This is a genomic window from Nannocystis pusilla (assembly GCF_026626665.1).
Taxonomy (GTDB): Bacteria; Myxococcota_A; Polyangia; order Nannocystales; family Nannocystaceae; genus Nannocystis; species Nannocystis pusilla.
Genome location: NZ_JAPNKE010000002.1, coordinates 6346191 through 6460989, shown reverse-complemented (window position 1 = coordinate 6460989; position 114799 = coordinate 6346191). Strand labels below are relative to the sequence as shown.

The window sequence follows — 114799 nt, the reverse complement described above, 5'->3', positions numbered from 1 at the left end:
GCGAGGCGGGCTACATCGGCGAGAGCTCGAGCTACACCCTGTACGAGCTGACGCTGGCGCCGGCGATCTGGCGCCTGCAGCAGCGTCACGATTGCCGGATCTTCCAGAAGCAGTCGACGCCGCAGATCTTGACGAAGGTGCTCGAGAGCGCCGGCATCCCGCGCTCCGACTTCCGCCTCGACCTGCAGGCCGCATACGCGCCGCGCGATTATTGTGTGCAGTACCGCGAGAGCGACCTCGAATTCATCGGCCGGCTGATGGAGGACGCGGGGATTTTTTATTATCACGAGCACAGCGAGACGCGGCACGTGCTGGTGATGACGGACCGCGGCGACGCCAGCGACCCGATCGAGGGCGACCCGACTTTGAGCTTCAACTCGGAGGCCGAGCAGGAGCACCTCAAGACGTTTCGCCTGAGCGAGGGCCTGCGGCCGCAGCGGGTCTCGCTGCGCGACCGCAACCTGCACCAGCCCGATCGGGCGATGGAGGCGAGCGAGGGCGACGGCGAGCGCGAGGTGTACGATTACCCGGGCGGGTATCAGGAGACGGGCAAGGGCGCGCCGCACCACGGCGGGCAGCAGGCGCGCCTGCGGCTCGAGGCGCTGCAGGCCGGCCGCCGGCGCGGGGTGGGCACGAGTGACAGCCCGCGCCTGGTGCCCGGCTTCGCGTTCACGCTGTCCGACCCGATCCGCGGCCACCTCGAGGGCGACTACCGCGTCGTGCGGGTGACGCATCGCGGCGAGCAGCCGCAGGCGCTCGACGAGGGCGCGTACGACACGTTCCACTATTCGAACGAGTTCGAGTGCGCCGACAAGAAATTGCCGTACCGCGCGCCGCGACGGACGCCGCGCCCGCAGGTCCGCGGCGCCCAGACCGCGACGGTGGTCGGCCCGCCCGGCGAGGAGGTGCACGTCGACGAGCACGGGCGGGTGAAGGTGCAGTTCCACTGGGACCGCCAGGGCACGCGCGACGAGAACAGCTCGTGCTGGGTCCGCGTCGGCCAGGCGTGGGCCGGCAACGGCTTCGGGGCGCTGTTCATCCCGCGGGTCGGGCACGAGGTGATCGTCGAATTCCTCGAGGGCGACCCCGACCGGCCGCTCGTCACCGGCAGCGTGTACACGGGGCTCAACGCGCCGCCGTATCCGCTGCCGGCCGACAAGACCCGCAGCACGCTCAAGACGGAGTCGACGCCGGGCGGCGGCGGGTCGAACGAGCTGCGCTTCGAAGACGCGAAGGGTCGCGAGGAGATCTACATCCACGGGCAGCGCGACTGGAACGTGATCGTCGAGAACGACCACGGGGAGCAGATCGGGCACGACGCGTCATTGACGATCGGCAACGATCACAGCGAGTCGGTCGGCCGCGATCACACCGATGCGGTCGGCCACGATCGGACGATCCAGGTCGGCAACGACCACACCGAGACGATCGCCGGCAACATGTCGCTGGCGGTCGGCGCCCACCAGTCGACGGTGATCGGCGCGGCCAAGTCCGAGGCGGTGACGCTGGCCAGCGCGCTGACGATCGGCGCGGCGTATCAGGTCAGCGTCGGCGGGGTGATGAACGAGACGGTGGGAATGGCGAAGGCGGAGCAGGTCGGGCTCGGCAAGAGCGTGGCCGTCGGCGGCGACAGCTCGGAGCAGATCGGCGGCGGAAAGTCGGTGCAGGCGGCCGAGAACATCACCGCGAGCGCGGGCCACAACCTCGCGCTCGGGGCCGGTCGCCACGTCAACGTCACGGCCGGGCAGAGCCTCAACGTCTCGGTCGGCAAGCAGGCGAGCGTGGTGGTCGCCGACAAGCTGACCTTCCAGTGCGGCGGCGCGACGATCGTCGTCAAGAAGACCGGCGAACTGTCCATCCAGGCCGGCAAGCTCGATGTGCAGGCGAGCGGCCGGATCACGGTGCGGGGCGCCATGATCAAGCTCAACTGAGCAGGAGCCTCACGATGGCGCGCAGATCGAGTTCCTCCGCAGTCGTCCAGCTGGTCCCACCGGCGCCGGTGTTGCCGGCCGCGATCGTCGGGACCGTCGTCGCATTCGAAGAGAGCGCGGCTGCATCGTCGATTACCCCGGCAACCCGGCCGGGCCGGTGCCGGCGCGCCTGCTCGTCGCGCTCGATCGCGCCGCGCTGCGCCGGGCCGCGGCCGCGCGCACGCCGGCGGCCTTGTTGTTCGAGGGCGGCGATCCGGAGCGGCCGCTGATCGTCGGCCTCGTGCAGGACGCGGCGCCGAAGCGAAGAGCGCGGGTCGCCGGCGAGCGCGTGGCCGTGACCGGCGAGGAGGAGCTCGAGCTGCGCTGCGGGGAGGCGTCGATCTCGCTCAAGAAGGACGGCAAGCTCGTCATCCGCGGCGCGTACGTCGAGACGCACGCGCGCGGGACAAACCGGATCAAGGGCGGCTCGGTCCAGATCAACTGAGGCCATGCGTCGCGTCGAGGTCGAACCGCTGTGGGATGTCGTCGAGGAGCACCTCGACGAGGCGGAGTTCTTGTGGGGCGTGTGGCGGCACAGCCTGGTCGCGCCGGATTACACGCTCGACGAGGTGGCCGAGGGGCCCGAGGAGCGGCTGTTCGCGCACCTCGAGGGGCTCGCGGTCGGCGGGCCCGTGGTGGCCGAGCGGTTGCTGTTGCCGGCGCTGGCGAGCGACGAACCGGCCCGGGTCAGCGCGGCCGCGCTGGCGCTGCTGCAGGGTCCGCGGCGCGAAGAGGCGCTCGCGGCGATCGTCGAGGTGCTGCGCGCGCGGCCGCAGCAGCGCGCGCCGCTGGTGCGGGCGCTGGCGTGCGTCGATCCGGCGATGACAGGACCGCGATTGCGCGAGCTGCTGGCCGATTACGACGAGGCGGTGATGGCGGCCGCGGCCGAGGTGCTGGCGCTGCACCACGCGCCGCTCGGCGACGCACTGGGGCTGCTGCTGGCCAGCGACGACGCGGCGACGCGGGCGATGGCGCTGCGGGCGGTGGCCGACGAGCCCGACCTGGGGCGCTTCGTGCGGGCGGTGACCGCAGGCCTGCAGGAGCTGGGGCCGTCGGTGCTGGACGCGGCCATCGACGCGGGGGTGCGCATGGGCCTCGCGCCCGCGTGGGCCCGCGCGCGCGAGCGCATGCGCGAGGTCGACGGCGGGGCGGCGATGCTGCTGCTGGCGCTCGGCGGGGAGACCGATGACATCGCGGCGATCGTGGCGGCGCTGGGCGATCGCAAGCGACGCGTGGCCGCGTTGTGGGCGCTCGGCTTCCACGGCACGCCCGAGGTCGTCGACGCGGCGCTCGAATGGCTCGAGGATCCCGTCGCGGGTCCGCTGGCGGGCGAGGTCTTCTCGGCGGTGACCGGCGTCGACCTCGCGGCGGCGCACATGGACCTGCCGCGCGAGGACGACGAGGCGCTCGAGCACCGCCCCGAGGACGACCTGCCGCGCGCCGATCCGATGGCGGTGCTGCAGTGGTGGACGCGACATCGCGAGCGCTTCGTCGACGGTCGGCGATACGTGGCCGGGGCGGCGCATTCACCTGCGGCGTTGGCCCGGGGGCTGCGGTTCGGCGCGATGCGGCGGCGACCCGGGTACCTGCTCGAGCTCACGCTCGCCCTGCCGCCCGCGAGCCGGCCGCGGGTCCTGCTCGCGGCGCCGACGGCCCTGCAGCTGCGTGCGCTGGCGGCGATGGCGCCGGTCGAGTGACGACATGTCCCCGGGGACATATGCCGCGTGCTCGGCTAGGGCGTGCGTCGGCGCTCACGACATGGCCCCGGGGACATATGATTCGCGCTCGGCTCGCGCGTCCGTGGGCGCTCACGACCTGGCCCCGGGGACATGCACGGCCGCAGCCGGCGCGTTCAATCTTCCGCGCGCCGGCCGGGGTGAGCGGGAGCCTGCGGATCAGCGGCGACGCGTGCCGAGCAGCACGTCCCACAGCGGGGAGGTGATGCCGAAGTTGCTGCGGATGTCGACGTGGTGGTCGAGGTGCGCGCGCTGGAAGGAAGCCAGCGGGTGCTCCGCGGGCGCGAGGACGTGGGCGGCGACGTGCATCACCTCGTATCCGAGGTAGCCCGCGACGAGGCCGGCCCACAGCGGCGCGACGAGCTCGGCGCCGGTCAACCAGCGGGCCGCGAGCCAGCCGATCAGCAGCGCCGGGATGGTGAGCGCCAGCGGCTTGGTGATCGGAGTGCGATCGGGCGCGGCGTGGTGGTCGAAGTGCTGGCGCGCCCCGAACAGCGCGAGCGGGTGCGCCGGCGGCAAGTGGAAGGCGAAGCGGTGCAGCAGGTACTCCAGGAGGGTCCACGTCGCGAGGCCCAAGAGCCACGTGCCCGCGAACACGACGAAGGGGGTCGCGCTCGCGCGGACGCACAGCCACGCCTCGCCGACCGCCAGCGCCGCGAAGGTCAGGCCGTGCTGCTTGCAGGCGAGCAGCCGCCGCCAGCGCGCGGGCCGGCGCTCAGGCATGTGCCTCCGCGCGGGGCGGCTCGAGGTGTTCGATGAACACCTCCATGCTGCCGCCGCAGCACATGCCGAGGTCACGCACGAGGTGCGCGGCGATCCGCCGCGGCAGGCGATCGTCGAGCACCGCGCGACAGGCCGCCAGCACCTGGGCCTCGATCGCGCCGCCGCCCACGGTCCCGCGCAGCTGCCCGTCGTCGTGGAGCAGCAGCCGCGCCCCGATCACCTGCGGCGCCGAACCGGTGCGAGCGATCACCGTCGCCAGCGCCGCGGAGCGCCGGTCGACGCCGTCGAGCACTGCGGTGACGGCGGTGAAGATCGCAAGGTTGGCGGTCGAGAGGGACAGGCGGCGCGACACTAGCCCGCATCCCTCGCGCCCGGACATGCGGCGTTCGCGGCGAACGTGGGCTCTCTCTCGCGAGCGACGACGGCGTGACGCGACGACAGCCGGGAGCGCCCTCAGGGTGACCGCCGGGGCGACGCGCCCGCAATGCGACATGTCCTTAAAAACATGTGCGATGATTCAGCGAGGCGGCGGGTCCGCGGCGGCCAGGTGCTGCGCCACCGGCCGCGGAGGCCGTCAGTGCTCGGTGAGGCGGCGGCCGGCCTCGCTGGCGGCGTAGATCTCGGGACGAGCCGATTGCACCAAGCCGTCGGGGACGAGGCCCATCGCCGAGGTGCCGGGGTGGAGCTCGAACGCGTCCTCGTCGACCTCGAGGCGCTCGCGCAGGTCGATCGTGGCGAGCGAGTGCCAGTCGTCGCCGAGCGCCGCGGCCTGCAGCTCGAGGCGCAGGGTCGCCTTCTCCTTGGCGACCGCGAGCGCGAGGCGCTGGTTGCGATCGGCGCCGGCGGGGGCGGGCTGGAGCGGGACGAGGCGCAGATAGACGCGGCCGAGGTCGTCGAGGAGGTAGGGGAAGATCGAATGATAGGAGTTGTCGAGGTAGTCGCCCGTGTCGGTGGCGAACGTGGACACCGCCATGCGCAGGACCGTGGTCGCGGTGACGAACGAGAGGTCCTGGTCGCCGGGCAGGAGGCGCACCGTGGTCGCGTCGTTGCCGCGGACGCGCAGCGCCACGCCGAGCAGGTCGGGGCGGCGGCGGCCCTGCGGCCAGCGCCACAGCGCGCCCGACAGGCGCACCAGCGCGGCCCCGCCGAGGCGCTTGGCCAGGGGCTTGAGCGCGCCGTGCTGCGCGTCGGGCTTGACCTCGGCCCGGTAGAGCACGCCGTCGGGATGGAAGATCCGGTCGCGGCGGACCGCGCTGGCCACGAACGCGAGGGGGGCCATCGCCACGCCGAGGACTCGTCCGATGTAATTTTGAATGCTCATGGCTTGTCTCCGGCGAACCATGATGCGAGTGCGATTGTTGCGCCCGCCCGCGCAGGATCGCCCTGAGGCCCGGCCGGCCGCAGAACCGCCGCCGCCGTGCGAATCCTGCTCGTCGTCTTGATGCGGTCGTCTGCGGACCGCCCCGCGGTGCGGAGGCGCCGCGAATCGACGCGCCGTGACCGCCCGCGAGGGCCCGAGCCCCGACGAATTCGCGCTTCGCGGCGGTGAGGCGCGGCGGCGGATGGCTCGTGAGACATGTATTAAAGGGCAGGCGGTGGATTGGCGCCGGGGCGCGGAGGGGGCAGGTCGCTCCGTGATCGCGGGCGCTGGAGCGGGGAGGTCTCGGGGGCGGCGTAGCGCGGGCTGCGCGACGATCGAGGTGACAGTGCGCAGCGCGTCGCCTATGCTGGGCCCGCGCTTACCTTGCCGACCGCCATGCACAAATACGTCGCCTCCGGGTTGTTGGGTTCTCTCGTCGCGTGCAGGCTGGTGTCCGATCTGGGGCACGAGCGCGAGCCGGCGATCGTCACCTCGTCGCTGGTGCTGGCCGCCGGCGGGGAGGAGCGCGAGCTGGGCGGCGAGCGAGCGGCGTGGGCCGACGACCCTTCCGGGTCGTGCGAGATGGACGGGACCGACAATGAGCACACCGGGGCGTTCAACCGCAGCTTCGCGTTCGCCATGGCGGCGGACGAGAGCGACCCGGTGGCCTTCGGCGTCAGCATCGAGCTGAACGAGAGCGGGGTGTGGCAAAACGACATCGGCCTGTACGCCGCAGGGCAGGACGGATGGGTGCCGGCCGAGGATTGTTCGCTGGAGCTGGGCGAGTGGGACTACGAGGCGCGGTTCTTCGCGTTCACCGTCGACTGCACGTTCACCCGCGAAGGTGCGGATGACATCGTGGTGGTCGGCGAGCTGCGGGCCGAGCGGTGCTTCGATCGCGGGGCGGTGTCGATCGAGCTCGCCAAGTCGATCGTCGCCGAGGGGACGCAGGCGGCGCTCGAGCTCGGGCGGGCGCTGGTCGAGGATCCGGTCGGGTTCGCCAAGACGATCGCCCTGCTGCCGCTGTACGCGGCGGGCGGGCATTGACGCGGCGGGCCGCGTAGGCGACTCATGAGAACACTGGCGCCACGCCCACCCGAGAGGGAACTTGGCCTACCTCGATCGCCCCCAGCGGCTATGTTTCTTCCCCACGACAGCCTTCTGGAACCGACCCGATGTCTGGAAGATCGCAGGACGCCCGACAGGTGTCTTCGTCTTCCTGTGGCTGATGATGCTCAGCCTGTTCGTCGTTGAATGGACACCCATGTGGGCAAGCGGCTTGATCGCTGCGGCTGTCGGAGGTCGAGGCACGGGCGTGGCTGCTCGGGCAGGAAGATGCGCTCGCGGTGGTCGAGGACAGTCGGCGCGACGGTGTGCTTTGCGTCGAGCTGACGTGATGGGGCCGCACTACGTGACCCACGCGGTCCTGGCAAGGAGATTTTTCATCCCATCGAAATCCGGACACGGCTACGACGAGCGACATGGGCGAGGGAGCAATGTCGTCAGCTCCACTTCTGGGAGACATACCGGGGCTCCGACCCCGAGTCCCGATAATACTGGTTCCAGTGAGCTGAAGGTTCATCGCAGGCATGCCGCTGGAGCCCGTCACCGGCTCCTCCTCGGGCGGGCCCGGTTCGCGGAATGTGTTTCTGAAGCCGTTCAGTCGGGCACGCACACGCCGATGTGGGCCAAATCGGCGGGCAACACGTAGCCGAGGGGCGGTGCATATGCGAGACAGGCCTCCCCGTCGGCGCATTCGGCCGCAACGTCCAGCATGCACAGCCGCGCGCAGCAGCCATCCTGGCCGGCGGGGTCGCAGGTCGAGAGCTGATCGGGGGAGGTGCAGGCGAACCCAGGCTCGCACAGCCCCAGGCTCGTCATCTCGCAGGCTTCGCCGGGGGGATCACCGTGAACTGGGCGCACTGAGCGACGATGCCAGGGTCGCTACCGCCGACGGGATAGAGAGCACACGCGTCGGACTCGCAGCCGTACCCCGAGAGCGGGTTGCACGCCGAAGGCCCTGACAATCGGCGTCACAGTCGGGCCGCGCCGAATCACAGATCTCCTCGGCCTCGACCACGCCGTTGCCGCAGGTCGTCACGGTGCATTCGCCCTGGTAACATAATTCGCCGGCGGCCTGGTCGCAGTCGTCGTGGCCCTGGCACAGGTCGCATTTCGCCTGGTCGGGGAACAGCTCGTGGTACATCTCCAGGCCGGCGTCGCAGGCGTCAATGCACAGTTGGGCGTCTTTGTCGCTGCCCTGCCAGCACGAGCCGTCGTCGCCGAAGCCCATCTGCGCGGCCGGCAGCCCCGACGGCGCGACGGCAGCGATGCAGACGAGGTAGCGGTCGCAGATCTCGCGCGGCTCCTCGCTCTCGGCGCCGGTCGCCGTGTCCGTCTCGTTCGACGAAGACCCGCAAGCGACCACGGACGCGACTGCCAGTAGGAGCGAACCGAACGAGCGAACCCGGCGCATGGAGCGGGAATACCGTGCGTGCGGCGTTCGCCGCAAGCAGGCCGCCGCACGCGTCGTGCCGGTGGTGGGTCGCCGGTCAGCGGGCGAGGAGCCGCGGTCCGGCGAGCGTTGTGCCAGCAAGCCAGCCCGAGCACGGCGTGGGCGATCTCTTGTGGGCCGGGCGAACATGCGTTCTCGTCGACGGGGATCACCTCCGTGGCGCACACGTCGAGCAGCTCGGGCAGCACGACGACGGCGACCTCGATGTCGAGCTCGACCGGCGGCGGCTCCGAGGACAGCGCCGCCGGGAGCAGCTCGGGCGGCGCGTCGACCTTCGACATGGCTCCGCCGCCCGAGCTCGGCGACCCGCCGCCCGCGACGACGACGTCGAACGCGGGGTCGTCGAACGCGTGTTTCTTGGACACGTCGTCCGGCGGGTAGTCGTCCCAGGTCTTCGCGCTGGCCGTGGCCACGTCCTCGCCGGCCAAAACAGTGGAGCGACCCCGCGACGAACGCCCGGTGTCTCGTCATCCGCTCGAGAACGTCACCGAGGGCCCCGGCCCAAATCACTCTTCGACGGCGTCCGTGACGACCGGTCGACGCGGGGCGCCGGCCGGCGCTCCCGTCGTCGCCGCGGGCGTGCACTCTCGCGGCAGCGTGACGCAGAAGCTCGTGCCCTCGGCTTGTGAAGAACGCGCCTCGATGGCGCCGCCGTGCGCCAGGACGATCTGTTGCGCGATGTAGAGCCCGAGGCCGAGCCCCTGCGGACGACTCGTTGGCTCGGCGCTGCCGCGCTGAAACCGCTCGAACACGAACGGCAGCACGGTCTCGGGGATCACGCCGGCGTTCCAGACCGTCAATCTCAGGGAGTCCGCCTCGGTGCCGCTCACGTGCACGCACACGGGCGTGTCCTTGCATCCGTGTTGCACGGCATTGGCGATCAGGTTGGCGAGCACCTGGCCCAGGCGGTCGGGATCCCACTGTCCGCGGGTATCACCCTCGATCTCGAGCGAGATGGACCGCTGGGTGCCGCTCCGCACCTCGGCGACGATATCGGCCGCCAGGGTCGCCAGGTCGACCGGGGCGGGCCGAACCGGGATGCCGCCTCCCAGGCGCGCGCGCGTGAAGTCGAGGATCTGCGCGATCATCCTGGCCATGCGGTCGGCGCTGCTCCGAATCCGCTGGACCGATTTGGTCGCCCAGGGATCGCCCAGCTTGCGGAGCAGGATCTCGCACGTCATGGCGATGGCGTTCAGCGGCGAGCGCAGGTCGTGGCCCAACATCCCCACGAACTCCTCGCTGAACCGCAGCGAGCGCCGCAGGCTCTCGACCAGCACCTTGTGCTCGGACACGTCGACGATGACCGCGACGAACCCGGCCGGACGACCGGATTCGTCGAACTGCGGCAGGTAGTTGGCGGCGACCTCGCGCGTCCCGCCGCGCGCGTACGTCAGCGTGAGCTCGAACTGCTTGCGCTCGCCGCGTAACGCGGCCTCCACCATGGGACGCAGATGTTCGTAGGCCTCGACGCCGACGTTCTCGCTGACGTGCTCGCCCACGAATTCCGCCCGCGACCGCCCGAACCACAGCTCATAGCCCCGGCTCACGTACGCGTAGCGCCCGGACGCGTCGACGTACGAGATCAAGAACGGCACCGCGTCGATGATCGACTCGATCTGCTGGCGCGCCTGCTCGGCGCGCTGAAAGCTCCGGGACTCCGCCGTCGCCAGGGCGCAGCGGTCCGCGAGGTCTTGCAGCATGATCAGGTCCGCCCGGCCGTAGGCCCGACCGCCGCCGCGGAAGCAGGCGATGACCCCGAGCGCGCGGTCCGCCACCACCAGGGGCGCCAACATCAGGCTCGTGAGCGCGTCGCCCGCGAGCGCCGGCTTGAATGCCTCGACGCTGGCCAGGTCGGCCCTGGTCTGCGCGTCGAGCAGGGGGACGAGCAAGGAGCGCCGCTCGCCCAGAGCCCGCCCGAGCCAATCGTCCCGGATCGGCACGCTTGCGGCCCCCAAATGCCCCAGCCGGGCCCCGAGCTCCGCGCTCCGCGTGGTGAACGCGGTGGTCAGCAGCGAGCGCTCGTCCTCGGACAGCAGCGCCACCCAACAGGAGGCGCCGAGGCGCTCGCTCACGGCCCGGGTGACCGCACCGAGCGCGCTCTGTACCGAGGCCCGCACGCTCCCCGGCACCAGCAGGCGCGAGGCCTCTGCGAGCAGCGCCGCGCGCTGGGCCGACAGGCGCTTCTCGGTCACGTCCACGTCGGCGCCGATGAAGCGCCGCGGCAGGTTGTGCTCGTCGAAGAAGCAGCGCCCCTGGGCGGAGATCCAGCGCTCGACGCCGTCCTCGATACCGACGATTCTGAAACTCGTCGCGGTACCACCCACCCCTCGATGGGTCCTCCGCACGCTCGATGTTCTCCACCGCTCGCTCGCGGTCGTCCAGGTGTAGCCCGCGCAAGAATGTGTCGTGGTCGACGTGCGCGTGGCGAGACAGCCCGAAGAGGGCCTTCTCGCGCTCGGACCACACGAGCTCGCCGCTGCGCGGGTCGTAGTCCCACGTCCCGATCTCCGCGGCCTCGGTCGCCAGGCGCAGTCGCGCCTCGCTCTCCTGCAGGGCGGCCTCGACGCGCTTGCGCTCGCTCTCCTGGCGCGTCCGCTCGGTGATGTCTCGAAGCGACACCGTGAGGTGTCGGGCGCTGCCGACCGCGAGCCTCGAGATGGACGCCTCGGCGGGGAACTCCTCGCCGCTCTTCCGCAGCCCGACGATCGCCGAGCTCCGTCCGCCCATGCGACGAGCGGCCTCCGCACCCGCCGCGAATCGCTCGACCAACTGACGATGCGCGCCGCGGAACCGCTCGGGGATGAGGATATCGAGCGGAGCGCCGATCACCTCCGATTGCGAGTAGCCGAAGATCTTCTCGGCCCCCTCGTTGAAGAGGGTGATGCGCTGGTTCTCGTCGATCGAGATGATCGCGTCCGCCGCCAGGGAGACGATCCCGGAGAACTTCAATTCCGACAGGCGGAGCGCCTCCTCGGCCCGCTTGCGGGCCGTGATGTCCAGTTCCGTACCGGCCATGCGGGTCGGTCGCCCGTCGGCGTCACGCGCGAAGACCCGACCGCGATCGAGGACCCAGATCCACTCGCCGGCGTGGGTCCGTACCCGGTGCTCGGCCTCGTACTCGGGCTCGAGCCCGCGAAAGTGATCGCTGAGCGATTTCTGGACCCGGGCCATGTCGTCGGGGTGAACGTCGGAGATCCAGGAGTCCACGTGCGGCCGGACCTCGTCGAGGCGAAGGCCTCGCATCTCCGCCCAGCGCTGGTTGAACACGACCTCGCCGGTGGTGATGTCCCAATCCCACGCGCCGAGATCCGCGCCGCGCAGCGCGAGCTCGAAGCGCTCCATGGCCCGGCGCGTCTCTTCCTGGACCCGCTTCCGCTCGCGGATGTCGCGCACGATGCCCTGCCAGCGGCCGCCGGGCAGCATCTTGGCGCTCATTTCCACGGGCAGGTAGGTCCCGTCCGCCCGCCGGAGCGACCACTCGCCGACCTCCGTGTGACCCGCGACGAGCCGCGCCTTGTGGCCGGGGAGCCGCTCGACCTGTTCGGCGGGGAGGAGGTCGGCGATGGACTTGCCGACGAGGTCCCCGCGGTCGAACCCGAGCATGCGGCAGCCGGCGACGTTGACGTCGGTGTAGCGGCCGTCGAGATCCGCGACGAAGATGCCGTCGACGGCCTGATCGACCAGCTCCTGGGCCCGCGAACGCGTGGACTCGAGCGCCGCATGCATGCGGTCGAGGGGCGCCGCGTTGACGAGGAGCAGGAGGAGTCCCACGACGCTCGAGGCGACGAGCAGGCTCGCGTACAGCAGCCGGAACTCCTCGACGCCCAGCACGTCGAGGAATGTCATCAGCACGACACCGAGCAGGATGGGGCCGACGACGGCCGCCACCACCAGGCGGCGGAACATCACGCCTCCCGGCCCAGGCGATGTGGCGATTCGCATGCACCCCAGTCGGGCCGCTCCAGGAGCAGGCCCAACGAGATGAGGAACAGGCCGATCGCCGTCGGCACCGCGACGCCGATCACGCGGGCGTGTACGAGCCGATAGGTCGCGCCGGCGCCGAAGAGCTGCCCCAGGGCGGCCGCACAGGCGATGAGCCCGGTCGCCAGCGCCAGCCATTCGGACGGACGCACGCGGGCGGTGCGGCGACAGTCGAAGAGAAGCACGGCGGCGCCGAGGCAGGCCAGCGCGAGCGCCGTCGGCGGCGAGGGGCGCCCGGGTACGGTCCGGTCTCGCTGACGACGAGGAGCTGATCGATGTGCAGATCGACCGCGAGCACGTACTCCGCCAGCGTCCCGAGCCCGACGGCGAGCACGACGCCGGCCGCCGCGAGGGACAGCGCCCGTCGCCCCGCGCCCACGGACTCGCGCCAGCGGATGGCCCCCGCGCCGCCGATGAGCGCCAGTGACAGCGAAGTGTTGGCCACCATCGGCGCCCGGCCCGGCACCATCGTCGTCAACCACGTCGCCCCCGAGATCCAGCCGAACAGGCCGACAACCCCGAGCGTCGCCCCGGCGATGCAGAGCCGCCGTCCCACCATCGCCACGCGCCGAGCGCCGCCGCCCTCTGCCACAGCAAGCTCTGGCGCCAGTGCTGTCGGTTCGGCGTGCATACGGGTGAGCGTGTCGATCTGCGCTCGAGCGAAGGCGTAGATCCCTCGCAGACCGTCGCAAAGCGAACAGTCAAGATTCGCAGATGCCGCCAGCCGGAGCAAGGCGTCGCGCACGCGCGCGAGCGGGGCGCCGCGCGCGGCCCGCTCCGCTGGCTCCTGGCGTCGGCGAGCGCGCCGGGTCTCCACGAGCCGGCCAGCGCGCCCGCGATCGACTGCATCGCCTCGAACTCGTCGTGCACGTGCAAGTGCGGACGCTGCCCCGACGTCATGCGCGACGTCCAGACGCGACCGCCATGCGCGAGCACGATCGGGTGCGCGACAGGTGGTGTCACGGCGCGACAGGTGTCGCCCTCGAGGTGCTCGAGCGCCAATGTACGGCCGTGCGTCAGGCGTGTGGCGGAACGCGATCGGCCGCACGATGGGCGGGTGCTGGATGTTGCGAGGCCTTTGCGACCCGAACATACCATCATGTACGTTCGGCCATGTCGGCGGGCACCTCTCGCGCAAGAGAATAGGGCCCGTCGACCGGACGCCGCGGCGGCGCGCTGAATGCGAGGACTGCTACGAAGCGCCCGGCGCGGCCGCCAGCGCGGCGGCGACGTGGCGCAGCTTGTCGGGGTTGCGGACGATGTAGATGCCGGCGATTCGCCCGTCGCGCAGCTCCAACGCGGTGGTCTGAAGGATGCGGCCGCGGTCGATGCTGGCGTAGCCGGGCAGGCCGTCGATCACCAGCGGGCGCAGCAAGATGGGCGGCTCGGTGAACTTGCGGCGCAGGCCGGCGTACAGCCGCAGCACCCGCGCGAGGCCGCGGATCGGGTTGCGGAATGCGAGCACCCGGCCGCCGCCGTCGGAGTGGATCACCACGTCCTCGGCCAGCATCGTCTGCAGCGCCTGCAGGTCGCCGTCGCGCGAGGCGACGAAGAAGGCCTGGGCGATGCGGTCGGCCTCGGCTGGCTCGACGCGGAAGCGCGGGCGGGCGGCTTGCACGTGCTTGCGCGCGCGGGCGGCCAGCTGGCGGACGGCGGCGGCGTCGCGGTCGAGGGTGCTGGCGACCTCGCCGAGGGCGACGCCGAAGACGTCGTGAAGGAGGAACGCGGCGCGCTCGAGCGGCGACAGGCGCTCGAGCGCCAGCATCAGGGTGAGGGTGAGATCGTCGCTCGGGTCGGACTCCGGGGCGAGCAAGGGCTCGGGCAACCAGTCGCCGACGTAGGTCTCGCGCGCGCGCGCGGACTTCATGCGGTCGAGGCAGAGGCGGGCGACGACCCGGCGCAGATAGGCGGCGGGGGCATCGACGGGCGCCTCGACCTTGCGCCACCGCAGCCACGCGTCTTGCACGACGTCCTCGGCCTCGGCGACCGAGCCGAGCATGCGATACGCGAGGCGCTGCAGCCGCGGCCGCTGCGCCTCGAATGCTGCCATCGCGTCGTCAGCCTGCTGCACTCGGCGGGTCCACCGGATGGGCCGCGCGGAAGCCGATCTGCAGGCGGTTCCACACGTTGATCGAGCCGATCAGGAGGGTCAGCTGGACCTGCTCGGCCTCGCTGAACTGGGCCTTGACCTGCTCGTAGTCGCTGTCGGGCGCGCCGATGTCGGCGACGCGGGTGAGGGCCTCGGTCCAGGCGAGGGCGGCCCGCTCGCGTGGGGTGTAGAGGGACGACTCGCGCCACGCGTTGAGCATGTAGAGCCGCATCTCGGTCTCGCCGGCCTTGCGGGCGTCGGTGGCGTGCATGTGGATGCAGAAGGCGCAGCCGTTGATCTGCGAGGCGCGCATCCTCACCAGTTCCATCAGGCTGTGCTCGAGGCCGCTCGCCTTGAAGCTCGCCTCGAGGGCCATCATCGCCTTGGTGCCCTCGGGGGCGAGTTTGAACGGGTTATGCTGCAGTCGTGGGGTCATGTTCGTCTCCCGCGTGCTCGCTGCACGCTCACGGGACAAGACGAGGTAGCCGGTGCCGGTTGTGACATGGGCGGAGATTTTTTTCGACGGTGGCCGGCAGGGGCCCCGCCGCCCGGTCTTGCGGAGCGAGCGGGCGAGGCGCTCACGCCGAACACGCCCAGGGCCATGACGAAGCGCACGGTGTCGTCGGCGCCGAGCCGCGGTCACCGCGGCAGCCTCGGGAAGACATGCCCGATCGGTCATGTCGCGCGAACCCGGCCCGCGACTCGACTTGCGCGGCGGGCTCGCATCGCGTCTCCTGGCGGGGGTGGCGGGCATTGGCGAGAGGGACGCTGCGGAGCGAGTCCGGCGGGCGATCGCCGATGGCGGCCGTCCGCTCGAGCTGTGGGCGGATGCCCGGAGCCGCGGAGAGGTCGAGGTCGGCCTCGTCGTCGCCGCCAGCTTGATCGACGGCCTCGAGGTCGCCGACGCAGGGCGCGTCCTCGACGAGCTGGGGCCGCTCGCCGGCGACGGGCACCGCGACGTCCTCGTGCTCCTGCGCCAGCGTCTGCGCCTCGCTTACGAGCAGCCGCTCGACCTGCCTGGTCTCGCCGCGGCCCTCGACGGCCTGCTGGCCCATGCTCGCTGGGAGGACGCGCTGAACGCCGCCAGCCTGCTCGCCGGCGAGTCCGAGGGGGACCTCGCCGCGAGCCGCCGCTACCGCACGATCGCGGTGGGCGCGGCCGAGGCAGGCGGCGCGGGCTACCTCGGTGCAGTCCAGCTGCGTCTGCTCGCGGCCGCCGAGCTCGCGGCCGGGGATGACGGACGCTGCCTCGCCCACGTCGAGCAGGCGCTGCGCCGGCTCGAGGGCGTGCCTTTGCTCGGCGCCCGGCTCGAGGTGGGCCGCTGCCACGAGCTCGCGGGTGACGCCCACTTGGTAGGTCATTCTCTCGACCTCGCGCAGCAGGCCTACGATCGCGCGAGCGATCGCTTCGCGCACGCCGACTTCGGCGCGAGTCACCGCGAGCGGGTCCGCAAGAAGCGCGACGCCCTCGGCCGACCTCACAACGACGCCGGCGGTCGTGGTGCGACGATTCGCAAGGCCGACCGAGCGGGGGCGGTGAGATACCTGGGTGACGAATTTGTCACCTCGACCACGCGCGATGAATCGCGGTGCCGACCGAGAGTGGGGCGGTGAATTGAAGACGACGATTCGCAGCATCGATCACGCGCGACGATTGGCGGTGCCGACCGAGAGTGGGCGGTGATGTGCCTGGGTGACGATTCGCAGCATCGATCGCGCGCGATGAATCGCGGCGCCGACCGAAGGTGGGCGGTGAGTTACCTGGGCGACGATTTGTAGCATCGACCACGCGCGACGATTCGCCGCGCCGAAGGATTCAGGGCGGCGATTCAGGGCACCGAGCAAGTGCGACGATTCGCGATGACGGCTGAGCGCGTGGCGAGAGATTTTCGCAGGGCTCGAATCACCGGACGGTGCGATTTTGCGCGGCCTGGGCCTCCGAGAATGCAGAGGTGGCGATAAATCACGGAGCCTCGAAGGGGCGCCAGGGCGGGCTCAGGGCGCGTCCTCTTGTTTTCGCGACGGATCGTCGTAAACCAAGAGACCGCCTTTTTGCGGGCCCGGAGAGACGTATGAGCATGCAGCGTTCAGCCCTCGTCGTCGGACTCGGCATTGCCGGCATGGCCTCGGCGATCGGGTTGCGGCAGGCGGGGTGGCGGGTGACGGTGATCGAGCGGGCGGCGCAGCGTCGGCTCGGTGGCTATTTCATCGGGTTGTTCGGCACCGGGCTCAGCGCGGCGCGGCGGCTCGGGGTGATGGACGCGGTCCACACGCGCACGCCGAGGCGGGCGAAGACCTGGGCGGTCACTCGCGGGGGCGACCGCACGCAGACGGGTGGCTTCCTCGATCAGCCGGGCGAGCCGCAGGGCGTGCTGCGCGGCGACGTCGAGGCCGCGTTATTTAAAACCTGGGCGACGTGGATGTGCGCTACGCGACGGTGCCGACGGCCATCGAGGACGTCGTCGGCGGCGCGCTCGTCAGCACGCGGGATGCGGCGGGGCAGGAGCGGTGCGAGCGGTTCGATCTGGTCGTCGGCGCCGATGGGCTGCGCTCGACCGTCCGGCGCCTCGTCTTCGGTCCGCACGAGCGGTTCATGAAGCCGCTGCACGCGATGATCTGCGCGTTTCAGCTGCGCGCGCAGGTGCCTTACTTCCCGGTCGACCACGGCCTCATCCTCGCCGAGCCGCGGCGGTCGCTGTGGGTGTTCCCGTTCGAGGATTGTGCGCCGACGGCTCTGTTCTCGTATCGCACCCGCGACATCGACGCCCAGTTCCGCGAGCCGCCGGGGGCGGTGTTGCGGCGGACCTACGGGCCCGAGCCGTTCGGCGAGATCTTGCAGCACGTGCTCGACGAGTTCGACCGCGCCGAGCATTTCCTGTTCGACTCGGTGCATCAGGTCAGCATGCGCACCTGGTGCTCCGGGCGCACCGTGCTGGTCGGCGACGCGGCGTGCTGCATGACGCTCTACTCGGGGATGGGCGCGTCGGTGGGGCTGGCGGCGGGGTCGTTGCTCGGGCGGTTGCTGGCGCGCCACGAGGGCGACGTCGAGGCGGGGCTGCGCCGGTGGGAGGCGCGGCTGATGCCGTTCACGCGTCAGCATCAGCGCGCGGCGCTGTTCAAGTCGCAGGTGTTCACGCCGAGCGGGCCGGTCGCGCACGTGCTGATGAAGGGTCTGCGCCTGCTCGGCGGGACGCGGCGGCAGAGCGACGTGCCGAGCCCGGTCGAGCAGTACTTCGTGCGCCCGATGAACGTCGATTTCGCCGAGTAGGCGGTTGCGGGGGCGGTCTTTTGACCGATGAATGAGATCGATGCCGAGGATCGCCGCGCCCACCATCGCCGCGCACCGGGAGGCCACCTGGCAGCGCCTGCGCGAGGGGTTCATCCGCGCCGTCCACGAGGAGGGCTACGGGGCGCTGACCCTCGCCGCGATCGCGCGCCACGCCGGCATCGCCCGCAACACGATCTACAACTACGCGCCGACCAAGGACGCGCTGCTCGTCGCGGTGGTGAAGGCCGAGGCGGCGCCGATCGTGAGCGCGCTGGTGGCAGAGTGCGCGGCGGTCGACGATCCGGAGGACCGGCTGGCGCTGCTGGTCCGCCGGCAGCTCGCGGCGCTGGCCCCGGGGGTGTCGGGGATCTCGATCGTCAACGCGCTCGAGGGCCTGCTGCCCGAGGACGTGAGCCTGTCGCTCGCGGCCTGCTTCGCGCCGGTGCTCGAGATCGTGGCGGGCATCGTCCAGCAGGGCACGGCGGCGGGGCTGTTCCGCCCGGTGGCCGACGTGCAGCGCCTGGTCGAGCGGATGGTCGGGGTCGTACACGCGGGCCGGCGCGCGGTGGCCTCGGGCGCGCCGGTCGAGGTGGTCGCGGCCGAGACGGCGGAGTTCTTGCTCGGGGGGCTGCGCGGGCGGGTCGGGCGCAAGTAGCGAGGCCGCGAATCCACCGCAGATAGCGAGGGGGCGGCGCGCACTCCCAGGCGCGCGGAAGCGCTCGATCCGTTCAACGTTCTCACCCTCGAACGACTCCACTCCTACCTCAAGTGAAGGGGCATTCGGACAGTAAGGACCAGACCGATGGGCTTGCACAGACCCCGTCAAGCGGTAGCGTGCTTCTAAACGTTGTCTTTGGCGCTGACGAGCTCAAATGAGCAATGGTGTTGCTGATTTGCTGCATCACATTCGCAGGTCATCTCCTGCCTAGACAACCGTCATGGTTGCCGAGTCGGCGTACGAGAACCACGATGTCGATCAGGGTTTCCCTGGCTCCCACTGGGGGAGCAGTGTTGTTTTTTACCTTCGTCTCGGTTAGCTTCAGTGCATGACCGAGACCACGACAACCGCCTCGTTTCACCTCGAGTTGTTCTCGATCGAGTCTATGTTTAATCGCACTGACGTAGAAATTATCCCAAAGGATAATCGGCTAATTCTCGTCGGGGAAAACGGCAGCGGAAAGAGCACAATTCTGAACATCCTCTACTTGTTCCTCACTGCTCAATGGAAACGCCTTGCGAAGCTGCCGTTCAGATCAGTAAAGGCTCGAATTAACGGTCAGGATTTGGTAATTAGGCGTGATGATATCATCGCATCCCATAGGGCACCCCAGATAAAATATATGAACGATTACCTAATGCATCGACGTCGGCTTACCCCGGATACGCTAGATGCAATTATAACGGACATCCAAGAGCTTTCGCCAGCGAAGTTGATGCATGATTATGTTACTCTTCGCTACTTAGCCCAAAAACATGAGGTTGATCCTGATGATCTGCAAGAAATTTTCTACTTAAATCTGCGTATGAGCGGAGAGGTTGATTCGAGCGCGATTACGCGTCTCCAAAATCTTGAGAAGACGATCGCTAGGCTTCTGCCTTCACAGGTCCTATTTCTGCCGACATACAGGCGCATCGAACGTGATCTCAAATCTATCTTTCCGAATTTACGCCTTGAGCAAGAACTGAAACAATTTCACCGTCCGGGAACTTCCGGTCCAAGTTGTATCGAACTGGTCGAATTTGGAATGAAGGATGTTGAGGAGACCTTTGCCAAGAAGACGCAATCACTCAGCGAAAGTCTTCGAGCTGATCTGGATAACATGACCGGATCGTATCTCAGTGATGTCATCCGAAAGGAGTATAAAAAACCAGACTTGGCTGCTCTGATCGCTCCAGGTGTAGCCGATGCAGTGAACGATGTTATCGATAAGATCGATGCTCGGTTTCTCAGCGATACAGATCGAGGACACCTCAAGCAAATCATGCAGACTCTTCAAGAGAGCCGTGATGCAGAAGATGAACAGGTTACGGTTCACTACTTGACGAAATTGGCGAAGGTTCGTGCAAACCAGCAAAAGCGAGAAGAGAACGTTCGCGCATTCGTCTCTCTCTGTAATAAGTATCTCCAGGATAAATTTTACGTTTGATTCATCGAAAGTTGAAATTGGCCTTCATTATGTTCCTGAAGCCAAAAGGAATATGATTGACGAGACAAAGAAGCCGAACGAGGACGACTTTCCCAAACTTCCTCCAGATTTGCTTTCCTCGGGTGAGAAACAGATTGTAAGTCTATTCTCTCATATATATTTGAGTGGAGCGCAATCTTATTTTGTAATTATTGACGAACCCGAACTGTCGATTTCGGTGCCGTGGCAGCAGCGATTTTTGCAAGACTTGATCGAGACTCAGCTTTGCACCGGTTTGATTGCGGTGACTCACTCTCCCTTTATTTTTGAGAACGAACTCTCGGCATTTACGCTCCCTGTTTCGTTGGTAAGCCGACCTGCAAAAGCCGCGACGCCGGAAAGGCTGCCAGAAAAAGAACGTCCGAAGGGAAAGAGGAAGGGGCGGAGGTAAAGTAATGACTGCTACGGAATTGCAGCTTCGGGCGGTAGTTTTCTTGATCTCTTGCGGACGGCATTAAACTCAGCAAAGGCACAATGGAATACATTTCTGATGACTTATAAGCCTGATGGGCGGACCGTGTTTGCCTTTGTGGAAGGTAAGGAGGATCTTGCATTCTATGGGCCCCTGCTTAGTTCACAATTCCCAGTTCATTTGTGCTATCCTTTGTAAAATGCAATAGTAAAGAGGGAGTTTTGGCGACTCTGAAGGAGTTCAAGTCGTTGTATCAGCCTAACCCCAGAGCGATGTTCTTCGTTGATAGGGACCATGATGATCTTGTCGGGGAACAGCCAGATGCCTATCTGTATTTGTTTGTTACTGACGGTTACTCAATTGAGAACGAGTTGTGTTCTGATTCTGTGGTTCGACGACATTGTGTCGAAACGCTCGGTCTGGACTCTCAGCATGTAGCAGTCGAGAGGGCGGTGGGGCAGTTTGGTGCGGCATTCGGTTCTTTCGAGGAGGCGGTTCGGATGCCGATGGCTTGGATTGTTGCGGCGCGGCGTAAGGGTAAGGTGAATATTCGTAATGTGGTGAGCAAGACACTTTTGTATTTCGATTCAGAAAAAATGCGGGTTACACTTGCGTCTTCGTGGGATGATTCGGTTGCGTATCTTTGTCGAGTGACAGGAGATAATGGCCCTCATCCTGGAGTGAGTGGTGATGAACTGGATAGCGCTCAGAGGGATATGGCAATGGTGGCGCCCAAAGTTTGGATGCGTGGCAAACAATGTGTTTGGTTTTGCGTTCAATTCTTGAATGCGATTGCGGTATCGTTCAGAGCTGTGGGTCTTTTCGAGAAGGTGCATCGGCTCGATGAAGCAAACGCCATACAGGACCTTGCGCCGCGAGTGAGCCCTTCAGCTACATTGAGAAGTTTCCTGGAACGCGTCGTCCAGGCTCTTGTTAATCCATGACCTGAAGGTAAGTCGCAGGCGACAGGAACGAGGTCCAGTGGAGGGCGTAAGTTCTGGGGGCGGGGAAGTTCCACTGAGTCGAGACCAGTGGCGCCAGTGAATTTGGCGATCGGGGAAGCTCCCGCCGAATTCTGAGCTCATATCACGAGACTGCGACGTTGCTGATCCTGAGGCCATGTAACGAGAGGGCGACGGGCGCGTCGCTCACAGCGCGACGAAGCTCCAGTCACATGTCTTTAAAACCAGGTCGACGAAGGCGCGGACCTTGGCCGGGACCAGGCGGGCGCTCGGGTAGACCAGGTGGATCGGCTGCGGCGGTGGTTCGAACTCGGTCAGGACGACCTCGAGCCGGCCGGCGCGCACGGCCTCGGCGACCTGGTAGGCGAGCGCCACGGTCAGGCCGCCGCCGCGCTCGGCGTGGGCGATCGTCGCGTCGGTGCTGTTGGTGGCCAGGACCGGGTGCAGGGCGACGGGGTGCGGGCGGCCGGCGACGACGAAGCGCCACACGGGCGCGGGGTCGAGGCCGGTGAAGTGGACGATGGCGTGGTCGGTGAGCTCGTCCGGGTGGCGCGGCGCGGGCCGGCGGGCCAGGTAGGCGGGGGCGCCGACGACGACGCGGCGGGTGGCGCCGACGCGGCGCGCGTGCAGGCTCGAGTCGGTGAGCGGGCCGATCCGGACCGCCACGTCGATGCCGTCCTCGACGAGGTTGACGTTGCGGTCGGAGAGGGTGAGCTCGGCGACGACGCCGGGGTGGCGCGCGAGGTAGTCCGACAGCACCGGGGCGACCGCGAGGCGGCCGAACAGGACCGAGGCTGCGACCACCAGGCGGCCGGTCGGCGCGTCGTGCTCGGCCTGGACGGCGGCCTCGGCCTCGTCGAGGTCGCTCAAGATCTGCCGCGCCCGCTCGAGGTAGCGCGCGCCGGCGTCGGTGAGGCTGACGGAGCGGGTGGTGCGCTGCAGCAGGCGGGTCGACAGGTGCTCCTCGAGCGCGGCGACCAGGCGGGTGACGGCCGAGGGCGAGAGGCCGAGCTTGCGCGCCGCGGGGGCGAAGCCGCGCAGGTCGGCGACGGCGACGAAGGCGGCCATGGCGTCGAGCCGGTCCACGGCGATTATTGCAGCACGTGCAATGGTGAAGTGTCAACGCGCAGGATTGTTGCGGCCGGCGGGGCGCCGCATCCTCGCGGCATGTCGCAAGGACGCACCATCAAGCTCTACCGTCACCCGCTGTCCGGGCACGCGCACCGGGTCCAGCTGTTCCTGTCGCTGCTCGGCTTGCCGGCCGAGCTCATCGACGTCGACCTGCTGGCCGGGGCGCAGCGGCGGCCGGAGTTCCTGGCGCTCAACCAGTTCGGCCAGGTGCCGGTGCTCGACGACGACGGGACGATCGTGGCCGACTCGACCGCGATCCTGGTCTACCTGGCGCGCAAGGACGGCGGCGAGGCGTGGCTGCCGACCGACCCGATCGGGGCGGCGGCGGTGCAGCGCTGGCTGTCGGTCGCGTCCGGGCCGCTGGCGTTCGGGCCGGGAGCGGCGCGGCTCGTCACGCTGCTGGGCGCGAAGTTCGACGCCGACGAGGTGATCGGCCGCGCCCACGCGCTGCTGCGGGTGATGGACGCGGAGCTGCGCGGGCGCGAATTCCTGGCCGGCGAGCGGGTGACGATCGCCGACGTGGCCTGCTGCACGTACGTGGCCCACGCGCCCGAGGGCAACGTGTCGCTGGCGGAGTACGGGGCGGTGCGCGCGTGGCTGGCCCGCGTGGCGGCGCTGCCGGGGTTCGTGCCGATGCAGGCGAGCGCGATCGGGCTGGCGCGCGGGTGAAGACAATCGGGTGAGGGCAAACGGGAGGACGATCATGTCGACGATTCATCGCAGTCCGTGGCACGCGGGCGAGGTGCGGCTGCAGGCCCGGCACGGGGTCGCGGAGCGCATGGCCGAGGTCGGCGCGCGCGTGATCCGTGACCACATGCCGGACCAGCACCGGACGTTTTATGCGCAACTGCCGTTCCTGGTGCTCGGCGCCGTCGACGACGCGGGGATCCGTGGGCGACTTTGGTCGAGGGCGCGCCGGGGTTCGTGCATTCGCCGGATCCGCGGACGCTGCGGATCGACGCGCTGCCGGGCGCGGACGATCCGGCGAGCGCGGGGATCACGGTCGGGGCGGCGCTCGGGTGCCTGGGGATCGAGCTGCCCACGCGCCGGCGCAACCGGGTCAACGGCCGGGTGCGGGCGCGCGACGCCGAGGGCTTGACAATGGCGGTCGAGGCTTCGTTCGGCAATTGCCCGCAGTACATCCAGACGCGCACGCCGGTGGAAGTCGTCCGCGAGGCGGCGCCGGCCGAGCGTTTGACGGGGCTCGACGAGGCGGCGCGCGTGGCGATCACGACCGCGGACACGTTCTTCGTCGCCAGCTACGTCGACGAGGACGGCGACCCGGCCCGCCGCGGGGTCGACGTGTCGCACCGCGGCGGCCGCCCGGGCTTCGTCCGCGTCGACGGCGAGGTGCTGACGATCCCCGACTTCGCCGGCAACTTGTTTTTCAATACTCTGGGCAATCTGCTGGTCAACCCGCGCGCGGGGCTGGTGTTCGTCGACTTCGAGCGCGGCGACTTGCTGCAGGTCTCGGGGCCGACCGAGCTGGTGCTGGCAGGCGAGGAGCTGGCGCAGCTGGAGGGGCGGAGCGATTGTGGCGAGTGCGGGCGCAGCAGGTGGTGCGCCGGCGCGGGGCGCTGGCGTCGCGCTGGCGCTTCGAGCAATTCTCGCCGCGGTCGCTGGCGACCGGGGCGTGGTGGCGGGGTCCTATCCATACACCGTGAATGTCGGTACTGCGCATTCGAGGAGCGCCTCGCCCCCGCGCGCGGCCACGCGGGGAGGCGGCCCTGGCGACAGGTGTGAATCGTCGGAGCACCCCACCATGGGCGGGGCGGCGACGCCGGCGGTGACGGTCACGCGCGGCGCATGCTTGTCCTTGCGACATGTCCATGGGGACATGTTCTTTAGATAACATCGCGCCAGCCCCGTCGTCGCGGGGCCGGCGAGGGGCTCGGCTGGGGCCCCGTCCGCAGCAGGTTCGCGCGGAGCGGCGGCGCGGTCAGGCGGGGAAAGCGTCGGCGACGCTGGCGGCGATCCGCGCGTGGGCCTCGTCGCGCAGGGGCTCGCCGTGGGCGCTGATCAGGTGGCGGAACGGCAGCGCGAGCAGGCGCGCGAAGTCGTCGGGGCTGGGCTGGCAGGCGTGACGCCAGGTCGCCGGGATGTTGGCGGGGCGGATGAAGCCCTGGGCGGCGAACATCTCGCCGCACTCGGGCGAGAAGAAGCGGTCGACCTCGGTCCAGTTCTGGATCGCGTCGCAGGTGACGAGGATCCCGCCCTCGCGGGCGAGCAGGACGGCGGCCTCGGGGAAGCGGGCGGAGGTGAACTCGAACGCCCGGCCGTCGGCCAGGGGGAAGGGACCGCCGGGGGTGAGGGGCTGCGCGGTGGCGCGGCCGTCGGCGTGGGTGGCTGCCGGCAGGGCCCACAGGGTGGCGCCGTAGCGGTCGCAGTAGAACGGGTCGTCGCGGCCGTGGAAGGCCCCGAGGCGGACGACGTGCCGGACCTTTCCGAGGGCATCGAGCGCAGCCAGGCCCTCGTCGTCGAGGCGCACGGTGTTGAGCAGCGTCAGCGCGTCGCCCTCGCGGACGACGGTCATGGTCCGGCTGGTCTGGATGTCGACGCCGGCGTGGTGGGTCCGGTTGGTGCCGACGACGTAGAAGACCTCGGGAAAAGCCGGCTGCAGCGCGCCGTGGGGCCATACAGGGCTGTACTCGAACATTTTTGAAGAATACCTCGGAGGCGCAGAGCCTGCCCTCCGGGTCGCCGATCGTCAATCGGCGCGCTGCTGGGGAATGGAGCGGGTCGTCGTGTTCGCAGGCTCGTCGTGCGGGGCGGATCGAGGAGCGCTGCGCTTCACTTCGTGTGGCCCACGGCCGGGAAGGCGAGCGCCAGCCGGGCCCACGCGCTCGCCAGCAGGCACGCCAGGGCCAGTTTGGCGGCGTTTCCGGCGTCTGTCCGGGCGAGCACGACGGGGATGTCCTGAAGGACAGGCTCGGCGTCGATCGCCGCGCAGAGCTGCGAAAATGTCTCTCGGGATATGTTATTGGAGACAGGTCCGTCGCCGTCGAGCGAGACCCACAGCAGCTCGGCTGCGCCGGCCTCGATCGCGCGAGCGGCCGCGGAGACGTCGGGCACGGCGATCGAGCCCTCGGGCAGGCCGGGCGGCGCCAGGCCGACGACGGCGACCCGCGGCTGGGCCGGGAGCGCGGCGGGGGACAAGGCCGCGGCGATCCGCTCGGCGAGCGCGAGGAGCAGCTCGCCCAGCGGGGCGGGCGCGAGGTCGCCGGCGGCGAGGCGTTGCTCGAGGCGACCGGCGAGCTCGCCGATCGCAGGATGGCCGTAGCTGCCTGCGGTGCCGCGGAGGCGGTGGGCCAGCATGCGCGCGTCGGCCTGCGCGGTCGCGCCGCTGGGTGCGTGGACGACGGCCCGCGCGAGCGCGGCGAGCGAGCTAGGGAGCTGGCGCGTGTAGTCGCGGCGCATGGAGGCCAGCAGCTCCGCGGTGCTCGCGTCGGCCGCGGGCTCGGGCTCAGGCGCGGGCAGGACAAAGGGCAGCGTGCGCACGAGCGCGGCCGCGGCGGTCGGTGCGAGCAGGCCGAATGTCCACACCACGCGCGGCGGATCGTCGGCTCGCGGGACGTCGGCGTCGTCGCACAGCAGCACGTCCGCGCTCCTGCTGGCGTGCGCCGGCCTGCTCGCCGCGAGGTCGCTGTCGACCGCGCCCGCGTCACGGCTTGCGGAAGGCGAGATTGGTGCGCCTACGACGTCCGAGGTCGCGAGGTCGCTGTCGACCTTGCCTGCGTCACGTGTTGCGGAAGGCGAGACCGGTGCGCCTTCGACGTCCGAGGTCGCTACGTCGCTGTCGAGCGCGTCCGCGTCATATGCTGCGAATGACGAGACTGGTGCGCCTTCGACGTCCGAGGTCGCTACGTCGCTGTCGAGCGCGTTCGCGTCGCGTGCGGTGGAGGACGAGCTCGGTGCGCCTTCGATGCCGCGGGCCCACAGCAGCGGCAGCGCGGCCTCCGGCGCGAGGCCGCGGACGGCGACCTTCACGGCCGCTCGCCTCCGCCGCGGCAGCACGGCAGCTCGAACCAGAACTTGCTGCCGTGCCCCGGGGCGCTGTCGAGGCCGACCACGCCGCCGTGCTCCTCGACCAGGCTCTTGACGATCGCCAGCCCGAGCCCGGTGCCGCCGCGCTTGCGGCTGTCGGACGCGTCGAGCTGGTGGAAGCGCTCGAACACGCGGGCGTGGTGCTCGCGGGCGATGCCCGGGCCGTGGTCGGTCACGCAGAAGCGCAGGCGGCCGCACGAACCTGCCTCGACGGACAGGTCGACCCGGGACCCGCGCGGCGAGAACTTGATCGCGTTCGACAACAGGTTGTTGAGGATCTGGATCACCCGGGCCTCGTCGGCGAGCACCGGGGCGCCGACGGGGCACTCGCCGACGACCACCTCGACGCCGGCCTGGGCCGCCATGCCGCGGATCGACTCGGCCGCGCTGGCCAGCACCCGCGGCGGGTCGACGGGGCGCAGCGACAGATCGATCTGCCCCGCGGACAGCTTCTCGAGGTCGAGGATGTCGTTGATCACCAGCAGCAAGCGCTCGGCGTTGGTGCGGGAGATCTGGACCATCTCCAGCGCCTCCTCCGGCAGCGGGCCGACCATGCCGTGCTCGAGCAGGCTGAGCGAGCCGCGGATCGACGTGAGCGGCGTGCGCAGCTCGTGCGAGACGGTGGCGACGAACGCGTCCTTGGCCCGCTCGCCCAGCTTGCGCTCGGTGACGTCGCGGATCAGCGCCAGCGCCTCGTGCGGGCCGCTGGCGACGATCCGCAGCTCCTTGTCGCAGGCGCGGCCGTCGACGGTCTCCTGGAGCTCGAGCGTCTGCACGGTGTCGCTGGCGAGCGCGCGCTCGAGCTGCTGCAGGAACAGCCGCGCGAGGCGGGGCGGGAAGCAGTCGGCGACGTTCTGGCCGATCATGTGCTGGGCGTCGGGGAGGATGGCCCGGTCGCGCGAGAGCTTGCGGTCGAGCACGGTGCCGTCGCGGGCGACGCGGACCATGCCGTCGGGGTTGGCGGCGAGCAGCGCCTGCAGGCGCGCCTCGCTGGTGCCGAGGGCCGCGGCGGCGCGCTGCAGCTCGTCGTTGAGCGCCTTCGTCCGCAGGGCCGCCTTGCGCACCTCGATGTTGCGCACGACCTGGCGCGCCAGCGCCTGCATCGCCTCGGTCTGCTCCGGGGTCAGCCGCCGCGGCCGGCGGTCGAGCGCGCACAGGGTGCCGATCGGCAGGGCGTCGTCGCCGACGGTCAGCGGCACGCCGGCGTAGAAGCGCACGAACGGCGCGCCGGTGACGAACGGGTTGTCGGCGAAGCGCGGGTCGGTGTGCGCGTCCTGGACCTCGAACAGGCCGTTGTCGAGGATCGCGTGGGCGCAGAAGGCGACGTCGCGGGTGCTCTCGTGGCCGTCGATGCCGGTGCGGGCCTTGAACCACTGGCGCTCGCGGTCGACGAGGGAGATGAGGGCGATCGGGGTGCCGCAGATGTAAGAGGCGAGATGGACGATGTCGTCGAACATCGCCTCGGGGGGCGTGTCGAGCAGCTCGGCGTCGGCCAGCGCCTGCAGGCGCGCGTCCTCCCGCGGGTGGAGCGGGGCGGGGATCACGGGGCCTCCGCGGCCGCGAGGACGCGCCGGACCTCGTCGGGGAGGGTCATCGGATCGAACGGCTTGGGGATCGTTCCGGCCGCGCCGAGCTCGCGCCAGCGCTGCAGCTCGTGCGGCAGGACCTTGGCGGTCATGAAGATCACCGGGATGTCGGCGGTGTCGGGGCGCTCGCGCAGGCGCGCGAGGGTGGTCGGGCCGTCGTCGACCGGCATCATGACGTCGAGCAGGATGACGTCGGGGCGCTCGCGGGCGGCGACCTCGAGCGCCTCGGCGCCGCTGGCCGCGACGGCGACCTGCCAGCGTCCGACGCGCGCGAGGCTGAGCTGGCCGATCCGGCGGATGTCCGGCTCGTCGTCGACGAGCAGGACCTTGCCGATGACCCGCGCGCCGCTCATGCCCGCCCCGCTTCGTCGAGCCGACGCGCGCCCTCCAGGAGCAGGCCGGTGGTCGACATCTCGACCTCGTCGCGCATCTCGACCACGAACGCGTTGAACTCGAACTGCCCGCGCTTCCACCCGAGCACGTGGTAGATGGCGTCGGCGTTGCGGACCGCGCCGTCGTCCGACTGGGCGGCGAAGATGCGGCCCTCGACGAGGTAGATCCGCACGCGCTCCTCGGGCCGGTCGCGCGCGACCACCAGGAGGCCGCTCTTGCGCTCCATCTCCAGCATCACCAGCAGCGAGGACAGGCCGATCTGGTCGAGGTCGCCGCGCAGGCTGGGGGCGCCCTTCGGCGGGGCCCGGCGGACCCGCTCGCGCGCCGCCTGCTCGAGCTGGGCGAGCCGGGTCAGCACGACCTCGACGCGCAGGGCGAGCTCGCCGATGTCGAGCGGCTTCGGCAGGTACTCGTCGGCGCCGAGGCGGAAGCCGTACAGGCGGTCCTCGTCGGAGTCGAGCGCGGAGAGGAAGATGAACGGGACGAACGCGAGCTGGCTGTGGCTGCGGACCTGCTTGACGAGCTCCCAGCCGCTCATCCGCGGCATCATCACGTCGGAGACGATGAGGTGCGGCGGGCGAGCCAGGGCCTTGGCCAGGCCCTCGATGCCGTCGACGGCGCCGACGCAGTCGTAGCGCTCGCCGAGCACCGTGCAGATCATCTTGACCAGCCAGGGATCGTCGTCCACCACGAGGATTCGCGCGCGCTCGGGCATGGCATGAGGCAACATTGCCGAGGCCGCCCGAGCTGTCAAATGGGGCCCAGGCGCAGCAGGGCCGACTGCGCAGGGGTCCGCGGAGGTGCGGACGAGCCCGCTCGGGACCCGCGCCGAGTGATGCAGCACGGCCCGCCGGCGCAACTCCCACACCGGGCTCCTCCGCGGCGTCAGCGATGCAACCGTCGTCATTGTCGCGTTCGCGACGAGCGGCGCTCGGAAGTGCCCGGCCGATGTCTGATTTCGTGGATGTCTTCGTGAACATGTTCTATCGGCCATCCGAACGACCGCGTCCATGCGCATCGATATGGGCCGCAAGCCAATGCGGTCACTCGCGAGGCCGCCGACGACCTCGACGCCCGCATGGACGCGCCGGCGAGCGTGCGAACGGTGTCGCGTGCACCCCTGTCGATGCGGCGAGTCGAGGCGGGGCGCTGATCGTCGCGCTTGGTCTGTCTCCTCGCGTCGGTCGACGGGTCGAGTGCGTCGACGAGGCCAGGTCGAAGGAGGGCATCGACCTGGCCGTGAGGGCTGCACGGGCGAGGGCGATCGCTTCGCGTGCGCGTCGAGGCGGACGCGACATTCGTCCGCGTGACCGCGGAGAAAGCCGACACGCGAGTCGGCGATGCGCGGCGTGCTCGGGGTTTTGTGGCCGCGCCTCCGGGGATGCCTGGCCTTCGCTGGACCTCTGGGCGAGCGCGGGCGCTCGCGGGCATGCGTCGCGCTCGCGGCGCGGTGGCGTTCGCGGCTTGGCGGACCGCGGGCTCGTTGGCACTCTCGGGCTCCGCATGCGCACGCTGGTCCTGTCTCTCTGCCTCGTCGCGACGGCTTGCGGCACCGACCCCGGGGTTGCGACGGACGAGCCCGCCGGGACCGGGATCGGGCCGACGAGCGAGGCCGGCGAGACCGACGCGCCCGCGACCACCGGCGTGCCTGTGACGTCGAGCGACCCGCCGGGCAGCTCGACGGCTCCGCCGCCCGAGGGCTGCGGCGACGGGGTGACCGAGTCGCCGGAGGAGTGCGACTTCGGCGACCTCAACGCCGACGACGGTCCGTGCACGCTGTCGTGTACGTTCGCGCGCTGCGGCGACGGGCTGGTGTACGCCGGCGTCGAGGTGTGCGACGACGGCAACCTGATCGAGTCCGACGATTGCCCCAACGACTGCGTCCCGGGCGGCTGCGGCAACGGCTTCGTCGAGCCCGGCGAGGCCTGCGACGACGGCAACGACAGTCAGGAGGACGCCTGCCTCGGTACCTGCGAGGAGGCGCGCTGCGGCGACGGCTTCGTGCACGCGGGCGTCGAGGAGTGCGACGACGGCGACGACGACGACAACGACCAGTGCACGACCACCTGCGTGGCGCCGACGTGCTCGGACGGGGTCGCCAACGGCTACGAGCCGGACGTCGACTGCGGCGGGCCGTACTGCGGCAAGTGCTCGCTCGGCGAGGGGTGTTTAATAATGGCGACTGCGACCAGGCGGTGTGCAAGCAGCAGGAGTGCGTGCCGCCGATGCCGCTGATGCCGCCCGACTGCGCGCCGGCGCAGGTCAGCGCGGGACAGGCGTGGCAGGCGGTGGCCGGCGCGTGCAACTGCCACGGCAAGGGCGTCGGCACGGCGCTCATCTTCAAGGACGGGCCCAGCTTCCGCGACAGCATGGTCGGGGTGCCGTCGTCGATGGCAACGATCGACATCGTCACCGCGGGCGACGTCGATCGCAGCTATCTGCTGTTCAAGCTGCTCAATCAGCAGACCAATGTGGTGGGCGGCGGCGGCAACCCGATGCCGATCGGCAAGGTGCTCACCGAGGGGCAGCTCTGCACGGTGATCGAGTGGGTCCGCAGCGGGGCGAATTGACGGCGCCGAAACAATCGCCGAGGTCGAGGTCGATGCCGAGGTCGATGTCGATGCCGCCATCGGCGTCTCGATCTGCGGCGCTCTGCGAACCGCCCGGGCGGTCGGAGGGGCGCGCTGCCGGCTGCGCGGCCCTCGAAGGCCGAATCGAGCCTCGCGCCGCCGTCTCGGCGGTGGTTGCGGGGGCGAGCCGACGATGGAAGGCTGGGCGCATGACGAAGGTCCGACGGGCGCGCGGAGTTCGGGCGATGGCGGCGGTTCTCGGGCTGGTGAGCGCGGGGGTCGCCGGAGAGGCGGCCGCCGACGCGGTGCCGTTCGACTCCGACAAATACGGCGAGGCCAAGACGAGCATCGTGGTCGAGGGGGTCGCCGGGCTCGGCGACGTGGTGCTGGTCGTGTACCCGTATCCGTGCGAGGTGCAGGGGGCGTTCGAGTCGTTCGAGGAGAAGCTGAAGGAGCGAGCGGACGCCCGGCTCGCGCTCTACCTCGACGATGAGGAGGAACACCTCGGATACCTCGTGGTCGAGGAGGGGAAGCGGTTCGACAGTACGACCAACTACGAGGGGCCGATGTCCAACTGTTATTTCTTCGGGCTGCCGCGGGCCGAGTTCCCGGTCGAGGAGGGGGCGATCGCTCGCCTCGACGCGATGTCGAACGAGGAGCGCTGGCGGCTGTTCTCGCGTGACCCGGCGGTGGTGCGCACGGGCGTGGCGCTGGCGATGGACGGGGTGGTGAAGCTCGGCACGGAGCGCTCGCGGGTGGTGACGTACGCGGCGCGGCGCGAGGGCGCAGGGCTGGCGATCGAGGCGGTGCGCTGGCGGTGGGGCAGCGGGAAGGTGCAAGACCCGCGGAAGCGCTCGCGCGGGGACGTGAAGGTGATCGAGCCGTACGCGGAGGATAGCGAGGAGGAGGAGGCGAAGTATTTTGCGGGCAGCCTGATCGGGGCGCCGTGGGGCCCGGACGCTGCGGGGGCGCCGGCGAAGGTGGGGGCGGCAGGGGCGGGCGAGGCGAAGACGGTCGAGGCGAAGACGGTCGAGGCGAAGACCGTCGAGGCGAAGGGCGTCGAAGTGAAAGCGGGCGAGGCGAAGACTGGGGAGGCCGCGAAGTCCGAAGCCGTCGCGGACGAATCGACGATCGACCCGAGGCTCATCTACGGTGGTGCGTGCCTGTTGGTGGCGGCGGGGGCGGGGTTTTGTTGCGACGCAGGCGCTCATAGGAGATCGTCGGGGGACGGACCCGAATGGGAACCATCGCGAGCGGCGAATCGATGGTGCGGTCGGGAGGCCGATCGGCGAGCGATCACCCGCGCGTTCGCGGCCAGTCACGCCCGAATGGCGATGACCCGATGGGCCGCACGATCGCGGCGGCGGTCCAGTCGCATCGGGACGATTTCGTCGGCGAGGTCGGCGCGGAGCGATCGGCAGAATGATCGCACATCGAGGGCGCGGGCGGGTCGGGGGCGCCGCCATGCGGGGCTCGCGTCGGCCTGGTGGCTTCAGTTGGGGATGCAGAGCCCGCCGGCGCACACACAGCATTCGCCGCAGCCGCCGTTGTCGACGCAATCGACGCACAGGCCCATCGCGTCGCATTGATCCTGGAAGCCGTTGCAGAGGCTGCCGACCGGGGCGTCTTTGTGGGCGCATCGGCCGTCGATGCAGGCGGGCACCTTGCACTCGCCGCCGTCGTTCGGGCAGTCCAAATCGGCGAGGCACTCCGGCTCGGGGAGCGTCGTGGCCGTGGTGGAATCGGTGGTGGTGGTCCCGGTCGTCGCGTCGGTGGTGGCGGTGCTCGTCGTCGCGTCGGTGGTACCGGTCGTCGTGTCGGCGGTGGTCGACGAGGTGGTGCTCGGGTCCGTCGTGGTGGGCGTGCCGGTGGTGCCGGTGGTCGAGGGCTCGGTGCCGGTGCCGGGCGCAGTGGTCGCTTCGTTCGTCGGGTCCGCCGCGGTGGTGGTGGTGCCGGCTGGAGCGGTGGTGGTGCCTGTCGTGGGCGAGGAGCCTTCCGGCGCGAAGCAGGCGGTGAAAAAACTGAGCGCGAGGAGGCTCGCGCGGGGACGGATCGAGCTCACGAAGGAGAGTTTAACATGGCGATCGCAGCGCGTAGGTGGCGGTGGCGACGCCATGCATGCGTCCCGGACGCGCTCGCAGGGCGGTGCCAGGGCGCTCCGGAGCGTCCGCGAGGAGCTCGACGACGTCGTCGTCGCGTACACCGTGGTCACGACTTGGGCGGTGCCCGTCGACGCGGGGCGGTGCACGGGCGTGCTTGGTCGTCAGGCTTCAGCGGGCGCTCGCCGGCGCGGCGCGGGGCGGTGCATGGGCGTGCATGGTCGTCAGGGCTTCAGCAGGCGCTCGCCGGCGCGGGGCAGTGTACGGGCGTGCATGGTCGTCAGGACTTCGGCGGCGCTCGCCGGCGCCTGGCGGTCGACAGCCTCCCGGCCTCGCGTGCGCATCGTGGTCACGGCGGCGTGTGGCGGTTGACAGCCTCCCGGCGGCGCGTGAAAGCTCGCGCTCGTGGCCCGGCAAGATCCCGCAGTCCTCGCCCTGCTGCCCCATTTTAGAATTCGTCGGCGAAGGGGCTGGCGCGGCTGGTCGCCGAGGTCACCGCGCTCGGCGAGCATGGCTTGCCGACCTTGCGTCGCGCGGCTCGCGGCAGCAAGCAGCGGGCGCGCCGGCGCGTCGATGTGTTGCTGGCGCTGGGAGACGCCGAGCCCGGCGGTCCAGCCGACGACGAGGTCCGCGAGCTTTTGGGCGTGCGCGACGAGACGCGCGACTGGTTGGTGCAGGGCATGAAGAGGCGGCCGCGGTTCATCCCGGAGCTCCGCGCGATCGCTGGCGACGCCGACGACCCCGCGTGGGCGTGGGCCGTCGACGCGCTCGGCGAGCTCGGCGACCGCGGCTCGGTCGAGATCCTCATGGCGCACACGGCCGGCCAGGACACGCCCTTCGTGCTGCTCGACGCGCTGCGCAAGCTCAAGGACCCGATCGCGGCGCTGGTGTTCGAACCCAACCTGACGCACCCCGAGCCGCGTACGCGGGTGTTCGCGCTGTGGGGTCTCGCCGCCCTCGGTCACGCGACGCCGATCGCCGGCCTCGCCGCGCTGCTCGACGACCCCGACGTGCGGACGCCGAGCTCGTACGAGCCGGGCGAGTCGCGCCGCGCGGCGCAGGCCCTGTGCGACGTGCTCGGCTGGCCGTTCGAGTGGGCGCCGGAGGCGGTCGATGCCACGCGCGAACGCGTGCGGGCTCGCTTCAGCGCCGAGTATCTGGCGGCCTGCGCCGAGGCGCTGGCGCGCGGGTATTTCGATCTGCCCGGGCCCGATGACCCGGCGTGAGCGCCGACTGTCTGCGACAAGCCTCATATTCGCAGGAATGATCGAAGTCGGCGCGAATGAGGGTTCGCGCGAATCGATTGTGCGTCGGAGCCGGCGGCGCGGTCGAGCGTCTCGTCATTCGCGGGCGACGCCGCCGCGCGTGGGCACGGCGGCGGGGCGCTCGGGGCTCACTGCGGGGCGCCGCAGAAGTCCTTCGGCTTGGCCCAGCCGACCATGTTCACCCAGAACTGCTGGACGTCGGCGTAGCCCTGCCAGTCGCTGTCGAAGGTGATCCACTCGTCGCCCCACACGACCACGCGGCCGCCTTCCATGTCGGTCTGGTGGGCGATGCCGGCGTTCGCCGCCTGCACGGTGGCGAACACCTCCGAGGTGCCCTGGTTCTCGACGTCGACCGGCTGGATGCCGCCGGCGAAGTTGACGTCGGAGATGCCCATGGAGATCGGGTGGACCGGATCGAAGGTCGGGATGACGCCGTTGCCGAAGTAGGCGCCCTCGTAGGCCAGGCCGAACGGGGCCAGCGCGGAGTTGGCCCGGTCGCGCTCGGGGGCCGGGTTGTTGTTGTCGAAGTTGTAGCCGATGAGGGTGATCATGCCGCGACCGTCGTCCTTGACGAAGGCCTCGAGCGCGGCGGCCTCGTCGGCGCTGAGCGCCCGCTCGATGCGGTCGATCAGGACGAGGTCGTAGTTGGCGAGGAACGCCGGGGTGACCACGCCGGGGTTGTTGAGCAGCTTGGTGCGGGTGACGGCGGAGCCCTGGTCCTCGAGCCAGGCCTGGAAGTCGGCGCTCGGCGCGTAGCCCACGTCGCCGAGGATGCCGATGTTGAGGCAGTCGCAGATGCCGTCGTTGCCGACGTCGATGTTGTCGACGTTGGAGTCGCAGTCGTTGTCGATGTTGTCGCAGCTGACCTCGACGTCCTCGGTCGGCACGCAGTCGGGCGGCTGGTCGGTCGTGCTCGAGGTGTCGGTGGTGCCGTCGGTCGTGGTCGTGGTGCCGTCGGTCGTGGTGGTGCCGTCGGTCGTGGTCGTGGTCGTGGCGTCGGTGGTCGTCGCCGTGGGATCGGTCGTGGTCGTCGTCTCGCTCGGGTCGACGGGCTCCGTGGTGGCGTCGGTCGTCGAGGTCGGCGCGGTGGTCGTGGTGGTGGTGCCGGTCTCGGAGGCCGACTCGCCGCTCGTGCTCGTGGGCGGCGTGACGGTGGTGTCGGTGGTCGTCTGCGCGTCGGTCTCGCTCGCGTCGGTGGACGAGCTCGACGCGCCGTCGGTCACCCCGGCCGAGTCGTTGCCGTTCGAAGAACAGGCCGCCAACATGAGCCCGAGGCTCGCCATCACTCGCACAAGGACAGTCTCGAGATTGCTACCAAGCATGGACGGGCAGGATAGCGGCCACCCTCCAGCGACGCCACCATGATTGTTTTTCCCGGCGGGCCCGGCGCCCGACTCGCCGTGGCCGGCCAGAGCGCGTGCCGGCGGCGGCGTGTTTGATTTTAGGGTGGGTGGAGGTGCGGACGGGGGTACGTCGAATGTCGAAAAACTCTCGCGCTCGCGCGAGCGAGACACCGACGGATCGGCGCCGACGAGGAGGCGGAGGCGGTGCACGCCCCTCGCCGTCGTCGACGTACTCCCGCACGTCCCGGTCGATTCGGGCCCGGCTGCAGGCCGGGGGCGAGCATTCGGCTTCACGTGGGTGGACGCACGCGCCCCGCGGAGCCGCGAGCGCGGGGCGTGAGCAGCCGCTGATTGTGACCGCGATCCTTCACGGGTAGATTGAGGGCGTTCTCGACCGGGCGAGAAGCGGTCAGTCGTGGGTCACGCGGCTGGGTATTCTTTTCTTCCCTCTTTTAAGTGAAGAGAAGCGGCGAGAAGCGGCGAGAAGCGGCGAGAAGCGGCGAGAATTGGAGTGAACGAAGACCGGGCTGCTCTCCCCCTCATTCGGCGAGGGCTTGGACGCATTCCCGCGGCGAGGAGACCCCCGGGTCGAGCAGGAATTGCGTGCACCCGCCGTCGCGCGCGGCCGGGCGCTCGGCGGCCGGACAGGCGACCGCGCGAGGCCGGGGTCGATTGCGGCGACGCGCCGGCGAGGTGCCGCGAATCGTCGCACCCGCTCGAATCGCGGCATCATCCGCTTCGGCTCGCCTCGTTGAAGATGATTCAGCAGCGAGCGGCGGTCTGCGCCGGTCACGGGCGGATGTTCTTGTTCATGCGGAAGAAGTTGTCCGGGTCCCAGGCGCGCTTGAGGTCGACGAGGCGGGCGTACTTGGCGGGGCCGAAGGCCTCGGCGACGCGCGCCTGCGGCTCGTCGTCGATGTAGTTGGAATAGTTGCCGCCGAGCGCGAACGGCCGCAGGGCCTGCCACGCGTCGGCGGTCCAGCGCAGGTGACGGTCGCTGTCGCCGAGGTCCTTCCAGGTCGACTGGAACAGGCCGAAGAAGGGGGCGTCGCGGCGCGGGAAGGCGGTGGCGTCCTCGGGGACGCGGGCGACGGCGCCGCCGAGGTGGAGCAGCTCGAAGCCACACATCGGCGAGGGGGCGCGGCGCAGCTGGTCCTCGACGACGGCGACGGCGGCGTCGGACAGGTCGGCGAAGAACTCGGAGCGCATGCACTGGCCGTAGCCGTAGGAGGCCGCGGGCCCGCCGTCGAACATGGTCTGCAGGGTGGTGTAGGGCACCTCGCGCACCATCTCGGCGGTCGCCGGGGCGAACCGACGCAGCGGCGCGAACGCCTGCTCGGCGGCGGCGAGCGGGCCGTGGTAGCTGGCGACGATGATGACGCCGAGGACGCCGCGCATCTCCGGAGGGACCGTCGGCATGGCCGGCATCTCGGCGCAGAGCAGGACGCTGCACATCTCGTCGGGCTCGCCGGCGGCGCCGGCCTGGAAGGCGCGCAGGGCCTCGGCGAAGCGCTCGGCCGGGTGCATGAAGACGCCGACGACCATGCGCTCGACCGGGTGCAGGCGCAGCTCCAGGCCGGTGACGACGCCGAAGTTGCCGCCGCCGCCGCGCAGGCCCCAGAACAGGTCGGGGTGCCGGTCGGCGCTGGCGGTGAGGCACCGGCCGTCGGCGGTGACGAGGTCGACGGAGAGGATGTTGTCGACGGTGAGGCCGTGCTGGCGCATGAGCCAGCCGACGCCGCCGCCGAGGCCGACGCCGACGATGCCGGTCCTCGAACACTGGCCGCCGGTGGTCGCCAGGCCGAATACCTGAGTCTCGCGGTCGAGCTCGTTCCAGGTCAGGCCGGCCTGCGCGTGCACGGTCCGCCGCGCCGGGTCGACGCGCACGCCCTTCATGCCGGTCATGTCGAGGACGAGGCCGCCGTCGCACACGGCGTTGCCGGCGACGTCGTGGCCGCCGCCGCGGATCGCGAGGCGCAGGTCGCGGGCGCGAGCGAAGCGGACGGCGGCGACGACGTCGGCGACGCCGGTGCAGCGGGCGACGAGCGCGGGCCGACGGTCGATGCGGGCGTTCCACACCGCGCGGGCGGCGTCGTAGCGAGGATGCGCGGGGTCGACGAGTTCGCCGCGAAATTCGGCCTGAAGAGCGGCGAGCGCGTCGGGATCGAGGCGAGGATCGGCGGGCATGGTTCGGCGGCCGCCGCGACGCGCGGGGCGACGAGAGTCAGTGTCGCATCGCGGCGGCGGGTTGTCGCTGGCCGGTGAGGAGGTAAAGTCGTGGGCCGCAGCGAGCGGTGCGAGGGGCTTCGCGTCGCGTCGCCGAGACGACGCGTCGCGGGGGTGCTCGGGGATGGAGGTAGGTCGTGGGGGGTTCGCGTCGCGTCGCCGGGGCGCCGCGTCGCGGGGGGCTCGGGGATGGAGGTAAGTCGTGGGGGCTCCGCGTCGCGTCGCCCGGGCGCCGCGTCGCGGGGTGCTCGGGGATGGAGGTAAGTCGTGGGGGCTTCGCGTCGAGCGGAGGGATGGGGCTCCGCGCTTATTTCGTCAGGTGGGGTCGCATCGCGGCGGCGAGCCGCGCGACGTTGTCGCCCTTCATGATCGAGAAGTGGTCGCCGGGGATCTCCCAGGCCTCCACGGGGTCGGCGAAGGGCTCCCAGCCGAGGGCGCCGCCGAGGGCGCGCTCGCGGGCGACGAGGAAGCTGGCAGGGTCGCGGGCGCGGAACTGCAGCAGCGGGCCGGGAGAGTGACGCGGCTCGTAGCGGCACCAGGTGCGGATGTTGTCGGACAGGACTTGCAGGAGCTCCTCGAGCTGGCGGAGCTCGACGATCTCGGGCGCACTGCGGGACTGCTGGATGCGGGCGAACAGGGCGGAGAGCCGCTCCTGCGGCGGCATGGCCTCGAGCGCCGCGATCTCGGCCGCGCCCGGCTCGGCCCCGCCGAGCTCCGCGGCGAACACCCGGAAGGCGCGGGCCTCGACGGCGGCGGCGACGTCGCGGAAGTAGGTCGGGGCCGGGCTGTCGATCAGCAGGGGCAGGACGGTCTGGCCGGCGGCGCGCAGGGCGGCCATCTCGAAGGCGACCGCGCCGCCGAACGACCAGCCGCCGATGTGGTAGGGCCCCTCGGGCTGGACGGCGCGGACGCGCCCCAGATAGGCGCGGGCGATGGACTCGATGCTGCCGGCGTGGGCCCGGCGCTCGTCGGCCGCGAAGGCGCGCAGGCCGAAGACGGCCTGGTCGAGCTGCAGGTGAGCGGCAAGCTCGGCGTAGCTGTAGACGTGGCCGCCGACGGCGTGCACGAGGAACAGCGGGCGCGCAAGGCCGCCGCCGCGCAGCTGGACGAGGTTGTCGGCGGGCCGCGGGGCGAGGTCGGGCTCCGCAGCGGCGCGCCGCTGGGCGTCAATGAATTCGCCGAGCTGGGCGATCGTCGGCCGCTCGAGCAGGGCGTGCGAGTCGAGGCGGACGGCGAAGGCGGCGCGCAGGCGGGTCAGGAGGCCGACGGCGATCAGCGAGTCGCCGCCGAGAGCGAAGAAGTTGGCGTGGATGTCCTCGCACGGGGTGCCGAGCGCCTGCTGCCACAGCGCCGCGATGACGCGCTCGTGCTCGCTGCGCGGCGGGGTGGCGGGGCGGCCGGTGCCGGCGCGGGCGGGCGCGGGTGGCTCGATGGGAGTCGCGGCAGGCTGGCTGCCGATGGGGTGGGCCTGGGCGGCGATGACGACGTGGTCGGTGGCGGCGCGCTCGCTCGCTTCCTCGGGCAGGACGCGGGTGCAGCGGAAGTTTTGGCGTTCGAACAGCGCCTGCCAGTCGGCGGCCGGGAGGACCGGCGAGCCGCGCCGCAGCTCGGTGTCGGTGAACGACCACCAGCCCTCCTCGAGGCCCCACAGGGCGGTGTGCCAGGTGGCGAGGCGGGTGACCTCGACGACGATCAAAAGGCCGTCCTCGCGCAGGATGTGGCGCAGGCCGGCGACGCTCGCGGTCAGGTCGCGGGCGACGTGCAGGGCGTCGAGGCCGACGATGATGTCGAAGTTGCCGCGCGGGTAGCCCTGGTGGATCGGGTCCTCGTCGAGGTCGAGCCGGCTGAAGCGCATGCCTTCGAGCGCCTCGTCGCGGGCCCGCTTCTCGGCCTCGAGGGTGAAGTAGCGGCTGATGTCGGTGAACCAGTACTCGACGTCGAGGCCGTCGAGCAGCGGCGCGAGCTCCCAGGTGAGCCGGCCCTGGCCGCCGCCGAACTCGAGGATCCGCAGCGGCGCGCCATGGGCGCTGCGCACGGCCCGGAGCACCAGGTCGCGGACCATGCGGACGTACAGCTGCGGGTGCGAGGTCCGCTGCAGCAGCTCCTCGGCCGGGCGCACGAGCGCGTAGGAGCCGTCGGGGTGGAGCACGGCGGTGTTGTCGATCTCGCCGCGCAGGGCGGGGCCGTAGTGGGCGCCGCAGTGCTCGGCGAGCGCGAGGAGGCCGGAGGCGTCGGGGTGATCCGCGGCGAAGCGGCGGGCGAGGTCGGCGGGCGCGGCCAGCTCGCGGGCCGCGGGCAGCAGCTCGATGACGTCGCCGTCGCGGCGGAGCGCGCCCTCCTCCTCGAGGACGCGCAGGAAGAAGTCGGCGTAGCGGGTGAACTCGGCGGCGACGCCGAGGCGCACCAGCAGCTCGCGGCGGTCGAAGACCGTGCGCTCGCTGTCGGCGAACAGGTAGGCGTAGATCTGGCTGGCGCACACGCGATCGAGGTCGGCGACCAGAGCGGCGTCTTCCGCGGTGATGCGGGCGGTGTCGCGGAGGCGTCGCAGCTTGACCGCGAGCTCGTCGGCGGCCTTGCCGAGGTCGAGGGTGAGCCGGCGATCGGTCGCTGAAGCAGCGTCGGCGCGTGGGCCGGCGTAGACGTGGCGGGTGCGCGCGAACGGGTAGGTCGGCAGGGGCACGCGTCGGCGCGGCTCGCCGGTCGAAAGGGCGGCCGCGTCGAGCTCGACGCCGACGCACCACAGGCGACCGACGGCGGCCAGCAGGGCCTCGGCGTCGTCGTCCGTGCCGCCGGGCTGGGCCATCGCTGCGACGACGAGGCGGTCGGCGCCGGCGTGCGGATGACGGGCGGCGAGCTTTGTCAGCGTGACGCCGGGGCCGACCTCGATGAAGACGCGGCTCGGGTCGGCGAGCAGGGTCGCCAGGCCGTCGGCGAAGCGGACGGTGCCGCGCAGGTGGCGGGCCCAGTAGTCCGGATCGCGGGCCTCCTCGGCGGTCATGAAGCGGCCGCCGAGGTTGGAGACGAGCGGGATCTGCGGGGCCGCGAAGGTCAGCGCGGCGGCTCGCTCGCGCAGGCGAGCGAGGAACGGCTCGACGAGCGCGGAGTGGGCGGCGGTGGCGATCGCCAGGCGGGTGACCTCCCGGCCCTCGCGCACGAGGGCGGCCTCGAGGTCGCGCAGGGCGGCGCGGGTGCCGGAGACGACGCAGACCTCGGGGCCGTTGACCGCGGCGAGCGAGACGCCGGGACCGAGTCGCGGCGTCAGCTCGGCCTCGGAGACGCGGACGATCAGGGTCTCGGCGTCGGCGGGCAGGGCCTCGTAGATCCGCCCGCGCTCGGCGATCAGGGCCGCGGCGCCGGCGAGGGAGAGGACGCCGGCGACGTGGGCCGCGGCGTACTCGCCGAGGCTGTGGCCGGTGACCGCGGCCGGTCGGACGCCCCACGACTGCAGCAGCTCGGCGAGGGCGACCTCGGTCGAGAAGATCGCGGCCAGGTTCTCGCACGGGCGCAGCAGTTGCTCGGCGGCGGCGGCCCGCGCGTCGGCGGCGGGGAACAGCAGGGCGCGGAGGTCGAGGCCGAGCTCGGCCTGGAAGGCGGCGGCGCAGCGGTCGAGGGCGGCGCGGTAGACCGGCTCGCTGCGGTAGAGCTCGCGGCCCATGCCCGGCTGCTGCGAGCCGCCGCCGGGGAACATGAAGACGACCGGCGGTGCATGACTCGCGGCCGTGCCCTCGGCGGTGCAGGTGACGCGGCCGTCGCGGGTGACGAGGACGCGGCGGTGAGGCATGGCCATCCGGCCGACGCGCAGGGTGTGGGCGACGTCGGCGAGGTCCTGCGCGGGATTTTCTTGCAGATGCAGCGAGAGGCGCTCGGCGCTGGCGGCCAGGGCGGCCTCGGTGCGCGCGGACAGGGGGAGCAGGTGGCAGCGGCGCGTCGAGGGCGAGGAGGGTTGCGCCGGGGCCTCCTCGAGCACGACGTGGACGTTGGTGCCGCCGACCCCGAACGCGCTGACGCCGGCGCGCCGCGGGGCGGCCCCGCGCGGCCACGGCAGCGGCGCGGCGTGGACGAAGAACGGGCTGTGTTCGAGCGCCAGCTCGGGGTTGGGGCGGCGGAAGTGCAGGGTCGGCGGGACCTGCTCGTGCTGCAGGGCCAGGGTGGCCTTGATCAGGCCGGTCACGCCGGCGGCGGCGCCGAGGTGGCCGACGTTGCCCTTGACCGAGCCCAGCGCGGTGACGCCGACGGCGTCGGTGCGGGCGCGGAACACCCGGGTCAGGGCCGCGACCTCGATCGGGTCGCCGAGGCGCGTGCCGGTCCCGTGGGCCTCGACGTAGCCGACGCTGGCCGGGTCGACGTCGGCGGCCGCGAGGGCGCGGGCGATCGTCTCGGCCTGGCCGTCGACGCCGGGCGCGGTGTAGCCGACCTTGCGCGCGCCGTCGTTGCCGACGGCCGAGCCGCGGATCACCGCATGGATGGTGTCGCCGTCGGCCAGGGCGTCGGCGAGGCGGCGCAGGACCACGACCGCGACGCCGCTGCCGTTGACGGTGCCGGCGGCGTCGGCGTCGAAGGGCCGGCAGTGGCCGTCGGGCGAAACCAGCGAGCCCTCCTCGTGGACGTGGCCGAGCCGCGACGGCGGGTGAATGGCGACGCCGCCGGCGAGCGCCGCGTCGCACTCGCCGGCGAGCAGGCTGCGGCAGGCGAGGTGGACGGCGACGAGGAGGTCGAGCAGGCCGACAGGACGGTGATCGCCGGGCCGCGCAGGCCGAGCTTGTAGGCGGTGCGGGTGGTCAGGCCGTCGGCCATGTTGGCGCCGGCGACCCGGTAGTACTCGCTGGCCAGCGGTCCGCCGCGGAAGCCGATCCGCTCCATCCAGTAGTTGGGGGCGTCGCAGCCGGCGAACACGCCGACGGCGCCGGGGTGGCCGCTCGGGCGGTGGCCGGCGTGCTCCATGGCCGCCCAGGCGCACTCGAGGAACACGCGGTGCTGCGGGTCCATCAGGGCGGCGTCGCCCGGGCTGACGCCGAACAGCTCGGCGTCGAAGGCGAAGGCGTCGGCGAGCACGCCGCTGGCGGGCACGAGGCCCGGGGTCGCGGCGACGCCGAAGGCGCGCAGGGTCGCCTCGTCGGCGACGGTGATCGACTCGACGCCGGCCTGCAGGTTGGCCCAGAAGGCGGCGACGTCGGCGGCGCCGGGGAAGCGACCGGCCATGCCGACGATCGCGATCGCGTCCGCGGAGGCCGCGGGGGCGGGAGCGCGGGGGGCGCGGGCTCGTCGGCGACGCCGCGGAGGTGGGCGGCGAGGCTGCGGATCGTCGGGTGCTGGAACAGCTCGACGATCGGGACGTCGCGGCCGAGCTGGTGCGGATCGCCGCGCGCACCTGGGCGAGCAGCAACGAGTGGCCGCCGAGGTCGAAGAACGGGTCGTCGAGGCCCACTTCCTCGAGGTCGAGGAGGCGACGCCAGATCGCGGTCAAGGTCGCCTCGAGGTCGGTGCTCGTCGGCGCGGGCGGTCGCTGCGGCCTGGACGGGGCCGGCAGGGCGCGGCGATCGAGCTTGCCGTGGGGGGTGCGCGGCAGGGCGTCGAGCTCGACGAAGGCGGCCGGGATCATGGCGTCGTGCAGGCGAGCGGCGAGGTGGCGGCGCAGGACGGGGGCGAGGTCTTGAAGGGGGCGGGTCCGCAGCGGCGCGTGGACCCGCGAGTTGCGCGAGGGATGAAGCGGCCGGGCGCGCTGCCAGGCTCGCGGCCTGTGCGGATCGGCGGCGGCCTCGAACAATACGTCCATGGCCCCGGGGCCATGTCCTTGCGACCAGGTGATGCGGACGGTCCAGCCGTGCCGCTCGCCGAGCTGCCACAGCGCCTCGGGCTCGATCGCCGGGGCGCGGGTGCGGGCCAGCAATTCGGCGAAGGTCTCGCCGGCGCTGTCCGGCAGGGCCGCGGCCGCGCGGGCGTCGTCGGCCACGCGGGCGTTGGGGACGCCGAGCAGCTCGAGCGCGGCGACGTCGCGGGCGGCGAGGCGTCGCTCGAGCGCGGCGAGGTCGGCGACTTCTGCCGGGGCGCCTCGCTCACGCTCGTGCTCGGCGAGGTCGGTCCACTCGAGGCTGACGTCGGGCTCGACCGTCGGCGGGGCGGTGCCGACGAACAGGGCGGCGTCGTAGCGCCAGCGCGTCATCTCGTCGTCGCCGCGGCCGCGCTTGAGCCAGACCTCGACGTGGCCGACGCGCGCCAGCTCGTCGCCGACGGCGAAGAACCACGCAGGGTCGACGCACAGCTCCTCCTCGCCGGCGACGGCGCGGCGGACCCGCTCGCGCACCGCGGCGGCCGGGGTGTCGGGGGACGCCTTGATTCGCTCGACCGAGGTGCGGAAGGCGGCGAGCAGCGGCAGGCTGCGCACGTCGCCGACGAACACGACCCCGCCGGCGGCCACCGAGCGGACCGCGCCGGTGAGCACCGCGCGCAGGTAGGCCTCGTCCGGGAAGTACTGGGCGATCGAGTTGAGGACGACGAGGTCGAAGTCTTCGTGGGCGACGCCGGTGAAGTCGGCGGCCTCGCGGCGCTGCAGGGTCACGTGGGCCAGGGCGGGCGCGAGGGCCGGGGCGACGGCGTCGAGGGCCTGCTGCGAGAAGTCGGTGCCGAGGTAGGCCGCGCAGGCCGGCGCCAGCGGGAGCAGCAAGAGGCCGGTGCCGCAGCCGATCTCCCACACCCGCGCGGGGCGGAAGCCGAGCAGGCGCTCGACGGTGCGGTCTCGCCAGCCGCGCATCACCGCGGGGTCGTACGGGGCGCCGGTGTAGCTGCTGTTCCAGCCGACGATGTCGAAGCTCGGGTCGACGCCGTCGCGCGCGCGCCCGTAGGTCGCGTCGTAGAGGGCGCGCCAGGCCGACACGTGCTCGGCGTGCGCATCACTGGCGGGCGCGAGGCCGTCGGCGGCGCGCGTGAAGTAGGCGACCAGGCGCCTGGCTGCAGGGCCGTCCTCGCGGGCGATCACGGCGACGTCGCGGACCGCGGGGTGCTCGCGCAGGGCCGCCTCGATCTCGCCGGGCTCGATGCGGACGCCGCGGATCTTGACCTGCTCGTCGAGCCGGCCGAGGAACTCGAGCTCGCCGCCGTCGCGCCAGCGCACGAGGTCGCCGCTGCGGTACATGCGGGCGCCCGGAGGAGCGGCGAAGGGGTCGAGGACGAAGCGCTCGGCGGTCAGGGCGGGGCGACCGAGGTAGCCGCGCGCGACGCCGCGGCCGCCGATGTGCAGCTCGCCGGGGACGCCGACGGGGACCGGCTGGCCGTGCGGGTCGAGGACGTGGACGCGGGCGCCGGCGATCGGGCGGCCGAGGTGGGCTCGCGCGCGGGCTCGCCGGGAGCGAGCGGCGGGACGAGGCCCGAGGTGGTGACGACCGTGGCCTCGGTCGGGCCGTAGTTGTTGACCACGGCGAACGGCAGGCCGGGGCCGGGGCGGACGCGCAGGCGGTCGCCGCCGGTCAGCAGGACGCGCAGGTCGCAGCGCGCGGGCCACTGCAGGCGCAGCAATTCCTCGGCGATGGCGGTCGGCTGGAACGAGATCGTGATCGCCCGGCGGACCAGCCAGTCGCGCAGCTCCTCGGGCGCCAGGCGCAGCGTCGCCGCCGGCACCGCGAGGCTGGCCCCGACGCTCAGGTACGGCCAGATCTCCCACACCGACGCGTCGAAGCCGGGGCTGGCCACCAGAGTCGCCCGATCGGCGGGCCCGACCGCGAAGCTGCGGGTGTGCCAGGCGACGAGGTTCGACAGGCCGCGGTGCTCGACCAGCACGCCCTTCGGCCGGCCCGTGGAGCCGGAGGTGTAGACGACGTAGGCGAGAGACTCGGGGCCGATGCGGCGCGGCGGGGGACGGCGTGAGCGTCGTCGGCCGGCGCGGTGCGGAGCGGCGAGAGGTCGTGGCCGGCGTCGGCGGGTCGGAGCGCGCCCTGGTGAGCGAGGGGCTCCGGGCCGGTGCGCCGCGATGGCGAGAGGTCGGGGCCGTCGAGGTCGTGGGCGATTCGCAGGACCTGGCCCGCGTAGCCGGGGAGCTCGACGCGCGGGCCGGCGAGCAGGACGGGGGCGCCGGCGTCGGCGAGGATGAAGGCCAGGCGCTCGGCGCCGCCCTCCGGGTCGAGCGGGACGTAGGCGGCGCCGGCCTTCCACACCGCGAGGAGGGCGACCACCAGCTCGGCGGAGCGCTCCATGCACACGCCGACCCGCGCCTCCGCGGCCACGCCGAGGGCGCGCAGGCGGTGCGCGAGGTGGTTGGCGCGGCGGTCGAGCTCGGCGTAGGTCAGGGCGCGCGCGTCGGTGGCGACGGCGATCGCCTCGGGGGTACGGGCGGCCTGGGTTTCGAACAGGTCGAGGGCGGTCGCATCGGCGTCGACGATCGGGTCGGGGGGCGGCGCGGAGCGGTAGCGAACGGCGTATGCATCGTCGTCGGCGACGGCATCGGCGGGTGGCGCGAATCGGTCGGGCGCGATGCGTGCATTTGCGTCGGTGCCGTGTGGCGCGAATCGGCCCGATGCGGTGTATGCATTTTCGTCGGTGCCGGGAGGAGTTGCGAGTCGAGCAGATGCGGTGTGCGCGTTTGCGTCGGTGCCGTGATGGGGTGTGAATCGGTCGGACGCGGTGTGTGTATTTGCGTCGGTGCCGGGATGGGGCGTGAATCGGTCAGGCGCGATTCGTGTGTTTGCGTCGGTGCCGGGATGTGCCGCGAATGGGTCGCGGGCGGTGGTTGCAGCTGCATCGACGTCGGGGCCCTGGGTTTCGAATCGCTCGGCGCCGGTGCTCCACGCCGCGACCAGCCGGCGCTCCTCGTCGGTGAGCATCGGCAGGGCCGACACGCGGCGGGCGGGGTCGGCGGCCATCGCCACGAGCAGCTCCGTCAGGTGGCCGACCATGCGCTCGATCGTGGCGCGTTCGAAGCGGTCGGCGCAGTACTCGAAGATCCCGGCGACCCCGCCGGCGCTCTCCCACGAGTAGAACGAGAGGTCGAAGATCGCCTTGCGGGCGTCGGCGGCGAGGTGCTGCGCGGTCAGGCCGCGCAGCTGCAGCGTGCGGCCGGCGGGCGGCTGCGGGGCGAAGGCGACCTGGACGACCGGGTTGTAGCCGGCGTCGCGGGCGGGCCGAAGCTCCTGGACCAGGCGCTCGAACGGCAGGGCGTCGTGGTCGTAGGCGGCGAGGCAGACCTGGCGGACGCGGCCCAGCAGCTCGGCGACGGTCGGGTCGCCGGCGAGGTCGACGCGGATCGCCAGGGTGTTGACGAAGAAGCCCATGGTCCGCTCGAGCTCGACGCGGTCGCGGTTGGCGCTGGGCATGCCGACCACGAGGTCGTCGACGCGGGCGTGGCGGTGCAGCAGCGCGGCCCAGGCGGCCAGCAGGGTCATCGTCAAGGTCAGGCCCTGGCGCGCGCCGAGGCCGCGCAGGGCTCGCGTGAGCGCCGGCGGCAGCTCGAAGCTCACCGCTGCCCCCTCGAAGCTCTGGACCGGCGGCCGCGGGCGGTCGCCCGGGAGGTCGAGCAGCGGCGGGGCGCCCTGCAGGGCCTGCTTCCAGAACTCGAGCAGCGGCGCGATCGCCTCGTCGGTGGCGCGCGCGCTGCCACGCGGCGAAGTCGGCGTATTGCACCGACGGCGGCGGCAGGTCGTCCGGCAGGCCCTGCGAGGCGCTGGCGTACAGCGCCGCGAGCTCGCGGAACGCCAGCTCGGTCGACCAGCCGTCCATCGTCAGGTGGTGGAAGTGCAGCCACAACACCTGCTCGTCGGGGCCGAGCCTGAGCAGGCCGGCGCGGAAGAGCGGGCCGCGCTCGAGGTCGAACAGGCGCTGGGCCTCGGCGTCGAGCTGGGCCCGCACCTCGGCCTCGCGCTCCGCCGGCGCGAGGTGCTGCAGGTCGGCGACCGCGAGGCGGAAGCCGGGGCTCTCGGCCACGCGCTGCACCGGCCGGCCGTCGATCTCCGCGTAGGTGGTTTGCAAGATCTCGTGGCGCTCCACCAGCGCCCGCAGGCTGTGGCCCAGCGCCGCCACGTCGAGCGGCCCGCGCAGGCGATAGGGGTACATGCAATTGTACGCCCGGCTCTGCGGCGCGAGGCGGTTCATGAACCACAGGCGCTCCTGGCCGAACGACAGCGGCAGGGGCTCGCCGCGCGGCGCCCGGGCGATCGCGCCGGCGAGGTCGGGGGCGCTGCGGGCCCGTCGCATCGAGGCCGCCAGCTCGGCGACGGTCGAGCGGCCGAAGAACTCCTGGAAGCGGACCTCGACGCCGAACACCGCGCGCAGGCGGGAGAACAGCTGCACCGCGTGGAGCGAGTGGCCGCCGAGCGCGAAGAAGTCGTCGTGGACGCCGACCTGCGGCTGGCCGAGCAGCTCGCGCCAGATGTCGGCCAGCGACTGCTCGAGCTCGGAGCGCGGGGCCACGAACTCGCGGCCGGCCGTCCAGCGGCGGACGTCGGGGGCGGGCAGGGCGGCGCGGTCGAGCTTGCCGTTCGGCGTGACCGGCAGGGCGTCCAGCAGCACGAACTCGGCGGGGACCATGTACTCGGGCAGGCGCTGGGCCAGGGCGCCGCGGAGCGCCCGCACGAGCGCCTCGCCCTCCGCGTCGGCGGCGACGTAGGCGACCAGGCGCTTGTCGCCGGCGACCTCGACGGCGAGCACCGCGGCCTGGCGCACGCCCGGCTGCTCGGCGAGCGCGGCCTCGATCTCGCCGAGCTCGACGCGGAAGCCGCGGATCTTGAGCTGCTGATCGATGCGGCCGTGGAACTCGAGCTGGCCGTCGTGGCGCAGCCGACCGAGGTCGCCGGTGCGGTACATCGTCGCGGCGGGGCGCGCGGCGAACGGGTCGCGGGGGAACCGCTCGGCGGTGAGCTCGGGGCGGCGGTGGTAGCCGCGACCGACGCCGTCGCCGGCGATGCAGATCTCGCCGCACACGCCGGGCGGGACGGGCTCGCCGTGGGGGTCGAGCACGTAGACGGCGACCCGCGCGACGGGCCGGCCGATCGGGAGCGCGGCGCCGACGGCCGGCGCCGCGCCGACGCGGAACCAGGTCGCGCACACGGTGGCCTCGGTGGGCCCGTAGCCGTTGATCAGGTGGCGCGGCGGCCCGGCCTCCAGGACCCGGCGCACCGCCTCGGGGTCGAGCACGTCGCCGCCGCACACCAGGGTCTTCAGCGGCGCGAACGCCCCCGGACCGCGCGCGCGACCGCGGCGAACAGCGCGGGGGTGAGGATCATGAAGCCGAACGACTCGTCGGCGATCGTCTGCGCCAGCCGGACCGGCGCGAGGGCGGTGTCTCGCGCGACGCCGACGAGCTCGGCCCCGTGCAGCAGGGCGGCCCAGATCTCCATGGTCGCGGCGTCGAACGAGGCGTTGGCGGTCTGGGCCACGCGGTCGCCCGGCTCGACCTGCAAGTAATCGGTGTCGACGAGCAGGTTGAGGACGCCGCGATGGGTGATGTAGGCGGCCTTGGGCCGGCCGGTCGAGCCGGAGGTGTACATGGCGTAGGCGACGGCGTCGGGGCCCTCGCCGGCGAGCGGCGCGACGGGGTGCTCGGGCTCGGCGCCTGACCGGGCCCGCTCGGCCGCGAAGTCGACGACCTGCACGCTGCGCTCGGGCAGCCAGCCGAGGCAGTCGCCGGTGGCGAGCAGCACCGGGACGTCGGCGTCGGCGAGCATGAAGGCGAGGCGCTGCGGCGGGTGGGTCGGGTCGAAGGGCACGTAGGCGCCGCCGGCCTTGAGCACCGCGAGCATGGCGACGACCATGTCGACCGAGCGCTCCATGCACACGCCGACGAGCACGTCGGGGCCGACGCCGAGGCGGCGCAGGAGGTGGGCGACCTGGTTGCTGCGGCGATCGAGCTCGCCGTAGTCGATGCGACGGCCGGCGAAGCGCACGGCCGGGGCGGCGGGGTCGCGGCGGGCGTGGGCCTCGACGCGGGCGTGCAGGCGATCGGGGCCGCGGAAGGCGGGCGCGTCGCGGGCGTCGAGGGCTCGCACGACGCGGCGGCGCTCCTCGTCGCGCAGCAGCGGCAAGCGCGAGACCGGGGCGTCCGGGTGTTCCAGGGCGCCGCGCAGCAGCACCTCCCACTGGGCGAGCAGGCCGGCCATCGCCGCGGGGTCGAACAGGTCGCGGTTGTACTCGACGCGCAGCGCCAGGCCGTCGCCGCCGGCGATCGCCTGGGCGGTGACGACGAGGTCGTAGGCGACGTGGCGCAGGTCGACGTCGACGGGGGTGAGGGTGAAGCTCGCGCCCTCGCGCGGGGCGGCGGCCGGGGGGCGCAGGTGGAAGAGGACCTGGAACAGCGGGGTCCGGCCGGGGTCCCGCGCCGGGGCGAGCCGCTCGACGACCGACTTGAACGAGACGTCGCCGTGGCGCCGGCCGTCCTGCACCGCGCGGTGGAGCTGACGGACGACCGCGCGGAACGGCGGGTCGCCGGCGAAGCGCCCGCGGTACACCACGGGGTTGCCGAAGTAACCGATGGCGCGAGAAAATCGCGGGTCGTCGCGGCCGGCCAGCGGCGCGCCGACGAGGATGTCGTCCTGCCGGGCGTTCCGGTGCAGCACGGCCTGCAGGCCGGCGAGCAGGAGCACGTCGAGGTCGGTGTCGGCCGCCGCGGCGAAGCCGGCCAGGGCGCGCGTCAGCTCGCCGGGCAGGGCGCGCGCCTCGTCGCCGGCGGCGAAGGTCTGGACCGCGGGCCGCGGCCGGTCGGTCGCCAGGGCCAGGGCCGCCGGCGCGCCGGCCAGCTCCTCGGCCCAGTAGTCGAGCTGCGCCTCGGCCCGCGCGAGCGCGTCCGGCGTGGCCTGCGAGCGCGCGTGGTCCCGGTACTGCGCTCCTTGCGGAGGCAGCGGGAGCTCGTGACAGGCGGCGAACAGCTCGGCGAAGAACAGCTCGAGGCTGGCGTCACCGTCGGAGATCAGGTGGTGCATGACCACGACCGCGAGGTGACGGCGGCGGTGGAGCGTGAAGAGGGTGATCCGCAGCAGCGGGCCGCGCTCGAGATCGAAGGGGACCGCGGCCTCGTCGACGGCGGCGGCGAGGGCGTCGCGGTCGCTCGCGGGATCGAGGTCGGTGCCCAGGGCGACGACGCGGAGCGGCAGCTCCGTCGCGGCCGACACGAATTGCACCGGCCGGCCGTCGCGCTCGCCGAGGGTGGTCCGCAGCACCTCGTGACGCCGGACGATCTGCGCCACCGCCTCGCGCAGCCGCGCCGGCTCGACGTCGCCGTCGAGCCAGGCGCCGCCGCGCTCGTGAAAGGCGGGCACGGAGCCGTGCAGGCGGGCGAGGAGCCACATCCGCTCCTGCTCGAGCGAGATCGGTGCAATCGTAGGTTCAATCATGGCAGTCACTGGCTTGAGGTGAGCTAAGGTCGCGCGGCCGCGACGGGGCGCGCTCATGAGTCGCGGTCGCCCGTCGCGGCGGCCCGGCGGCGCGATGATAGTCGCGCGCCGATCGAAGTGAGTCGTGATGTCTCCGCCGCGCCGGCGCGAGCGAGCCGACGCGGCCCCTCGCCGATCGGACGCGGCTGCGCCGGCGTGAATGAGCCCTCGGGTCGCCTCTGATTCGAACTCCGCGCATTTGAGCCGCGGGACGGACGCCCACCCCGTATTCGCCCAGGAGCGGGGTGAATACGGGGGTAGCTCCGATTCATCATACGACGGCTCCTCGCAGGCGCCGGAACAATCGACGTGAGGTTCGACGCAGACCCGTGCGATCGGGGGCACGCCGAGGCAGCGCGCGACGGTCGATTTCCGGGGTGTTCGGCGCACCATGTCGCAGTCCTCGATCGCAACAGGACGCCCTGTCGCCGGCGGTCGGTCTTCGTCAGCTTCAGCAACCGGCATGCCACTCGAGTCGGGGCCGAATCGCGGCCCCCGCCCGCCTCGCCCGAGGCCCATGGGACGACGAGGCAAAAGCCCGAGGGGCCCGAAATTGTCCCCAGCCACGCTCGGAGACGGGGAAGACTCCGGCCCCTGTCGTGAAATGTCGTGGCTGTGCTGCAATCACTGGCTGTCCTGAGCGCCATGTGGCCAGTGACTAATTGTCCCGACCTCCGCCGTGAGCTCGCCGCGCTGGTGGGACGACGACGCCCGCAGGAGCTGTAGTGATGAGAAGGGCGACGTCGATTGGTCGACGTGACGGACGCTCGCCTCGGGCTGGCCCCGGCGAGACGGCGTCGCCCCCGCGGGGGCGGGAAGTTCGCGTCCCGAGGCGCGTGGGACCGATGATTGCGCCTGACGGGCGCTCGCCTCGGGCTGACCCCCGGCGCGGCCTCGTCGCCCCGGGCCCGGAAGAGTGTCGCGTGGTGGGAGCGGCTTCACTGCCGCGAGCGGGCATTTCGCGTCACCCTCACGCATGCTCCATCACGCCGGCGGGGTCGCCCGTCGGTCTCCGAGTCGTCCTTCGCGAGCAGTCCGGCGCGAGGGCGGATCGATGTGTCCCGGTCGCAGCACGCTCGCGTCCCCTGCGTGCTCGCGGCGCCCACAGGCCCGGCGGCGGCCTCCGGCTTGACCCCCGCGCGGGTTCCGTGGTGAGGTCCGCAGCGCCCTCAGGCCCGCATGCATCGCTGCACCCGGACGGTCTCGCTCGCCTGCCTGCTGCTGTGCGGCTGCGCGAGCGCACCAGCGCCGGCGACGGCGGCCCCGGCGGAGCTGGCGATCGGCCGCTCGATCACGATCGACTCGCGGGCGCTCGGGGAGGCGCGGCGGATCAATATCTACACGCCGCCCGGCCACGAGGCGGACGGCCCGCCGCTGCCGGTGCTCTACATGCCCGACGGCGGCATGAAGGAAGACTTTCACCATATCACCGGGATCGTCCAGGTCTCGACGGCCAACGGGACGATGCGGCCGTTCCTGGTGGTGGGCATCGAGAACACCGAGCGCCGGCGCGACCTCACCGGTCCGACGAACGACCCGGAGGATCGAAAGATCGCGCCGCGCGTCGGCGGCTCGGCCGCGTTCCGCCGGTTCCTCCGCGAGGAGCTGATGCCGGAGATCCGCCGGCGCTACCGCGTGACGGAGGAGACGGCGATCGTCGGCGAGTCGCTGGCCGGGCTGTTCGTGCTCGAGACGTTCTTCGTCGAGCCCGCGCTGTTCGACACGTACATCGCCATCGACCCGAGCGCGTGGTGGGACCGCGGCTCGCTCGCGCAGCAAGCCGCCGCTCGCCTGCAACAGCCGGGGCAGCCGCCGCGGACGCTGTACCTGGCGACCTCCGACGAGCCGGACATGCAGCGCCACGGGCAGGTCATCGCCGAGGCGCTGCGTCAGGTCGACCCACCGGGCGTGCGCTGGCACTACGCGCCGATGCCCGAGGAGCACCACGGCACGATCTTCCACGGCGCGGCGCTGCGAGCCTTCCGCACGGTCCTCGCGCCGACCGAGAGCCCGCAGAGCGCCGCACCGGCGTCCCCGTGAGGGCCAACGCGATGGTGGCCCAGCTCGGCGAGCTCATCGAGGGCCTGCACGCCCGCACCGCCGAGCTGCACGTCGAGATCGCGACGCCGGGGTCGACGTCGACGACGAACGCGCTGCCGTTCTTGCGGGCCAGCGGCGCCAGCGCGACGGTCACCTCGGCGGCCAGCTCGGCGAACACCACCGGCTCGTCGGCCTGGGTGAATGGTTCGAACAGCGCGCCGAGCCACGTGATCCCGCGCCTCAACCTCGAGCTGTACGAGGCCGTGATCCGCGGCGACCTCGACGGCGCGCGGCGCTCGTTCTACCGCCAGCTGCCCTTTTTGCAATTCATCGTCGCCCACGGCCTGCCGCGCGCGCTCGCGGCGGCGCTCGAGCTGTGCGGCACGCGCGTGGGGCCGCTGCGGGCGCCGCTCCGGCCGCTGGAGCCGCCGCGCGTCGCGGAGCTGCGGCAGATCCTCGTGGACCTCGAGGTCCTGCCGGCGTCGCCGCGGTCCGCGGTAGACTGACGCGGTGACCGACTCGACCCACGCGAGAGGACGCGGGCCTCGCGGTGCCGCGGCAGATCCTCGGCTTCGAGCGCGACGCCGCCGGCGAGTGGATCGTCCGCCTCGATTGCGGGCACCGCCGGCACGTCCGGCACCGCCCGCCGCTGTCCGACTATCCGTGGCTCGCCGACGCGGCGGCGCGGGAGGCTCGGGTCGGCGCGGCGATCGAGTGCGGGCGCTGCGGTCGCGGCGAGCTGCCCGCCGGCGCGGCGGAGTATCGTACGACCGCCACGTTCGACGAGGCGACCCTCCCGGCCGGCCTGCGCCGCGATCATACGATTCGCGCGGGCAGCTGGGGGCGCGTCGAGGTGCTGGAGGGGCGGCTGCGCTTCGTGATGCCGCCGCTGGCCGTCGACCGCGAGCTCGCGGCCGGCGAGCACGCGATCATCCCGCCCGAGGTCCCGCATCACGTCGAGCCGCTCGGGGCGGTGCGCATGCGGGTGGTGTTCCTGCGCGCCCCGGGGCCCGACGCGTAGCGCCGCCGTCTCCGGGCTCGCAGCGTCCCGGCGCCCGTCGTCCGTCCATTCGCTTCGGGAGTCGAGGACCCACATCGACGGCCATCTGCTCCGCTGGCGATTGGCGCGTCGCGGCGCGCTCACTGAACGGGCAGGCCTGCCCATGGTTAAGCACTATCCACAATCGCAGAAATCGTCGCCGACGAGGCGCCGTCGACCCGTTGCGCTCATTCGGCGGGGCGCCAGCGTGGCGGCGCCTATCCACCGATCGGAGAAATCGTTGCCCGCGCGCGGTCCGTCAGCTCACTGCGCTCATTCCGCGACCCGGCCTGGCACGGCCGAACCCGACGAATCACGAGACGAATGAGCGTGCGCGGCGCTATTTTTCCCGGCTGCGCAACCGCGAAGCGTTAAAGGTGACTCAGGTGTTGGTTTCACCGCTCCGCGGAATTGTTGCCCGCGAGCGTGGCGTCACGTCACGCGAAAATTCGGTGAAGGGACCAATACGCCATGCCCGGACGGGGACTGCTGCGGCATGCCTTTGTGCTTGAACCTTTCATTCGTCATGCTGCTCGCTCGGGTCGCCGCCGACGCCGCGGCAGGGCCGCAGCCCAACTTCGACGCTTCGGCGATTGTTCCCGAGGTCGCCCCGATCCCCGTCTCCGGCGGGTTCGCGGCTGCGCGCGCGCCCGGGCTCGGCTCGCCCTCCTTGATATGGATCCCCCGCGGCCAGCCGCAGCCGGCTGCGCGCTCACCCGAATCGGCGGCCCGTTCGCAGCTGGCGCTCCACCTGGACGCGTATGGGGTGACACCTGAAGTGCTCGCCGGAGCGCGGACCCTGTTCGTCCACGACACCGGGCGCGGTGGCATCATTGTCGCCCTGCGTCAGACAGTCGGCGGCGTCGACCTCCACCACGGCGACGTCAAGCTGCTGCTCGACCGTTCGCGGCGCCTCATGGCCGTCTCCGGGGCGCTGCACCCGGGCGCGCATTCGGGTGCGGCACGGCCGTTCACGTCGTCCCCCGAGTCCGCGATCGCGACGGCCCTGCGCGACCTCCACGGCGACGCGGTCAGCGTGCCGCTCGTCGAGATCGAGGGCCGCCATCAGTGGCGGCGCTTCGCGGCGGTGAGCGATCCTGCAGCGGGCCCGGGCCTGCGATTCGTCGAGCCGGCGCGGGCGCGACCGGTCTACTTCCCGCTCGGCGAGGTGCTCGTCCCCGCCTACCTCGTCGAGCTGCAGACCCGGCTCGGGGCGAAGGGCGACGTGTTTCAATACGTCGTCGCCGCCGACGACGGTCGGCTGCTGATGCGCCGCGACGGCACGGTGTACGCCCATCAATATCGCGTGTACGCGGGCCCCGTCGATCGCCGGCCGCTCGACGGCCCGCTCGCCGACTTCAACCCGCACCCGACCGGCGTCCCCAACGTCCTCCCCGACGGCTTCTCGGACGCCGCGCTCGTCACCGTCGAGGGCCTCAATACGAACCCCGACGGCGTCCCCGATCCGTGGCTGGCCGCGAACGCGACCCAGACCGCCGGCAACAACGTCGATACTTACCTCGATCCCTTCGACCAGGACCCGGTCGGCGATCGCTTTCGTGCCACCGTCACCGCCCCCGGCGTGTTCGATCGCGCCTACGACTTCACGCAGGCGGCCACGGCCGACGACGAGCAGATCATGGCCGCGTTGACGCACGCCTTTTACGTCGCCAACTGGCTGCACGACTGGTGGTACGACTCGGGCCTGGTCGAGGCGACCGGCAACGCGCAGCAGGACAATTACGGGCGCGGCGGCGAGGACGGTGACCCGCTGCTGGTCGAGGTCCTGAACGGGTGGGAGAACGGCCGGCGCAACAACGCCAGCATGTCGCTCACGCTCGACGGCGTCTCGCCGCGCATGCAGCTGCGGCTGTTCGACGGGCTCAGCAAGCTCAGCGATCTGTCCGTGGAGCCGCTGGGGTTGGTGCTCGACGGACAGATCTCCGAGTTCGGGCCCGCGACCTACGACGTCACCGCGCCGCTGGTGCTCGGCGACGACGGCGCCGGCCCGCTCGCCAGCGACTGCTGCGAGCCACTGGTGGGCGACGTGGCGGGCAAGATCGTCCTCGTCGACCGGGGCGAGTGCAGCTTCGAATCCCAGGCCCATCGCGTCCTCAACAAGGGCGGGGTCGGGGTGTTGTTCGCCGACGTCGTCGCGGCCGACCAGCCGATCGTACCGCTCGACGACCTCACGTACCAGAACCCGAAGATCCCGAACCTCGGCCTCACCCTCGCCGACGGCGACGCGCTCAAGGACGCGCTCGCGGGTCCCGAGGTCACCGTGCACATGGCCGCCCAGGCGGGCCCGACCCGCGACGCGGGCTTCGATTCGCAGATGATCGCGCACGAGTTCGGCCACCATCTGCACACCCGCCTCGGCGACGCGGGCGGCCCGACCTACCTCGTGATGGGTGAGGGGTGGGGCGACTTCAACGCCCTGTTGATGAGCATCCGCGAGGGCGACGACCTCCACGGCACCCTCAACTACGCGCCGTGGGCCTCGATCGACCCGGTCCAGTTCTTCAACGGGCGCCAGTACGTCTATTCGACCGACTTCGCCGTCAATCCGCTGACGTTCCGCCACATCGGCGACGACGTGCAGCTGCCCGCGGGCCCGCTGTTCAGCCCGAACGGCCTGGACAACAGCCAGCAGCACAACGCGGGGCAGGTGTGGGCCCAGATGCTGTGGGACAGCTACGTCGCGCTGCAGGAGCTCCATGCCGACGACCTCGGGTTCGAGGCTGTCCGGCGCAGGATGTCGGACTACGTCGTCGCCGGCATGATGCTCGCGCCGTACGAGCCGACCATCACCGAGCAGCGCGACGCGCTGCTCATGGCGATCGCCGCCACCAGCGAGGCCGACGTGCTCGCCGTCGCCGCGGCCTTCGCCGATCGCGGGGCGGGCACCTGCGCCGAGTCGCCGCCCCGCTGGTCGAAGACCTTCGAGGGCGTGGTCGAGGACTTCGAGGTCCGCGGCCGCGGCGTGCTGCTCGGCGCGAGCTTCGACGACAGCGTCGTCTCGTGCGACGAGGACGGCATCCTCGACGGCGACGAGGTCGGTCGCGTCGCGTTCGAGGTCTACAACGGCGGCGCGGTGAAGCTCGCCGGTGCGACGGTCGAGATCGTCGAGCCGCCGCCGGGCCTGGTGTTCCCCGACGGCCCCGTCCTGACGCTGCCCGAGCTCGCGCCGCAGCAGACGAGTTCCCATGCGATCGCCGTCACGCTGGACCCCGGCATCACCGAGCCGACGCGGGTGGCGCTGCGCGTGCGACTGACGGCGCCCGGCGGATGCGAGGGACCGGTCGAGCAGATCGTGCACGCGACGCTGAGCGCCGACGTCGCGCTCAGCGGCGCGAGCGAGGACGACGTCGAGGTCGCCGCCGCCTGGACGGTGACCGGTGACGCCGGCGCGGCGGTGTGGGCGCGCGAGCCCCGGCCCGACGGCTACGCCTGGCACGGAAAGAACCTCGGCGCGCCGACCGACACCGCCCTCGTCTCGCCGGCCTTCATGGTGGCCGAGGATCAGGACTTCACGCTCGCCTTCGACCACGCCTACTTCTTCGACCACTACGCCGGCTACGCCCGGGACGGCGGCGTCATCGAGCTGTCCTCCGACGACGGCGAGACCTGGCAAGACGTCTCCGAGGTGATCGGCGACATCGCCTACAACGGCAAGGTCACCGGCGAAGAGAACCCGCTCGTCGATCGAAAAGCCTTCGTCAGGGTGAGCCCCGGTTACCCGGAGACGAGCCCCGTCGTCCTCGAATTCGGCGAGAAGCTGGCCGGCCTGACCGTGCGCGTGCGCTTCCGGATCGCCACCGATCGGATCCTCAGCGGCGACGGCTGGACGCTCGACAACTTCCGCTTCCAGGGGCTCGTCGACGCACCGTTCCCGCGATGGGTCGGCGATGACGGCGTATGCTCCCCGGGCGAAAGCCCCACGACCAGCGACACCGGCGAGCCGACCAGCGGCCCCGGCGAGCCGACCAGCGAAACCGGCGAGTCGAGCGATACGGCGAGCGAAGAGACCGACTCGGGGGGCATGAGCGCGGGCGGGGACGCCGGCTGCGGCTGCGTCGCCGATCCGCGCGGCGGCTGGCTCACCGCGCTGACGCTGCCGCTCCTGGCGCTGCGTCGCCGCCGCAGGGTGGCCTGAATCGCGTGAGGCGCGAATGTGAATACCGCGGCGATTCGGCGCGAGCCCGCGCCGCGGTGAATCTCCGCCGCTCCGTCCTCGGAGCGCGCTCGCAGTGCCTCGCCTGCGTCTCTCCGCGCTGAGCGCTGCCGCCGGTGCGACGCCGCGCGCCATTCGTAGGATGTCCGGAGAGACATGTTGTCTCGCCCGCTCACAGGCCGCCGGTGACCTTGACGACGGCGCCGGAGACGTAGGACGCGCGGTCGGACAGCAGCCACAGGATCGCCTCGGCGACCTCGTCGGCGGCGGCCACCCGGCGCAGCGGGGCGATTCGCGCCACCATCGCCGGGCGGTCGGGGTTGCCGGAGCGGGCGTGGATCTCGGTGTCGGTGGTGCCGGGCTGGACGGCGTTGACGCGGATCCCGAGCGGGCCGACCTCGCGGGCGACGCCGATCGTGAAGGTCTCGAGCGCGGCCTTCGACGCCGCGTAATGCACGTACTCGCCGGGGCTGCCGGTGACCGCGGCGATCGAGGACACGTTGACGATCGCGCCGCCGCGCCCGCCTCGCTCGGTCGACATGCGCCGGATCGCCTGCTGGGTGCACAAGATCGGACCCGCCACGTTGACGGCCAGCACGCTGTGGACCGTCGCGGCCGTGACGTCCTCGACCCGCGCCGGCGCGCCGATGATCCCGGCGTTGTTCACCAGATGCGTGAGCGCCCCGAGGTCGCGCTCGCAGGCGGCGAACAGCCGCTCGACGTCCGCGGGCGCGGCGACGTCGGCCTGCACCGCGATCGCATCGACGCCGCAGGCCCGGCAATCGGCGACGACCTCGCGGGCGCGGGCGTCGTCGGCGACGTAGTTGATGCAGACGCGATAGCCGGCGCGCGCGGCGAGCCGCGCGGTCGCGGCTCCGATGCCGCGGCTCCCGCCGGTGATCAGGACGGTGCGCGGGGAATCGTTCGTCTCGTGCATGCGGGGGCTCCCTGGGGCTGGACGATCGGGCGCTGAAGGACCACCAGGCGGTGCTTCGTGGCGATCGGGTGCAGCGCCGTGACGTCCCGGCGCGGCGGCTTCGGTCCGCAGCCGCGCGACGGTCCGAGGTCGACGCGCAGCGGCACGCGGACAGCGATACCTCAGCCGCCCGCGGCGACGCCAGCCCTGCGGAGGCGGCGAGCGGTGGGCCGATGCGGCGCTGCGGCGATCCACGAGGCTGCGCGGCGGGTCGTCGACGAACCATCGAGCCTGCGCGGCGCGAGCTGTCGCGTCCATCGACGGGGTGCGGCGCTCGACCGGCGAAAAAAATCAGCGGGCATTCGCCGCGTCGCGCACAAATGCGCGATGTCCGCGTCCGCATCGCAAATTGCGCCGACTCGCATGTCGTGAAAAACGAGAGCAGCGGGTCCGTGGCTCGCTCGCGGGGGGATTCAGGGAAAAGTCCGGTTGCCCCGCCTGTCCAACGCATCCATACAGCGAACACGACCGGTTTTCAGCCATGACTCGAGCCGTTCCAAAGCCTTTCTCGCAGCCGCGTGCGCCGACCGGGATCACCGGCCTCGACGACATCCTCGGCGGAGGCTTCCCGCGCGACCACCTGTACCTCCTCGAGGGGGCGCCGGGGACCGGGAAGACCACGTTCGGCCTGCAGTTCCTGCTCGCGGGGCGGGATCGGGGCGAGGTCGGGCTGTACATCACCCTGTCCGAGACGCACAGCGAGCTCGACGTGGTGGCGGCGTCGCACGGGTGGTCGCTCGAGGGCATCCGGGTGTTCGAGCTCGTCTCGCCCGCCGAGCTGGGCGGGGCGTCCGAGCAGTCGATCTTGCACCCTTCCGAGGTCGAGCTCGGCGAGACCGTCGACGGCGTGTTCCGGGCCCTCGAGCGCGAGAACCCGACGCGCGTGGTGTTCGACAGCCTGTCCGAGATGCGCATGCTCGCCCAGGATCCGCTCCGTTATCGCCGGCAGATCCTCGCGCTCAAGCATTACTTCGCCCGCAAGGGCTGCACCGTCATGCTGCTCGACGATCGCACGGTCGCGCAGCAAGACCTGCAGCTGCACAGCATCGCCCACGGCGTCCTCTGCCTCGAGCAGCACACCCACCAGTACGGGCCCGAGCGGCGGTGCCTGCGGGTGTCCAAGCTGCGCGGCCTCAAGTATCGCGGCGGCGAGCACGACTACGAGATCCGCACCGGCGGCATCGAGGCTTATCCGCGGCTGGTGGCGGCGGAGCACCGCACCGACGTCGAGCACACGGTGGTCTCGACCGGCAACCCGGCGCTGGACAAGATCTTCGGCGGCGGCCTCTCGCGCGGGACCAGCGTCCTCTTCAGCGGGCCGACCGGCGCCGGCAAGACCACGACCGCCCTCTCGTGCGTCGAGGCGGCGCTCCGACGCGGCGAGCGGTGCGCCTTCTATCTCTTCGACGAGACCCTGTCGGTCATGCTGCAGCGCGCGGCGGCGCTGGGCATCGACGTCCGCCGCTACGTCGAGGACGGGCAGCTGGAGCTGCTGCAGCTCGACCCCGCCGAGATGTCGGCCGGAGAGTTCGCCCACCGGGTGCGCCGTACCGTGGAGGCGGGCGCGACGATGGTGGTCATCGACAGCCTCAACGCGTACTTGCACGCCATGCCGGGCAGCCGCTTCCTGGTGCTGCAGATGCACGAGCTGCTCGCCTACCTCAACCAGAAGGGGGTCATCACGCTCCTGATCCTGGGGCAGCACGGCGTGCTGGGCGAGGGGCGCATGGACGTCGACCTCAGCTACCTCAGCGACTCGATGCTGCTGTTCCGCTACTTCGAGGCGCGCGGGCAGCTGCTGAAGGCGCTGTCGGTCACCAAGAGCCGCACGAACGCGCACGAGTCGACGATCCGGGAGTTCCGCCTGACGACCGGGGGCATCGAGGTGGGCGACGTGCTGCTCGACTTCCAGGGCGTGCTCGGCGGCGTCCCGCATTATCAAGGGTCGCGCCCGCTGCTGGCCGACGGCGACGACGCGGCGTCCGAGGACTGAGCGCGTGGAGCAACGCGTCCTCATCTACACACCCCGAGGGCGCGACGCGGAGGTCGTGGCGGCGGTGCTGCGCTCGGTCTCCCTGGAGGTCGTGGCGTGCTCCGATCAACGCGACCTGCTCGCCCGCCTCGACGAGGGCGCCGCGTGTGCGATCCTCACCGAGGAGACCCTCGCCGCGGAGCCGCAGGCCAGCCTCCGCGAGTGGCTGGCGCGCCAGCCGGCGTGGTCGGACTTCCCCTTCATCGTCCTGGCGCTGCGTCACGCCCGGCGCCGCTCGGCCCGCACGGCGGCGACCCTGCGCGAGCTCGGCAACCTCCTCCTGCTGGAGCGGCCGCTCAACGCCGAGACGCTGGCGAGCGCGGCCAAGTCGGCCGTGCGCGCGCGCCAGCGCCAGTACGCGATGCGCTCCCACTGGGCGGAGCTGGCCGCGGCGCGGGCGGAGGTCGATCAGGCCAACGCCCTGCTCGAGTCGCGGATCGCCCAGCGCACCGCGGCGCTCGCCAGCGCCAACGATCGTCTGACGGCCGAGATCGCCGAGCGCGAGCGGACCCAGATGGCGCTGACCCAGGCGCAGAAGATGGAGGCGCTCGGTCAGCTCACCGGCGGCATCGCCCACGACTTCAACAACCTGCTGCACGTGGTCAGCATGAACCTCGACCTCGTCGACATGATCACCGAGGACCCGAACATTCATGCCACCAACCAGCGAGCCAAGGACGCGGTGAGCCGCGGCGCCCGCCTGACGGGCCAGCTCCTGGCGTTCGCGCGGCGCCGGTCGATGCTGCCGCGGGTCAACGACATCCGCGTCGTGTTGCACGAGATGCGGGACCTGCTGACCCTCGCGCTCGGCGCGAACGTCTCGCTCGAGATGTCGACCGGTCCAGAGGAGCTGCACGCGTTCGTCGACGCCAATCAGCTCGAGATGGCCGTGCTGAACCTGAGCATGAACGCCCGCGACGCGATGCCGGCGGGCGGCCGGCTGCACGTGCAGGCGGCCGCGAGCGACGGCGCGGGCACCGAGTTGCCGCTCGGCGAGTACGTGGCGATCTCGGTCAAGGACGAGGGCGTCGGCATCCCGACCGACCTGCTCGGCAAGATCTTCGAGCCGTTCTTCACCACCAAGCCGGTCGGCAAGGGGACCGGCCTGGGGCTGTCGCAGGTGTACGGCTTCGCCAAGCAGTCCGGCGGGACGGCGCGGGTCGAGAGCGCGCCCGGGGCGGGCACGACGGTGCAGATCCTGCTGCCCCTGCAGAGCAAGCCCGACGGCGACGAGTGCCGTCCCGAGCCGCCGCGGGCCTCGGACCGACCGGCGCGGCGCTTCGAGATCCTGGTGGTCGAAGACGACGAGGAGGTCCGGCGCGCCGTGGTCGAAGGCCTGCAGTCGCTCGGCTACGGCGTGGGCGCGGTCGCCAGCGCCGAGGAGGGCCTGAAGAGCGTCGAGCAGGCCGCGCCCGACCTGCTGTTCGTCGACTTCGCGATGCCCGGGATGAACGGCGCGGAGTTCATCCAGGCGGCCCGCGCCCGCGGGGCGGCGATGCCGGTGGTGATCGCCAGCGGCTACGCCGACATGCAGGAGATCGAGCGGCTCATCGACACGCGCTATTTCCTGAGCAAGCCGTTCGACATCGCCGCGATGTCCCGCGTGGTTGCCGACGCGCTCGCCGATCGCTGAGCGCCGCGGGCGCCCGCGGCTGGGAGAGTCTCCGGTCCCGGCGGTCGAAATTTCGAGTAGACTGCGCGCCCGACGAGACCGAGAGTTCCTGCAATGAATACTTCGAGAGCCCGTTCCGGGGCAAGCTGCTGACCGAGCAGGTCAAGAACCCCAACATCGTCGCCGGCCGGTTCAGCTACTACTCCGGCTATTACCACGGCCATTCGTTCGACGATTGTGCGCTCTATTTGATGCCGGATCGCACCGACGTCGACAGGCTGATCATCGGCAGCTTCTGCTCGATCGGCACCGGCGCCGCGTTCATCATGGCCGGCAACCAGGGGCACCGGCACGACTGGGTGTCGAGCTTCCCGTTCTTCTACATGCCCGAGGTGCCGGCCTTCGCGGGGGCGCGCGACGCCTTCCAGCCGGCCGGCGACACGGTGATCGGCAACGACGTGTGGATCGGCGCCGAGGCGATGTTCATGCCGGGCGTGCGGGTCGGCCACGGCGCGGTCATCGGCAGCCGCGCGCTCGTCACCCGCGACGTCGAGCCCTACTCGATCGTCGGCGGGAACCCGGCCAAGCCGATCCGCAAGCGCTTCTCCGACCCGGAGATCGCCATGCTGCTCGAGATGGCGTGGTGGGATTGGCCGCTGGAGCGGCTCCACGAGGCGATGCCGCTGCTCTGCTCGAGCGACATCGCGGGGCTCCACCGCATGTGGCAGGGCTTCACCGCGAGCGAGGGATGAGCCGGAGGCGGGTCCCCTGGGGATGGGGGCCGGCCTCGGCGGGCACCGACGCGCATGCCGCCGGAGACGGGCCGGCAGACCCCGAGCAGGGCGTTCACGCCCCCCATCGGCTCGGGGCACCGACGCACCAGTGAGGTGCTCCGATGTCGCGTTGTCGCCGCGGCGGACGCGGCGTAGCCTGAGGTCCGGGGTCGGCTCGCGCTTCGGCGTCGGCGATCCGAGGAGCAGGGCCATGACCGCTTTGCAGGTGCGAAAGGTGCAGTTCGACTTCGACGGCGACGTCCCGTTCCTGTGGAACCGGCAGAACCCGGCGTTCTCGCTGATGACGAACATGATCAGCGTCATCGCCATCGCCTTCGAGAAATACATCGTGCAGGCGATGCGGCAGGTGATGCCGCAGATCTCCGATCCCTTCGTCGCCGCCGAGGCGGACGCGTTCCTGCGCCAGGAGGCCCAGCACGCGCGGGTCCACCGCCAGCACCTGAAGGCGCTGATCCGCAAGTACCCGGGCCTGCAGGAGATGCTGGACCAGGCGATCGGCTGCTTCGACGCGCTGCTCGAGACCCGGTCGCTGAAGTATCACCTGGCCTACATCGCCGATCTGGAGGCGACCTTCACGCCCACCTTCAAGCTGCTGCTCGACAACGAGGAGCGGCTGTTCCGGCCGGGCGACGAGCGGGTCGCGTCGATGCTGCTGTGGCACTTCGTCGAGGAGGTCGAGCACCGCAGCTCGGCCCTGATCGTCTATCGCGCCCTCGGCGGCGGCGAGGCCTATCGCCTGGCGATCCTGCCGTCGGTGGTCCTGCACATGAACCGGGTGCTCGAGGTGATCATCGCCGGCTTCAACGCCCACGTCCCGCTCGCCGACCGCGAGATCGACGCGCGCGTGCTGCTCCCGGCCTTCCAAATACGCCACAAGCTGCGCGCGCTCCTCGGGCGCGAATCGGCCGCGCTCCCCGACAGCTTCGCCGGCGTGCCGTCGCACGAGCGCCGCACGGCGTCGCTGCGGATCTTGCAATCGCAGATGCCGAACCACGACCCCGAGGACCAGCCGCTGCCCGAGTTCGCGGCGCAGTGGCTCGAGCGTTACGAGCGCGGCGAGGACGTCGTGCGCTGGTACTCGTCCGGGCTGCCGCGCTGAGTCGCGCCGGATCACCCGTGCGCTGCCGGCGTCAGCGCCAGCGGAAGGCCGGCGGATCGGCCGTCAGGCGCAGCCGGCGATGCGTGAACTCGCGGCGCGCGCCCGACTCGTCGAACTGGTTGCCGACATTGGTCAAATGGCCGCTGACGCCGTCGTTCCACAGGCCGGAGACCCAGCCGCGCGGCCGCACCGCGGACTCGTGGATGTACAGGTTGAAGAACTCGCGCTGCTGGGTGCTCAGGCGCTCGTGCGTGTTCAAGGGCTTGGTCGCGGGGCCGGCGAGCTGGTCCGAGCGGACCTTGAGCGGCTGGACCTCGGCCGTGGCGAGGCCGTGAGCTGGGTGGTCCAGCTCGCCTTCCACATGTGCCACCGGTTGCCGACCTGGTACATGTCGCGGAACGGGATGAACGCGAGGTGGTTGACCTTGCCGTTCTCCCGCGGCGGATAGCTGCCGCCGACGTCGGAGTGGGCGCCGGGGTACTCGCGGTCGACGCCCGGGATCACCGACAGCGGGAAGTTCTGCCGGTACTCGTGGCGCGCGGTGTAGTGGGCGACGCCCATCGCGTCGGTGGCGTCGATGTAGAGGTTCTGCCCGGGGTTCGCGTCGTCGCCGGCCTGGCCGAACGAGCCGACGGTGTCGTAGACGCCGACGAAGCGGACGGTGACGTGCGGCTGGGTCTTGCGCAGCGCCATGTTGACGAGGTTGACGAACGTGCGCGCGAGCGCAGCCCCGCGCGAGAAGCCGAACACGTCGACCGTCTTGCACGCCTGCAGCGGCAGCTCGCCGCAGCGGTCGCGCAGCCAGAAGTAGGCGCGGTTGAGCCGCTCCTCGCCGCCGAGGCCGCCGGCCATGCCGGCGACGTTGGCCCCGGTGTCGGCCATCTGCGAGCCGCGGCTGGTCACCGCGGCGGTCCAGCGGGCGCCGAACCAGCGGTCCTGGACGGCGGCCCGCTCGGCCTCGGCCTGGCGCTGGCGCGCGTCGGTGTCCATCGAGCCGACGCCGTCGATGTACTGTTTGACGTAGCGCTCGTCGGCGGTCGCGGTGTCCTTGAAGACGTTGAACAGGCGGACGACGTTGGTGTGACCCTGCCGCGGCTCGTCGCGCGCCCGGTTGTTGTTGGTGCCGTCGAAGAAGACCCCGGCTCGCAGCTTGCGGCCCGGGTTCTGGCACGGGCAGGTCGCGCCCGGCCGCGACGCCGGGAACGCCTGTGCTTCGCCCTGGACCCCCCTCGCAGTGTCGCGCGCGCCCATCGCCTATCTCCTGTTCCTGTCGGCCTCGGCCAGCACGTCGTCCCAGTAGACCGCGGGGTTGGTGATCCGCGCGGCCTCCTCCCACGCGGCGTCGTCGACGTCGTCGACGATGCGGTCCAGCCGGACCTGCTCGTCGATGTCGCGCCGATCGAGGATCGCCTGGATCTTCGGCTGCACGTGAAAACATGGCCCGACGGCCAGCATGTCCATGACGAAGGTGAAGAGGCCGCGCTCGCTGTCGATCGCGTAGGAGCGGGCGATCTCGAAGCAGTGGAGGATCACCGCGCGCAGGTCGAACGGGTCGTGCCTGGCGATCTTGTCCGGCATGCGGACCTGCAAATAAGCGATGATTCGACGCACGAGATCGTCGTCGGCGAGCGTGTCGGCCTGGTCCGCGCGGATCTTGAACATCGCTGGCGCCCGCTGTCGCGCTCGAGGGACGAGTCGACCCCAGGCAGCGTAACAGATGCCTGCGGGAGGATGATCGGGAAACCTCCTGCGCCGGCCGGCCCGCGGGCTCGCGTGCGAGGGCGAGCGGCGCGACCGGCAGCGCCGGCGCGAGGCATGTGCGCACGCGTCCGCTCGCGCCGCGTCCAGCGCGGCGACGCGCGACGCGTCGCCGGCGTTCGCTCCGAGCCGCCCGTGTCCGCGAGGTCCTCGCGCCCGCGCCCGGCGAGGACCGCCTGCACGCGCAGGCCGTCCTCGCGGCCGCTCGGCGACGCCGCTGCCCGTCGCTCGGCTCGCCGGCAGGCGGATCTGCTCGCGGACCTGCGGTGCGGCGAATCTGTCAGGTCGCGCTCGCCCTCGCCGGACGCCGGCATCGAAAACACATCCATCCATTCGTGGTGCTGTCATTCTCGTGAGAGGGCGAGCAGGCGCCGGTCGCTCGAGTCATGACATTCGCACGCTCAGGCAGGGTCGAGGGCGTAGGTGAAGAACACCGCGACCTCCTCCGGCGCCGCTGCGGCGGGGTCGTAGAGGGCGGTGTGGATCCCGCAGAAGCGGAAGCCCATGCGCTGGTAGAATCGGATCGCGGGGACGTTGCTGGTCTGGGTCTCCAGCGTCACGCAGCGCACGCGTTCGCGGTGAGCGAAGTCCAGCGCGGCCGTCAGCAGGGCCCGGCCGAGGCCTCGACCCCGGCTGCCGGGCGCGACGAACAGCGCGCTCAGCTCGGCGCTGCGGTTCCATCGTTGCAGCTGCACGGTCGCAAACCCTTCGAGGGCGCCGCTCGCCGCTTCGCTGGTCACGGCGAACGCGGCGGTGGCCGCTGCTTCCACCAGCGTCTCGGGGGCGTAGGTCTTGTGGAAGGGGACGGCCAGGCCGGTCTCGCGCAGGGCCACGGTCATGCCGACGACCTCCGGTACGAAGATCGTGGAGGTGCTGTAGGACGCGTCGAATGCCTGCAGTCGAGGCGCGTCGTCGGGCCAGTGGATGGGACGCAACGTCATGGCCGGGCCGAGCCTGGCGGTCGGGTCAGGAGGGTATCACGGCCCGGCCCTTCGGCGGCTTGTGCGATCGGCGAGACCTGTGCATCCTTTTCGGGCGTTGGCCAGGTCATGCGAGAATCGCTCCGTCTAAATGGTGAAAACATGAGCAGGTGTTCCCGGCCGCGACTCCGATCGTGGCACACTCTGGTGATCGCAGTCGTCGGCTTCGGGTGTGCGCGGCCGGCTCCATCGGCGACGGAGCGGCCGGCAGCGGAGCCTCGTGCGGGCGAGCAGTCGCAGGCGAGCGCGCGGGCGGCCGACGAGTTGCGCGACCTGCTGCTCCAGGGGCGGGTGGAGGCCGCGAATGCGCTGGTGAAGACGGCGGAGGATCCCGGCGACGAGCGGTGGCGCTGGCTCGCAGCCATGGCCGCGCTCGCGGACAACGATGCCCAGGCGCTGGCGAGGCACCGCGCGGCGCTGGCGGAAAAATCCGGGTGGGCGCTCCTGCTGCGCGCGCAGGAGCAGATGGGCAAGCTGCCCCGGCGCCAGCTGGCCGCGCTGGTGACGGAGGCCCGCGCTCGTCTCGGCGATCATCCGGACGCGGTGTGGCTGCACGCGCAGGTCCTAACGCTGGAGAGTGACGAGGAGGGGCTCACCGCCCTCGCGGCGCTGCCCGACCTGCCCGACAGCGTGCGGGACTTCGTGCACGAGAAGCGCATCGGGCTGGCCTTCTTTCGCCTGAGCGCCGCGCCGCCGCCGATGCGACCGAGCCCCGAGCACGTGCAGGCGCTCGTCGCCGAGGCCGAGCAGACTGCGCCCTCGGGGACGCTGGCGGTCGCGCGAGCGGCCGAAAAATGGCTGGAGCTCCAGCGCGCCGATACAGCGCTGGGGCTCGTCGAGCGGGCGCTCGCGCGGCGCCCCGACGCCCTGGCGCTCACGGTCCTGCGGGCGCGGGCCCGCGTGGCTGCGGCGCGCGAGGACGCCGCGCTGCGGGCCGCGGCGATCGGCGAGCTCGTGGCGCTGGCCGACCGCCACCGCGCCGAGCCGGAGGCGCTCGCGCAGCTCGTCGATGGTCTGCAGCAGCTCGGGGCGACCGAGGCCGCACAGGCGATCTACGACGACGTGCGGCGGCGCTTCCCCGACGCGCGAGCGGTCGAGCGCTGGGACTGGGAGCTCGCCGCGGTGTTCGGGGCGGTGGTGAACTGCAGGATGGCCCTCACCGAGGGCAAGTTGCCGCCGGTGGACGCGCTGGCGCGGGCGCGCGCCCCCGTCGACGCGTTCTTCGACAGGCCGCGGGTGCGCGACCAGTCCTTGCGCGGTTCGACGGCGGCGGCGTCGATCGAATTCCTGCAGTGCGAGCCGGGAGCGCCGCTGCAGCGGGTCGAAGCCGTGGCGCGGGCCGTGCTCGCGGCGCCGTTCGGGGCGTCGTACGACGCCCAGGCTGCCGTGCTCCTGGCGAGCCGGGGCGGGGACCTCGAGCTGGCGCGCGAGCTCGCCGAGCGGGCCCTCGCGCTCGCGGAGGATGCGCATCCTGGCTACGCTCTGGTGGCCATGCCCGGCGAGCTCGAGGAGCTGCGGCGGGTCATGCGGGGGTTCGCTCTCCACGCCCGCGGGCTCGTGCAGCTGCGCGCGGGCAGGGTGGAGGACGCGCGGGCGGACGTCTCGCGGGCGCACGAGCTGTGGCCGACGCAACCGGACATCGCGCTGCTCGCGGCCGAGATGGCCGAACGCGACGGCGAGGTGCATCGGGCCGAGCAGATCCTCGCGCGGTCGATCGCGCAGGAAGGGGCGAAGGCGCGAGCGTGCCGCGAGCGCCTCCAGCAGCTCGTGCGTGCCCGCGGCGGGAGCGTGAAGATCTCGACCGCACGATCGCGCGGCTCGAGCGCGAATGGAAGGACGAACGAATCGCCGCGGTGCTCGCCGGGCGGGCTGCAGCGCCGCAACCCGTCGCGCCGTTCGAGCTGGAGCTGCGCGGTGGCGGCCGGATCTCGAGCGAGGCTCTGCGCGGGCGCGTGACTGTGGTGATTGCCACCGAGCCCTCGTGCTTCGCTTGCCGCCTCGAGGCCCCGGCGCTGGCGAAGCTGCAACAGCGCTATCGCGGGCGCAAGGACGTGCAATTCCTGGTCGTGACGAGCGACCCCGACGGGATCGACGCGCTGCACGGGACCGCGGGGTTCCGCTCGCAGATCGCCAGAGACGACGGCTGGCGGACGGTGGTCGGGATCAACAGCTATCCGACGCACCTGTTCATCGACGCCGCGGGCCGGGAGGTCTATCGGGAGGGCGGTCGTTACCGGGAGATGCACTTCGTCTATCCGGCGCTGATCGAGGCGCTCCGGCGCGGGCGCTGAGGTGCGTGGTCGAGGAGCTGCTGCGCCGGGGTGTTCGTATTCGGCCGGTACGACGAACGCTCAGGCCGCTGCCAATCGCAAGCCTCGGGAAACCTCACTGCTCGGCGGAGTCTGCGCGAGGCGGCGACGAGTTCGGTGATCGACGTCGCGGGCCATTCGCGGCACGCGCATGAGATCTCCGTTCGGGGTGGCCGTACTGGCGAGTCGAGCCCCAGATCGTGATGACATTTGGGGTACGATGAACCCATATTCTGTCGCTCGCACTTCACTGATTTGCGATAAGCTGGAGGTGCCGGGCGCGATGCCCGGCACACCCAAAGGAGCGACCCGTGAGCAAATTGGACGCACCGTCCTCTTCCTGGCCCTCTTCGCCGTCGGAGCGCTGTATGGCGCCTCCTCGGTGGATGCGGCGAGCAACTGCACCTACTACAGCGACGCCAGCCACACCACGGTCGTGGGCCAGTACGGCTACGATTGCTGTCACAACAAGATCGCGTGGGGCAGCAAGACGCCGCACTCGCAATGCGGCGCCTGCTTCATCTGCTATCCCCCGTCGCCGGAGTGACATCGGCGGCGGGCTCGCGTCCCGCCTGCGTTCGCCGCGAGATTGCGGTGTGAAGGGCGTCGTGGCGGGCGCGGGCGCGTCTTAGCCGTTCGCGGCCCCTGGTCCGGGGTATAGCCGTTGCAGCTCGGAGATCGCGTGGGACCGCAGCGGGTGCCCCTCGGGGAAGCGGTCGATCACCTCGATCAGCGCGCGGACCACCTGCTCGATCGCTTCGATCGACTGGTCGTTGCCCGCGAGGCACGCGAGGTGCACCGGTCCGACCTGCAGCGCGTGCTCCCAGAGCCGACCGGCCAGGGCCGCCTGCCAGGCCCCGGTGCTGAATCGCAGCGCGTCCGCGGGGCGCTGGACCCGACGCAGGCACAGCTGCGCGAGCATCCCGAGCGCCGAAATCGTCTCGCTGTTGGCGGGTGTGCCGTGCAGCCGCTCGCCGAGCTCGACCTTGCGGTGCCAGACCTCTTCGGCCTGGACGTACTGCCCGAGGTGGACGTGGCACATCGCCAGGGCCTGGAGCGTCGGGCCCGAGTCGCGCGGCCACTCCGTCCCGGTCGCCTGATACAGCGCATGGAGGCTCGCCTGGAGGACCTTCGTGGCCTCTTCGAACTTCCCCTGGCGCGACAGCGCCTCGCCGAGTCCGTGGAGCGAGGTGGCGACCTCCTCGTGCGCAAGCTGGCCGAGCCATTCGACCTTGAGCGCCACGCACTCGCGCAGGACCGCCTCGGCCTCCTCGTTCTTGCCCTGCTGCACCAGCGCCACGGCCAGCATGTCGAGGAGCGCCGTGACGCTCGCGTGGAGCCGCGTCCCGAGCAGCCGGACGTTCGCCTCGATGCACTGTCGCAGCGCCGTCTCGGCCGCGGCGAACTGACCTTGCGACAGGTACGCGCGGCCCACGTCGGCGAGCGCGAGGGCGATCCGGGACTCTTCGCTGGAAGCGGTCATTCAGGCTCTCCTCGTCGGAGGTACCACAAGATCGCCGGCCCGTGATTGTATCCCGGGATTCTTCGCAGGGCGGTCGAGGATGACGCGGGGGCGGAGATGGGCGCGTCTCGAGGCTCGCGTGTGGGGGCCGGCGGTCGCCCGCGACGGCGACGCCGGGGCTACCAGGCGCAGCGCGTCGGCGCCGGCGCTACGCCGCGGCGCAGACGACCGGGAGGACGAGCGCAGCTCCTTGGCCGCTGCAGCGGCGGCGGAACGCGGCCGGAGCCTCGCCCACGTGGCGCTTGAAGGCGCGGCTGAACGCGAATTCCGAGTCATATCCGACCTCGGCCGCGACGGCGGCCAGCGAGTCGTCGCTCTCGGCGAGGCGCCGGGCCGCGCGCTGCATGCGGATCGCGGTCAGATGGCGCAGCGGTGGCACGCCGAGCTCGGCGAGGAAGCGCCGGGCGAACGCGGCGCGGGACAGGCCGGCCGCCTTGGCGAGCGCCGCCACGGTCCAGCGCTCGGTCGGCTTCGCCTGCATGAGCTGGAGCGCGCGGGCGATTCGTCGATCGACGGGGCGGGGAGCCGTGAGCGTACGGCGGTGGCTGTGCAGCGTGTAGGCGAGCAGCGGCTGCAGGAGCGAGCGGGCCAGCGCCTCCTGTCCGGTGCCGGGGTCCGCGAGCGCGGCGCGCAGCAAGTTGACGATCGCCAGGAGGCCCGGCGAGTCGCGCGTGTTCGCGGCCGGGAGGTGGACGACGGGCGCGAGCCCCGGCAGCTCCGCGGGCGCGGCGGCGTACGTGGCCGACAGGAGCTCGGCCTGCGGGGAGCGAGCGCCGGGCGGCGCCGGGAGGCAACGCAAGCGCGGCTCGCGAAGCGCCGGGCCGGGTGGACCGGCGCCGACCAGCACGAGGTCGCCCGGCGCCAGTTCGAGGACCCGTTGCTCGTGTTGCACGAGGTGGAACGAGCCCTCCACGACGACGTGCAGGCTCGGCTGCTCGCCGGCGTCGACCTGCCAGGGCGGCGCCCCCTGCCGCCGGGACACCGACACTCCGCGAGGAAGCTGCTCGTCGAGCTCGTCCGCCATGAGCGCATGGTGGCTCGCGCAGGGCCGGCCTGTCCAGCGGCGGTGCGCGATCGAGACGATCGGGCATGACGACGCGCCTGCGGGACATGGCTTCGCGGTCGCGGTCGCGGGACGCTATAGGCCCATGCTGGACCCCGATCCGGACCCCGACGAACCGCAAGACGACCGGCCGCGCGCCCCCGCGTTGGCCGACGAAGTGCGCCGAAGCCTGCTGAAGAGCCGGACGGTGCTCGTCTTCGGGGAGATCACCAGCGAGCTCGCGCAGGCGACCACGGCGCAGCTCCTCGCCCTCGCGAGCGAGAGCGAGGCGCCGATCCGGGTGGTCATCCATTCGCCGGGGGGCCACGTCGAGTCGGGCGACACGATCCACGACGTGATTCGCTTCATTCGGCCCGAGGTCAAGATGATCGGATCGGGGTGGGTCGCCAGCGCGGGGGCGCTGATCTTCGTCGCCGCCCGGCGAGAGAACCGCTTCGCGCTGCCGAACACGCGCTTCATGCTGCACCAGCCGAGCGGCGGCCTGCGCGGGGCCGCGGCCGACATCGAGATCGAGGCGGTGCAGATCGCCGCCATGCGCGCGCGACTGAACCGCATCTTCGCCGACGCGACCGGCCAGGACCTCGCCAGGCTCACGCGGGAGACCGAGCGCAACCTGTGGATGAACGCGCGCGAGGCCCAGGCCTACGGCCTCGTGCATCGGGTGATCGAGCGCGGGGAGGAGGTGTGAGCCCGCCCGTCACCCGCTTTCGGGCCGGCCCCGCGGCCTGGGCTGCACCGCGCCGGTGTATTTACGGCCGCCGGCAGGTGCGCCGAATGCCCGCACTGCCGGCGCTCGCCTCAGGGGGCGAAGAGCTTCGACGCGTCGACGTAGGCGAGGTACTCGGCCAGCTTGCCGTCCTCGAAGCGAGAGATGGTGGCCCACGGCACGGTGAGCTCGCTGCCGTCCTTGCGCACGTAGGTGACGAAGCCGTTGCAGAAGGCGCGGTCGCCGAGGCTCCAGGCGTTGTCGAACTGGTGGCGGATGCCGCCGATGCCGGCGAAGAACCCGGCGATGAAGTCCCGGATGGCGGTGCGCCCGGTCACGACCGGATGGTTGGCGAACTGGAAGCTGCCGCGCTCGGTGAAGCAGGCCGCGAAGCCCTCGGCGTCGAGCGCATCGACGCGGGCGAACATCTGATCGACGAATGGCTTGTGTTCCATGATGACTCGTCACCTCTGGCCGGCCGCTCTCTCGAGCGGTGAGATCCGGTCGGCGGACATCGCCGACGGCGACACCGTATTGGCCCGGCCTCTGCGTCGTCAAGGCGAAGCTCGAGCGACGCGCGAAGCAGATCGTCGTGGCCGACGACGCGCCCCGGCGAGCGCCGTTGCGCGCTCGTCCTCGCTCGCGTCACGCGTCGCCGCGGAGGGCGGTCGCTGGGTCTCCTCGGGGCGCTCGCGCAGGTCGAGCGCAATCGATACGAGCACCGCCAGTACGCCCCGCTCGTCGGCGTCGACGGCCCGCGCCCATGCTCACGCGCGCGACGAGAGCGGTCGCGCAGGCCCCGCTGCCTTCGAGGGTGCCGGCTCGTCGAAGGGGCACGACCTGCGCCCGCCGTCGCCGGGCCGTCGCGCCGTGGCAGCTGCGCCCGGCCCCTCGCACCGGCCGGACGGCGGCCGCGAGCGGCCGCCGGCGCTCTGCCCTCATTTGCCGGTCAACGGGATCGACGCGGTGGGGTGCGCGAGGTCGTCGAGGTGCGCCACGTTGATGCGATCGAGGGCGATCGAGAACACCCAGTCCTCCATGAACACCGAGCGCTTGACCTTCGACGCGGAGTCCGTCCACCAATTGTTGCACTTGCCGCTCCACGTCTGCGGCGTCTCGGGCTCCTCGTGAGGCACGCCGCCCAGCAGGGTGAAGCCGCCGTCCACGGTCACGCGGTAGACCAGGAGCCCGCTGAAGGTCATGATATCGCCGTAGTCGCCGCCGCTGCCGCCCTCGCAGATGGTCATGGGCACCGCGAGCAGGTCGCGCGCCTTGAAGTAGGTGAACGCGAGGTGATCCGTGGCCGCGTCCGAGGTCGAGCCGCGGGTGCCGATCACCTCCTTGTCCAGCACCTCGGGGTGCGCCAGATCGGCCACGTCGATGACCTGCAGCTGGAGGCCCTGGAACCACGCGAAGTCGCCCTGATCGTCGGCGTCGTAGCCCATCGTGAGCAGGTGGTCGTCGTCCATGAGGTGCATGTACGTCGAATAGCCCGGGATCTTGAGCTCGCCCTTGATGCTCGGCGCGCCGGGTCGGCGAGGTCGAGCACGAACAGCGGGTCGGTCTTCTTGAACGTCACGACGAAACCGATGTCGCCGCGGAACCGCACCGAGCGGATGTCTTCGCTCGGTGCCAGATGGTCGACCCTGCCGAGCTCCACCAGGTGCGACCCGTGCTCGCTCAAGATCGTGACGGTGCTGTGGACCTCCGGGTCCGGGAGGTGCCCGGTGGTGGTGGCGATCCGCAGGGTGCCCTGGTACTCGTCCATCGCGAACTGGTTCAAGATGCGGCCCTTGACCAGGCCGCTGGCGGCGTACGCCGCGGCCGCGCCGCCGGGCGCGAGCGCGAACTTGTGGACGCTGGTGGCCTCGTTCACGCCGTCCTCCAGCCCCGAGAACCACGCCTGGCCCGCCTCTTCGGCGTGCCGCACCGCGACGTAGAGCGAGTCCTTGGAGCCGTAGATCGCGCCCGGGCGGCTCATGATCGTGCTGGCCCCGAGCGGAGCGACCTCGCCGATGGCGAACGACACCAGCGACAGGAAGCCGCGGGTGTCGCTGGACTGTAGAGGTACACCTGGTCGCAGGACGACAGCGGCCCCTCGGTCACCTGCAGCCCGCCGCCGTCGACGTAGCGGACATCGCGGACCGAGGGCAGGAGCTGGGTCGCCGGGGTCGCGTCGATGAGCTTCAGGTTGGCGAGGCGCAGCGCCTCGAACAGCGCCTGCACCTCGGGCACCGAGACGCCGTGCTCCTTCAGCCCGCAATAGATGGCCGGCAACGTGTCTGGCCAATAGGACAGGCCGGGGACGTCGAGCTCGGGGAACACCACCGCGGTGTGGACATCCTTGGCGACGCGCCGGGAGTTCAGGTACGAGCCGCCAAACACCATCTCGCGGCGGATGCGAGGCTTGGCGCGATCGGCCAGGTCGAGCACGGTGATCTGCAGCTTGTGCCCGTCGCCGGTGAAGTCACAATCGTAGCCGTAGGTACACTCGTTCTCCACCACGCCGCCGCCGTTCCACGGGTCGTCGGGCGCGGGCTGGCTCAGCTCCTCGAGGGAGGAGTAGATGACCGCGGTGTCCTCGTGGACGTACATTCGCTTCGGCGTGCCCTTGATCGGGAAGGTGGAGAGCGCGTGCGCCTGGTCGGCGGGCCAGGCGTCGAGGACGCGGAAGCGGCCGTCGCCGAGGACGTACAGGTAGCCGCCGTCGTTCTTGACGAAGTCGGCCTCGTCGACGTCCGCGACCTGGACGTTGGTGCTTGAATATTCGCTGGCCGTCGCCCCGGCGTCGGCCTCTTCTTCCTCCTCTTCTTCTTCCTCTTCCTCCTCGCCGTATTCCTCGCAGGTGTAGGTGGCCGCGAGCACCGCACGATCGAGGTTGGCCTGCAGGCGCGCCTCCATGGCGGCGATGAGCTTGGCCTTCAAGCTGGCCGCGACGTCGTCACACGAATCGGCGCGAACTAGCTCGGGGAGATTCCTCGCGCTCCTGGCTGACGGTCTCGTCGTCCGCCGAGACCTCGCTGGACGCGCGAGGCGCCTGCGACGCGCAGCCGGGGGCCCGGCCGCCAAAGACGTCAGGGTGAGCACCATGAACCCTCGTGACCTTTGCATCTTCATTCTCCTGTGGTGAACAGAACAGCCGCCAGGGGGCGCGTCACTCGACGGTCTCGGCAGCGAGCTCGTCTTCCTCCTCGGCCCCGCGGTCGACGCCGTCGCCGTCGACGAGCCACCCCGAGCGTGCGACGAGCCCGAGGCGCTCGGCCAGCGGCGGCTCGGGCAGCTCGACGAGGACGCCGTCGGCCAATCGGTCGACCATGAACACGTAGGCGTTCATCGCGTGGCAGACCGAGTCGGTGCGCACGTAACGTTCCTGCGGGTTCCAGAACAGTCCGCCTTCCGCCATTTCCGGGTCTCTCGTCATGAACGAATTCGCCGGCGAATAGGTGTACTGCATCAGCAGGCGGAACAGCAGGGTCACGGCGCCCCGAAACCGGGCGCAGCCGTCGCCGTCGCCGCGAGGGCAATCGAGGTAGAGCTCGGACAGCACCTCGGCCAGCCAGCCGTTGCCGCTGCTCGACAGCGAGGCCTGCCAGCGACCGTGGCGGTAGACGTCGGCGGGATCGTCGATCTGCTGCTCGAGCAGCTCGTCGGCGCAATCGTACACGGTCTTGCGAATGGCAGGGTCGTCGCCGGCGCGGGCGAAGTCGAACAAGGACAGGACCACCCAAGAGCTCGAGATCGGGTTGGGCCGGCGATAATCGTCGCCGAGGTAGCACCCCTCGCGCTCGACCCTGGCGGCGAGCCGATCGGCGGTGCGCGCGGCGGCGTCGAGGTAGCGCGGGTCGTCGGTGACCTCGTACAGGCGCGACAGGGCCGAGAGCACCTGGCCGGTGTAGAGCAATGATTCCTCCTCCGTCACGCTCCACGCGGCGTTCGCGTCCAGGCGCAGCTCCGAGGCGACGCGGCCGTCTTCGCCCTGCATGGTCAAGAGCCAGTCGGCGGCCAGCCGGGCGGCGGCGAGGAAGGCCGGGTCGCCGGTGAAGGCGTGCAGATCGATCAAGGTAAAGATGGACTTGGAGGCGGTGCCGACGACGAATCGCGGCTCGCGCTCGTGCCGCCGGAGGTCCAGGGAGTAGTGGAAGGCGCCGTGGCCGGGCTGGCCGGGGGCGACGCGCTGCATCGAAAGCAGGAACCCGGCGGCGCGCTCGATCGGCTGGCGCAGGCGCTCGTCGCGGTCGCGGGCGTAGACCGCGAGCAAGGTGTAGAGGGTGGACGCGGTGTAGATGGTGTGCAAGCGATCGTCGAAGCTGTCGGTGGACGCGTGATAGTATTTGTGGACGCCGCCGAGCGCGGGATCCATCACGCGCAAGAGGTACGCGGTGCCCTCGTCGATGCGCCGGCGCACCATGTCGCGGTCGAGCACGCGCGCGGGCACGAGGCCGCCGACGAGCTCCAGGCCCTCGCCGTCGAGCTCGACCAGCGCGTACTCGAGGTCGACGAGCTCGACGACGAAGCGCCCCTGCTCCACGCGCTCGCGATCGAGGCCGGGCGCCGCGAGGGCCAGCCCGGCAGCTTCTTTCAAAGAGGTGCACAGCTCGTCGTCGGCCGCGGCCCCGCGCCCCAGGACCACGCCTCCGTGGTACAGCGAGACCGCGACGCGGAGCGGCCGGGCCGCGGTCGGGGGCAAGGCGCAGGGGACGTCAGGGTCGCCCGCAGCCACGCCGCGCACGACGGCGACGACGCGGTCGCGAAAGGCAGCATTGTCGAGCTCGTCGCCCAGCTCGGCGACCTCGTCTCGCTCGCCCGAGTCCGGCTGACAGGCGACGACCAGGAGCGCGGCGATCGCCAGCCACGTCGCAAGCCAGGCGCGAGCGGTCCGGTATTCGACGTCCTTGCAATCGACCAAGATGCGTTCTCGCGGCGGCACTTCCGGCCTCGCTTCCACGGTAGAGCCCGCAAACCCCGCGCTGACCGATTCACACGTGGGCCGACGGAGAGCAGACTGCGCTGATTTGCATGCTAGCGCCGGCCGGTGAGGCGACAAGCGGGCGCAGTGGGCGACATCGGAGCCGTCGACAGCGATCACATCGTAGGCGCACGATCGCGCCGGTCCACGCGGCTCGGTCCGCGTGGCGAGCCGCGGACCGACGAATCCTCGCAGTGCCGGTCGCGGCGCGCGCCTCCGGCTCGAGCGACATCAGGCGCGGGCGAGGCGGCGGCGGCGCCCGGAAACTGCCATCGATGTCAGTCGTCGAGGCCGCGAGCGAACGGGCGGGCCGCAGCGCTCCGGTCATTCGCCGCGGGAGAAGATGGGTGTCGACATACGGGGCGGAGCGCCGCGCGACGGCGAGGTGCGAGGTCGACCATGCCGCCGCGCCGCGGGCCGGAGCGGGCGTGAGCGGCCCCGTGACGGGCCAGGTCGGGCGCCGCATGACCGGGCTTGACGGGGCCCGCGTCTGCTCGGCACGCTAGGCGCGGCCGTGGCGAGCTCCTCTTCTGATTCGATCCGCATGTACCTCGTGCTCCTGGCCGCGATCGGCCCGGCGATCGTCGCGTGGCGCGTGGCCGACACGATCGACTCGGGGCCGTGGTTCGTGCTCCTCGCCGTCGGGGTGGTGGTCGCGGCGCTGGTCTGGCGCACGCCGCCGCTGGTGCGGGCGCGCTCGATGGGCTTCTGGTTCGTGGCGATCGCGCCGCCGCTGTGGGTCCTGGCGGCCGGACTGCTGGCCAACGCGTTCCTCGGCGGCGGACCGCTGGAGCGCCACCCGTCCGAAGTGCTGCGCGAGGCGAGGGCGCGCAAGGGGGCGGACGCGCTGGTGTTCCGCGACTACCGTGCGGGCGGCGACGAGATCAAGGTCTCGCGCCTGAACCCGCACGTGGTCGGCCTCGCCGTCGGCGATCGCGTGGTCCTCGTGGTGCGCCCGGGCCTGTTCGGCTGGCCGCGCGTGGCGGGGATCGAGAAGGTCGCCGCGACGGAGTAGTCGCTCGCGGGCGCTCGAGCGGCCACGAGCATTGGGGAACGGCTGCTTCTCCGACTACGCCGGGAGCGACGGGGTGGTGTTCCGCCGCACCCGCTGCCGCGAGAACATCTGCGAGGACCAGGGCCGCGGCGCGCCATTGTCCAACGCGCTGATGTGGGCCGGCCACCCGGGTTATACGAAGATCCGCCTCGAGGACTCGCATTACTTCGCGTCGTGCAACAATAACCTGGTGTGGCCGGACGAGTCGTTCGAGGTGATCGAGCTCGACGAGCTCGACTTCACGATGCGCGAGCCGATCGTGGTACCGCTGTGCTGGGAATGAGCGGCTGGTGTCGGACGATGTGCGCGCGTCGCCGGCGAGCGCCTCGCTCGGCGTGCAGCGCATGATCTCCCCCTCGTGATGCCGTCACGAGGGACACGCTCGTCGGCATCGGGAAGGTCCTGGACGCAGCCCCGGGGGAGCGGACCATGGCGTCGCGGCTCCGCCGTGGATTGGCCGTACACCGCGCGACGCTTGCCTTCCTCGCCGCTCATCCCGTAGAACACGTTTCGCTGCATCGTCACTGAGATCCAAACTCGGCACCCACCCCCCAACCGAGCCCGGGAGATTCGATGAAGAAGACGGCGAAGGCGAAATCATCCGCGTCGAAGACGGCATCCACCAAGAAGGCGTCGGCGAAGAAGCCGGCCGCGAAGAAGCCGGCGGCGAAGAAATCGACGGCGAAGAAGACGACGGTGAAGAAGACGGCGGCGAAGAAGACGGCGGCGAAGAAGACGGCCGCGAAGAAATCGACGGCGAAGAAGCCGGCGGCGAAGAAGACGGCCGCGAAGAAATCGACGGCGAAGAAATCGACGGCGAAGAAGACGGCCGCGAAGAAATCGACGGCCAAGAAATCGACGGCGAAGAAGACGGCGGCGAAGAAGACGGCCGCGAAGAAATCGACGGCGAAGAAGACGGCCGTGAAGAAGCCGGCCGTGAAAAAGACGACCGCGACGGAGCGAGCGCCGGAGGTCAGCGTGCACATCGAGACGCTGGGGGAGATCATGGCGGACCACTGGCAGTTCGTGGACGCATGGTTGGAGGACAACGACCCGGACCCTGGATTTCACCCGGAGTCGGAGCGGACGCTCGCGGCCGATCGCGCGGCGCTGGCCCGCTGGGAGGAGGAGTACGGGGAGGCCTTCGAGGACACCTTGAAGGCGCACTTCGCCGGCGGCCTCGCGCGATCGAGCCAGTCCTTCATGGAGTACTCGCTGCTCGAGCTGCCGCAGGCGTACGACCGTTGGAGCGGCCTCAACGAGCTCGTCGACGAGGGCGTGTTCAAGAAGGCCAGGCCGCGCGCGCTCGCCGAGGACCAGGACAGCATCCGCCCCGTATGGTGGAGCCGCGGCTTCATCCCCGTCGCCGAGGACGGCGGCGGCAACCTGATGTGCGCCGACCTGGACCCGGGGCCGGGCGGCACCAGGGCCAGTTCATCAAGTGGGAGAAGACCGAGGGCCCGTTCGGCCCGCTCGCCGAGAACATCGCCGCGTACCTCGTCGACTACCGCAACTCCCTGGAGGACGGCTCGCTCGGGTTCGACGCGTCGGGGTTCCTCGAGCGCCGGAAGGTGCGCAAGAAGGGCTCGAAGACGCAGGAGGAGCTGTTCGCGGCGGTCGAGGCCGGCGACGCGGCGACGGTGTCTCGCCTGCTCGCGGCCGACGAGTCGCTCCTCGACGTGCGCAATCAATACGACGAGCCGCTCATCATCCCGGCGATGCAGAATAAGCACACCGACGTCGTGCGCGCCTTCCTCGACGCCGGCGTCGACGCCAACGCCCTCGGCCCGAGCGGCAGCCGGATCCTCGGCTATGCCCTGAGCGCCAACGCGGCCGGCAGCGTCGCGCTCCTGCTCGAGCGCGGGGCCATCCCGCTGACCGACGGCAAGTGGGCCGGCGCGCCCGAGAGCATCATCGCGTCGATGCTCAGCAGGGCGAACTTCTCCGACCACGCGCCCGAGGCCGACTACCTGTCGATGCTCGAGAGCCTGCTGCGCGCCGGCGCGGACCCCAACGTGCCGTGGTACGGCGAGACGCCGCTGATGAAGGCGGCGGCGTTCGGCAGCATGGCGATCGTCAAGCGGCTGATCGCGGCCGGGGCCCGCGTCGACGCCGTCGACGAGAAGGGCAAGACCGCCGCCGCCCACGCGAAGTCGAAGCGGCGCAAGGAGGTCGCGGAGTTCCTCGCGGGGCTCGCGGCCCGCTGACGCGTTACCGTCGCCGCGGGGCCGCTCGAGCGACCGCGCGCGGGCGTGCCGGCGCTCGCGAGACCGGCCGGTGCGGCGGCGACGCGCCGAATCACGCCTGCGATCGCGTCGCATGAATCGACGACGAGCGGTCGGGGCCGCGCTGTGCTGGGGGCCGTGGACACCGCCGCGACCCGCGCTTGACAGCGCGGGCGGGGATCGGTGTTCCTGGGCTCCGAGACGGGAGCGGGAAGCATGCGGAAGACCGGGGCGGACAGGACATTCGAGCGAGTTGCGGCGCGCGACCTCTTTGCGCAGTCGTCATTGGTTCGACGGGCGGTGATGGCGGCCGTCGTGTTCGGCGCGGCCGGCTGCACCGCGCAGCCGGCGACGAGCGCCACGAACACCGAGGCGAGCACCGGCAGCGACGTCACCAGCAGCGGCGGCAGCACCGACGCAGGCACCACCAGCGCCGCGACGTCCGCGGCGACGACGGACGAGCCCACGAGCGGCACGAGCAGCGGGCCCGGCACGAGCAGCACCGAGCCGGCGACCGCGGGCACCACCGCCGAGCCGACCGGCACCGCGCCGAGCTCCACCACCGACCCGGGCACCAGCACGGGCGAGCCGAAGCTGGGCCCGTGCCCGCCCGGGAAGTACCTGCTCTGCGAGAGCTTCGACGACACCGAGGTCGGCGCGATCCCGCCGGGCTGGGTCCGCCACGGCGACCCGATCGGCGTCGCCGACGACGCGGCGGTGAGCGGCGCGCATTCGCTGAAGATGGGCCCGATCCCGGTGTGGGAGCGCCGCATCTACCACGACGCGGCCGCGCTCGGCAGCGGCCACTGGGGCCGGATCCGCTACAAGGTCGCGCTCCCGGTCCCGGACGCCTTCGTCCACTCGACGCTCGTGGCCCTCTACGGCAAGGGCCCGACGACCGGCGATCAGGAGGTCCGCGTCGTCGACACCGTCAAGGAGGACGTCGACGGCTGGAACGACGACGGCAACGGCAATCATTTCCAGTACCTCTACAACGTGCAGCCCAACGGGCCGGAGTTCGGCAAGGGCAGCGACTACGACTGGAAGTTCGACGACGAGTGGCACTGCGCCGAGTGGCACATCGACGGGCCGACGCAGAGCTACGACTTCTACATCGACGGGGCGATCGTCGAGCAGATCAGCATCGCCAACGGGCCGGGCAATACGCGGGCTCGGAGATCCCCGACGCCTTCAGCGAGGTCCGCATCGGCTGGGTCAACTACCAGGAGTCGCCGCCGGGGTTCACCGCGTGGATCGACGACGTCGCGCTCGACGACGAGCGGATCGGCTGCCAGGACTGAGCCGGGCGCGGGCCGTCGTCAGGCCCGGGCGATCTCGACGAGGACGTCGTCGAGTCGGTCGGGCTGGGAGAAGAACGGCGAATGATCGGTGTGGAGCTCGTGGACCGCCTCGCACGGCATCGCCGCGAGCATCGACCGCTGCGCCGCGGGGGTGATCGCCCGGTCCTTGGCGCACGAGATGTAGAATCGCCGCACGCTGCCGTAGCCGCGGTCGGTCAGGGCGAGCGGCGTGGCGAACGGCGCGAGCGGGTTCGGCTTGAGCAGGGTGCGCGCGCGGTCGACGACCTCGCGCTCGCAATCGGCATAGAAGATGTCGGCGATCGCGTCGCGGTTGAGGTCGACGACGCCCTCGTCGGCCTTGACGCACAGGTTCGGGGTCGCCAGCGAGTCGCTGTCCTGCAACGCGACGTCGAGCAGGGACGTGCCGTTCGGCAGCAGGAACGCCGAGAGGTAGACGAGCTTCTCGACCTTGGCGGGGCGGGCCTCGGCGACCGTCGAGATCACGATACCCCCCATGCTGTGTCCGACGAGCACGACGGTCCCCTCGATTTCATCGAGGACGGAGATCACGCGGCCGGCGTAGTGGCCGAGGGTCACCGATGCCGGCGCGGTCTCGTCGGCGCCGTGGGAGGGGAGGTCGAGCGGGGTCACGCGGTGCCCGCGTGCCATCAGCAGCCGCGCCGTCGTGGCCCAGCACCACGCGCCGTGCCACGCGCCGTGGACCAGCACGAAGTGCTTCGGCTCGCCAGTCGCTACTTCACCGCGTTCGTAGGATCTCCGCACCTGGTGGCTCATGCTCGATCGCCGGAACCTTTGACCGTACCGTAGTTGTGGCGCTCGCCCATTGTCAATCCTCGCAGATTGCGGAGCGTCGTCGCCGTCAATTGCGCGGCGCACCCTCGCGCGCTCGAGAATGCCCCTGTCGTCGATCGACGCGAGTCCGACGGCGGTTCGGCGAGCTCTTCCGCAGGACTGCGAGGACGGCGATTGCCGGGCGCACGCGTCGGGCCCGGACAGGTTTCGCGGCCAATCGTCCGCCCGCGCCCGCTCCGCCCGCGTCGAGGTCGGTCATGAGATTCGCCTGGCGTTCGGCCCGATCTGGGCAGAAATTCGCAGGGCGCTCGTGCGAAGTTTGCACTTGCGCACGGCGCTTCACCCGGGCGGATCGCACACGCCGCCGCCCTCGATCGGCGCCTGCTCGCGGGGCGCGTCGATTGCCAGCTCTCCGGTTCGAGCGCAGGTGCCCTGATAGATGCGTCGCCGCTGCCAGGCCCGGCTCCGCCGGCCTCGTCGTCGCGGGCGCCGAGCTGCGGCGGATGTCCTCGGGGACATCACGTGATGTCTCTTGGGACAGCACGTGGATTGACGATCGCGCGCGTCAGCGGACGGACGGCGCCGCGCAGGTCGCAGGCAGCTGCGCTTCCGTCAATGCTCGCGCCCACGCGGGGTCGGCGGCCGCGCGGGCCGCGACCCGGGGCTCGTGGCGCAGGCGGTCCTGGGCGAGCTCGGGCGCGTCGTCGCAGGCGACCGCCCGGAGCACGTGGTCCAGCGCCGCGTCGGGGTCGTCGTCGACGAGCATGAACACCAGGGCGAGGTGGGTCGCGCTGCGCAGCGGCTCGCCCGGCGCGTCCGCCGTGGCGCCGAACGCGACCAGGGCCCGCTCGAAGTCGCGTCGGGCGTGGGCGCGGCGACCGAGCTGCAGGTAGATCTTCGCGCGCGCGTGCAGCAGCACGCCGATGGCGCGTCGGTCCGCGTCGTCGTCGGCGGTGAGCGTCTCGATCCCGGCGAGCGCCGCGAGCAGCTCGCGCTGGAGCGCGGGGTCGTCGAAGTGATGGCGCGCGAGCGTGAACCAGGCCGCGGCGAGGGGGCGGAGGATCCGGGCCCCGCGGCCGCGCGCACGGCGGGCGCCAGGCCGGGCCGGGTCCGCAGCAGATGCAGCAGGTCGGCGTCCGCGAGGCCGGACAGCGCCGCGGCGACGACGGCGGGAGCGACCTGCCGGGCCAGCGCGTCGTGGACGAGCAGGGTGAGCAGGGCGTGATGCGGAGCTGCGGGCGGCGTCTGCTCGAGGATCGCCAGCGCCGCGGGTGCGTCGCCGGCGACCAGGGCCCGGCCGATCTGCGCTGCCGGGGAGGTGTCCGCTGCGAGGTCGTCGAGCCGCGCGCCGCGGAGGGTGATGCGGCGGAGGTCGGCGACGAGGAGGTGCTCCGCGTACGGGTCGGTGTTGCCGATGGCGAGCGAGTAACGGCCGGGGCGCGGGTGCGTCGCCTGGCGGAACGGCTCGTGCGTGCGCTGGCCGTCGTCGTCGGCGACGCACTCGGTCACGCCGCGGTCGGGGAAGAACGTCGCCCGCATGATGACGCGGTGCCGCGTCGCTGCGGAGGACACCGGACGCGAGGCGAACACTTCGCGGTACTGCCCGACGGGCTGGCAGCCGAGCTCACGGAGGCGAAACTTGCGGTCGCCGCGGCCGCCGACGTCGACGCCGATCAGCGGCCGCCCCGCCTCGTCGACCAGCGCGAAGCTCAGGGCCGAGTTGTACTCGGCCCGCGCCACGTCGAGCTCGACCTCGATCTCGACCGGTCCGCCGTCCCAGCGCACGGGCAAGGCCGCGAGGCGGCCCTGGCTCGCCAGCGCTTCGATGTGCAGGGCGCCGGCCACCGGATCGATCCGCAAGGTCGCCGGGCGATCGAAGCGCCAGGCCGGCAGGGTCGCCGCGTCGAAGCGCAGCTCGACGCCCTCGCGCGCGTCGAGCAGGGAGGCGAGGCGCTCCGACATCGCCGCGGCGGCCTCCTCCTGCGCGGCGCTGCGGCCCGGGTGAGCGCGCAGTGGCGGGCGGCGCCGGCGGCCTCCTGGTACGAGCCCAGGTCGGTCAGCAGCGTGGCGCGGCGGAGCAGCGCGTCGGGGGCGAGGGCGGCGTCGTCGAGGTTCTCGGCGTCGAGCGCGAGGGCGGCCTCCGGCTGGCCGGCGCTGGCGAACAGCGCCGCCGCGCGCGCGGAAGCGGCGGCGAACGCCCTCGTCGCCGACCATGGACGCGCTGTCGCGGAGGACCTCGGCGGCGCTCGCGGGCATGCCGGCCGCGGCGAGATCGTCGGCGCGGATCCAGCGCTCGCGCAGCAGATCGTCGGTCAGCGTCGGCGGCGGCGGAACGGACGCGGACGGCGGGGCGACGACCGGGGGAAGGGCTCGTCGCCGACGCCGAGGGCCCACAGGGCGCGCGTCGCGGAGTCTGCCACGAGCAGCCGGTGCGGCGCGTCGGCGGCCAGGCGCACCGCCGCGAGCGGCTCGCAGTGGCCGAGCACGAACGGTTCGAGCCCGCCGTCGGCGGTCTGCCGGACGAGCAGCGTGTGGCGCGCGGCGCCCCCCGGTTCGCGCAGCGGGACCGCGACTTCGTCGTGGCCGTCGCCGTCGAGGTCCGCGATCACGAAGTCGTCCTCGGCCCTGAGCGGCAGGTCGTGGGGCGAGGGCGCGTGCGCGAGGGTCGTGAGCGCGCCGCCGGACCAGCGCAGCAGATGGAGCCCGGGGGCCTCGCCGTGGTGCGGTGATTCGGGGAACACGTCGACGTTCTCGCCGCGGCCGTCGCGGAACGCGACCAGCGCGGTGGTGCCGTCCGGGCGCCGCAGCAGGCCGAGCATGCGGACCCAGCCGAACTGGCGCCGGCCGACCAGCTCGAGCGCGCCGGCATCGTCGACGTGGAACACGCGCAGGTCGAAGGCGCGGGGCGGTCCGAAGGCGGCGACGATCTCCTGGACCCCGTCGCCGTCGAGGTCGGCGGCGACGATCGCCTCGAGGTCGGAGCCGGTGCGGTGGCTCGGCTCGTGGGCCACTCGCATCCCCCCGGGATCGACGACGTGGAACCCGCGCACCGGCCACTTGAAGCCGAAGTACAGCTCGGGGCGACCGTCGCGGTCGGCGTCGACGATGCCGCGCGGGACCGCCGCGACCTCGGCGGGGAAGCGGGCCAGCGGCGGCTCCGGCCGCGTCACGTCGAGCAGCCGGCCCTCGTCGCCGTGCTGCGTGAGCGCCCACGGTGCGTCGCCCTGGACGAGATAGATCCCCGCGTCGGAGCGCCAGCGGGGGCCGGGACGCAGCCGGGAGTCGAGGAGCACGAGCTCGTGGCCCCCGTCGTCGACGACCGCGGCGCTCCACGGCCCGCCCGCGGGCAGGGCGATCGCAGCGCTCGCGCCGATGCCCGCCGGCAGGCCCGGCGTGAGCACGCGGAGCAGCGGACCGAGCCCGGACGACGACGCTTCGGCGAGGCTGTTGGCCGTCGGCAGGTCGCGGCGGCGCAGGGCCGCGGCGACGCGGAGGTCGGTCGCCTCGGGATCGTCGAGCTCGGCGGGCAAGGTCGCGACGACCTGCGAGAACGTCGCGGTGTTCCAGCCGCCGAGGTGGATGCGGGCGATCCGTCGCAGCGCCTCGCTCGCGTCCTCGCGCGTGGACGCCTCGGCGTAGGCGCGGGCGTAGTCGGCGAGCGCCTCGTCGCGCCGGCCCGCGGCGCGTCGGCGATCGCCCCGGTGCTGCCAGGCCTGCGCGAGCGCGCGGGTCCCTCGGTGCGCGGGATCCTCGACGAAGGCGGCGAACGCCGCGTCGGCTCGCTCGGCGACCGGCTCGGCCTCGACGCCGGCGAGGTGCTCGGCCGCCAGGGCTTCGACCCGCTCCTGGACCCAGCGCGTCGGAGCTGCAGCGTCGCCAGCGTGCCCACGAGCGTCAGGCCGGCGATCGCGGAGACCAGGCCGATCCGCCGCAGCCAGCGGCGGCGCCTCGCCCCGAGGTCCGCCGCCAGGGCCGCCAGCAGCGGCTCCATCGCCTGCCAGCGGGCTGCGGGGTCGGCCCGCAGCCCGCGGAGCACCACGTCTCGCAGCCACGCCGGCACGCGCGACTGCGTCGGCGGGCGCACGGTGCCCTCCAGCATCGCCGCTCGCAGCGCCTCGTAGCTGTCGGCGACGAACGGGCGCTCGCCGTAGAGCGCCTCGTAGAGCGACGCGCAGAAGCTGAACACGTCGCTGCGCGCGTCGGCCTCGCCGCCGCGGTGCTGCTCGGGCGCCATGTAGGCGGGGGTCCCGAGCACGCAGCCGGTCGTGGTGAGGTCGACGTCGAAGACCGCCCGACCGCCCGCCTCCTGCGAGGGGTCGCTCTGGGCGTCGCGGACGAGCCCGAAGTCGAGGACGCGGACGCGGCCGTCGTCGCCGACCATGACGTTGTCCGGCTTGAAGTCGCGGTGGACGAGGCCCGCGCGGTGGACCGCGGCGAGGCCCTGACCGGCCGCGACGAACAGCGCGACGATGTCGGAGCAGGGCGCGCCGCCGTGGTCGGCGAGGTGTTGGCGCAGCGTGCGGCCGCGGATGAACTCCATCGCCAGGAACACCTGGCCGCCGGAGGTGCTCACGTCGTAGATGTGGACGATGTTGGGGTGGGACAGGCGGGCGAGGGCCTTGGCCTCGCGGATGAACCGGCCGACGCCCGTCGACGTGCTGCGGTCGGTGCGGACGGTCTTGAGCGCGACCACGCGATCGAGGATCTGGTCGTAGGCGGTGTGGACCACCCCGGCGCTGCCCTGGCCCAGGACGCGCAGGACCCGGTAGCGGCCGAGCTGGTGCCCCGCGCTCGACGCGGCGCGGTCCGGTGCCCTCGCGTCCGTCACCGGCGGCTCGCTGCTGTTCGAGTCCAGCGTCGGGAGCGTCGCCGCTTCGGCGTTGATGTCCGTGGTGCTGGTCAAGCCGCGCCACCGCGCAGTATGCCGAACGGCGCCGGCAGCACGCCATCGGTTCGAAGGCGCTCGCGCAGCTCCTGTGCACCTGTCCGGGCTCGCGGCGCGACGGGCGAGGGCGCGTCGGAGCCTGCGGGCGCCCACACTCGCGAGCGGCCCTCGCGGGCGCGCCGGCGCCGGCGCCGTCGCGCGCGGCGTCCGGCTGCGGCCGCGGGAGGTGGGGTAGACTGCCGTGGCGATGACCCTGCGCGCGCCGCACGAGTCGACCTGGGACGACCGCGTCTCGCCGCGGGAGCGAGGGGGCGGCGCGCAGAAGATGACCCCGGCGCTCGCCCTCGTGTGGTCACTGGAGGAGCCCGAGCGCGTCGGCGAGGTGGCCTGTCTCCCGCCGGGCGTGGACGGGCCGTTCACTCTCGGCCGCGCCGTCGAGCCGGGCGAGGACGGCGCCTTGCCCCTGGTCCTGACTCGCCTCCGCCCGTTCGAGCGGACCGTGACCGGCGCCCTGCGCGACGGCCGAGTCTCGCGCTGGCAGCTCCGCATCGTCCCGCACGCCGACGGCGCGCTGCTGGTCGAGCAGCTCGGACGCGGCGGGCTGCAGGTCAACGGCCACGACGTCGACAGCGCGGTGGTCGTGCCGGGCGACGTCGTCACGGCGGTCGATCGCTTCTCGCTGCTCTACACCCACCGCCCGAGCGACTGGCCGCGCGAGCCGGCGGGCGTCGAGCCGTTCCCGTTCGGCGAGGCCGACGCGTTCGGCATGGTCGGCGAGTCCGCGGCCGCGTGGGCGCTCCGGTACGCGCTCGCGTTCGTCGCGTCGCAGGGCGAGCACGTGCTCGTCCACGGGCCGAGCGGCGCCGGCAAGGAGCTCATCGTCCGCGCGATCCACCAGCGATCGGGGCGGCGCACGCTGGTCGCGCGCAATGCCACCACCATCCCCGAGAGCCTGCTCGACGCCGAGCTGTACGGCAACATCAAGGACTACCCGCACCCCGGGGCGCCCGACCGCGTCGGGATGCTCGGCGAGGCCCACGAAGGCACCCTCTTCCTCGACGAGATCGGCGAGCTGCCGCACGCGCATCAGGCCCACTTGCTGCGCGTCATGGACTGCGGGCAATACACGCGGCTCGGCGAGGCCGGCAGCCGGACCGTCGATGTCCGCTTCGTCTGCGCGACCAACCGCGACCCGGACGACCTCAAGCACGACCTCCGCGCCCGCTTTATCCACACCGTCGCGGTCCCCGGGCTCGACGAGCGCCCCGAGGATATCCCGCTGCTCGTCCGCCACCTCCTCCGCGACGCGCCCGTCGAGGGCCTCTCCGCTCGCCGTTCGGGCGGCGACGGCCCGCCGCTGCCCGACGCGGGCCTGATCGGCGCGCTCGTCCATCACCCCTACAAGGGGCACGTGCGGGAGCTGAAGGCGCTGCTGTTGCGGTCGATCGCGGCCAGCGTCGGCGATCGCCTCACCGCGCCGCCGGATCTCGAGGCCCGGGGCGCCGCGCCGCGACTGCCGGAGCCGAGCACCGAGCCGGCCGACCTGACGCGCGAGCAGATCGTCGCGGCGCTCGAGCAGTGCGGCGGGGTCCGCGAGAAGGCCTGGCGGCTCCTCGGCCTGCGCAGCCGCGATCAGCTCAAGCGATTGATGAAGAAGCTCGATATCGGCTGAGCGACGGCGAGGTCGAGCTCCCCGTCGAACGCGAGCGCGGGGCGTGTCGAGCCGGCGTACGGCCCCACGATCGAGGCGATTCCACCGGGTTCGATCTTTCGACGTACGGCGACGACGTGTGGCGGTCGCCGACGACGGCCGCGATCGGGGTCAGGGACAAGCACCGCGATCCATGCCGCCGCGAGCCCTGGTACGCGATTGAGAGGACCTGCGGAAAGGTCCCGGCCCGCGGGCGAATCCGCGCGGAATGCGTCGGGTCTTGTGTCGCCGCTTGTATCGAGCTACCCAGCAACCGTGGACCGGACACGCTTCTGGAACTTGATCGACGCGGCTCGCAGCGACGCCGGCACGCGCCGCACCGCCGCGGCGCTCGTCGAGCTGCTCGCCGCCTTGCCCGCCGACGACATCGCCGCGTTCGACGCCTGGTATTGGGCCCATCAGGGCGCTGCCCGTCGCCGCGAGCTGTGGGCGGCCGCGTACACGATCATGGGCGGCTGCTCGGACGACGGCTTCGACTATTTCCGCGGCTGGCTGATCGCGCAGGGCGAACGCGTCTACATGGCCGCGATCCACGACCCCGATTCGCTCGCCGACCTACCATTGAAGGAACCCCCGAGCTGCGAGGCGATGCTCGGCGCCGCCGCCGTCGCCTACGAGCGCTCGCAGGGCCGCGAGCTCGCGGGCAGCCCGCACCGCGTCGAGATCGACGGCCAGTCGACCTGGCCCGCCGATCGCCTGAAGGGCGCCACGTTCACCCGCGAGCTGCTGCGCGAGCACCTGCCGCGCCTCTACGCCCGCTTCTGGGACGACGGCGAGCCCGAACAGGAGGACGACGCCGACGACCCCGGCGCGCCGACGCTCGCGCGCGGCGCCGTCAACAAGCCCGAGTTCGTCTCGGTGGTCGGCCCGTTCGCCGCCGGCTCCGCCTTCCCGCTCGCCTTCCCCGAGCTCGGTCGCGACCTGCTCGTCTCCTGCCAGCATTTGTTCGGCCCCGCCGGCGGCCTCTCGAAGGCCGTCCCCGGCGAGCTCATGGACCGCTTCGTCGAATCGGTGAATCTGACCGACCCATTCGACGGCGCGCCGACCGGCGTCGCCGGCCGCTCTCTGGTGATTTCCGGCGCCACCGGCGACGACCCGACCCGCGACCTCTGTGCATTCGCGCTGCCCGCCGGCCACGGGCTGCCGCTGCTGCGATTGGCGGCCCGCAGCCCGATCCCCGGCGACGTCGTGTTCCTCGCCGGTTCGGTGCGAGCCGGCGCCCCGCGGACCCGGCGGCTGCACCGCGCGGTCAAGGTCGCCGACGATCGCGGCCTCGGCGTCGTCGCCTTCGATCGCCCCGACCTCGTCCTCGGCGGCACCAGCGGCGCCCCGCTGCTGTCCGCGCAGGGCGAGGTCGTCGGCCTGCTGGTCCGCTTCATCCCCGGCACGAAGACCTACGGCATGCTGCTGCAGGCCGAGCAGATCCGCGAGCTGCTGCGATCGATCTCCGGGTGAGGGCCCCGGGGCGGCAGAGGTCGTCGAACCGCCCGGGTCATCGCTCGCCCGCAGCCCCAAGAACGCGCTTACGGGTCGAACCCGCCCTTTCTCGCCGGCCTCGGCAATTGCAGTGACCCGTCGCGATTTTGGCGGACACAGGACGCGTCCGGGCGCTCGTTGACCGGCGGCGTCGCGTGCGGCTACCCTCGCCATGGTGGGAGTCCCACGGCGGCTCGTGATCGACGGCGTGCGCTTCTGCTGGACGCGCTCGCACGGGCATCTCGAAGTCGACGGCAATCACCGCTGCGTCGAGCGCTTCTCGGCCTGGCGGGAGGGCGAGCGCCGCGGCGCGCTGCGGGTCCACTTCGTCGACGGTGAGGGCGGGAGCACCACCGCGGGCCAGGGCTGGGGCGGGTACGACGGCAGGCTCCTCGTCGATGGCGTCGCCTATAACCTCAATCGACCCGCGCTCGCGGCGCGGCTGATCCAGGCGGCGATGGCGAGGGGATGGCAACCGGGCAGCGGCCGCGAAATGGTGTGCGACGACGGCTTCGCGCTGCTCGCCAGCGCGGGCGCGCCGAGCGAGCCGCGGCGGTGAGCGGCAGTCAGCCCTCGCCACGGCCCACGCGGCGCAGCCCCGTCGCGCTGGCGAGCAGCATGTCTCGCAGCTGTTGCGCGCGCTCGCGGGCGACCGGCACATGAATGCCGCGGCCATCCGCCACCAGTCCTTCGCCCACCCATACCCGGGTCTCGCCGTCGCGCTCGAACTCCTTGATATGCGTCGCGTTGACCAGCCAGTTGCGGTGGACGCGAGCGAGCGCGCGGCCGAACGACGCCTCGATCGCGGACAGCGACAGGTCGACGTCGAACACGCCGTGGGCGGTGTGCACCCGGGTCAAGCGCTCGGCCGCCTCGAATGCCCACACCTCCTCGCGGTCGAAGAAGACCAGGCTCTTCTGCCGCCGCGCGGCGATCCGCAGCGGCCCGGCGGGCTGTACCCGCGGTCGGCGGGCCCGCAGCCGCTGCAAGCATCGCTCGACCCGCTGCTCGGTGAATGGTTTGAGCAGGTAATCGGCGACCCCGAGGTCGTACGCTTCGAGCGCGTGGGTATTGAACGCGGTCGCCAACACCAGCAATGGCGGCCCGGACAGCGCCGCGAGCTCGCGCGCGATCTCCAGCCCCTCGTTTCGCCCGCCGGAGAGGCGAATGTCGAGGAACACGACGTCGAGCGCGAGGCGCCCGTCGCCCAGCAGGATCTCCCGAGCTTCTGCCGCGGACGCGACGGCGCCCGCGACCTGCGCCAGATTGGAGCCCTCCAGCAGCTCGACCAGGTAGTTTCGCGCCGCCCACTCGTCCTCGACGACCAGGCAACGCAGCTTCTCGCCGCCCTCGCTGCTCATACCGTCCCCTCCGCAGTCACGGGCACCTCGATGACCGCCGAGGTCCCTTCGCTCGACGATCGCAGGCGCAAGGCCGACCCCGGGCACCGGAGCTCGAGTCGTCGACGCACCGCGTGCAGGCCGAGCGCCCCGGAGCGCGGCTCGCCCGTCGGCAGGCCGGGGCCGTTGTCTGTCACCGTGCACACGAGCTTCGTGCCGGCGCCGGCGCCCCGCAGCAGCTTGGCACGCACGGCCACCCGGCCGCCGCCGGCCCGACACAGCGCGCCATGCTGGACCGCGTTCTCCAGCAGGGGTTGCAGCAACAGCTGCGGCAGCAGCACGCCGCCGGCGTCGGCAGGGACGTCCCACTCGAAGCGGATCGCGTCCCCGTGGCGCGACTCGAGGATCTCCGCGTAACGCCGGAGCCAGGTGACCTCCTTGTCGAGCGTCTGCATCTCGCCGTCCCCCTGCAGCGAATCGCGCAACAGGTCTCCGAGGCACCCGAGCAGGCGCCGGGCCTCGCGCGGATCTTGCGTCACCAGCCCGGCGATGGTGTTGAGGGTGTTGAGGAGGAAATGCGGCTCGAGCTGCGAACGCAGCCGCGCCATCTCCGACGAGACCCGCAGCTGCTCGGCCTCGAAGCGCAGCTGCTCCGTCTCGAGCGCGCGGCGCTGCGCCTGTTCGGCCACGTGCGGGGACACGAAGGCGAGCCCCCAGATGCCGGCGATGACCACGCCGATCATGGCGCCGAACCCCGCGGCGAGCGGGAGCGGAGCGGCCCTTTTCATCGAGCTCGAAACCCAGGAGCCCTTCGATCACGAACACGAAGGCGAGGGCGAACAGCGCCCCGACGACCGCTGCGACGAGGAGGCAGGCGATCACCGAGTTCGCCGAGCTGAACCGCCGTCGGGCGCCGTACTCGAACATGGCCGACAACGCGAACACCTGCAGCGGCGTCTCGATCACCCATAGCAAGAACCGGAGGGCGATGCTCGCAATGTGCTCGCCTTCGAAGAACTCGGGGGCGGTCTGCAGCAGACCGATGCCTGTCACCAATGCCATGGCCATCAGCCATGCCCTTCGCGTGAAGAGCGAAGGCCGCTGCAGCGCTGAACCTCTCACGACGCCGCCAAGCTAGCCGCCGCTTTGATGAATGTCAAGACAGCCGCGTGCGCGCCACGTTGATGCCTGGGACGGCTTGACCTCGACCACGCGCGCGCGTGGCCAGGCGCAGCGGTGCAGCGGCGCATCCGCCTCCGGGTGGAGGCGGATGGCGATCGCTGCGACGGCCGCGAGCATGGCGCCGCCAGCCACCCGCGACGTGGCGAAGCCGCCGATCTGCAGAGCATGCGACGCGCGCCCGCGGCTCGACGGCTCTCTGATCATAGACGTCGCAAGAATGCGACCAGGTCGCTCTTCTGTTCCTTGGTGAGTGCCTCGGGAGGGCCGATGTCACCGTCCGCGTCCGGCTCCTTCTCGCCGGGCAGGGTGAGGGACGGGAACTTGGCGAGCAGGTGGTCGCTGTAGAGCGAGACCACGTCTTCCAGGGTCTCCGAGATGTTGTTGTGCCAGTAGGGCGCGGTCCTCCCGATTCCACGCAGCGTCGGGATGTCGAACGCCTCGAAGTCGTGAGGGCTCCCCGTGATCGCCGCGCGCCCCGGGTCGGTGGTAAAGAACTGCGGGAAGAAATTCGGCCCCGTCACGGGGTTGCCGTCGGGGTCGAGCGCGCCAGAGAACGGATCGCCGGGCGGGAGCGCGGAGGCAGGTCCGCGGCGACCTCCGTGCGCGCGGCGTCCTTGTAAAAGCGAAACCGGTAGGCCGGGAAGCTCAGGTCTTTCGTGAAGCTCTCGTGTTCGGTGGCGCCCAGCTGGACCAGGAAGTTCTCCATCGCCGAGCCGATGTTGATAAACTCGTTCTCGGGCTGAGCCGCGAGCACCGGCCTCGGGGGATCCGTCGCCGGGACCTCGAACAGCACGTTGCCGTCGGGTTTGAGCGCCGGGAAGGCCAGATCGTGGACGGCGCGATCGACGATCGTGGCCTTGTTGGCGCCCCCGTGACAGGACGCGCACACCTTCTCGTAGACCTCCCTGCCGCGCTCCTCTTCGGGCGACAGCTCCATCGAAGCCTCGACGTCGCTCACGTCGTCGAATGCGACCCCGCTCGCGAGCTCGTCGGCGACCGCGCGCGCGCGGTCCGACGAGAAGACGCTGCGCTCGAACTCGGCGATCCGCGCGAGCTCGGCCTTGCTCGCCGTGCCTCCTCCGCTGTGCCCCGTGAGGGCGCCTTGCGCCTGCGATTCGAGGGTCTCCTCGCGTCCGTCCAATTGATAGGGGGCGTCAACACCGAGTCGGCGATCGAGGGCACTCCGCGCCACACGAATATCTTGCGATCGGGCGGTGTGGTCACGTTCCCCGCGTCGTCGATCACGTCCATGTTGGCAGGCAAGGTGAGCCACACGCGCACGAGCCCCTTCTTGAGGTGCTCGAAGGTCAACGTCTCGGCGGTGGGGTCGTCGGCGTCGATCGCGGCGAACAGCGGATCGTCCGGGTTCGTCGCGAGCAAGCGAGCGACGTGGTCGGGCGTCAGGGTGAAGTCGTCCTCGGGCACGTGGCAGGTGGCGCAGGAGCGGCCATTGGTCTTCTGGAAGGCCTCCTTGAAGAGCGGCTCGACGGTGACGGCCGGCTCGGTCTGGGTGCCACAAGCGCTCGTGGCGAGCAGGGCGATGGCGCCCAGCGCCGCCAGGGAGGAGTGATTGCGTGCGCCCGCGGCCGGCTTGCGGTCGCTGCGGAGGGGAGGTTGAAGCATGCCGGGCTCCGTTTCGAGGGTCAGGGGTTCCTCCGACTCTCGCAGCGGGCGACACGCCCTGCCATTCGTTCCCGACGAGCCGTCGCGCGCTTACGACGAGCCGTCCCGCGCTGTGCACGAGCCGGAGAGGCGATGAGGATGGCCCGGCGCCGAGCGGACGATGAGGTCGGCCTGCGCGCGATCCGCCCGGCACGCGCGCGGCGCTACGGGGCGGCCCTCGGCGCCGCGATCGGTAGTACGAATGCGTATTCGTAGGACTTCTCCGCCATCTTCGCCGGGAACGCCCAGCGAGCCCCCGCTCCACCGCGCAGTCGACGATCGCCTGCGGCACCTCCGACACCGTCGGCGTCACCGTCTGCGCGCGCAGCACGTTGTCCTGCGGCGCGCCCATCGTCCACAGCAGCGTCATCCGGCCCTGGCTGCCCGGCGCCTTCTTCTCGCAGAACTGGATCTCGCGCACGTGCGCCCCGACGATCGCCTCGAATTGCCGGCGCTCCTTCTCCGCGTCGTCGGCCGGCTCCCCGAGCACCAGCGTGACCCGGGGCCGGCGCTCGAAGCTCTCCGCCGGCGCCTCGCCGACCCAGCCGAGCATCGACTCCGTCAGGCACGTCAGCACCTCCGCGTCGGGAAAGGTCGTCTCCACGATCTCCACCGACTCGTAGATCGTGCCGATGTCCGGGGCGCCGATCTCCGTCACGTCGATCGTCAGCGCGCCGCTGCCCGTCGCCCCGAGGTCCCGCATGCACGCGTCGAAGGCCGCTCGCAAGGCGTCGCTCGGCCGCGCGGGCGTCGGCGCCGGTCGCGGGAGCGCCGGCAGCCCCTGACGGATCTCCCGCTTGCGCCGCTCCCAGGCCTCGCGCCGTGGGTCGGCCGCATCGGTCGCGGCCGGCGTCGCGCTCGCGGTCGGCCTGCCGCCTGTCTCTTCGACCATCTGTGATGATTCGCCCGGCGACCTGCCCAGCGCCACCCATCCGGCCACGCCCGCCGTGGCCGCCGTCGCGACCACGAGCAACCCCTTCACGATCACGCTCATGCTGCCGCCTTTCGTCGCCCCGCTCGCCGGTGTCGTCGTCAGCGCCGGCGGCCCGGCCAGGACGGCCGCGCACCAGCTCTTGCGACCGTCGCAGCGCGAGTCCAGGCGGTCGCGCAGGCGCTTCAGCGAGCGATGGAGGCGCGAGCGGATCGTCGCGGCCGGCACGCCGAGCTCGCGACCGATGTCGACCACCTGCTCGCCTGCGAAGAATCGCCGCATCAGGATCCGCTGGTCTTCCGCCGACAGCGCCTCGATCTCGCTCAGCAGGATCTTCAGCACCGCCAGGCGCTCGAGCTCGCGGTCGGGATCCGGCGCGGACGTCGGCCCTCGACCGTCTGCTCGCGCCGCTCGCGTCGGGCGTCGGCGCGCAGGCGCATGCGAAACAGGTTTCGCACCACCGTCGCCAGCCACGGGCGCAGTGACTCCTCACTGTCCGGCCCGCGCCGCCACGCGGCCACGAGCGCCTCCTGTACGAGGTCGTCAGCCTCGTCTCCGTCGCGCGCCAGGACCTGCGCGAACTGCCGCAGCCACCGTAGGTCCGCCAGCAGGCTGGCCGTCGTCTCCGAATGCGCCATGATGCACTCCCTGCATGCCGCCGGAGCCGCGAGCGTTGCACGGAAAAATCTTGGCGCGCCGCGGTTCGGCCGTCGACCGCCCGCGCCGCGCGCGCAGAGCCGGGGCCTCGCGCGAATCCGGGAGCGGGAGTCGTCGGGCAAGCCGGGACCACGATATCCCGGTCGGCAGGAGGTGCGAGCCTCCGTGCTCTCGCGGCTGCCTCGCCTGCGATCCGGTCGAGGCAGCCGCCCGCGCTCGCGGCCTCGTCGGCCGCGGGCGCTGCTCGGAGCGACTCAGTGCACGAAGATCTGGTTCGTGCCGGTGAAGTTGCTCAGCTCGACGTCCTGCGTGACCGCGTCCTTGTCGGCCTTCGCGGTGGCGGCGAGCAGCTGCTTGACCGTGTCGAGGCCCTTCACCGGCCCGACCTTGAACGGCGAATCCTTGTCGGTGGCGACGTCCACCGGGACCAGGCCGCCGTTGAACTCCACGATCAGGTCGATGAGGTGCGGGAACACGACCCTGCGGCCGCAGTTGTTGCACGCGATCTCGTAGAGCCGGTTGTGCCGGCGATCGAGGTCGGCGAACTCCATCCACGCCACGCCGGGGCCCCACTGCTGGTCGGGCACCGCGAGCACGTTGCCGGCGCCGGTGCCGGTGAGGAAGTCCGAGAGGACCGCGGGCGCGGTCGTCGGGTTGATGTGGAAGAACGACGTGCTCGTGTCCGCGAAGTGACAGCCGTTGCAGGTGTTGACCGAGAACTGCTGGCGCGCGCAGACCTCCCGCGGATCGCTCGAATCGGCGGCGCCGATCTGCCAGTGGGTCGGGGGCAACACCAACGCGTTGCCGCCGCGCAGCGGCATGCCGCTGGCCTCGAGCGGCATCTCGAAGGCCGGGCTGCAGTCACCGACGACCGTGTTGCCGCTCGCGCCGGAGGTGAAGAACGCGCCCATCGAGACCTCGGACAGGACCGCACCGGGCGCGCCCGACGGCGGCATCGGCGTGAACAGGGTCCAGTCGTCGATGTTGAGGTCGGAGCTGGCGTTGTAGGCGCTGTCGTCGGGGGTCAGCGCGACGCTGTGCGGCAGCAGCGGGCCGTCGGCCGGCGTGTCGACGTTGGTGAGCGGGTCCTCGGTGGAGAGCGTGAACTCGCGGAGCTCCCAGTGGAAGTTGAGCGCGTTCTCGTTGGTCCGGATCTGGTTGATCGCGTTCTGGTTGCCCTTGAGCGGCGCGGCGCCGCTCAGCACCACGTTCTCGGTGATGCTCTCCAGGTGCGCGCGCCACGAGGACGAGAACCGGGGCAGCAAGGGGTCGCTGAGCCGGATCCACTGGTTCGCCCAGTCCTTGATCGCCGCGCAGTCCTCCCGCGGCACGCCGTATTCGAAGATCACCGAGAAGGGCAGCTGGCTGCAGCTGTTCAGGTTCTGCACGCCGAACACGAAGCGCATCTCGCCCGCGGTCAGCGGCATGCCGCCGCCGAAATAACCGCCGCCGCTGCTGGTCTTGCCGAGGTCGATGCGGTTGACGATCGCGGACAGGCGGAACGGCGCCTTGTCGAGGTTGAGCGGGCCGCCGAGGATCAGGTTGCCGCCCACCAGCGAGGAGGTCACGCCGCTGGCGTTGGCCCACGGCCGGATCACCTGCTGGAACATCTGCGTGCGCGCGGGGAGCGTGTCGTTGTTGACGACCTGGTTGGTCAGCCAGGTCGACAGCCACTTGACGACGAAGTCGTTGGTGCTGAGGCCCGAGCCGATCGCCATCTCCTCCATCAGGTGCTTGAATGTCCACACCCCGTTGGGGTTGTCGAGCCCGGGGTCGCACACGTCGTTGGTGCGGTTCTTGTCGCGGACCACCGCGAGGTCGGTGATGACGAGCGCCTCCTCCCAGCGCGCCGGCGTCGAGATCGGCATGACCGGACAGGGCCCGAGCGCGACCGGGACGCCGGTGTCGAACACGCTGATGTCGAACTTGATGCCCGTCGTGACGGCGATCGGGTTGCGGCCCTTGAAGACGATCCGGTCCTTCGTGGTCTCGCCGAACTTCTCGAAGGTCGCCTCGGCCTTCGCGCGCTGCTCGAGCTCCTCGTCGGTGAGCGTGGCGAAGGCGGTGAAGAACTGCTTGCCGGGGCTGTCCTTGAGCACGCCGAGCTCGACCAGCGCGTCGCTGCGGACCAGCATCATCGGGTTTTTGGGGTCGCCGACGACGCGGATCAAGCTCTCGCCGAGCTCCTTGTTGTGCGGCTCCGCCAGCTTGATGTGCACCGCGACGTTCTCACCGGCCTCGGTCGCCTTGGGCAACTTCTGGACGAACACCTCGGCCGTCTCGATCGGCTCGACGAACGGCAGCTTCTCCGCCGACACGCTCTCGCCCGGGAACGGGAACTTCGGATCGTCATCCTTCTTGAATTCGACGTCGTCGAGGTCCGTCTCGTCGACTTCAGTATCGGTACACCCCACCGTTCCGAATGCACCGATCGCACCAATCATCATCGCGGCCAACGACGCAGATTGAACTCTATTCCGAGTCATCGCTATCTCCTGGGTTCGGGGACGACGGCGATATGCTCACGGGACAGGCAGGCGATGGAAGCCGGGGAAGGCACCGTGAAACGGCGACCGCATCCCCGCGAATGCGCGGCACCGCCCGCGCTGATCCGCGCCGATTCAGCGGCGCGATAGTCGCGTTTTACCCAGCCCGCGACTAGAACAGAGTCCAGGTCGCAACCGTGGGCCGCTCGCGATTTCGCCAATTCGGACGTCGTTCGGACCTGCGGGATCGACGCGGAGATCTCTTCCCGGAGAATCCGGGCGCATTTTCGGTCCTCGCGCCCCAGCGGCGCGCCATCGCGCGCTTAGCGCAATTCGGCGCGGACAGACGTCCCTTGTGGTCTGGGCCCCGCACGTGCCGTGGGCTGACCCATGCGCGAAATCGGGCATCCCCGTCGGAGCCCTCCGCGCCCGAGGTGTACATGGTTCAGCGCGAAATGTGCGCGGTCAGCGCCGGATAGCCGCGGCCCGAGGCCACTGGCACATTGCAGGGGCGAGACCCCATTGCGCGCTCGCCCGAGCCGGCGAGCGCGCGGCGACCCTCGAATCTATGCACCGAAGGGGTCGGAGGCCCTGCGGTCATTCTCCGCCCGGCGGACTCGGAGACCGGCGGCCCGCACTATCGGGGCCACTGCATTCGAGGCGATGATCGAAGGCGGGGAATTCTACGAAGAAAGGGCGGAGGCAATGGCTTGTTGCGAGCGCGCCGTCGACTCACCGCAGCGAACGCGAGCACGAGGAGCACGCCCCGCGAACCGTCATCGACGGCGCACCCGGAACAACCATCCTCGTCGTTGCGATCCGGACGACCAGCGCTGTCGCTCGAATTTCCGCTCCCCGAGGTGGCGCTCGAACTCACGGTCGAGGAGGCGTCGCCGCTCGTCGTGGGCGCAGCGGCGGTGCTCGAGACGCTGGTCGAGGTGTCGCCGGTCGAGCCGGTCGTCGCGGGGCAGCTCGAGCTTCGCCGCCTGTGCCCGTCGTGGTGTCGGTCTCCGGCGGCAGGCACAGCTTGATCGCCTGGCAGGTCTCCTCGGGCTTGCCGCAAGTGTCATCAGGCGAGCACGGGCCACCGTGAACCGGCTGGGGCGGTTGAGAGGGCTCGAACGGGCTGATGCACGCCTTGGTGCATTGGCATACGCTGCCGGCGTGGCAGTCGGCGTCGGTTTGGCAGTCGAGCGCGCGGCAGAAGGCGAAGCCGCAGGAGATATATTCGAAGCTGCCGGGCGGGCAGTCCTCCGGCGGCGGCGGGGCGATATCGGCGCGCGCTCGGCCTGCGAGGGACACGAGCAGGGCCGAGAGGGAAAGATACAGCGCAGACGACGGTTCATCGACGACACCCCGTCGTCACCGTATCACGGGTCGAGCGAGGACAGCCGTCATGTCGGCGCGTGGCTCCTCGCACGGCGGCCTGCGTGCGAGACGGCGACGATGGCCTGCCCGCCGGGCACGTGCGCGCGGAGGCCGAGCGTGCGCGAGTGGTACACGCCCAGCCGGCCCATGTTCGCCAGTCACCGCATCTGCTCGCAACGCACCCGGTAGCGGCGAAGCATCCCATCGAGGCCGTCCGCCGCGGGCTCGTCGCGCATGCGCGCGAGCACGAGTCCGACCCGTTCATCCGGGGCCGCGGCGAGCAGCTTGGACGCGAAGGTGTACGGCGGCTCAGCACACCCGAGCTCGTCGCACGCCGTGATCTCCGCGGCGATCGCCCGTGCCTCGGCGGCCATCACCACCTCCATCTGGCGGTCGCATGGCACCCCGGGCGCCGGGAAGCGGTGCAGCCCGTCGGCTACGTGCGTACGCAGGTGAATCAGCCGGGCCGCCGCGTTCTCGTGATCCAGCGAGCTCGAGATCACGGCGACGCCGTCCGGTAGCACCGAGCCGCGGTCGTGCCCGCCGAAGCAGATCGCCGGGGCGTCGTCGAGCCCGCGTCCGGCACGCGTGCCGCGGGCCGCGTCCAGCACCGCCCGGGCGCGCCCGACGTCGGCCATGGTCGCCGGCGGGCAGGCCGGAGCGGGTGTCCCACATGCCAGGTCCCCGGCAAGCACCAGGGCGACGAGCGAGCATCTGTCCATGCGGCTTCTGGGAATGATACCGTGAACGAGAGGCATGGATGTCGATGAATCTTCCGCCCGGCGCTTGGAGGCTGATTGTTGCGCTCGCTTTCGTCGCCCCGCCCGCGCGCGCCGACGTCGTTCCGCCGCTGCCGGACGAGTGCCCGCCCGGCAGCGACGTCGATTACGCCTGCGGCGCGGCGTTCTGCCGGGCGTTCCTGTGTGAGACCGATGCCGACTGCAAGGGTGGCGACTGCGAGCCGGTCAAGGCGTGCTTCGGCGAGAACGAGGCACTCTTGCCGCCGCCGACCGAACACGGCGGTCCATGCTCACGCGACGATACGTGCAGCGACGAGGAGCTCACTTGCCAGACGCTCAAGCTCTGCTTGTCGTTCGGGGACGGCACCTCCGGCGACGGCACGACAGCCGGCACGAGCACCGGAGCTGCGAGCACCGGGGCTGCGAGCACCGGGGCCGCGAGCACCGGAGCCGCGAGCACCGAGACCTCGACCAGCGGTTCGTCGGTCACCACGACCGGAGTCGACACACTCGGGTCCACCCAGACAGGAGGCGACCTCTCCACGGGCACCGGGAAGGACTCGAGAGGCGCCACGGATGGTGGTAGCTCGAACGGGACCTCGGGCGCAGACGGGAGCGGCTGCGCTTGCTCGCTCACGGATGGCTCGCCGGTTTTGCTCGGCCTGTTCGGACTCGCAGCGCTGCGGCGACGACGTATCACTCCGACGACGATCGCCCGCGCAAGCTGATCAAACGGCGGGCGATCTCGAGTGCATGGGCTCATCGAGAGGCTGCTCGAGCGTCGTAGGAGCCCCGGGCCTCGCCGGCCAGGCGCGCGAGCAACGTCGAGGCGAGCAACACGACGAGGCGATCACGCCGCTCACCCCGGCCGACGACGCCGCCGTGCGGGCGACGCTCGCCGACAAGTTGGCCGCCCACGCGGCGTTCGAGCCGGCGTTGCTCGCCGCGAGCCATGTACCGGATTGCCGCTATCATCAGGTGGGCGTCGACGGCGTCGACTACGGCGCACGGACGCTGTCCGAGTGGGGGCCGTGTACGCCGAGCGCCAGGATCGCGGCGAGACCGACCGCGAGAGCCGCTGGCGCGTCCTCGCGGTGGTCGGGCACGGCAAGCTCGCCGCGGTCAAGACCGACGTCGTGGTCGCCGGCACGCGTTACGTCGACCACATCCTGCTCCTGCGCGTCGCCGACGGCTGGCGCATCGCCGCCGCCGCCTGGGGCCCGGCGCCCGCCTCCTGACGTCATTCGCGCCGGCGAACACGCTGTGGAGCGGCTCGCCCGCGGATCGCCTCGTGGCCGTCGTCGAAGTCATGAGACGCCGACGCTTCAGCCCGGCGGGTCGCACACCGCGCCGCCTTCGATCTGCGCCTGAGTGCGGAACGTGTTGAGCATTGCCAGCTCTTCGGTTCGACGGCGGGGATGGTGCCGTCTCGCGGACGTTGGTGACGTGGTGCACAACCCCAGCTATGCCCCCCTACGGGCCCGAATTCGAGGGGTTGTATCGAAAGCTGCCCAGATCGCGACGAATTCGAGACGAAATTCGAGACAACCGGGAGATCACGCCGCCGCGCATCAGGGCCTCCAAGCCACCCTGGACCCCCCGATTGACCAAGCTTTCAGGCCGCCGGCCGCCCGACCGGCGAGACAAGCAGAGTGGGGACGGAGACGGGCAAGTCCGAGCAACGGGCGACATCACGCTCGGCGGTGGATACTCGGTCGATGGCCAGGTTAAGCGCTCGACGTGAACCAGAGGACAGGCGGCTCATCTTACGCCGCTGGCGACGTCCTCGTCGAGCGGGTCTACGACCTCCTCCCGCCCCACCTGCGGATCTCGCAGGCCTACCAGAAGTGGGCCGTGCTGCGATTCGACCTCGAGGACGCCCCATGCCGCCAGGAGCACCGCTACCACCATCGAAGAGGAACGCTATACCGTGACCAGCGGCCCCGGCGACCAACGCTAGCCTGTGTCCCCGCGGACAGCTTCAGACACGCATCGCGGAGCCATGAGCGATGGAGGTCGACTCCGAAGTCCCGCCCGCGAGCCGGGGAGCCGGGAGCCCAGGAGGCGTTGCCAAGCCGTCGCCAACCCGACCCGACCCGAGCCGTGGGAAGGTCAGCCGGTCGCCGGCGGGCTCGCGGGCGCGTCGGGCTCGTCGGCCAGCGCGAGGGCCTGGAACGCAGCGCGCGTCGCCTTGAGCGCGCTCGTGCCCTGGCCGTGCTCCGCCCACCACATCAGCGTGGCGAACGTGACGGCGACCAGCGTGTGCGCGACCAGGGAGGCGGCGCGCCGCTCGGCGAGGGGCCGGCGGCCACCGCCGTGGCCAGCACCGCCTCGATCTCCCGGAGCGTCGGGTGGTCGAGGAGCGCGGGGGCGCTAGCGATCACCCGCAGCCGCCGCCGCGCCGTCGCGGCGGCCTCGGGGTCGTCCAGCGGGCGCAGGAACGGCTCGATGAACTCGCGCAGCACGCCGCCGACCCGCAGGTCGGCTCCGGACAGCGCGGCGGCGCGCTGCCGCATGACGTCGAGAATGTCGCCCAGGCTGCCCCAGACGAGCTCCCATTTCGAGGGGAACAGGCGAAACAGGGTCCGGCGGCTCACCGACGCGGCGTCGGCGATCTCGTCCATGGTCACCCGGTCGAACCCCTCGCGCTCGAAGAGGTCGAGCGCAATGCGGGCGATCTCGCGCGGATCGGCCTCCTGGGGCCGTCCTCGCCGTGTCTGTTGCATTTTGGCACTTTGTGCCATAAATGGATGGGGCAGCCCCGGAGAGGATGACTACCATGAGCATCGCGTTCGAGTCAGCGATGAACGAGCCCGTGAGCCTCAACGTGCAACGCGAGCTGGAGAAGCCGGAGGCGCGGGCCGACCTGGTCGCCGTGTACGCCCGGCTGCGGCGGTTGGGGCCGGTGATCCGTTCGCGCTCGTTGTTGTTCGGCGAGAGCCTGGTGCTCACGCGCTACGAGGACGTCGTGAGCGCGTTGAAAGACCCGCGGCTCGCCAGCGACCGCCGCAGCATCACGGACGGCGGCAAGGGCCCGCTGGAGCGCTGGTGGATGCCGAACGTCATCAAGCTGCTGCTCGACAGCATGGTGATGAAGGACCCGCCGGATCACCGGCGCCTGCGCAACCTCGTGCAGAAGGCGTTCACGCCGGCGAGGGTCGAGGCGCTGAGCGGGCGGGTCGAGCGGATCACGGAGGAGCTGCTCGACGCGGCCGCCAGGAAGCCCGTCGTCGATCTGATCGCGGACCTCGCCCTGCCGCTGCCGCTCACCGTCATCTCGGAGATGCTCGGCGTCCCCGGGCCGGAGCGGATGCAGTTCCGCAAGCTGCTCGCGCGGGTCGTCGATCCCGGGAGCCAGAACCCGGTCGGGTTCGTCCTCAACTACCCGCACATGGTCCGGCTCAATCGGCTGCTGCGGCGCCTGGTCCAGCTCCGGCGCGAGCAGCCGGGCGACGACCTCATGACGGCGCTGGTGCAGGCCGAGGAGGGCGGCGACCGGCTCGGCGAGGACGAGCTGATCTCGATGGTCTTCCTGCTGCTGTTCGCCGGGCACGAGACGACGGTGAACCTGATCGGCAACGGCGTGCTGGCGCTGCTGCAGCACCCCGACCAGCTCCGATTGCTGCGCGACCGCCCCGAGCTGATCGACGGCGCGATCGAGGAGCTGCTGCGGTTCACCAACCCGGTCGGCACGGTGTCGCCCCGCTTCGTGCGCGAGGACCTCGAGATCGCGGGCGTCAGGGTCCCGAAGGGGAGCACGCTGACGCTGCTGCTCGCCTCGGCGAACCTCGACGAGGCGGCGTTCGCCGGGGCGGACGGGCTCGATATCACCCGCAGCCCGAACCGCCACGTCTCGTTCGGCCTCGGCGCCCACTACTGCCTGGGGGCGCCGCTCGCGCGGATCGAGGCGCGCGTGGCGATCCCCGCGCTGTTGCGGCGCTTCCCGGGCCTGCGCCTCGCGGTCCCGCCCGCGGCGATTCGCTGGCGTCCCGGCATGGGACTGCGGGGGCTCGAGGCGCTGCCGGTGTCCCTGTCGCCCGGCGATCGACCCGCGTAGGCCGACCGTTGCGGCGCGAGCCGGTCGTCGCGGCGAACGCCGCTCGATCCCCTCACCGCGAGGTCACTCCTCGGGTCAGCGGGAGCACGGGCGAGCCGCGCGGGCAGGCGTCGATCTGCTCGTCGGAGGTCTGCGGCGGCGCAACCAAACGCGCACGGCCCTGATTTACTGCCGCGCGCGGCCTTCGAGCTCGAGGGTGATGACGTGCCGCGTGTCGCCGCTCCGACGGACTCGTTCATGCGGGCTCCGGCGACGACCTACGCGTCACTGCCTCGTGTGGCTCAATCCTTTTAATGCGCAGGCAGCGCCGGCGCGCCCAGTGACCCTCCACAACAGCGACGAGACCTGCGACGACGGCGATCGAGGGCGTGATCTGCCTGTTGATGGCGGCGCCGCTCGGGGCGCCGCTCGGGCTCCTCGGCGCAATGATCGGGCAGGAGCTCGCCAGATCGGCGCGAGTCGGCGCGGGGAGCATCGCGGCGCTGGTGCTCGTCCTGCCGATCCTGACCGCGGTCGAGGCATGGCTGCCGGCGCCGCTGGTCGAGCGCGAGGTGCGGACGACGATCGTCGTCGACGCACCACCGACGGCAGTCTGGCCCAACCTCGTCGGCTTCGCCGAGCTCGACGCGCCGCCAGCGTGGATCTACGACCTCGGCGTGGCGTATCCGCTGCGCGCGCGGATCGAGGGCGAGGGCGTCGGCGCGGTCCGTCACTGCGAGTTCACCACAGGCGCGTTCGTCGAGCCGATCACCGCCTGGGAGCCCGGCCGACGGCTCGCGTTCGACGTCGTCGCTCAGCCGGCGCCGATGCACGAGCTGAGCCCGTACCGCCATGTCCACCCGCCGCACCTCGACGGCTACTTCCGCTCGCGTCGCGGCGAGTTCCGCCTGCGCGACCTGGGCAATGGCCGCACCGAGCTGTCCGGCAGCACGTGGTACACGCTCGACCTGGCCCCGACGACATACTGGGCGCTGTGGACCGACGCGCTGATCCACGGGATCCACCGCCGCGCGCTCGGACACGTCGCGCGGCTCAGCGAGCGTGGCGCGGTCTCGGTGCCGGCGGCGATCGACGACGTTGTAGGCGTGAGCCTCGGTGCGAGCCCGCGAGGCGAGTGAGGCGCGGACCGACGCTGGTACGTGAGCTCGCTGGGCCTCGCAGATGCACCGTGCGATCGTAGGTCAGCGCCGCGGCGAGCGGCGAGCGGCGAGCCGTCGAGAGCGACCTCGGCCTGCGTGTCGCACCACGCGAAGAAGGCGTCGCTACCCTTCGGGGTGATGCGCCGTCTCGCCCTCGCTGCTGCTCTCGGGCTCGGCTGCGGCAACGACAGCTCGCCGGCGTTCTCGTCGACGGGCGTCACCTCCGTAGCGCACACCTCGAGCAGTTCGGGCAGCACGACGACGTCGACCTCGACGTCAACCTCGGCCAGCGGCGGTGCTGAGGACAGCGCCGCGAGCAGCTCGGGGCGCGGCGTCCACGTTCGACATGGCCCCGCCCGCGCCGAGCGGGCGATCGCACTTCCCGACCTGGTCAACGTATTTCCCGCACTCGTAGTCGAGTGCGGTCGGCCGGCACTTGCCGTTGTTCAGGCACGCAGCGCGCTCAGCGAGACGCGATTCCGCCGAGGAACACGTCCACCAGGTGCGCGACGCGCGACTTCGACGACGCGCTCTGTTCGCTCGCGAGCGAGATGGCCGTCGCCACGCACACGAGGTCCTCGAACGTGACGTCGCGACGGATGACTCCGGCCTTCTGCGCACGTCGAACGAGCCGCCGCCCTTCTTCGCTCGTCGCGTGGCAGCCCGGCGTGTCGGTCTGAAGCACAGTCCCGAGCGAGGCTGCGATCCCTCGGTAGACGTTCGTGTGGAGCACGAGCTGTTCGAGGTAGGCGCGCACGGACTCCGTTGGGGTGAGCTCGCCGTCGCGCGCACGACTCGCCTCGGCGAGCTCCAGGAAGCGCGCGCTGTACGCCGCCCCGAGGAGCGCCTCGCGCGTCGGGAAGCGCCGATAGAGGGTGCCGATGCCCACGTTCGCGCGCTTGGCCACGTCCTCGAGCGAGACGTTCGCCCCGTGCTCGAGGAACATTTCCTCGGCTGCCGCGAGGATGCGCTCGCGGTTCAGCTGGGCGTCGGCGCGAAGCGAGACTTCGCCGGTTCTTGAGGGTTTCTTCTTCGCCACTTGCAAGTGGAGGATGCCTCCACCATGCAAGTGGAGCAACCCTCCACTTTGTGGAGGAGGAAAGGAGCCTCTTCGATGACGAAGCGATTCGAGGACAAGGTTGTGGTGATCACGGGCGGCAGCGAGGGCATCGGCCTGGCGACTGCCAAGCTCTTCGCGGCCGAGGGCGCGCACGTGTACGTGACCGCCCGGCGTCAGGATCGGCTGGACGAAGCCGTGAACGAGATCGGCCACGGCGCGGTCGGCGTCCAGGGCGATGCCGCGAAGCTCGCCGACCTCGACCGGCTCTACGAGCGCATCGAGCGTGACCACGGTCGGGTCGACGTCGTGTTCGCGAACGCGGGCATCTCCGAGAGCGGGCCGATCGGCGGGCTCGAAGAGGCACACTTCGATCGCGTGTTCGAAACGAACGTCAAGGGCACGGTCTTCACCGTGCAGAAGGCGCTGCCGCTGATGAAGGCCGGAGGCTCGGTGATCCTCGCGGGCTCGGGCGCGGGCAGCAAAGGACTCCCCGCTCTCTCGATCTACAGCGCCACGAAGGCGGCGATCCGTTCCTTCGCGAGGACGTGGACGACCGACCTCAAGACCCGCGGCATCCGTGTGAACGTCGTCTCCGCCGGGATGATCATGACCCCGGGCATGCAGAAGTACCTCCAGCACACCCCGGGCGCCGAGGCGGCCATCAAGGCGATGACGCCGCTCGACCGACTCGGTACGCCCGACGAGGTTGGTAAGGCCGTCCTCTACCTCGCGTCGGACGACGCCAGCTTCGTCGCCGGTGTCGAGTTGTTCGTCGACGGCGGCGTGCTCGCGGCTTGACCGTCAGCGGACGGAGCGCCTTCGCGTGGCGGCTGCAACGCCGAGTCGGGGGTGCGCTCGAGGCGGAAGGGCTCACTCGGGCATGCGAAGACCCTGGGCGGTTATGTGACGCTTCCAGCGTGCGCGAAGATCGGTCTGGCTGCAGTCGATGCGCTCGTCGATGAACTGCGCAGCGACGATCCGGTCGGTGCGGAAGTGACGAAATCCCTGGCGTAGCTCGCACCACCCCGCGACGAGACGCACCGTCTCGGCGTACCCGACGACGACCGGCCAGATGGTGCGCTCGGTCTCCTCGTTTCGCTCGTCGAGATAGCGAAGTCGGACCTTGCGTCCGGTGCGAATCCAGAGGCGAAGCTTCGTGAGGTCGATGCCATCGGTCGTCGCGGAGAGCGGCGCGGGCGCGCTGACCGACGGCTCGATGAGGAAGGCTCGCAGTCGCTCGGGCACGCTCTGCGTGATCTTCGCGAGGAGGTCGCGAGCGGCGTTTGCGAGCACGGGGTCGCCACGCATCGCCACCCACTGGGCACCGAGGACGGCCGCCTCGAGCTCGTCGGGCGTGAGCATCAGCGGCGGCATGTCGAACTGGCGATCGAGCACATACCCGAGCCCGGCTTCGCCACGAATCGGCACCTGCTGCGCCATCAACTCAGCGATGTCGCGGTAGACCGAGCGCTTCGAGGTCTCGAGTTCACCCGCAAGCGTCTCGGCGGTCACGGGGCGCTTCGCCCGCCTCAGGAGTTGGATGATCCGAAAGAGCCGGTCAGCGCGTCGCATGTTCGCTGCTGCCATCATGCTGTCAGCAGCACCGCGCTACAAGTCTTGCTCGTACGCCAACAACGAAGGAGCAAGCCATGAACCTGGTCTCGATTCTGAATCATCACGAAGGACGTGAAGCGCTTGGTCCAGTTCTACGAACGGGCGGTGGCGCCGGCGAGGTGGCTCACCGAGGAGTTCGCCGAGGTGGCGACGCCGACCTGCACGATCGCTATCGGCAGCGAACGCACGATGACGATGTTCGGCGCAGGAGCCGCGAGTGGCGCGAACAACCACTCGGTCATTCTCGAATCCCGGGTGGACGACGTCGACAAGGAATACGAGCGCCTCGAGGGAGTCCTCCGCGAGGTCGTGCAGGAGCCGGTGACGCAGCCGTGGGGCAATCGCTCGCTCTTGTTTCGCGATCCCGACGGCAACCTGATCAACTTCTTCACGCCGGTCAGCACGGAGGCGCGCGCGCGATACGGGCTGTAAACGGAGCCCGTCAATGACTTTGAGACACGGTGCTGCTCAGGTTTAGTGAATGTGAGAGTTCGCCGGAGGGGGCGTTGCCCGCGAGGGCAGTTTATGCCGACCTCCGGCCGCGCGCGGGGCTCGTGGTCGGGCGAAATCGGGATCGACCTCGGGATCGCCGGCGACGTAGAGCGCGGTGCAGCCGGCTGGATCGGCGAAGGTGAGAGGCCGCGCACGAGCTGAATCCAGAGCTCGAGGAGCGCTACGCCAAGAACCGCCTCGGCCTGACCCGCCAGCTTCGCTTCTCGACGCGCTCGGAGAAGTCGCTCGACATGATCGCAGCCGCGGCCGTGGACGAACGCCGCGCTCACTTCTTGCCGTTCCAGATGATGGGCGCGCGGTGGACCCACTCGTTCTTGTCGACGCAGTCGAGGCAGAAGGTCGCCACTTCGGCGCGCGTCACGTTCAGCGTTCCGGGCTTCGACCCCGACCTCGGTGGTGTGCAGCGGGCCGAGCGCGCCTGCGGGTTTGTCGTTCAGGCCGACGGCGCGCACCAGCGTCCAGTCGGTGTCGCTTTTGCGCGCGAGCGCGTCGACGCCATCGTGGTCGGCGTAGCCGATCTTGATGTTGCTCAGCTTGATGAACGCCCGGAAGAACCACGAGACGGTCGGCCACGAGTCACCGACGCCGATCGCGGATATGAAGACGACGCGCTTCACGTGCTGCTCTCCCATCACGGCGAGGATGTTTCGCGCCGTGTCCGTCATGAACCTCGGCGAGTTGATCTGCTTCGCCCAGGGGTTGTCGGACGCGCGCGAGTTGTTGTGGGCGACGATGACCGCCTCGGTTCCCTTCATCGCCTCGCGCAGGTCCTCGAGCTTCTCCGGCGTGCCTTTCACCAGCTCGACGCCGGGCGGGGCCTTCACGGCCTCGGGTTTGCGCACGAGCGCACGGACCGTGTGCCCGCGCTGCGGAGCCTGTTCGAGGAGGTGCAGCCCCGTCCGACCGCTGCCACCGATGATGAGGAGCTTCGCCATGCCCAACTCGTAGCACCGCGCACTCTCCTTGGGAAGTACGTACATTCGTGTTAGTGCTTCAGGGATGGCGAAGCTCGGCGATCTTCTCAGAGAGTCCTACACGCCCGACTGCCCCGGGCGGGACGTGCTCGACCACGTCATGTCCAAGTGGGGCATGCTCATCATGCTCGCGCTCGCCGAGCGCACCTACCGCTACGCCGAGCTGCGGCGCCGCGTGGGCGGCGTCAGCGAGCGCATGCTCGCCCTGACGCTCCGCACACTGGAGGAGGACGGCTTCGTCGCGCGCCGTGACTACGGGGAGGTGCCTCCGCGCGTCGAGTACTCGCTGACGCCATTGGACAGCGGGCTCGCGGAGCACCTCGACGCGCTCGGCCGGTGGATCGCGACGAACACGCCCAAGGTGCTCGCGGCGCGCGAGAAGCATCGTCAGCGCGCCGCGAAGTAGGTCCCGTCAGACGCCCTGCATCACCAGCTTCTTGAGGAGCGCCATCCCGCGCGCGGCCTCGGCGGGCGTCGCGTCGGCGAGCTCGGGGTACACGCGCCCGCTCTCGTTGCAGTCCTCGGTGTTCACGCACCAGCGCTCGCTCGCGGGCGTCGCCAGCTCGAAAGAGTTGTGATCAGCGGCCATCGTCGTTGCCTCCCCCGGCTCTCACCGCCGCGCGGCTGCGCATCCATCCACTGGTCCGGCACGCGTCTCCACCCGCATGCGCGAGCCGGAGCGATACGACCCGTGACGGGTCGAGCAGCGCCGCGAGGCGAGCGGCCATCGGCTCGAAGTCCGGCGAAGCGGCGCGCACGGCATGAAGACCGCCCGTGATGACCAAGAACAGGGCTTCCGGCCTCGCCCGGCGCGCCGCGGCCAGGTGTTCCGCCATCGCCGCGTCACGCTCCGCGGGCGGCACTTCCGCGTCGAACGCCACGACCGCGATCGGATCGCTTGGCTCCGTCGCCCGTCCTGCATCGGGAAGGTCCAGAACTCGCCTGACACGAGGTCGGCGCGGGCCGCCGCGTCGCCCGACGATGCCAGGAAGCGATCGATCCGCGCCTGCTCGCTAGCGACGGTGCTCGCGCGACTCCACCGCGCCCCGACACTACGCCTGCAGCTCGTCGGCCACGGGAGCGCCGAGGGCGCCGCGAAGAGCAACGACGAGCTCGCGCGCCGGCGGGCCGAGTGCGTGCAGCGCAGCTTGTGCGACGCGAGCGGCCGCGGCGAGGGTATGATCGCGGTCGCGATGACGAAGGGTCCCGACCGACAGCGCGCGGAGGTCGCGGGCCCGATCGACGTCCAGCTGGTCGTCCTCGACGGCTTCTTCGCGTCGGGGCTCAGCGTCACGGCCGACGTGCTGGCGACCAGCAACGTGATCGGCGCCGCGCTCGGCCCCGGGCCGCGCCCGCAGTTCCGCTGGTCGGTGCGCACGATCGACGGCGGCCCGGTGCGGTCGAGCGCGGGCATCGAGATCCGCGCCGACGGGGTCGTCGATCCGGCGGCGGGCGAGGTCGTCGTCGTGTTCGGCCCCGGCATGGCGGACGTCGAGCGCGTGCTCGCCGTCGTCGCGCGGCCCGACGCGCGTTCGCTGGCGCCGGTGCTCCGCGCGGCGCACGGGCGCGGGGCGCTGGTCGCGGCCAGCTGCTCGTCGACCTTCCTGCTCGCCGAGACGGGGCTGCTCGACGGCGGCGAGGCGACTACGTCGTGGTGGCTCGCGCCGCTGTTCCGCGGCCGCTACCGGGCGGTGCGCCTGCGGGCCGACGCGATCGTGTGCGAGGCAGGGACCGTGTTCACCGCCGGCGCGGCGATGGCCCAGCTCGACCTGAGCCTGTTGCTGGTGCGGCGCCTGGTCGGCCACGAGGTCGCGCACGCGTGCGCGCGCTACCTGGTGATCGACGAGGCGCGCGGCTCGCAGGCGCCGTTCCTGGTGATGGAGCACCTGACGCGGCACGACGAGCTGGTCGCGCGCGCGGAGCGGTGGATGAGCGCGCACCTCGACCGGGCGGTCGAGCTGACGGACGTCGCGCGCGCGCTCGGCTGCAGCGAGCGCACGCTGACGCGGCACTTCGTGGCGGCGACCGGGCTGTCGCCGCTGCGGTTCGTGCGGCGGCTGCGGCTCGAGACGGCGGCGCGGCTGCTGGCGACGACGGCGCTGGCGGTCGCCGAGGTGGCGGGACTGGTCGGGTACGACGACGAGCGCGCGTTCCGGCGCGCCTTCCTGGCGCACTTCGGTCGCAGCCCGATCGCCCACCGCCGCGCGAACCGGGCGATCCGCGCGCCGCAGGCCGGCGAGTGAGGCGAGCGTGTCACTCCTCGCTCGCCGGCTCCGGAGTCGCCGGCTTCGCCGCGTCGACGCGGCGGACGATCCACGCGGTGATGTCGGCGACCACCGCGGCGTGCTCCGGCTCGTGTAACAAGTCGTGGTAGTGGCCGGGGTAGATCTCGAGCTGCTTGTCGGCCACGCCGGCGCGGCGGAACAGGTCGCGGCTGCCGTCGGGCGGGGTGATACGGTCGGCGTCGCCGTGCAGCAGCAGCACCGGGACGGCGAGCTTCTCCATGTCGGCCTGGATCCGCTCGATGCCGTCGATCAGCGCGGCGGCGGTGCTGGCGGGGATCTTGCGGGCGTCGACCAGCGGGTCGGCGCCGGCGACGTCGGCGACCACGGCGGGGTCGCGCGAGAACCACTTCGGCTTGAGCTTGAGGACGCGCCAGCCGGGTGGTTGCGGCCGAGCTTGCGGGTCAGCTTGACGAGGCCGGGGCCGGCGTCGGGGCCGAGGCGCAGGGCGGCGGCGCTGAGGACGAGGCCCTGCAGCTCGCCCGGGTGCTCGAGCGCGTAGGTGGTGGCGATCGCCCCGCCCATGCTGTGGCCGAACACGAACAGCGGCAGGCCGGGCTCGGCGGCCCGCACCTGGGTGGCGACGACCGTGAGGTCGGCGACGTACTCGCCGAGCGCAGCGCGCGCGCGCTCGCCGGCCGAGCGCCCGTGACCGCGCAGGTCGAACGCGTGCACGGCGAGGCCCTGCGCGGCGAGGTGCTGGGCGAGCTCGGCGTAGCGGGCGCTGTGATCCTTGAGCCCGTGCGCCAGCAGGACGGCGCCGCGAGCCGACCCCGCGGGGCGCCACGACTGCACGTAGAGGTCGATGTCGCCGTGGGCGCGGAGGCGGGCCTCACGGTGCTCGACGCCGGCGACCGCCAGCGGCGCCGCAGGCGGCCGCGCTGGCGGGGTGCAGGCGCCGAAGCCGAAGAAGAGGAGGAGTGCGGAGACGAGGCGTGACATGCGAGATCCGTGGACGCCGACGATGCGGCGGCCACGGCCCTGGCGCCCAGGGCCGCGCCGGACAGACAGCGGACTGCCAAGGACAGCGGCGAGGTGCCGGCGTGGCCGTGGAG

The 114799-nt window shown here is 71.4% G+C and carries 93 protein-coding genes and 12 pseudogenes (1 of these 105 running past the window's edge); 48 read left to right on the top strand and 57 right to left on the bottom strand.

All coding sequences use genetic code 11. The annotated features are described in order from the left end of the window. From OV079_RS28500 to OV079_RS28490, 3 genes are all read left to right on the top strand, one after another. Positions 1-1931 carry the 3' portion of a type VI secretion system Vgr family protein gene (locus OV079_RS28500; RefSeq protein WP_267772099.1) on the top strand. 241 nt of this gene lie to the left of the window's left edge, so 1931 of the gene's 2172 nt are visible here — the last part of the coding sequence; its start codon lies beyond the left edge, outside the window; the stop codon is at positions 1929-1931. A 103-nt stretch (positions 1932-2034) separates the two neighbouring features. Then, entirely contained in the window at positions 2035-2415 is a 381-nt protein-coding gene (locus OV079_RS28495) for a DUF6484 domain-containing protein (protein ID WP_420829546.1), read from the top strand. 4 nt (positions 2416-2419) lie between these two features. Beyond that, entirely contained in the window at positions 2420-3667 is a 1248-nt protein-coding gene (locus tag OV079_RS28490; protein ID WP_267772098.1) for a TIGR02270 family protein, read from the top strand. Between the two features lie 198 nt (positions 3668-3865). Here the strand turns inward: OV079_RS28490 and OV079_RS28485 are convergent, their stop codons facing one another. The 3 genes from OV079_RS28485 to OV079_RS28475 all read right to left on the bottom strand — a co-directional run bounded on the left by OV079_RS28485 (position 3866) and on the right by OV079_RS28475 (position 5750). After that, complete coding sequence (locus OV079_RS28485; protein ID WP_267772097.1) at positions 3866-4429, bottom strand: sterol desaturase family protein; 564 nt, start codon at positions 4427-4429, stop codon at positions 3866-3868. Further along, complete coding sequence (locus OV079_RS28480) at positions 4422-4781, bottom strand: XdhC family protein (RefSeq protein ID WP_267772096.1); 360 nt, start codon at positions 4779-4781, stop codon at positions 4422-4424. The genes OV079_RS28485 and OV079_RS28480 overlap by 8 nt, the downstream gene beginning before the upstream one ends. Positions 4782-5003: 222 nt before the next feature. Beyond that, positions 5004-5750, bottom strand: coding sequence for a hypothetical protein (locus OV079_RS28475; protein ID WP_267772095.1), 747 nt, complete (start codon positions 5748-5750; stop codon positions 5004-5006). A 435-nt stretch (positions 5751-6185) separates the two neighbouring features. On the opposite strand from OV079_RS28475, the gene OV079_RS28470 reads away from it, so the two are divergent. Next, positions 6186-6836: a hypothetical protein gene (locus OV079_RS28470; RefSeq protein ID WP_267772094.1), complete on the top strand. Its 651-nt coding sequence runs from the start codon at positions 6186-6188 to the stop codon at positions 6834-6836. A gap of 612 nt (positions 6837-7448) precedes the next feature. On the opposite strand, the gene OV079_RS28465 is transcribed toward OV079_RS28470, so the two are convergent. Further along, the gene (locus OV079_RS28465) at positions 7449-7670 is read right to left on the bottom strand and encodes a hypothetical protein (protein WP_267772093.1); all 222 of its coding nucleotides are present in this window, start codon (positions 7668-7670) and stop codon (positions 7449-7451) included. 22 nt (positions 7671-7692) lie between these two features. Beyond that, positions 7693-8217, bottom strand: a complete 525-nt coding sequence (locus OV079_RS28460; RefSeq protein ID WP_267772092.1) for a hypothetical protein — start codon at positions 8215-8217, stop codon at positions 7693-7695. Positions 8218-8373: 156 nt separating this feature from the next. On the opposite strand from OV079_RS28460, the gene OV079_RS28455 reads away from it, so the two are divergent. After that, positions 8374-8685, top strand: coding sequence for a hypothetical protein (locus OV079_RS28455; protein WP_267772091.1), 312 nt, complete (start codon positions 8374-8376; stop codon positions 8683-8685). Between the two features lie 125 nt (positions 8686-8810). On the opposite strand, the gene OV079_RS28450 is transcribed toward OV079_RS28455, so the two are convergent. The 5 genes and pseudogenes from OV079_RS28450 to OV079_RS28430 all read right to left on the bottom strand — a co-directional run bounded on the left by OV079_RS28450 (position 8811) and on the right by OV079_RS28430 (position 14810). Further along, complete coding sequence (locus OV079_RS28450; RefSeq protein ID WP_420829545.1) at positions 8811-10421, bottom strand: sensor histidine kinase; 1611 nt, start codon at positions 10419-10421, stop codon at positions 8811-8813. A gap of 193 nt (positions 10422-10614) precedes the next feature. Then, positions 10615-12030 (bottom strand): annotated as a pseudogene (locus OV079_RS58775) (PAS domain-containing protein); the annotation flags it as partial. A 295-nt stretch (positions 12031-12325) separates the two neighbouring features. Continuing rightward, on the bottom strand, positions 12326-13030 hold the full coding sequence (locus OV079_RS28440; protein WP_267772088.1) for a hypothetical protein: 705 nt from the start codon (positions 13028-13030) through the stop codon (positions 12326-12328). A 447-nt stretch (positions 13031-13477) separates the two neighbouring features. Beyond that, positions 13478-14335 carry a sigma-70 family RNA polymerase sigma factor gene (locus OV079_RS28435; protein ID WP_267772087.1) on the bottom strand — a complete coding sequence of 286 codons (858 nt, stop codon included), beginning with the start codon at positions 14333-14335 and terminating at the stop codon, positions 13478-13480. 7 nt (positions 14336-14342) lie between these two features. Next, positions 14343-14810, bottom strand: coding sequence for a carboxymuconolactone decarboxylase family protein (locus tag OV079_RS28430; protein WP_267772086.1), 468 nt, complete (start codon positions 14808-14810; stop codon positions 14343-14345). 442 nt (positions 14811-15252) lie between these two features. On the opposite strand from OV079_RS28430, the gene OV079_RS28425 reads away from it, so the two are divergent. The 6 genes from OV079_RS28425 (at position 15253) to OV079_RS28400 (ending at position 21183) form a co-directional block, all read left to right on the top strand. Next, a complete protein-coding gene (locus tag OV079_RS28425) occupies positions 15253-15987 on the top strand; it encodes a hypothetical protein (RefSeq protein ID WP_267772085.1) in 735 nt (244 codons plus the stop codon). An 802-nt stretch (positions 15988-16789) separates the two neighbouring features. Further along, the gene (locus tag OV079_RS28420) at positions 16790-17641 is read left to right on the top strand and encodes an FAD-dependent monooxygenase (protein WP_267772084.1); all 852 of its coding nucleotides are present in this window, start codon (positions 16790-16792) and stop codon (positions 17639-17641) included. A gap of 40 nt (positions 17642-17681) precedes the next feature. Next, complete coding sequence (locus OV079_RS28415; protein ID WP_267772083.1) at positions 17682-18296, top strand: TetR/AcrR family transcriptional regulator; 615 nt, start codon at positions 17682-17684, stop codon at positions 18294-18296. 391 nt (positions 18297-18687) lie between these two features. Further along, complete coding sequence (locus tag OV079_RS28410) at positions 18688-19788, top strand: ATP-binding cassette domain-containing protein (RefSeq protein ID WP_267772082.1); 1101 nt, start codon at positions 18688-18690, stop codon at positions 19786-19788. A gap of 52 nt (positions 19789-19840) precedes the next feature. Next, positions 19841-20218, top strand: a complete 378-nt coding sequence (locus OV079_RS28405) for an AAA family ATPase (protein WP_267772081.1) — start codon at positions 19841-19843, stop codon at positions 20216-20218. A 203-nt stretch (positions 20219-20421) separates the two neighbouring features. Then, a complete protein-coding gene (locus tag OV079_RS28400) occupies positions 20422-21183 on the top strand; it encodes a DUF4435 domain-containing protein (RefSeq protein WP_267772080.1) in 762 nt (253 codons plus the stop codon). Positions 21184-21387: 204 nt separating this feature from the next. On the opposite strand, the gene OV079_RS28395 is transcribed toward OV079_RS28400, so the two are convergent. Beyond that, a complete protein-coding gene (locus tag OV079_RS28395; protein ID WP_267772079.1) occupies positions 21388-22287 on the bottom strand; it encodes a LysR family transcriptional regulator in 900 nt (299 codons plus the stop codon). 81 nt (positions 22288-22368) lie between these two features. On the opposite strand from OV079_RS28395, the gene OV079_RS28390 reads away from it, so the two are divergent. Next, a complete protein-coding gene (locus OV079_RS28390; RefSeq protein ID WP_267772078.1) occupies positions 22369-23001 on the top strand; it encodes a glutathione S-transferase family protein in 633 nt (210 codons plus the stop codon). Positions 23002-23035: 34 nt separating this feature from the next. After that, positions 23036-23996: pseudogene (locus OV079_RS28385) on the top strand (pyridoxamine 5'-phosphate oxidase family protein). Between the two features lie 275 nt (positions 23997-24271). Here OV079_RS28385 and OV079_RS28380 read toward each other — a convergent pair. The 5 genes from OV079_RS28380 to OV079_RS28360 all read right to left on the bottom strand — a co-directional run bounded on the left by OV079_RS28380 (position 24272) and on the right by OV079_RS28360 (position 29070). Then, the gene (locus tag OV079_RS28380) at positions 24272-24988 is read right to left on the bottom strand and encodes an MBL fold metallo-hydrolase (RefSeq protein ID WP_267772076.1); all 717 of its coding nucleotides are present in this window, start codon (positions 24986-24988) and stop codon (positions 24272-24274) included. A 134-nt stretch (positions 24989-25122) separates the two neighbouring features. Further along, positions 25123-25929 (bottom strand): Hpt domain-containing protein, encoded by an 807-nt coding sequence (locus OV079_RS28375; RefSeq protein WP_267772075.1) that lies wholly within the window; start codon positions 25927-25929, stop codon positions 25123-25125. A gap of 386 nt (positions 25930-26315) precedes the next feature. Beyond that, complete coding sequence (locus OV079_RS28370) at positions 26316-27920, bottom strand: GAF domain-containing sensor histidine kinase (protein ID WP_267772074.1); 1605 nt, start codon at positions 27918-27920, stop codon at positions 26316-26318. After that, positions 27917-28315 carry a response regulator gene (locus OV079_RS28365; protein ID WP_267772073.1) on the bottom strand — a complete coding sequence of 133 codons (399 nt, stop codon included), beginning with the start codon at positions 28313-28315 and terminating at the stop codon, positions 27917-27919. Before OV079_RS28365 ends, OV079_RS28370 begins: the two co-directional genes overlap by 4 nt. Further along, positions 28312-29070, bottom strand: coding sequence for a response regulator (locus OV079_RS28360; protein WP_267772072.1), 759 nt, complete (start codon positions 29068-29070; stop codon positions 28312-28314). The genes OV079_RS28365 and OV079_RS28360 overlap by 4 nt, the downstream gene beginning before the upstream one ends. A gap of 788 nt (positions 29071-29858) precedes the next feature. On the opposite strand from OV079_RS28360, the gene OV079_RS28355 reads away from it, so the two are divergent. From OV079_RS28355 to OV079_RS28345, 3 genes are all read left to right on the top strand, one after another. Continuing rightward, on the top strand, positions 29859-30590 hold the full coding sequence (locus OV079_RS28355; protein ID WP_267772071.1) for a DUF4215 domain-containing protein: 732 nt from the start codon (positions 29859-29861) through the stop codon (positions 30588-30590). Beyond that, entirely contained in the window at positions 30503-30925 is a 423-nt protein-coding gene (locus tag OV079_RS28350; RefSeq protein ID WP_267772070.1) for a hypothetical protein, read from the top strand. The genes OV079_RS28355 and OV079_RS28350 overlap by 88 nt, the downstream gene beginning before the upstream one ends. A gap of 380 nt (positions 30926-31305) precedes the next feature. Further along, positions 31306-32514, top strand: coding sequence for a hypothetical protein (locus OV079_RS28345; protein ID WP_267772069.1), 1209 nt, complete (start codon positions 31306-31308; stop codon positions 32512-32514). On the opposite strand, the gene OV079_RS28340 is transcribed toward OV079_RS28345, so the two are convergent. Next, a complete protein-coding gene (locus OV079_RS28340; RefSeq protein WP_267772068.1) occupies positions 32418-32987 on the bottom strand; it encodes a hypothetical protein in 570 nt (189 codons plus the stop codon). The two genes, OV079_RS28345 and OV079_RS28340, sit on opposite strands and share 97 nt — an antisense overlap. Positions 32988-33548: 561 nt before the next feature. Here OV079_RS28340 and OV079_RS28335 point away from each other — a divergent pair. After that, entirely contained in the window at positions 33549-34250 is a 702-nt protein-coding gene (locus OV079_RS28335; protein ID WP_267772067.1) for a HEAT repeat domain-containing protein, read from the top strand. A gap of 167 nt (positions 34251-34417) precedes the next feature. Here the strand turns inward: OV079_RS28335 and OV079_RS28330 are convergent, their stop codons facing one another. The 7 genes and pseudogenes from OV079_RS28330 to OV079_RS28290 all read right to left on the bottom strand — a co-directional run bounded on the left by OV079_RS28330 (position 34418) and on the right by OV079_RS28290 (position 51165). Beyond that, on the bottom strand, positions 34418-35611 hold the full coding sequence (locus OV079_RS28330) for a hypothetical protein (protein WP_267772066.1): 1194 nt from the start codon (positions 35609-35611) through the stop codon (positions 34418-34420). 810 nt (positions 35612-36421) lie between these two features. Continuing rightward, a complete protein-coding gene (locus tag OV079_RS28325) occupies positions 36422-37819 on the bottom strand; it encodes an FAD-binding oxidoreductase (protein WP_267772065.1) in 1398 nt (465 codons plus the stop codon). Between the two features lie 346 nt (positions 37820-38165). Continuing rightward, a pseudogene (locus OV079_RS58770) lies at positions 38166-39905 on the bottom strand (class I SAM-dependent methyltransferase); the annotation flags it as partial. Positions 39906-40424: 519 nt separating this feature from the next. Continuing rightward, a pseudogene (locus OV079_RS58765) lies at positions 40425-46215 on the bottom strand (amino acid adenylation domain-containing protein); the annotation flags it as partial. Positions 46216-46704: 489 nt separating this feature from the next. Beyond that, positions 46705-47361, bottom strand: a pseudogene (locus OV079_RS58760) (condensation domain-containing protein); the annotation flags it as partial. Positions 47362-47431: 70 nt separating this feature from the next. After that, positions 47432-48955: pseudogene (locus OV079_RS58755) on the bottom strand (condensation domain-containing protein); the annotation flags it as partial. Positions 48956-48996: 41 nt separating this feature from the next. Continuing rightward, positions 48997-51165, bottom strand: coding sequence for a non-ribosomal peptide synthetase (locus tag OV079_RS28290; RefSeq protein ID WP_267772062.1), 2169 nt, complete (start codon positions 51163-51165; stop codon positions 48997-48999). 1218 nt (positions 51166-52383) lie between these two features. On the opposite strand from OV079_RS28290, the gene OV079_RS28285 reads away from it, so the two are divergent. The 4 genes from OV079_RS28285 (at position 52384) to OV079_RS28270 (ending at position 58439) form a co-directional block, all read left to right on the top strand. Further along, positions 52384-53244 (top strand): alpha/beta hydrolase, encoded by an 861-nt coding sequence (locus OV079_RS28285; RefSeq protein ID WP_267772061.1) that lies wholly within the window; start codon positions 52384-52386, stop codon positions 53242-53244. After that, positions 53241-53750, top strand: coding sequence for a dihydrodipicolinate synthase family protein (locus OV079_RS28280; protein ID WP_267772060.1), 510 nt, complete (start codon positions 53241-53243; stop codon positions 53748-53750). The genes OV079_RS28285 and OV079_RS28280 overlap by 4 nt, the downstream gene beginning before the upstream one ends. A gap of 44 nt (positions 53751-53794) precedes the next feature. Further along, a complete protein-coding gene (locus OV079_RS56305; protein WP_267772059.1) occupies positions 53795-54265 on the top strand; it encodes a DUF3565 domain-containing protein in 471 nt (156 codons plus the stop codon). A 544-nt stretch (positions 54266-54809) separates the two neighbouring features. Beyond that, positions 54810-58439, top strand: coding sequence for a M36 family metallopeptidase (locus OV079_RS28270; protein ID WP_267772058.1), 3630 nt, complete (start codon positions 54810-54812; stop codon positions 58437-58439). 190 nt (positions 58440-58629) lie between these two features. Here OV079_RS28270 and OV079_RS28265 read toward each other — a convergent pair whose 3' ends face one another. Further along, positions 58630-59394 (bottom strand): SDR family oxidoreductase, encoded by a 765-nt coding sequence (locus tag OV079_RS28265; protein ID WP_267772057.1) that lies wholly within the window; start codon positions 59392-59394, stop codon positions 58630-58632. 520 nt (positions 59395-59914) lie between these two features. Between OV079_RS28265 and OV079_RS28260 the strand changes: the two genes are divergently transcribed. From OV079_RS28260 to OV079_RS28245, 4 genes and pseudogenes are all read left to right on the top strand, one after another. Further along, on the top strand, positions 59915-61426 hold the full coding sequence (locus OV079_RS28260; protein ID WP_267772056.1) for an ATPase domain-containing protein: 1512 nt from the start codon (positions 59915-59917) through the stop codon (positions 61424-61426). Between the two features lie 4 nt (positions 61427-61430). Further along, positions 61431-63098, top strand: coding sequence for a response regulator (locus tag OV079_RS56300; RefSeq protein ID WP_267772054.1), 1668 nt, complete (start codon positions 61431-61433; stop codon positions 63096-63098). 98 nt (positions 63099-63196) lie between these two features. Next, a pseudogene (gene catB, locus OV079_RS28250) lies at positions 63197-63829 on the top strand (type B chloramphenicol O-acetyltransferase); the annotation flags it as partial. A gap of 232 nt (positions 63830-64061) precedes the next feature. Beyond that, positions 64062-64970, top strand: a complete 909-nt coding sequence (locus OV079_RS28245; RefSeq protein ID WP_267772052.1) for a metal-dependent hydrolase — start codon at positions 64062-64064, stop codon at positions 64968-64970. A 31-nt stretch (positions 64971-65001) separates the two neighbouring features. Here the strand turns inward: OV079_RS28245 and OV079_RS28240 are convergent, their stop codons facing one another. From OV079_RS28240 to OV079_RS28225, 4 genes are all read right to left on the bottom strand, one after another. After that, positions 65002-65229: a hypothetical protein gene (locus OV079_RS28240; protein WP_267772051.1), complete on the bottom strand. Its 228-nt coding sequence runs from the start codon at positions 65227-65229 to the stop codon at positions 65002-65004. Further along, on the bottom strand, positions 65226-66221 hold the full coding sequence (locus OV079_RS28235) for a T6SS phospholipase effector Tle1-like catalytic domain-containing protein (RefSeq protein WP_267772050.1): 996 nt from the start codon (positions 66219-66221) through the stop codon (positions 65226-65228). The genes OV079_RS28240 and OV079_RS28235 overlap by 4 nt, the downstream gene beginning before the upstream one ends. Positions 66222-66224: 3 nt before the next feature. Continuing rightward, positions 66225-66632 carry a hypothetical protein gene (locus OV079_RS28230; RefSeq protein WP_267772049.1) on the bottom strand — a complete coding sequence of 136 codons (408 nt, stop codon included), beginning with the start codon at positions 66630-66632 and terminating at the stop codon, positions 66225-66227. A gap of 497 nt (positions 66633-67129) precedes the next feature. After that, complete coding sequence (locus tag OV079_RS28225; RefSeq protein WP_267772047.1) at positions 67130-67669, bottom strand: GNAT family N-acetyltransferase; 540 nt, start codon at positions 67667-67669, stop codon at positions 67130-67132. 330 nt (positions 67670-67999) lie between these two features. On the opposite strand from OV079_RS28225, the gene OV079_RS56295 reads away from it, so the two are divergent. The 3 genes from OV079_RS56295 (at position 68000) to OV079_RS56285 (ending at position 70564) form a co-directional block, all read left to right on the top strand. After that, positions 68000-69664, top strand: a complete 1665-nt coding sequence (locus OV079_RS56295; RefSeq protein WP_267772046.1) for a hypothetical protein — start codon at positions 68000-68002, stop codon at positions 69662-69664. After that, positions 69661-69999: a TlpA family protein disulfide reductase gene (locus OV079_RS56290; RefSeq protein WP_338088944.1), complete on the top strand. Its 339-nt coding sequence runs from the start codon at positions 69661-69663 to the stop codon at positions 69997-69999. Before OV079_RS56295 ends, OV079_RS56290 begins: the two co-directional genes overlap by 4 nt. 400 nt (positions 70000-70399) lie before the next feature. Further along, the gene (locus OV079_RS56285) at positions 70400-70564 is read left to right on the top strand and encodes a DUF6289 family protein (protein WP_267772044.1); all 165 of its coding nucleotides are present in this window, start codon (positions 70400-70402) and stop codon (positions 70562-70564) included. An 81-nt stretch (positions 70565-70645) separates the two neighbouring features. Here OV079_RS56285 and OV079_RS28205 read toward each other — a convergent pair whose 3' ends face one another. Together OV079_RS28205 and OV079_RS28200 are read right to left on the bottom strand one after the other, a co-directional pair. Continuing rightward, positions 70646-71500: a tetratricopeptide repeat protein gene (locus tag OV079_RS28205; protein WP_267772043.1), complete on the bottom strand. Its 855-nt coding sequence runs from the start codon at positions 71498-71500 to the stop codon at positions 70646-70648. Between the two features lie 187 nt (positions 71501-71687). Continuing rightward, a complete protein-coding gene (locus tag OV079_RS28200; protein ID WP_267772042.1) occupies positions 71688-72563 on the bottom strand; it encodes an AraC family transcriptional regulator in 876 nt (291 codons plus the stop codon). A 124-nt stretch (positions 72564-72687) separates the two neighbouring features. On the opposite strand from OV079_RS28200, the gene OV079_RS28195 reads away from it, so the two are divergent. Beyond that, positions 72688-73290 (top strand): ATP-dependent Clp protease proteolytic subunit, encoded by a 603-nt coding sequence (locus OV079_RS28195; protein WP_267772041.1) that lies wholly within the window; start codon positions 72688-72690, stop codon positions 73288-73290. A 110-nt stretch (positions 73291-73400) separates the two neighbouring features. Here the strand turns inward: OV079_RS28195 and OV079_RS28190 are convergent, their stop codons facing one another. From OV079_RS28190 to OV079_RS28175, 3 genes and pseudogenes are all read right to left on the bottom strand, one after another. Next, the gene (locus OV079_RS28190; RefSeq protein WP_267772040.1) at positions 73401-73763 is read right to left on the bottom strand and encodes a nuclear transport factor 2 family protein; all 363 of its coding nucleotides are present in this window, start codon (positions 73761-73763) and stop codon (positions 73401-73403) included. 483 nt (positions 73764-74246) lie between these two features. Continuing rightward, positions 74247-76209 (bottom strand): annotated as a pseudogene (locus tag OV079_RS58750) (beta-propeller domain-containing protein). A 253-nt stretch (positions 76210-76462) separates the two neighbouring features. Continuing rightward, positions 76463-78214, bottom strand: coding sequence for a prenyltransferase/squalene oxidase repeat-containing protein (locus OV079_RS28175; RefSeq protein WP_267772038.1), 1752 nt, complete (start codon positions 78212-78214; stop codon positions 76463-76465). 604 nt (positions 78215-78818) lie between these two features. Between OV079_RS28175 and OV079_RS28170 the strand changes: the two genes are divergently transcribed. From OV079_RS28170 to OV079_RS28150, 5 genes and pseudogenes are all read left to right on the top strand, one after another. Continuing rightward, complete coding sequence (locus OV079_RS28170; RefSeq protein ID WP_267772037.1) at positions 78819-79289, top strand: hypothetical protein; 471 nt, start codon at positions 78819-78821, stop codon at positions 79287-79289. A 31-nt stretch (positions 79290-79320) separates the two neighbouring features. After that, positions 79321-79611, top strand: coding sequence for a hypothetical protein (locus OV079_RS28165; protein WP_267772036.1), 291 nt, complete (start codon positions 79321-79323; stop codon positions 79609-79611). Positions 79612-79901: 290 nt separating this feature from the next. Further along, positions 79902-80684: pseudogene (locus OV079_RS58745) on the top strand (histone H1-like repetitive region-containing protein); the annotation flags it as partial. A gap of 35 nt (positions 80685-80719) precedes the next feature. Continuing rightward, positions 80720-81535, top strand: coding sequence for an ankyrin repeat domain-containing protein (locus tag OV079_RS56280; RefSeq protein ID WP_267772034.1), 816 nt, complete (start codon positions 80720-80722; stop codon positions 81533-81535). A gap of 318 nt (positions 81536-81853) precedes the next feature. Beyond that, positions 81854-82939: a hypothetical protein gene (locus OV079_RS28150; protein WP_267772033.1), complete on the top strand. Its 1086-nt coding sequence runs from the start codon at positions 81854-81856 to the stop codon at positions 82937-82939. Here OV079_RS28150 and OV079_RS28145 read toward each other — a convergent pair. From OV079_RS28145 to OV079_RS28135, 3 genes are all read right to left on the bottom strand, one after another. Further along, complete coding sequence (locus tag OV079_RS28145) at positions 82873-83649, bottom strand: alpha/beta fold hydrolase (RefSeq protein ID WP_267772032.1); 777 nt, start codon at positions 83647-83649, stop codon at positions 82873-82875. The two genes, OV079_RS28150 and OV079_RS28145, sit on opposite strands and share 67 nt — an antisense overlap. A 630-nt stretch (positions 83650-84279) precedes the next feature. Then, positions 84280-85629: a hypothetical protein gene (locus OV079_RS28140; RefSeq protein WP_267772031.1), complete on the bottom strand. Its 1350-nt coding sequence runs from the start codon at positions 85627-85629 to the stop codon at positions 84280-84282. 1204 nt (positions 85630-86833) lie between these two features. Then, positions 86834-88570 (bottom strand): serine/threonine-protein kinase, encoded by a 1737-nt coding sequence (locus OV079_RS28135; RefSeq protein WP_267772030.1) that lies wholly within the window; start codon positions 88568-88570, stop codon positions 86834-86836. 229 nt (positions 88571-88799) lie between these two features. Here OV079_RS28135 and OV079_RS28130 point away from each other — a divergent pair, with 229 nt between their 5' ends. The 3 genes from OV079_RS28130 (at position 88800) to OV079_RS28120 (ending at position 92298) form a co-directional block, all read left to right on the top strand. After that, positions 88800-90224, top strand: coding sequence for a sigma 54-dependent Fis family transcriptional regulator (locus OV079_RS28130; protein WP_267772029.1), 1425 nt, complete (start codon positions 88800-88802; stop codon positions 90222-90224). A gap of 294 nt (positions 90225-90518) precedes the next feature. Then, positions 90519-91718 (top strand): DUF4240 domain-containing protein, encoded by a 1200-nt coding sequence (locus OV079_RS28125; protein ID WP_267772028.1) that lies wholly within the window; start codon positions 90519-90521, stop codon positions 91716-91718. 193 nt (positions 91719-91911) lie between these two features. Next, the gene (locus OV079_RS28120; RefSeq protein ID WP_267772027.1) at positions 91912-92298 is read left to right on the top strand and encodes a hypothetical protein; all 387 of its coding nucleotides are present in this window, start codon (positions 91912-91914) and stop codon (positions 92296-92298) included. Positions 92299-92305: 7 nt separating this feature from the next. On the opposite strand, the gene OV079_RS28115 is transcribed toward OV079_RS28120, so the two are convergent. Beyond that, on the bottom strand, positions 92306-93100 hold the full coding sequence (locus tag OV079_RS28115; RefSeq protein ID WP_267772026.1) for a LytR/AlgR family response regulator transcription factor: 795 nt from the start codon (positions 93098-93100) through the stop codon (positions 92306-92308). Further along, on the bottom strand, positions 93097-93822 hold the full coding sequence (locus tag OV079_RS28110; RefSeq protein ID WP_267772025.1) for a sensor histidine kinase: 726 nt from the start codon (positions 93820-93822) through the stop codon (positions 93097-93099). The genes OV079_RS28115 and OV079_RS28110 overlap by 4 nt, the downstream gene beginning before the upstream one ends. Here OV079_RS28110 and OV079_RS28105 point away from each other — a divergent pair. Next, positions 93806-94051: a hypothetical protein gene (locus OV079_RS28105; RefSeq protein ID WP_267772024.1), complete on the top strand. Its 246-nt coding sequence runs from the start codon at positions 93806-93808 to the stop codon at positions 94049-94051. The genes OV079_RS28110 and OV079_RS28105 overlap by 17 nt on opposite strands. Before the next feature lie 410 nt (positions 94052-94461). Here the strand turns inward: OV079_RS28105 and OV079_RS28100 are convergent, their stop codons facing one another. From OV079_RS28100 to OV079_RS28090, 3 genes are read right to left on the bottom strand one after another with little or no spacing between them, the layout of a single operon-like run. Further along, complete coding sequence (locus OV079_RS28100) at positions 94462-94782, bottom strand: hypothetical protein (protein WP_267772023.1); 321 nt, start codon at positions 94780-94782, stop codon at positions 94462-94464. Further along, a complete protein-coding gene (locus OV079_RS28095; protein ID WP_267772022.1) occupies positions 94779-95219 on the bottom strand; it encodes a c-type cytochrome in 441 nt (146 codons plus the stop codon). The genes OV079_RS28100 and OV079_RS28095 overlap by 4 nt, the downstream gene beginning before the upstream one ends. After that, positions 95216-95884, bottom strand: coding sequence for a hypothetical protein (locus OV079_RS28090; RefSeq protein WP_267772021.1), 669 nt, complete (start codon positions 95882-95884; stop codon positions 95216-95218). The genes OV079_RS28095 and OV079_RS28090 overlap by 4 nt, the downstream gene beginning before the upstream one ends. Positions 95885-96549: 665 nt before the next feature. On the opposite strand from OV079_RS28090, the gene OV079_RS28085 reads away from it, so the two are divergent. Beyond that, positions 96550-96708, top strand: a complete 159-nt coding sequence (locus OV079_RS28085) for a hypothetical protein (protein WP_267772020.1) — start codon at positions 96550-96552, stop codon at positions 96706-96708. A gap of 332 nt (positions 96709-97040) precedes the next feature. Here OV079_RS28085 and OV079_RS58740 read toward each other — a convergent pair. From OV079_RS58740 to OV079_RS58735, 4 genes and pseudogenes are all read right to left on the bottom strand, one after another. Beyond that, positions 97041-97196 (bottom strand): annotated as a pseudogene (locus OV079_RS58740) (sigma factor-like helix-turn-helix DNA-binding protein); the annotation flags it as partial. Then, positions 97190-97492, bottom strand: coding sequence for an RNA polymerase sigma factor (locus tag OV079_RS28080; RefSeq protein WP_267772019.1), 303 nt, complete (start codon positions 97490-97492; stop codon positions 97190-97192). The gene OV079_RS28080 and the pseudogene OV079_RS58740, both read right to left, overlap by 7 nt. Positions 97493-97765: 273 nt before the next feature. Next, entirely contained in the window at positions 97766-99925 is a 2160-nt protein-coding gene (locus OV079_RS28075) for a hypothetical protein (protein WP_267772018.1), read from the bottom strand. A gap of 709 nt (positions 99926-100634) precedes the next feature. Next, positions 100635-100874 carry an MYXO-CTERM sorting domain-containing protein gene (locus OV079_RS58735; protein ID WP_420829433.1) on the bottom strand — a complete coding sequence of 80 codons (240 nt, stop codon included), beginning with the start codon at positions 100872-100874 and terminating at the stop codon, positions 100635-100637. Here OV079_RS58735 and OV079_RS28070 point away from each other — a divergent pair. Further along, complete coding sequence (locus OV079_RS28070; protein WP_267772017.1) at positions 100858-101028, top strand: hypothetical protein; 171 nt, start codon at positions 100858-100860, stop codon at positions 101026-101028. The two genes, OV079_RS58735 and OV079_RS28070, sit on opposite strands and share 17 nt — an antisense overlap. A gap of 495 nt (positions 101029-101523) precedes the next feature. Here the strand turns inward: OV079_RS28070 and OV079_RS28065 are convergent, their stop codons facing one another. Together OV079_RS28065 and OV079_RS28060 are read right to left on the bottom strand one after the other, a co-directional pair. Next, the gene (locus OV079_RS28065; protein ID WP_267772016.1) at positions 101524-102003 is read right to left on the bottom strand and encodes a hypothetical protein; all 480 of its coding nucleotides are present in this window, start codon (positions 102001-102003) and stop codon (positions 101524-101526) included. Between the two features lie 247 nt (positions 102004-102250). After that, complete coding sequence (locus tag OV079_RS28060) at positions 102251-102595, bottom strand: hypothetical protein (protein ID WP_267772015.1); 345 nt, start codon at positions 102593-102595, stop codon at positions 102251-102253. A 133-nt stretch (positions 102596-102728) separates the two neighbouring features. On the opposite strand from OV079_RS28060, the pseudogene OV079_RS58730 reads away from it, so the two are divergent. Both OV079_RS58730 and OV079_RS58725 read left to right on the top strand, forming a co-directional pair. Next, positions 102729-102833: pseudogene (locus tag OV079_RS58730) on the top strand (hypothetical protein); the annotation flags it as partial. A gap of 294 nt (positions 102834-103127) precedes the next feature. After that, complete coding sequence (locus tag OV079_RS58725) at positions 103128-103343, top strand: nuclear transport factor 2 family protein (RefSeq protein ID WP_267772014.1); 216 nt, start codon at positions 103128-103130, stop codon at positions 103341-103343. A gap of 523 nt (positions 103344-103866) precedes the next feature. On the opposite strand, the gene OV079_RS28050 is transcribed toward OV079_RS58725, so the two are convergent. Together OV079_RS28050 and OV079_RS28045 are read right to left on the bottom strand one after the other, a co-directional pair. Continuing rightward, entirely contained in the window at positions 103867-104004 is a 138-nt protein-coding gene (locus OV079_RS28050) for a hypothetical protein (protein WP_267772013.1), read from the bottom strand. 332 nt (positions 104005-104336) lie between these two features. Continuing rightward, entirely contained in the window at positions 104337-104831 is a 495-nt protein-coding gene (locus OV079_RS28045; RefSeq protein ID WP_267772012.1) for a TetR family transcriptional regulator, read from the bottom strand. Between the two features lie 53 nt (positions 104832-104884). Between OV079_RS28045 and OV079_RS28040 the strand changes: the two genes are divergently transcribed. Further along, positions 104885-106162 carry a cytochrome P450 family protein gene (locus OV079_RS28040; RefSeq protein WP_267772011.1) on the top strand — a complete coding sequence of 426 codons (1278 nt, stop codon included), beginning with the start codon at positions 104885-104887 and terminating at the stop codon, positions 106160-106162. Between the two features lie 368 nt (positions 106163-106530). Beyond that, positions 106531-107280, top strand: coding sequence for an SRPBCC family protein (locus OV079_RS28035; protein ID WP_267772010.1), 750 nt, complete (start codon positions 106531-106533; stop codon positions 107278-107280). 484 nt (positions 107281-107764) lie between these two features. On the opposite strand, the gene OV079_RS28030 is transcribed toward OV079_RS28035, so the two are convergent. Further along, entirely contained in the window at positions 107765-108346 is a 582-nt protein-coding gene (locus OV079_RS28030; protein ID WP_276602823.1) for a TetR/AcrR family transcriptional regulator, read from the bottom strand. A 69-nt stretch (positions 108347-108415) separates the two neighbouring features. On the opposite strand from OV079_RS28030, the gene OV079_RS28025 reads away from it, so the two are divergent. Next, positions 108416-109159 (top strand): SDR family NAD(P)-dependent oxidoreductase, encoded by a 744-nt coding sequence (locus OV079_RS28025; RefSeq protein ID WP_267772008.1) that lies wholly within the window; start codon positions 108416-108418, stop codon positions 109157-109159. Between the two features lie 72 nt (positions 109160-109231). On the opposite strand, the gene OV079_RS28020 is transcribed toward OV079_RS28025, so the two are convergent. After that, complete coding sequence (locus tag OV079_RS28020) at positions 109232-109933, bottom strand: helix-turn-helix transcriptional regulator (RefSeq protein ID WP_267703584.1); 702 nt, start codon at positions 109931-109933, stop codon at positions 109232-109234. Between the two features lie 99 nt (positions 109934-110032). Here OV079_RS28020 and OV079_RS58720 point away from each other — a divergent pair, with 99 nt between their 5' ends. Continuing rightward, positions 110033-110407 (top strand): VOC family protein, encoded by a 375-nt coding sequence (locus OV079_RS58720; protein WP_420829544.1) that lies wholly within the window; start codon positions 110033-110035, stop codon positions 110405-110407. 548 nt (positions 110408-110955) lie between these two features. Here the strand turns inward: OV079_RS58720 and OV079_RS58715 are convergent. Then, positions 110956-111423, bottom strand: a pseudogene (locus OV079_RS58715) (NAD(P)-dependent oxidoreductase); the annotation flags it as partial. A 64-nt stretch (positions 111424-111487) separates the two neighbouring features. Between OV079_RS58715 and OV079_RS28010 the strand changes: the two are divergent. Continuing rightward, positions 111488-111868: a winged helix-turn-helix transcriptional regulator gene (locus OV079_RS28010; RefSeq protein ID WP_276602822.1), complete on the top strand. Its 381-nt coding sequence runs from the start codon at positions 111488-111490 to the stop codon at positions 111866-111868. A 6-nt stretch (positions 111869-111874) separates the two neighbouring features. Here OV079_RS28010 and OV079_RS28005 read toward each other — a convergent pair whose 3' ends face one another. Beyond that, positions 111875-112051: a hypothetical protein gene (locus tag OV079_RS28005; protein WP_267772006.1), complete on the bottom strand. Its 177-nt coding sequence runs from the start codon at positions 112049-112051 to the stop codon at positions 111875-111877. Next, entirely contained in the window at positions 112041-112343 is a 303-nt protein-coding gene (locus tag OV079_RS28000) for a hypothetical protein (RefSeq protein WP_267772004.1), read from the bottom strand. The genes OV079_RS28005 and OV079_RS28000 overlap by 11 nt, the downstream gene beginning before the upstream one ends. A 141-nt stretch (positions 112344-112484) precedes the next feature. Between OV079_RS28000 and OV079_RS27995 the strand changes: the two genes are divergently transcribed. Beyond that, positions 112485-113705 carry a GlxA family transcriptional regulator gene (locus OV079_RS27995; RefSeq protein ID WP_267772003.1) on the top strand — a complete coding sequence of 407 codons (1221 nt, stop codon included), beginning with the start codon at positions 112485-112487 and terminating at the stop codon, positions 113703-113705. A gap of 10 nt (positions 113706-113715) precedes the next feature. On the opposite strand, the gene OV079_RS27990 is transcribed toward OV079_RS27995, so the two are convergent. Both OV079_RS27990 and OV079_RS27985 read right to left on the bottom strand, forming a co-directional pair. Continuing rightward, the gene (locus tag OV079_RS27990; RefSeq protein WP_267772002.1) at positions 113716-114072 is read right to left on the bottom strand and encodes a serine aminopeptidase domain-containing protein; all 357 of its coding nucleotides are present in this window, start codon (positions 114070-114072) and stop codon (positions 113716-113718) included. Then, complete coding sequence (locus OV079_RS27985; RefSeq protein WP_267772001.1) at positions 113997-114686, bottom strand: alpha/beta fold hydrolase; 690 nt, start codon at positions 114684-114686, stop codon at positions 113997-113999. The genes OV079_RS27990 and OV079_RS27985 overlap by 76 nt, the downstream gene beginning before the upstream one ends. Positions 114687-114799: the final 113 nt, after the last annotated feature.

Coding starts and splice junctions, on each gene's coding strand:
- OV079_RS28115 (WP_267772026.1), bottom strand. CDS start 93,100: ATGAGCAGCGAGGGCGGCGAGAAGCTGCGTTGCCTGGTCGTCGAGGAC.
- OV079_RS28225 (WP_267772047.1), bottom strand. CDS start 67,669: ATGACGTTGCGTCCCATCCACTGGCCCGACGACGCGCCTCGACTGCAG.
- OV079_RS28435 (WP_267772087.1), bottom strand. CDS start 14,335: ATGGCAGCATTCGAGGCGCAGCGGCCGCGGCTGCAGCGCCTCGCGTAT.
- OV079_RS28360 (WP_267772072.1), bottom strand. CDS start 29,070: ATGCCCGAGCGCGCGCGAATCCTCGTGGTGGACGACGATCCCTGGCTG.
- OV079_RS28080 (WP_267772019.1), bottom strand. CDS start 97,492: ATGGCGCATTCGGAGACGACGGCCAGCCTGCTGGCGGACCTACGGTGG.
- OV079_RS28405 (WP_267772081.1), top strand. CDS start 19,841: ATGATTGACGAGACAAAGAAGCCGAACGAGGACGACTTTCCCAAACTT.
- OV079_RS28380 (WP_267772076.1), bottom strand. CDS start 24,988: ATGTTCGAGTACAGCCCTGTATGGCCCCACGGCGCGCTGCAGCCGGCT.
- OV079_RS28355 (WP_267772071.1), top strand. CDS start 29,859: ATGCGCACGCTGGTCCTGTCTCTCTGCCTCGTCGCGACGGCTTGCGGC.
- OV079_RS28415 (WP_267772083.1), top strand. CDS start 17,682: ATGCCGAGGATCGCCGCGCCCACCATCGCCGCGCACCGGGAGGCCACC.
- OV079_RS28200 (WP_267772042.1), bottom strand. CDS start 72,563: ATGGCGGACGAGCTCGACGAGCAGCTTCCTCGCGGAGTGTCGGTGTCC.
- OV079_RS28235 (WP_267772050.1), bottom strand. CDS start 66,221: ATGGGCGCGCGCGACACTGCGAGGGGGGTCCAGGGCGAAGCACAGGCG.
- OV079_RS28260 (WP_267772056.1), top strand. CDS start 59,915: ATGACTCGAGCCGTTCCAAAGCCTTTCTCGCAGCCGCGTGCGCCGACC.
- OV079_RS28325 (WP_267772065.1), bottom strand. CDS start 37,819: ATGCCCGCCGATCCTCGCCTCGATCCCGACGCGCTCGCCGCTCTTCAG.
- OV079_RS28285 (WP_267772061.1), top strand. CDS start 52,384: ATGCATCGCTGCACCCGGACGGTCTCGCTCGCCTGCCTGCTGCTGTGC.
- OV079_RS28205 (WP_267772043.1), bottom strand. CDS start 71,500: ATGACCGCTTCCAGCGAAGAGTCCCGGATCGCCCTCGCGCTCGCCGAC.
- OV079_RS28290 (WP_267772062.1), bottom strand. CDS start 51,165: ATGATTGAACCTACGATTGCACCGATCTCGCTCGAGCAGGAGCGGATG.
- OV079_RS28170 (WP_267772037.1), top strand. CDS start 78,819: ATGTACCTCGTGCTCCTGGCCGCGATCGGCCCGGCGATCGTCGCGTGG.
- OV079_RS28005 (WP_267772006.1), bottom strand. CDS start 112,051: ATGGCCGCTGATCACAACTCTTTCGAGCTGGCGACGCCCGCGAGCGAG.
- OV079_RS28010 (WP_276602822.1), top strand. CDS start 111,488: ATGGCGAAGCTCGGCGATCTTCTCAGAGAGTCCTACACGCCCGACTGC.
- OV079_RS28270 (WP_267772058.1), top strand. CDS start 54,810: ATGCTGCTCGCTCGGGTCGCCGCCGACGCCGCGGCAGGGCCGCAGCCC.
- OV079_RS28485 (WP_267772097.1), bottom strand. CDS start 4,429: ATGCCTGAGCGCCGGCCCGCGCGCTGGCGGCGGCTGCTCGCCTGCAAG.
- OV079_RS28045 (WP_267772012.1), bottom strand. CDS start 104,831: ATGCAACAGACACGGCGAGGACGGCCCCAGGAGGCCGATCCGCGCGAG.
- OV079_RS28145 (WP_267772032.1), bottom strand. CDS start 83,649: ATGAGCCACCAGGTGCGGAGATCCTACGAACGCGGTGAAGTAGCGACT.
- OV079_RS28430 (WP_267772086.1), bottom strand. CDS start 14,810: ATGACCCCACGACTGCAGCATAACCCGTTCAAACTCGCCCCCGAGGGC.
- OV079_RS28245 (WP_267772052.1), top strand. CDS start 64,062: ATGACCGCTTTGCAGGTGCGAAAGGTGCAGTTCGACTTCGACGGCGAC.
- OV079_RS28410 (WP_267772082.1), top strand. CDS start 18,688: ATGACCGAGACCACGACAACCGCCTCGTTTCACCTCGAGTTGTTCTCG.
- OV079_RS28140 (WP_267772031.1), bottom strand. CDS start 85,629: ATGTCGGAGCGCCTCGCCTCCCTGCTCGACGCGCGCGAGGGCGTCGAG.
- OV079_RS28090 (WP_267772021.1), bottom strand. CDS start 95,884: ATGCTTCAACCTCCCCTCCGCAGCGACCGCAAGCCGGCCGCGGGCGCA.
- OV079_RS28465 (WP_267772093.1), bottom strand. CDS start 7,670: ATGACGAGCCTGGGGCTGTGCGAGCCTGGGTTCGCCTGCACCTCCCCC.
- OV079_RS28025 (WP_267772008.1), top strand. CDS start 108,416: ATGACGAAGCGATTCGAGGACAAGGTTGTGGTGATCACGGGCGGCAGC.
- OV079_RS28130 (WP_267772029.1), top strand. CDS start 88,800: ATGACCCTGCGCGCGCCGCACGAGTCGACCTGGGACGACCGCGTCTCG.
- OV079_RS28065 (WP_267772016.1), bottom strand. CDS start 102,003: ATGGCCGACGTCGGGCGCGCCCGGGCGGTGCTGGACGCGGCCCGCGGC.
- OV079_RS28105 (WP_267772024.1), top strand. CDS start 93,806: ATGACCACGCCGATCATGGCGCCGAACCCCGCGGCGAGCGGGAGCGGA.
- OV079_RS28040 (WP_267772011.1), top strand. CDS start 104,885: ATGAGCATCGCGTTCGAGTCAGCGATGAACGAGCCCGTGAGCCTCAAC.
- OV079_RS28390 (WP_267772078.1), top strand. CDS start 22,369: ATGTCGCAAGGACGCACCATCAAGCTCTACCGTCACCCGCTGTCCGGG.
- OV079_RS28120 (WP_267772027.1), top strand. CDS start 91,912: ATGGTGGGAGTCCCACGGCGGCTCGTGATCGACGGCGTGCGCTTCTGC.
- OV079_RS28475 (WP_267772095.1), bottom strand. CDS start 5,750: ATGAGCATTCAAAATTACATCGGACGAGTCCTCGGCGTGGCGATGGCC.
- OV079_RS28195 (WP_267772041.1), top strand. CDS start 72,688: ATGCTGGACCCCGATCCGGACCCCGACGAACCGCAAGACGACCGGCCG.
- OV079_RS28020 (WP_267703584.1), bottom strand. CDS start 109,933: ATGCGACGCGCTGACCGGCTCTTTCGGATCATCCAACTCCTGAGGCGG.
- OV079_RS28110 (WP_267772025.1), bottom strand. CDS start 93,822: ATGATCGGCGTGGTCATCGCCGGCATCTGGGGGCTCGCCTTCGTGTCC.
- OV079_RS28265 (WP_267772057.1), bottom strand. CDS start 59,394: ATGCACGAGACGAACGATTCCCCGCGCACCGTCCTGATCACCGGCGGG.
- OV079_RS28330 (WP_267772066.1), bottom strand. CDS start 35,611: ATGCTTGGTAGCAATCTCGAGACTGTCCTTGTGCGAGTGATGGCGAGC.
- OV079_RS28230 (WP_267772049.1), bottom strand. CDS start 66,632: ATGTTCAAGATCCGCGCGGACCAGGCCGACACGCTCGCCGACGACGAT.
- OV079_RS28190 (WP_267772040.1), bottom strand. CDS start 73,763: ATGGAACACAAGCCATTCGTCGATCAGATGTTCGCCCGCGTCGATGCG.
- OV079_RS28490 (WP_267772098.1), top strand. CDS start 2,420: ATGCGTCGCGTCGAGGTCGAACCGCTGTGGGATGTCGTCGAGGAGCAC.
- OV079_RS28365 (WP_267772073.1), bottom strand. CDS start 28,315: ATGAGCGGCGCGCGGGTCATCGGCAAGGTCCTGCTCGTCGACGACGAG.
- OV079_RS27985 (WP_267772001.1), bottom strand. CDS start 114,686: ATGTCACGCCTCGTCTCCGCACTCCTCCTCTTCTTCGGCTTCGGCGCC.
- OV079_RS28470 (WP_267772094.1), top strand. CDS start 6,186: ATGCACAAATACGTCGCCTCCGGGTTGTTGGGTTCTCTCGTCGCGTGC.